We start from the raw sequence: 89,593 nt of genomic DNA, 5'->3' as shown, positions 1-89,593 counted from the left end.
TCCTGGTGCTGAACCCGCAGATCCTGCTGATGGACGAGCCGACCTCGGCCCTGGATCTCAGCCGCCAGATCGACCTGCTGGCGCTGCTGCACCGCCTGACCCGCGAGCAGGGCCTGCTGATCATCGTTGCCCTGCACGATATCGGCCACGCCCTGCATTTTTCCGACGCGGCCATGGTCATCCAGTCCGGCCAGCTCATCGCCTGCGGCCCCACCCCCGAGGTCGTCACCCCAGACCTCCTGCGCCACGTCTTCGACGTCAAAGCCCGCATCGAACCCTGCTCAAAGGGGAAACCACAACTCATCGTCGATGGAAGAGCTGGCTAGGGGCGCATCCTTGCGCCCTTGGTGATCTTGTCGACGAGTTTCCTGTCCTCGCGCAAGGCGATGCCGACGACCTTGGCGGCCTCGGCCGTGCTCGGCGAATACGGCACGGTTCGCGTCGTCATGCCCGGCCGAGAGCATCTCCTCGATGTAAAGCATGCGGCACGGCGCGATCCAGGGCGCGGCGGTGGATGGTTTTCAGCGTATCGGAACTGCCGGACAGGACGATGATCGGCTGCACGCATAGGCTGTGATAGCTGTTCGCCTCGGCGTCCTGATAGGGCTCGCCGATGATCTCGGGCGCGGCGCCCACGACCCCGCTCATCAGGAAGGCGGTGACGTTCAGCTTTTGCGAGGTCGTCACGGACGATGATGGCGATCTTGGCTCCTCGGCTCTTTGGTAAAAGTGCCGCAGCCCGCGGCTAGCACAGCAGAAAGGCGCTCAGCAGCGCGACGGGCAGGCCGTAGGCCTCCCATAGAATCGCTCCGGCCAACAGAATGCCAAGGATGGTGGCTAAGATGATGGCCCGTTGAACAGCGGTCAGGGGGGCCATTGCCGCCTTCATTCCGCGGGGTCCAGTCGCGGCATGGGGGCGTCCCTGATCGGCCAATGCAGCGCCGCAGCAATGATGGCGACGGCGATCGAGGCCTGCCATGCGAAATCGTAGGAGCCCGTCACGCGATAGGCATATCCCGCCCCCCATGCCCCAAAGAATGAGCCGACCTGATGGGACAGAAAGACGATGCCGAACAGCGTCGACATGTAGCGGATGCCGAAGATCTGGCCGATCAGCCCGCTGGTCAGCGGCACGGTCCCCAGCCACAGAAAGCCCATGGCGCAGGCAAAGATCGTGGCGGATAGCGGCGTGACCGGAAAGGCCAGGAACAGCGCCATCACCACCGCCCGGCCCAGATAGATCGCGGCCAGCACGTGTTTCTTGCGCCAGTTGTCGGCGGACATTCCGAACACATATGAGCCGAGGATATTGAACAGCCCGACCAAAGCCAGCGCCCTTGCTCCGATGGCCGGGTCCAGCCCCTTGTCGGTCAGGAATGCCGGCAGATGGGTGCCGATGAAGGCGACATGGAAGCCACAGACGAAGAAGCCCGCATTCAGCAGCCAGAAGCCGGAATGGCTGGCGGCCTCGCGCAGCGCCTCGGCAAAGCTTTGGGTGGGCTGATCGAGGGGCGTGGCGGGTGCGGCGCGACCCGAGATGCCGATGGCCAGCAGCGCCATGGTCGCGGCAAGCGCGGCGTAGATCAGAAAGGTCTCGCGCCAGCCAAAGGCACCGATCAGCCCCTGCGCGATCGGGACCAGCAGGAACTGCCCGACCGAGCCGCCCGCCGTGACGATGCCGGCGGCAAGGCCGCGCTTGTCGCTGGGCACGGCCCGGACCGCCGCGCCAATCGCCACGACAAAGGTCACCCCGGTCATCGACATGCCGACCAGCAGGCCCAGCGTCAGGTTCAGCCCGACCGCGCCCGAAATCGTCGAGACCAGCACCAGCCCCAGCGCGTAAAGCAGTCCGCCCGCAGCCGCGACCCGGCCCGCCCCGTGCCTGTCGGCCAAGGCCCCGACAAAGGGCTGCGCAAGGCCAAGGATCAGGTTCTGGACCGCAATGGCCAGACCAAAAGCCTCGCGCCCGATGCCAAGGTCCAGCTCGATCGGGCGCAGGAACAGACCGAAGGATTGCCGGATGCCCATGGCGATGGTGACCAGCGCGGCCGCGCAGAACAGCACGATCCATGGGTTTCGGGGCGAGGAAACAATGGGCGGAGGCATGGGGACAATCCGGCTGCAAAGGGGATCTGCCCGACGCCACGTCAGGCTTGTCCAAAATAGATGTCGTATATAATCTAAAATGGCAAGTCCCGACCGGCACGCAGGTCGTCTTGCCGGATGAGGAGGAAAATCGACATGCATGACAATCGCTTGCCGGAAAAGCTGTATCTTGAAGACCTGTGGGTCGGGCAGGAATTCCACAGCCGCGAGCACGCTTTGGACGCCGAACAGATAATCGCCTTTGCGACTCAGTTCGATCCGCAGCCCTTCCATATCGACCCCGAGGCAGCCGAGCAGACCTTCTTTCAGGGCCTTGCCGCCAGCGGCTGGCACACCATGTCGATCACGATGAAGCTGCTGGTCGACTGCCTGCCCCTCGCGCAGGGTCTGATCGGTGCGGGCGGCGAGGTCGCATGGCCGCGCCCGACCCGTCCGGGCGATATCTTGCGGGTGAAAAGCACCGTGGTCGATATCCTGCCCTCGCGTTCGCGGCCCGATCGGGGCATCGTGCTGGCGCATAGCCTGACGCTCAATCAGGCGGATGAGGTCCTGCAGGACTTCAAGGCGAAGCTGCTGGTATTCAGGAAAGGAAGCTAGGCATGGGGCGGTCCTCGGCGGAGCAGGCGGCACAAAACCGGACTCGGATTGTCGAGGCCGCCAGCCGCCTGTTTCGCGAAAACGGGGTCGAGGCGGTCTCGGTCGCCGATATCATGGCAGCGGTCGATATGACCGTGGGCGGCTTCTACAAGCATTTCGCATCCAAGGAAGCACTGGTCGAGGAAGCCGCCGGGCTGGCCTTTGATGAGGCGATCGAGATCTGGACCAAGATCTTTGCCAAGACCGACCGCGAGACGGGCGAGCTGCGGGCACGGCTGGTGGCGCATTACCTGCGCCCTGATCCGCAGCGGCATTGCCCGATCATCGCCTTTGCCCCTCATGCCGCCAGCGGCAATGCCAGTGATGCGGCGCGCGGCACCTATGATCGGGGCACGGGCGCGCTGCTGGAGAAATTCTTTGCCGGTCCGCAATCCGGCGAAGGGCAGGCCGATCCCGATGCGCTGCTGCTGTTTGCGGCGATGATCGGCGCGCGGGTGCTGGCCGAGGCGGCGGGCGACGCGCCCTGGCTTGGCGCGGTTCGCGCCGCCGTCATTGACGCTGCCGCCCGCGCGGGCAGTCGGGATCAGGAATAGTCGTGGCGATTGCTTTCTGAACGGGACTTGAGCAAGCTGCACCGCGACTATCGGCCAAACCCGAAGGAGCCCGAGGATGGGACAGCCCAAGATCGCCGTTGTTTTCTATTCGACTTATGGCACAAACCATCAGGTCGCCCTTGCCGCCGCCGAGGCCGCCAGCGCCGCCGGGGCCGAAGTGCGCCTGCTGCGCGTGGCCGAGACCGCACCCGAGGCCGTGGTGAACGGACAGGAGGCGTGGAAGGTGCAGGTCGAAAGGGTCAAGGACATTCCCGTCGTCACCGCTGACGACATGGTCTGGGCGGATGGCTATTTCATCAGCGCACCCACCCGGTTCGGCTCCAGCCCCAGCCAGCTGCGCGCCTTCATCGACACGCTGGGCGGGGTCTGGGCGGGCGGCAAGCTGGCCAACAAGACCTTCACCGCGACCACCAGCGCCCAGAACCCGCATGGCGGACAAGAGGCGACGATCCTTGGCCTTTACACCACCGCGATGCATTGGGGCGCGATCATCGTCGCGCCGGGCTATACCGATGCGGTGCTATATGAGGCGGGCGGCAACCCCTATGGTTTCTCGACCGAGGCGGGCAAGTTCGACGACAAGGGCCGCGCCGCCGTCGCCCATCAGGCGAAACGTCTGGTCGAGGTGACCGCCAAGCTGATCGCTTGAACCGCGCAGGGCCGGTTCCGCACCGGCCCTTATCCGCGCGGCTGATCGACCCGCCCGAATTTCACGATATGGTCCAGCACGATGCTGACCCGGCGCGGCAGTGCCTTGGCCTGACCAAGGTAGAGGACGTGGAATTCCTCATGCGCCGGGGGGCTGCCGCTGTCCAGCCGGACCAGACGCCCGGCCGCGATCTCATCCGCGACGACGAACAGCCCCGCGCGCACCCGGACCCCGGCATGGACGGCCATCATCGCCAGCGTGTTCCCGTCCGTCGCCTTGAGCTGCGCAGTCTGCACGCTCCAGATCCGGTCGCGGCGGCCATAGGAAAAGCCGCCGTGGATCGGATCGGGGTCATCGGCATGGGCGCTGCTTATCACGTCCACCAATTCGCTGCGGCCCAGCGAGCGCGCGACGATGGATGAATCGGGCAGGGGACCGGCGCGTACCGCCAGATCGATCGCCTCGCTGTAAAGATCGCTGACCAGATCCCCGATCACCAGTTCGACAGTCAGTTCCGGGTATTCCCGCAGCAGGGGGCCCAGAATGCGTGACAGGATGTGATTGGCATAGGCCGAACTGGTGGCGATGCGCACGATCCCCGCGACATTGCCGCAGCCCGCCTCGCGTTCCGCAGCCGCCAGCGCCTCAAGGATCTCGGCGGCGCGGCGGGCAAAGCGCTGGCCCTCATCCGTCACCTGCAGCTTGCGGGTCGAGCGCTTCAGCAGCATCGCGCCCAGCCGTTGCTCCAGCCGGGTCATCATCCGCGATACGGCAGATGGTGTCATTCCCCGCAGCCGCGCCGCAGCCGAAAAGCTGCCCGCATCGGTGACGGCAAGGAAGGTTTCCAGCTCGGCCAGCCGGTTCGAGTCTCGCATCACCGCCATCTGTGACATCAGGGAACAAGTCTTTGTAGTTTTCAGCGACTGTTTTCACAAGCTGCTTGGCCCGATCTTCAGCGCAAATGAAATCAGGATCTGAACAATGTATGAAAGTTCCCGCACGGACCAAGTGATGTCCGGCACGACCCCGGCGCTGGTGGCGCTTGGCATCGGCGCATTCGGCATCGGCTTGACGGAATTCGTGATCATGGGCCTGCTGCCCGAGGTCGCAGGCTCGGTCGACGTCTCGATCCCAAGGGCAGGCCTGCTGATCAGCGGCTATGCGCTGGCCGTGACCATCGGCGGGCCGCTGCTGACGCTGCTGACGGCCAAGATGGCGCGGCGCAATGTGTTGCTGGCGCTGATGGCGATCTTTACGCTGGGCAACCTGCTTTGCGCGATTGCGCCGTCCTTTGGCAGCCTGCTGGCGGGCCGGATCGTGACCGGCTTCGCGCATGGCACCTTCTTTGGCGTCGGCGCGCTGGTCGCGCAATCGCTGGTCCCGCCGGAACGCAAGGCCTCGGCCATCGCGCTGATGTTCACGGGCCTGACCCTTGCCACCGTGCTTGGCCTGCCGCTGGGCACGTGGCTGGGGCAGGGTTTTGGCTGGCGCTCGACCTTCTGGGCGGTGGCCAGCATCGGCGTCGTCGCCATTGCGGCCATTGCCGTCGCCTTGCCCGAGGATCGCGAAAAACCCGAGCCGATGTCCCTGGGCGATCTGCGCGGCATGTTCGCCCCTGCACCCGCACGGGCACTGATGATGACGGTGCTGGGTTATGCCGGGGTGTTCTTGGTCTTTACCTATATCGCGCCGATCCTGACCGATCTGGCGGGTTTCCCGGCCTCGCGCGTGTCGGCGCTGTTGGTGCTGTTCGGGACCGGGTTGGTTCTGGGCAATATCCTTGGCGGCAAGCTGGCTGATCGTTGGCCGCGCGCCAGCATCCCGCTGACGCTGTTCACGCTGGCCGCGACGCTGCTGGCGATGTGGCTGGGCATGAGCAACCGGGTCTTTGCTTCGGCGTTGATCTTTGTCTTTGGCGCGGCTGCCTTTGCCACCGTGGCACCGCTGCAATCCTTCATCCTGCGGCAGGTACGGGGGACCGGGCAGGCGCTGGCCTCGACGCTGAACATCTCGGCCTTCAACCTTGGCAATGCGCTTGGCGCATGGGCAGGTGGATTGGCGTTGGCCGCGCATTGGGGTCTGTCCAGCCTGTTCCTGCTGGCCGCGGTCCCGCCGATTGTCGCGGGCCTGATCGCCCTGCACACCGTGCGGAGGGCATGATGACCGGTCTGGTGAGCCGCGCCGCGCTGCTGGCGGTATCCATTGCGGTCGGGATCGGTGCGGCCAAGGCCGATCCCTGGACCCCGGCATGGTTGGCCAGTCCCCAAGCGGTCTGGAGCGCGGATTTCCCGCTGCCGACCGGCCTGCCCCCGACCATTGCCGGGCAGGTCATCCGCCAGCCGCTGACACTGGCATGGTCTGGCGATCGGCTGCGGCTGGTGCTGTCGAATATCCATGGCAGCCAGCCGCTTGCCATCACGGCGGCTGCGGTTGCGCCAGCGGATGACGGTGCACGGACCTCTGGTCCGGCCCGGGTGGTGACATTTGGCGGGCGCCCCGAGGCGCAGATTGCGCCGGGGGCCAGCCTTGTTTCCGACGCGGTCGATCTGCCCGTTACGGCGGGTCAGCGCATCGCCGCGACCCTGCGCTTTGGCCCGGATGCACAGGCGCAGGATTTTCACTGGGACGCGCGCGAGACCAGCTTTGTCCTGAAGGGCGGTGATCCGACCGCAACCGATCCGCAGGTGGCGCAGGAAATCGCGACCCGGATCGCGCTGGCGGGCGTTCTGGTCGATCATCCGGCGGATCAGGTCGTGGTCGCGATGGGGGATTCGATCACCGACGGCAATGGCGCACCGATGGACGGGCAGGCGCGCTGGCCGGATCATCTGGCCCGCCGCCTTGCGCCGCAGGGCGTGGCGGTGGTGAATGCCGGGATCTCGGGTGGGCGGCTTTTGACCGACGGCATGGGGCAAAGCGTATTGGCGCGGCTGGATCGTGATCTGCTGTCCCTGCCCGATGCGGATGCGCTGATCCTGTTGATCGGGACCAATGACATCGCCTGGCCCGGCTCTCCCTTTGCGCCAGATGAGCCGCCGATGGTGCTGGAGCGGTTGCAGGCGGGCTATCTGCAACTGGCCGAAAGGTTGCATGCCCAAGGCATCCGCCTGATCGTCGGAACACTACCGCCGTTTCAGGGTGCTTTGCCCGGCACGCCGATGGAGGACAGCTACTGGTCCGCCGACAAGGACGACTTGCGGAACCGTTTCAACGATTGGCTGCGCGGGGCGGACTTCCATGATGGGCTGGTCGATTTCGACCAGATATTGCGCGATCCTTCGGCTCCGGCGCAGCTGCTTGAGGCCTATGACAGCGGCGACAGGCTGCATCCGGGTGCAGCAGGCAACAAGGCCATGGCCGAGGGTGTCGATATCGGGCTGCTGAAGTGATTACCCCTCGTGGCGGCTGCTGCTGTCGCGGTCACGAGGGTAAAGCCGGGCGATCGGAAAGGGCGGCAGCCATGCCTCGCGGCGGGAGGTCCACAGCTCATAGGTCGGCATCAGCTGGTCGGTGGCATCCAGCGAACCCAGATTGACCTCGATCTCGTCATCCGAGCGGCCAAAGACCGGCGATCCGCAATGCGGGCAGAAATGCCGCCCGCGGTAGTCGCGGGTTTCGCCGGTGATGGCCACCGCATCCTGCGGGAAGATCGCCGAGGCATGAAACAGCGCGCCATGATGCTTGCGGCAATCAAGACAATGGCACAGCCCGACCCGATAGGGCTGGCCCCGCGCCACGATCCGGACGCGGCCGCACAGGCAGCCGCCGGTGAACTGGTCCATATCTGTCCTCCTGTCCGGGCCCTTTGATCGGGGAAGGCTACAACGAATGGCCGCTTAATCCAGCATCAAGGCATAGCTGGTCGAGCGTCCGCCCGCATCGGACCTGCGCAACGCGCCCGTCGCGGCGATGGCGTTCAGGTCGCGGGTGGCGGTCGGGCCGGACACGCCCGCGATCCGGGCATAGCTGCGCGCGCTGATCCCTTCGGCGACCCGCTGCGGGCCCTGGGCGAACAGCTTTCTCAGCACGTTTTCCTGTCTTGGATGCAGCCGGTGGGCAAAGCGAAGGAAGAAGCGGTTACGGGCCAGCAGGAACTGCGCCTCGGCGCGGGCGGCCTCGGCGGCGCGGGCAAGGCATTGCAGGAACCACAGGACAAAGGCGGTGGCGTCGATCCGGTTGTCGTCGTCGCGGCGACCGGCCTGCAAAGCCTCGTAATAGGCGCGCTTTTCCGCCTCGATCTGGCGGGACAGGGAAAAGGGCAGCGCCCGTGCCTGTGCAAAGATATGTTCGATCAGCGCCCGCCCGATCCGGCCATTGCCATCGGCAAAGGGGTGGATGGTCTCGAACCACAGATGCGCGATCGCGGCCTTGATCGCCAGCGGCATGCGCTGTTCCTGCGCGATCCAATCCAGCAGGCGGGCCATCTCGACCGGGATGCGTTCGGCAGGAGGGGCCACGAACAGCACGTCATGCCGCCCTGCCGTGGCCGAGCGCACGATCTCGATGCCGCTTTCGCGCCAGCGGCCCAGATCCTCGACCTCCATGCCGAAGAACAGCAGCCGGTGCCATTCCCACAGCGTTTCCGCGGTGATCGGCGCGTGATCCTCGCGCGCGGTCAGCAGCAGCGTCGCGATGGCGTCCGAGCGGCGGCTGAAGGCATGCCGGTCGCGATGCTTGAGCGAAGCCACGACCGAAACTTCAAGCTGCGCCGGGTCCAGTAAGACCCCTTCGATGCCGAATGACCCCAAGGCCTCCTGCACGATCTGGCGCAGGTGCAGTTCCTCGCGTTCCTCGGCGCCAAGGCCTTGCCGCATGCCTGAAATTTCGCCGATCACCTCGGTGGCGCGGGCCAGATCGGCTTCGATGATCTGGGCGTCATAGCCGAATTCCGGCCATGACGGGCTTTGCCATATCCAGGGCATGATGCGAATGTCTTTCCTATTTGCATCATGATTAGCCGAAATTTGATGCGAAAGTCCATCCTATTCGCGTCATCGCCCCTTGCTGAGAGGGCTACAACCGGGTGTCGTGACCATGGGATTTCCCAGACGACCCATGCTTGACGGGCGACCCCATCGGCAGGCATATTGTCGTCCGTTCCTGCGGATAAGGGAATTGTCGATGTCCGAGCTTGTTCTGAACCCCTGATCACCGCCGAAATCTCGGGGTGATCGAATGCCGGGCGTGGCGCGTGGTCGCTGACGCCTGTGCCTTCGTGGTTCACTGACAGGCTTTTACATGAATATCTCCAAGAACGAACAGCGCGTGCTGCACGTGCTGGCCCAGGGTGGGCAGATAAGCTATGCGCGCGGGCCGAATGGCCGCTTGATCCATGCCGAATGCGTTACGCATGACGGCGCGCTGCTGGTGGGATGCACGCTCGACATCGTGGCGAAACTGCGCCGCAAGCGGCTGATCGAGTCCCGCAATTCCAACCCCTACCGCATTTCGGCGATGGGTCGCCTCTCGGTCCGGGCGCAGGCGAACAATCGCGTCAGGTAAGGCGGTGGAAACCGTGGTCGATCACGCCGCAGGATCACCACGCGATCACGCCCCGTCCCGCAGTTGCGCGGGGCGGGGCTCATGTGTCCCGAAATCCCCATGATTGCCGGCTGTACCAGATTTCGGGGTGACCGCAGCCGAAACCCGGCTATGAGAAAGGAAAGCGCGTTGCGGGACGGAGATCGGGAATGGCAGCAGAAGCGGCAGTAGCCGAGGCGGCGCATCACGCGGGCGGAGTCGATCTGACCTCGGTGGTGGTGCTTCTGGCGGCGGCGGTGGTGGCCGTGCCGCTGTTCCGACGGGCGGGGCTTGGCTCGGTGCTGGGCTATCTGGCGGCGGGGCTGGCCATCGGGCCGTGGGGGCTGGGCTTTTTCCAGGACGCGCAGTCGATCATCCATGTCGCCGAACTGGGCGTGGTGATGTTCCTGTTCATCATCGGTCTGGAAATGCAGCCCTCGCGGTTGTGGTCGATGCGGGGCGAGATATTCGGCCTTGGCCTGTTGCAGGTGGTGCTGGCCATCGGCGCGCTGATCTGGGTCGGCATCCTTCTGGGCTATCCGGCCGCCGCCAGCTTTGTTTCAGGCACGGGATTCGTCCTGACTTCGACCGCCATCGTCATGCAGATGCTGGAGGAGCGGCACGAGATGGCGACGCCCAAGGGCCGCCGCATCATCTCGATCCTGCTGTTCGAGGATCTGGCCATCGTGCCGCTGCTGGCGCTGGTCGCCTTTCTGGCACCGGGCGGGGCCGAGACGACGATGTCCGACCGGTTGACGGGCGTGGCCATCGGCATCGGCTGCATCGTGGTTCTGGTCTTTGCCGGGCGCTATCTGCTGGACCCGATGTTCCGCCTGCTGGCCCGTTTCGGCGCGCGCGAGGTGATGACCGCCGCCGCGCTGCTGGTGGTTCTGGGCGCGGCGGTGCTGATGCAGGCAGGCGGGCTGTCGATGGCAATGGGGGCCTTTCTTGCCGGCGTTCTGCTGTCGGAATCGAGCTTTCGCCACCAGCTTGAGGCAGATGTGGAACCGTTCCGCGGCCTGCTGCTGGGCCTGTTCTTTCTGGGCGTCGGCATGGCGCTGGATCTGGCGATCATTGCCAAGAACTGGGCAGTCATCGCCATCTCGGTTCCGGCTTTCATGATCCTCAAGATGCTGGTGATCTATCTGGTCGCGCGGGTCACGAAATCCGACCGGGCCGAGGCGATAGAACGTGCGGTGCTGATGGCGCAGGGCGGCGAATTCGCCTTTGTCCTTTACGCCAGCGCCACGCAATTCGGGGTGCTGGAGCCGGAATGGAACGCCAACCTGACCGCGATCATCATTATCTCGATGGTGCTGACACCGCTGATGATCATCCTGCACGACCGGCTGATCAAGCCCGAGCCGGGATCGATGGAGGGGATTGAGGAGGCCAGCGACCTGACCGCCCCGGTCCTGCTGATCGGCTTCGGGCGCATGGGCCAGATCGTCAGCCAGCCGCTGCTGGCGCGCGGCCACCATATTTCCGCGATTGAAACCGATACCGAGATGATTCAGGCCGCCGAAACCTTTGGCTTCAAGGTCTGGTATGGCGACGGCGCCCGGCTGGACGTGCTGCATGCGGCGGGCGCGGGCCGCGCCAGTCTGATCGTGGTCGCCGTCGACAAGGCCGAAACCACGACCCGGATCGTTGAATTGCTCAAGGACGAGTTCCCGCTGGTCCCGGTCCTTGCCCGCGCCTTTGACCGCGGCCACGCGCTGGAACTGGTGAACAAGGGCGTCGACTGGCAGATCCGCGAGACCTTTGAAAGCGCCGTTGCCATGGGCCGCGAGGCCTTGCTGCGTCTTGGCGCCGATGAGGACGAGGCCGACGAGTTGATCGAGGGCATGCGCGCCCGCGACCGCGAACGCTTTGCCGTCCAGACGGTCGAGGGCATCTATGGCGGCCGCGACCTGCTGTTGGGGAACCGCGGCCAGCAGGGGCATTGACGCCCCTGCTACCGTCTCAGCGAGGCCCAGTTTGCCGCTTCGGAGAAGTGGAGCAACCTCGGAGTCGATATTCCCCCCGCGCCGGACAGCCTGCATGAACCTGAGCGTCATGCCGACGGGCGGGGTCAGCAACGACGCTTCGCACATGACGACGATAAACACCCAGCATCAGACCGGGCCTATTCCCGCCGCGGTGATGGCCACGATCGTGGTCAGGAACGGTGTGGTGAATATTATGCAGGCCATCTGCTCCTCCAGACTGGGCGGCCCGCAACAACGCCACCAGCCCAGATTGTCTAGCTGTGCCTGAACCGAGCCCGAGACTGACGGCGGTATCAGGAATTTGGCGACCTCGGGCCGTTTCCCGGTATTGGCCGGGATGGGCGAGGTCACGCCGCAACTGGCGACCCCCGCTTACAGCGTCGGATAGACCGTCGAGGACGGACAGGGTAACGGAGGGCGCGCCAAGTTCAGTCAGCGTCTCTGACATCGAGGCGGTGAAGCGGTGCAGCTTTATGCTCTGAGGGTCGGCAACCGAGTTGATCGGGTTCGAGCCGACGAACATCTGCGGGCCAAAGGGCCAGATTGTCACCGCCTCGACGTCGAAACAGTCACCCGGACGAGCGTTGAAATTGTCGCGATAGGCATCGACTGCGCAGTGCAGTTCATCCGTGCCGATGACGCCGATCCCTTCAGAAACGGGTCGTCAATGGCCGTGTAGCCTAGCTATGCGGTCAGCATATTGAACTCCCGCGCCAGCCATTCGCAGTGCATCGGCCAGATTCAGCCTCTGCACCTGACACTCGCTTGATGATTGCCACGATCTTGGCGGGGACTTCTTGCGATGAAATGATGAGGATCAAGCCGCAGTCGATTGCTTATTAATGATCGGAAAACGGGCGCAATCCGCACTGCCGGCGCGTCATACCCAGCTTGCAGCCAGCGACAGAAATCGAGTTCAGGCGTATGCTGCCTCAACCGTGTCGTTGAACCTTTGCGAAAGGGCTGCGCATGACAAGGATCGGGCTTTATGGTGTCGCCGGTCACATGGGCCGGACGCTGATCGGGGAAATCAACGCGAGCGAGAGTTGCACGATATCAGGAGGCTGCGACAGGCCGGGTTCGCCGGATCTGGGGCGGGATATCGGCATGCTTGGCGGGCTGCCCGCGCTGGGGATCGCGGTCACCGATGATGCGGGCGCGGTCTGCGATGTCTCGGACGTGATCGTCGATTACAGCTCTGCTGCCGCGACCATGGCGCTGCTGCCTGTGGCCATCGCGCATCGAACGCCGGTGCTGGTCTGCACCACGGGCTTTGATGCCGACCAGAAGGCCGCCCTGGCCGATGCGGGTCGGTCCATCCCCATCCTTGTCGGCGCGAACATGAGCGCCTCGGTCATCGCCATGTATGAACTGGTGAAAACCGCCGCTCGGCTGCTGGGCGACGATTTCGATATCGAGATTTTCGATTTCCACCCCTGGGACAAGATCGACGCGCCATCGGGTACGGCACTGGAGCTGGCCGAATATGCGGCCGAGGGGCGCGGGGCCGAGCTGTCGGATCTGACGGTCTTTGCCCGGCATGGCGAAACCGGCCGGCGCAAGCGTGGCAGCATCGGGTTTTCCTCGGCCCGAGGGGGCGAGGTGGTCTGCGAGAATACCGTCTTTTTCGCGGGGGCGGGGCAGCGGCTGGAGATCATCAGCCGGGTGACCGATTACCGGGCCTTTGCGGCGACCACCCTGCGGGCGGCGGAATGGATCGCGCAGCAGGGGCCGGGTTACTACAGCATGGATCAGATGCTGCGGGATCAGGCCGCCCGCTAGGGGCGGCCCGCAGGTTTCAGGCTCAGATCAACTGGCGCGGAATGCGTTCGTCCCAGTCGCGGGTCGCGACCAGCGCGCCGTTTTCAAAGGCCTGCAACTGCCCCGAGATCAGGAAATCATCCCGATCCGAGCGCATCTCGGTCACGCTCTCGATGCGGATCTGCCAGCCTTCGCGCCCGATGTCATAGGACTGGCGCAGGTGGTAATGCGCCGAAAGCGGGTCGTCGTCGCGGATGGTCAGCGTGCGTTTCAGCGAATGGCCGATGGTCGTGCCGATATCGTCGAAACGCAGGATGCCTTCTCCGAACAGGCCGCCGATACCCTCGGTGTGGTAGGTGGTCTCACCCGAGACGTGGTCCTGTTCGGTCCAGCGCCGGACGGTGCCCGGATCGACCTGCGTGATGGCACAGGCCGGACCGGGTTGAGGGGGCGCAAAACTGACCTGCGCGTCCAGCGGGCTGGGCGCCCGCAACGGCAGTTCCGCCCGGCTTTCGCTGCCGCGAATGGTCAGCGTCGCGCGTTCCGGCGCGGGCCAGATCATCGGCCAATAGGCCGTCCCGATCGACACCCGCACCCGGTTGCCCTTGGCGAAGCGATGGGCCAGCGCGTTCATAGTGACGGTCACGTCATAGAAGCGACCCGGTTCCAGCGCTTCCGGGGTCTCGTGGCTGTCGCGATGGGTCAGGTTCAGCACCTGATAGCTGACCCGCGTGACCTGCCCACAGGGCAGGATTTCCGACAGCCGCGCGACCAGCTGCGCCACCGGCTTGTCCGAGGCCAGCCGCAGCCGCAACCGGGGCGCGCCCACCACCGACATGTCATCTACCAGCGGCGCGGAATCGAAGTTCAATGAGCCGCCATCATCCAGCCGCTGATCGGTCGGATTCTCGCCGACGCAGCCGACACCCATCCATTCGCCAGCCGCCTTGCCGTGACTTTGCGGAGAGCAGATCGCCAGATCGCCGGTGGCCGCCGATCCCAGCACCCCATCCGCGCCCAGCGGGAAATCGGTCCAGTCCAGCCGGGGCGAGGGCCATTCGGCCTCGGCGATCCAGCGCCCGGGATTTGCCAGCCGGGTGCCGGTCGGTGCAAAGCTGTCCTGCTCATAGAAGCGCATCTTGGGCTGCGCCTCGATGCCGCGGTCGATGCCGCGCAGCCAATGGTCCCACCAGTCGGTGGCTTCCTGCAGGAAGCCGATGGCCGGGCCGGGTACGCCATCCATCGGATAGATATGCCCCCAAGGCCCGATGATGCCCCATGCCGGGGCCTGCAGGTTCGCAACCAGACGCGGTACGGTATTGGTGTAGCTGTCCGACCAGCCGCCGATCACCAGCACCGGGCATTCGATCGCGGACCAGTCTTCCTGCACCGAGCCATGCTTCCAATAGTCGTCGTAGCGCTGGTGGCTGGCCCAGATGGCGGGGAAGAAGGGCAGCTTCTCGATCCGGTCAAGCCATGCCTTGCGCCAGTCCTCGCCCACGATTTCCGGGTCCAGCGGGCGCGACTGATAGGCCAGCATGATCGTGCCCCACCACAAGTTGTCGTTCAGCAGCGCCCCGCCCATGTAATGGATGTCGTCGCGGAAGCGGTCATCGGTCGAATAGGCCGAGATGATCGCCTTGAGCGCCGGGGGATGGCGGGCGGCGACCTGAAGCGAATTGAAGCCGCCCCAGCTTTTGCCCATCATGCCCACATTGCCGTCGCACCAGTCCTGCGCGGCGATCCAGGCGATGACCTCCAGCGCGTCATCCTGTTCCTGCAGCAGGTATTCATCGGCCATATGCCCGTCGGATTCGCCGGTGCCGCGCATGTCGACACGGATGGCGACATAGCCACGGGACGCGAAATAGCCATGCATCGGCTCATCCCGGCCACGGGTGCCTTCGCGCTTGCGATAGGGGATGTATTCCAGGATCGCCGGGGCAGGGGCATCGCCGTCAGGATGCCAGATGCGGGCACCCAGCCGCGTGCCGTCGGCAAGCGGAATCCAGACATGTTCCTCGATGGTCATTTCGCAGTCTCCAGAGCTTGTCCACGGGTGGCCAGCAGGCCATCCAGCCAGTCGCGCCGCATTTCCGGGACGGATGTGATGAGTTCGCCGGTATAGCCCTGCCATGGGGGCGTGAAGATCGTCTCGGTCGGGCCTTCCTCGACCACGCGTCCCTTTTGCATGACCAGCGTGCGGTCGGCGATCCGGCGCACCACCCCAAGGTCATGGGTGATGAACAGATAGGCCAGCCCGCGTTCCTGCTGCAGCCGCGCCAGAAGCTGCAGGACTTCCTCGGCGACCAGCGGGTCAAGGGCGGATGTCACCTCGTCGCAGATGATCAGATCGGGCTGAGCCGCCAGGGCGCGGGCAACGCAGACGCGTTGCTTCTGTCCGCCCGACAGTGCGCCGGGCAGCCGCGCGGCGAAATCGGCGGGCAGGCCGACATCCGCCAGCAGCCGCGCCACGCCCTCGGCCAGCGCCTTGCCGCGCAGCCCGAAATACAGTTGCAGCGGGCGGCCGATGATCTCGGCAATGGTCTGGCGCGGGTTCAGGGCGACATCGGGCAGTTGATAGACCAGCTGGATCCGGCGCAGCATGTCCTGCGACCGTTTCTGGAAGCGCGCGGGCAACTCGGCCCCGTCAAAGCGCATCCTACCCTGCGAGAAGGGCGGCAGCCCGGCAATGGCGCGCGCCAATGTGGACTTGCCCGAGCCGCTTTCGCCGACAATGGCCAGCGTCTCGCCACGCCCAAGGGTCAGGGACACGTCATGCAGCGCCTGATTATGGCCGTAAAAGACCTTGAGCCGCTCGACCGACAGGATTTCCGCGCCGGGGCTGCGGGTCGCGGCCAGCCGCTCATGCGCGCCGCGCTCGGCCACCAGACGGCGGGTGTAATCCTGTTGCGGGGCTTCCAGAATGGCCTGAGCCGTGCCCTGTTCGACCAGCTCGCCATGGCGCAGCACCATGATGCGGTCGGAGATCTGGGCGACCACGGCAAGGTCGTGGGTGATGTAAAGCGCGGCCGTGCCGTAGCGCCGGATCAATCCGCGCAGCAGTACCAGCACCTCGATCTGGGTGGTCACGTCCAAGGCGGTCGTGGGCTCATCCAGCACAAGGATATCGGGGCGGCAGGCCATGGCCATGGCGATCATCGCCCGCTGCAATTGCCCGCCCGAGACCTGATGCGGATAGCGGTCCGGGAAGGTTTCGGGATTGGGCAGTTGCAGGACGCGGATCAGCTCATCGCGCCATGCCTCGGCCTCGGGGCGGGTCATCGTGCCGTGATACAGCGCGGCCTCGATCATCTGTTCGCCCAGGCGCTGCGCCGGGTTGAAGGCGGCGGCAGCCGATTGCGCGACATAGGCCACGCGGGCGCCGCGGACCTGTTCGCGGTCGCGCCGGGTGCCGGGGACGATCTGGCGGTCGGCGACCTCGACCGTGCCGCCGCTGATCCGGCAACCGCCCCGGCCATAGCCAAGTGCGGCCAGACCGATGGTGGACTTGCCAGCCCCGGATTCCCCGATCAGGCCCAGAACCTCGCCCGGAGCCAGATCGACGTCGATCCCGCGGGTCAACGCGCGTCCATCGGGGGCGGTGACCTGAAGATTGCGGATGCGCAGGATGGGATCGCTCATCTGTTGTCTCCTTGCGGGGCAGAACGCCCGGCCAGCATCCAGTCCACGACCAGGTTCACGCCCACGGTCAGGATGGCGATGGCGGCGGCGGGATAAAGCGGCGCGTAAAGGCCATAGACGATGGCCTGCTGGTTATCCTTCACCATGCCGCCCCAATCGGCGAAGGGCGGTTGCACGCCAAGGCCAAGGAAGGACAGGCCCGCGACGAAGAGGAAGGTGAAGCAGAAGCGCAGGCCGAATTCCGCGACCAGCGGCGAGGCGACATTGGGCAGGATCTCCTTACGGATCAGCCACCAGTTGCCCTCGCCGCGCAGACGGGCGACCTCGGCGAATTCCAGCGCGCCGACGCCCTGTGCCAGAACCCGCGACAGGCGGAAGACCCGCGTGCTGTCCAGAAGCGCGATGGTCAGGACCAGAACCGGCAGCGACGATCCCAGCGCCTGCAGCACGACCAGCGCCGAGATCAGCACCGGCACGCACATGATGGTGTCGACCAGACGCGACAGGATGGTGTCGAACCAGCCGCCTCGGATCGCGGCCATGAAGCCCATGGGGATGCCGACGGCAAAGGAAATCAGCACCGCCGCCAGCGACACGCCGATCGACATCTGGCCGCCGTAAAGCAGCCGCGACAGCATGTCCCGGCCATTCTGGTCAAAGCCCAGCGGGTGGCCCGGCTCGGGGTCGCCGAAGGGCGAGCCGATGATGTCCTCCTGGCCGAAGGGGGCCAGATGCGGGCCTGCGATCAGGATCACCAGATAGGCGGCAAGGATGGCCAGCCCGATCCATGCGGTAAAAGTTGGTTTGCGCATGGGGGACCTCAGCGGGGATGACGCAGGCGCGGGTTCAGCGCGATGGCCGCGATATCCGCGATCATGTTGAGCAGGACGAAGGCTGCCGCGAAAGCCAGCGCCGAGGCCTGCACCAAGGGCAGGTCGCGCTTGGCAACGGCATCGACCATGAAGCGGCCCAGACCGTTATAGTTGAACACCGCCTCGACCAGCACGACGCCGGTGATCAGATAGGCGATGTTGAAGGCGACGACATTGACGATGGGGGCGGCGGCATTGGGCAGGGCATGGCGCAGGACCACGCGCGGGGCGCGCAGACCCTTCAGCCAGGCGGTCTCGACATAGCTTTGATCCATGACGCCCAGCAGCGCGGTGCGGGTCATCCGCATCATCTGCGCCATGGTGACCAGCACCAGCGTCAACGCGGGCAGGGTCGTGGCCTTGATCCATTCGCCAAGCCCCATGCCGGGATAGGTGTCGGCCAGTGCGGGCAGCCAGCCCAGCTGAACCGAGAACCACAGGACCAGCAGCAGGCCCAGAAAATATTCCGGCAGCGCCACGCAGGCCAGCGCCAGCACGTTCATCACCCGGTCAAAGATCGAGCCACGAAACACCGCGACCAAAATTCCCAGCACCACCGCCAGCGGGACCGAGATCACCGCCGCATAGGCGGCCAGCATCAGCGTGTTCATCAGCCGCGACCCGATCAGCTCGGATACCGGCTGGCCCGAGGCCAGCGAATTGCCCAGATCGCCGGTGGCAAAGCCCTTGAGCCAGGTGACATAGCGCAGCACCAGCGGATCGTTCAGCCCCAGATCGCGACGCAGCACGTCCAGCGCCTCGGGGGTGGCGTTCTGACCAAGGATGGCCGATGCCACGTCGCCGGGCAGCACCTGCGTTCCGGCAAAGACCAGCACCGAGACCAGCCAGAGGGTGAATACCCCCAGGCCCAGTCGTTTCAGGATCAGGCGGCTCATGCTTTCAGCCAGACTTTTTCGGCCAGACGCGCGCCCATGAAGTTGAACATCGGGTGGCTGGTCACGCCGCCCAGCTTGTTGGACACGGCGTCAAGGTAATCGCCAAACATCGGGATGATCGCCCCGCCATCATCCGAGACGATCTGCTGCAGTTCGGCATAGATCTCGGCGCGCTTGGCATCGTCCAGCAGGGCGCGGGCCTCGATCAGCTTGGCATCGAAGGTGGGGTTGGCCCAATGCGTGTCGTTTTGCGAGGATTTCGAGAAATAGGCCGCCGTCAGCATCTGGTCGGCGGTCGGGCGCCCGCCCCAGTAGGACATGCAGAACGGCGCCTTCATCCAGACATTGTCCCAGTAACCGTCGGCGGGCTCGCGCTTGATATCGATCTGGATGCCGCCGGCCATGGCGTTCTGGCGATAGACCGCCGCCGCATCGACCGCGCCGCCAAAGGCCGCGTCCGAGGCCGCCAGCGTCACCTTCAGGCTGTCGAGCCCCGCCTGTTTCAGATGGAACTTGGCCTTTTCCGGATCGTAGGGGCGCTGCGGCAGGTCCTTGGCAAAGAAGCGGTCGGTCTTGGGCACGGGATGGTCGTTCCCGACCGAGCCATAGCCCATCAGCGCGGTTTTCAGCAGCTGCTCGCGGTTGATGCCGTGCTTCAGCGCCAGACGGATGTTCTGGTCGGTGAAGGGTGCCTGCGTGCAATCCATCAGGAAGTTGAAATGCTGGCCGCCCGCCGATTGCACGACCGACAGGTTCTTGTTGCGCTTGAGCAGGTCGACGGTCTTGAAGTCCAGCCGGTTGATGGCATGGACCTGACCCGACATCATCGCATTGGTGCGCGCAGAGATGTCGTTGATCACGATCACCTCGACCGCATCGACCCATGCGGTGTCGGGCTTCCAGTAATTCGGGTTGCGGGTAAAGCGCGAGCGTACGCCCGGCTCATAGCTTTCATAGACGAAGGGGCCGGTCCCGACGGGCTTGGCGAAATCGCTCCAGCCATCCGGCACGATCAGGAAGTGGTAATCCGACAGCATGTAGGGCAGGTCGGCATTGCCCGATTCCAGCACCAGCTTGATGTCGTATTCGCCGGTCTTTTCCAGCGCGGTGATCGGTGCCGCGACCGAACGCGCCGCCGAGGTCGTCTCGCCCCGGTGCAGGTTCAGCGAATACAGCACGTCATCGGCATTCAGCACCTTGCCATTGTGGAAGGTGACGCCCTGCCGGACCTTCAGATGCCAGACCTTGGCGCCTTCCTCGGGCTGCCAGCTTTCCAGCAGCTCGGGGACGACGTTGTTCTGGGCGTCGATCTCGACCAGACCGTTCATCAGCATGTAGGCTTGGTTCACCGGCACCCAGTCGGTCAGGATGCGCGGGTCCAGATTGTCCGTGGTCGAACCGCCGCCGATCCCCAGCTTCAGCACGCCACCCTTGACCGGGGCTGCCTGCGCGTCCTGCGCGCGGGCCACCGAGGCGGGCACGATCAGCCCCGAGGCAAGCGCCGTTGCACCCAGCGCGGCCAGGAATTGGCGCCGGCCGATCGAGGGAATGTTGTCGCGGGTCATGGGATGGGCTCCTTGCTGGCGGGGCCCTGCGGCCCTTAGGTTTTCGGGCTGTCATACTGGCAGCCGAAGCCATGGCGGAAGGGGTCCGGGCCGGATTCCGTCATGATATAAAATCATGACCTGATCAGATTTCCGCATGTGCATTCCGCCGATCCTCGCCATAGGAGAGCGACCAGATTCCGGGCCGGGACAGCCGGTGCGGACGGTATTTTTGCGGAGACTTTGATGATGCTTGCCGACGTTGCCGGGATAATCGGTGCGTGTGCCTATCTGCTTGCCTATGCCCTGCTGCAGACCGGCGTGCTGAGCTTGAGGGACAGTTCCTACACCTACCTCAACATTTTGGGCGGCGTCGCCCTGATCTGGTCGCTGCAAGAGAATTTCAATCTGGGCGCGATGATCACGCAGGTCGCATGGCTGATCTTTACCGTCGTCGGCTTCCTGCGCAACATGCGCACGAACCGCACGGCCTGACCTAAAGCGCGCGCGTCCCCCGGTTGCTTTCGATCAGCCATTCGGTGACGCCGCGCGCGATCTTGCGCTGATGGCGGTGGGCAGGGCGCATCAGATAGAAACTGCCTGGCGCCTGAAAGACATGGTCATGGACCAAGGTCAGGCGCTGCTGTTCCAGCATTTCCTCGACCAGCCATGTCCAGCCGATGGCCGTGCCCAGACCCTGCGCCGCAGCCTCGACCACCATGCGATAGGCCCCAAGACGCCAGCGCCGGGTCTGGGCGGGCATCTCGACCTTGGCATCACGCAGCCAATCGTCCCAGTCGGTCCAGTCCCGCAGCGAGCCGTCGATGGAAATCAGCACCGGGTTTTCCTGTTCGACCAGCGGGGCCGAGCCGGGGGCCGAGACCGCGATCAGCTCCTCGCGGCCCAGTTCGACGCATTTCACGTCGTTGCGCTGACGGGCCTGAAAGAAGATCGCCAGATCGAATTCGTCCAGTGTCAGCCGTTCGAACTGGTCCTCGGAATGGACGCGCAGTTCCAGCCCCGGGAAATGCTGCATCAGCAGCGGCAAGCGCGGCAGCAGCCACATGTCCGCCACCGCCGTCGAGGCGGCGATGGTCACCTGTCGCGGCCCGACCCAGGAACGCAGCCTTTCGGTCGAGGCGACGATATCGGCCATGACGCGACTGATATCCTCGGCGTAGAACTCGCCCGCCGAGGTCAGGTGGACCCCCTGTTTCGAGCGGTTGAACAGCTTGGCCCCGATCGAGGCTTCCAGATTGGAAATATGCCGGCTGACCGCGCTTTGGGTGATGCCCATTTCCTCGGCCGCGCGCGAGAACGACAGGAAGCGCGCGCATTGGTCGAACACGGCAAGGGATTTCAACGGAGGCAGTTGGGGTGACATGGACCGGACCCGGAAGGATGCGCGGCATATAGCCGCAAGTCGTGGGGATAGGAAAGCCGCGACTGCTGGTGCTTGTGTCAATCAACTATTCTTGCTAATGCACGTTTATGACGGAAAACGCGCGATTCCCCGATCACCGCAAGCAGCAGATCAAGCGGCGGCTTCAGGCCGGGCAGCCGGTCATGTCCAATGACCTTGCCGCCGAATTCGCCGTGTCCGAGGATGCGATCCGCCGCGACCTGCGTGCGCTGGCTGCCGAGGGGGTCTGCCAGCGGGTCTATGGCGGGGCGCTGCCGATCTCGCCCGCGTCAGGACCGGTGGGTCAGCGGGCCGGGATGCAGGCGGCGGCCAAGCTGGCGCTGGCGCGGTGCGGCAGCGCGCTTCTGCGGCCCGGACAGACGGTGTTTCTGGATGCGTCCTCGACCAATCTGCTGCTGACGCGGTTTCTGCCGGATGGCATCCGTATCGTCACCAACTCCGTCCTGATCGCGGCCGAGATGGCGCGCAACAAAGCCGTTGAAGTCAATGTCCTTGGCGGCCGCATCAATGCCGATTTGGCCGGTTGCGTCGATGCCAAGGCGATTTCCGGGCTTCAGGATTACTGCATCGAGCTGTGCTTTCTTGGCGCTTGTGCCTTTGCGCCGGGCGAGGGTCTGGCAGGTTTTGACCCCGATGACGTGCAGTTCAAGCGGTCGCTGCTGCGCGCGGCACGGGCCAGCGCGGTCCTGCTGACGACGGATAAGCTGAACACCCTCGCCCCTTACCGCATCTGCCGCCCCGAGGATGTCGGAATCTATGTCCTGTCCGGCGATGCGCCCCAGCCCATTCGGGCCGGTTTGGCGGCGCTGGGATGTGAAACCCTGATCGCAGAGCCCGCAGAAGAAGGCGCATGATGTCATGACCACCAACAATCGTCCCGAAACCCGGCTGGCCACCCGGCTTGCCTTTGTGGCCGCGGGCTTTGCCATGGCCTGCTGGGCGCCGCTGGTGCCCTTTGCCAAGGAAAATGTCGGGGTCGACGATGCCGGTTTGGGGCTGCTGCTGCTGTGCCTTGGCGTCGGCTCGATCATGGCGATGCCGGTGACGGGCTGGCTGGCCGCGCAGATCGGCAGCAAGCCCCTGATTATGGGGGGCGGCATCGGACTGGTCCTGCTGCTGCCGCTGCTGACCTTGACCAGCAGCGCCCTTGGTCTGGCCGTGGTGTTGATGCTGTTTGGCGCGTCGCTGGGCACGCTTGATGTGGCGATGAACATCCATGCGGTCGAGGTCGAGCGTGACTCGGCCCGGCCGTTGATGTCGGGCTTTCACGCCATGTTCAGCATTGGCGGCTTCGCCGGAGCGGCAGGGGTGACGGTGCTGCTGTCACTGGGGCTGAGCCCGGTCCAAGCCACGATCTGCGGCAGCCTGCTGACTTGGGGCGCGCTGCTGCTGGCATGGCCCCGGCTGCTTGCGGCCAAGGGCGGACAGCCGATGCCCTTTGCCTTGCCCAAGGGTATTGTGCTGCTGCTCTCGGTGCTGGCCGGGATCACCTTTCTGGTCGAGGGCGCCATTCTGGACTGGGGCGCGCTGTTGGTCGTCGGCAAGGGGCTGCTGGACCATGCCCATGGCGGCGTCGGCTACATGCTGTTCGCGGCGGCGATGACGCTGGGGCGGTTGACCGGGGACCGGGTCGTCGGGCGTTTCGGCGGCAGGCAGGTGCTGATCGTCGGCGGTGCGGTCGGGGTTCTGGGCATCGTGATCCTGCTGGTCAGCCCCCATCCTGTCACGGCGCTGCTGGGTTTTGTGCTGATCGGGCTTGGGGCGTCGAACATCGTGCCGGTACTGTTCAGCCTTGCCGGAAGGCAGCGGGCGATGTCGCCAGCCATGGCGGTCGCTGCGGTCACCACGGTTGGCTATGCCGGTATCCTGATTGGTCCGGCGGCGCTGGGTCTGATCTCGCATCATCTCAGCCTGCCGATTGCCTTCGGGTTGCTGGCGGTGCTGCTGGCGGTGATCCCGGCATCGGCGCATCTGACCACGCGTCAGGCATAATCAACGACAACAGGGGGATACGGCATGGCGGTCGAGGATCGGGGAATATTGGTGGTCGTCGGTTCCTATACGGAATCGATGCCCCATGTCGCGGCCAAGGGGGTGGGGATCAGCCTGCTGCGGCTGGACCCCGACCGTCAGACTTTCGTGCCGGTCGCGACATGCGACAAGCTGCGCAACCCGTCCTATCTGGCGCTATCGGATGACTGCAAACGCCTTTACGCCGTCGAGGAACTGGCCGAGGCCGAAGGCGCTGCGGTGGCGGCGTTGGATCTGGATCCGCAGTCGGGCTTTCGGGTCACCGGACGGCAGGGCGCGCAAGGCGATTGCCCCTGCCACGTCGCGCTGGACTTGGATCAGTCGCGGCTGCTGATCGCGAATTACATGACCGGCAGCGTGGTCTGCTATCCGCTTGACCCGAACGGGACGATTGCCGCTGCGGGCGAACGGGTCGAGCGTTCCGGCCACGGCCCGAACCCGGACCGCCAAGAGGGGCCGCATGCCCATCAGGTCGTCCCCGCCGCCGATGAGCGCGGCGTTTTCGTCTGCGATGCCGGGACGGATGAGATCCTGCATTATCCCTTTGTGGGCGCGGCCTTAGCCGCGACGCCCGACCTGATCCTGAAGGCGCCGCCCGGCTCGCTGCCGCGTCATCTGGTGCAATCGGCGGATGGGCGGATGCTGTTCGTGGTGCATGAGCTGGGCTGCATGGTGCAAAGCTACCTGCGTGACGGCGACGAATTCCGGCCCGTGGCGCAGGTCCCGACCTTACCCAAGGGCGCGGTTCCGTCGGCTTGCGCCGCCATCCGTCTGCATCCGAATGGCCGCTTTCTTTATGTCTCGAACCGCGGTGATGACAGCATCGCGGCGTTTGCCGTGGGCGCGGGGGCCGAGTTGCAACCGCTTGGCTGGACCCCGACCGGGGGCACGACGCCGCGCGATTTCAATATCGACCCCAGCGGACGCTATCTGGTCGCGGCCAATCAGGACAGCCATTCGCTGTGCCTGTTCGAAATCGACGCGAGCAGTGGCGCGCTGAGTGCCTTGGGGCAGCCCTATCCGCTGGGCAGCCCCACTTGCGTGCTGTTCGCCTAGGCCGGGCGGCGATAGGCGATGCAGTCGACCTCAACCTTGCAGTCGACGACCATCGAGGATTGCACGCAGGCTCGCGCCGGGGGATTGGCGCCGAAATAGCGTTCGAAGACGCCGTTGAAGCTCCAGAAATCGCGGGGATCGTCCAGCCAGACGCCGACGCGCATGACATGTTCGGGGCCGTAACCGGCATCGGTGACGATCTTCAGCATGTTCTCGATGGCGATGGTCGTCTGTTCGACGATGCCATGGCCGACAACCTCGCCGTCGCGCATCGGGGTCTGCCCCGAGACGTAAAGCCAGCCGTCTGCCTCGGTCGCCTTGGCGAAGGGCAGGCTCTTTTGGCCCGAGCCCTTGCCCTCGCCTACGCCATGCCGCTTGATGTCCATTGTCATTCTCCTTCTTGATGGGTCAGGCCGCGGCCTCGTCCATGACGAAATGGCCGGGGGTGATTTCGCGGTAGCGCCGCTTGGGCGGCACATAATCCAGCGGGCGGATCGGGCTGCGCGGCTCGACTGCTGGCGGCGCGGGCCGGGTTCCGCGCTGCGCCGGGTCGGGCACCGGCACGGCTGCGATCAGGCGGCGCGTATAGGGATGCTGGGCATTGCCGAATATAGCGGCGCGTGGGCCGATCTCGACGATCTCGCCGAAATACATCACGGCGACGCGGTGGCTGATGCGCTCCACCACCGACATGTCATGCGAGATGAACAGATAGGCCAGCCCGCGCTGCGCCTGCAGGTCCATCAGCAGGTTCGAGACCTGCGCCTTGACCGACACATCCAGCGCCGAGACCGCCTCATCCGCGACGATGAATTGCGGGTCCAGCGCCAGCGCCCGCGCGATCGAGATCCTCTGACGCTGCCCGCCCGAAAACTCATGCGGAAAGCGCGTTGCCATGTCGGGCGACAGGCCGACCTGTTCCAGCAACTGGCTGACGCGTTCCCTTGCGGCGGGTTTCGGCAGCAGGCCATGGGTCAGGATCGGCTCAAGGATCGCCGCGCCGACGCTGATGCGCGGATTGAGCGAGGCGAAAGGGTCCTGAAAGATCATCTGGGCCGAGCGGCGCAGCGCGCGCAGTTCGGCGGGGCGCGCTTTCGCGACATTCTGCCCGCCGACCAGAATTTCACCGGCGCTGGGGGTGTTCAGCCGCATGATCGCCCGGCCCGTGGTCGATTTCCCGCAGCCGGATTCGCCGACCAGCGCCAGGGTCTCGCCCGGATGCAGGTCGAAGGACACATCCTCGACCGCATGGACACGACCTTGCGGCAGGTCGAAACGGATCGACAGGTTCGAGACCTTGACGACGGGTTGCGTGGCCGAAGGGGGCGGGGGCAGCTGCGCGCCCTCGGTCGCCACGCCCGTCGCTGCATCGACCTGCGGAAAACGCCGGGGGGTGACGGAACCGGCCATCGCCCCCAGCCGCGGGATCGAGGCCAGCAGCGCCCGCGTATAGGGCTGGCCCGGCGCGGCGAATAGCTGCGGCGTATCCCCGGTCTCGATCATGTCGCCGCGATACATGACGACGGTGCGGTCGGCGACCTCGGCCACCACGCCCATGTCATGGGTGATGAACAGCACGGCCATGTTTTCCTCGCGCTGCAATTCGGCGATCAGCGACAGGATTTCGGCCTGAATGGTTACGTCCAGCGCCGTCGTCGGCTCATCCGCGATCAGCAGGCGCGGCTTGCAGGCCAAGGCCATGGCGATCATCACCCGCTGCCGCATGCCCCCGGAAAACTTGTGCGGGTATTCGTGCAGCCGGGTCCCGGCCGAGGGAATGCGGACGCGCTCCATCAGGCGCAGGGCCTCGGCCTCGGCCTGCTTCCACGACATGTCGCGATGCAGGACCAGCGCCTCGGCCAATTGGTTGCCGATGGTGAAAACCGGGTTCAGCGAGGTCATCGGCTCTTGAAAGATCATCCCGATCCGGCCACCGCGCACGGCCCGCATCTGGTGTTCCGGCAGGGTCAGCAGGTCGCGCCCTTCCAGCAGGATGCGCCCGGTCGAGCGCGCCTTGTCCTTGGGCAGCAGCCGCATGGCCGAAAGCGCGGTGACGCTTTTGCCTGATCCGGATTCGCCGACCACGGCCAGCGTCTCGCCGGCATGGATGTCGAAGCTGATGTCGCGCACCACCTCGCGCCAGCCTTCCGAGGTGCGAAAGGCGGTGGTCAGGTTCTGGACGGACAGGATGGGTTCGTTCATCTCAACGCTCCTTGGTCAGGCGCGGATCGACCAGATCGCGCAGCCCGTCGCCCAACAGTTGCAGCGACAGCACCGAGGCCACGATGGCAAGGCCGGGAAACACCATCAGCCAGGGCGCGCTGTTCATGTATTCCCGTCCCGAGGCCAGCATCGTCCCCCAGGTCGGCATGTCGGTCGAAACACCAACGCCAAGAAAGGACAGGCTGGCCTCGGCCAGCATTGCCGAGGCAAAGACGAAGGTGGCCTGCACCAGAATGGGCGAGGCGAGGTTCAGCAGCAGGTGCCGCACCAGCACCTGCCATGTCGGCAGGCCCAAGGTGATCGCGGCCTCGATATAGGGCATCTCGCGCAGGACCAGCGTCGAGCCGCGCACGATGCGCGCCAGACGCGGCGCATAGGTAATGCCAAGCGCGATGATCACCGTGGTCAGCGACGGACCCAGTGCCGCGACCAGCGCAATCGCCAGCAGGATGTCCGGGAATGACATCATCGCATCCAGCAGCCGTGAGATCGGCGCGTCGAGCGATTTGAAGAAGCCCGCCGCGACGCCAAGGATCACCCCCAGCACCGTCGACAGCGCGACCACGCCAAGGCTGACCATCAGCGACACTCGCCCGGCAAAGATCGCGCGGGACAGGATGTCGCGGCCGAATTCATCGGTCCCGAACGGATGCAGCAGCGACGGCGATTGCAGCTTGTTCGCGATGGACAGCTTGTTCGGGGCATAGGGCGCGACCAGCGGCGCCAGCAGCGCGGCCATGACGACCAGCACCAGAATGGCGGCCCCCATCAGCACGGCGGGATTGCGCAGAAGCTGGCGCGAACCGGCAAGGAAGGATGCGGCGGCGGCGCTCATAGCCGCACCCGCGGATCAACAAGGATGTATAGCATATCGACGACGAAGTTGATCAGCACATAGATGGCGGCGACCACCAGCAGCGTGCCCTGAATGACGGGATAGTCGCGGCGCAACACGGCCGAGACGACGAGATTGCCGATGCCGGGCAGGCCAAACACGGTTTCGGTCACCACCGCACCTGCGACCAGCATGGCGACCGACAGGCCGATGACGGTGATGATCGGGACCAGCGCGTTGCGCAGCGCATGTTTCAGCACCACGCGCCTTTCGGTCGCGCCCTTGGCCCGTGCGGTGCGCACATAATCGTCGCCCAGCACGTCCAGCATCGCGGCGCGGGTAAAGCGGGTGATCAGCGCCGAGTTCACCACGCCAAGCGCCACCGCCGGCAGGACCAGATGTTGCAGCCGCTCAAAAAAGCCGCTGTCCGGCCCGCCATAGCCCGAGGCCGGAAACAGCCCCATGCTGACCGCAAAGACCTGGATCAGCATCAGCCCCAGCCAGAAGCTGGGCACGCTGGAGGCGATCATGGTCAGCGTCACGACGATCTGGTCAAAGACCGTCCCGCGCTTCACCGCCGACAGTACCCCCACCGGCAAGGCGATGGCGCAGGCGATCAGGATGGAAAACAGCGTCAGGAAGAAAGTCGGCTCGGCGCGGGCCAACAGCGCCTGACCGACCGATTGGCCCAGAAAGATCGACTGGCCCAGATCGCCGCGCAGCAGGCCCAGCATGAACTGGCCGTATTGCACGATCAGCGGCGCATCCAGTCCCATCCGGCTGCGCAGATCGGCGATGTCCTGCGGCGTGGCGTCCGATCCCAGCATCACGGCGGCAGGATCGCCCGGCGTCACCCGGACGATGACGAAAACCACGGTGGCGACGATGACCAGCACAAGTGCCATGCCCGCCAGTCGCCCCAGCATGGCGCGAACGATCCTGTTCATTCCGCCTTACTCCTTCGGGGTCACGTTCCAGAAATGCGGCCAATAGGTCGGCACGTAATCCGGAATGCCCTTGGCGATGCCGCTGAGCCCGTTGAAATTGCCGACCTTGAACAGCGGCGCGTCGTCATAGATGACGCTCTGGACGCCTTCCCATGCCTTTGCCTTCTCGTCGTCGCTGGTCGAGGCCAGATAGGTCGAGACCGCCTGCGCCTTCTGATCCGAGACATACCAGCCCGGATAGCTGTCGGTGATCGTGTTGATGGTGCTGGGATCGCCGGGGAAGTTCGAATGGGTGATGAAGATGTCCCATTGTGCCGGATCGGCGCGGCGGGTGGTCAGCGTCGCCCAGTCCACCACCTGCAGATCGACCTTGAAGCCCGCGGCCTCAAGATAGGCCTTGGCGACTTCGCCGATCTTGTAGTGGAATTCGTATTGGCGGCTGGTCAGGATGCGCAGCGGCGTGCCGTCATAGCCCGCCTGCTCCAGCAGTTTAGCCGCGCCTTCGGGGTCGCCCTCGCCATAGCGGGTGACGCCGGATGCGGTATGCCACAGGAAGCCTTCGGGGAAGATCGAGCCATCGACGCTGAAGAAGCGATCATCCGAGAACGCCGCCAGCATCATGTCCGACGGGTTCAGCGCCAGTTGCACCGCCTGCCGCAGCTCCTTGCTGGTCAGCAGCCCCTGCTTCATGTTCATGTTCATCGAGGTCCAGCCCTGGTTCTGGAAGATCACCGGGGCGGCCTTGTCGCTGGCCTCGACGCGGTCATAGGCGCTGACCGGCAGCGAGTCGGCAAAGTCGAACTGCCCCGAGATCAGCCCCTCGACCCGCGTGTTCGCATCGGGCACGGGGACGAAGCGGATTTCCTTGGCGATGGCCTGACGCTTGCCGGCGTAGTTGCTGGGCTCGCCCTCGGGCGAGACATAGCCGTCAAAGCGGACAAGCTGGGTATACTGGTCGGGGCGGCGCTCTTTCAGGGCATAGGGTCCGGTGCCGACGAATTCGGTCAGCTCATCCGCGATCTTTTCCGAAGGCAGGATGATCGAGGCCTGCGACAGCGTGGCCAGCAGCGGCGCATAGCGCGACTTCAGCTTGATGACGACCGCATCCGGGCCGTCGGCGCTCAGGCTGTCCACGACCTCGGACACCTGCTTGCCCTTGGAGTTCACCTTCATCCAGCGGGTCAGCGAGGCCACGACATCGGCGGAATCGAAGGCCGAGCCATCATGGAAGGTCACGCCCTGCCGCAGCGGGATGCGGTAGGTCAGCCCGTCCGCCGACAGCTCCGGCATGCCTGCGGCCAGCAACGGTACCGATTTCCATTGCGCGTCATAGGTATAGAGCGTCTCGAAGATATGTTGGTCGATGGTCAGCACGATATCGGTCGGCGTCTGCATCGCGTCCAGCGTCGGCGGCTCTCCGATGGTGGCGACGGTCAGGATGCCGTCTGCGGCCTGCGCCATGCTGGCCTGCGCCGCCAGCGCGGCAAGGCAACCGGCAAGGAAAGTGGTCTTGGTCATGTTCTTCCTCCTGTTGATGCGGCCCTTTTCGGGTCCTGCGGGATCGGGTCAGGGATCAAGTCCCAGCGGATCAGCCACGCGCGGCCACAGCCCAAGGCTGGCCTTGCGATAGGGCGTCTCGGCCGGGTTGGTGGGGTATGAGGTCGGCGCCGCGACATAGACGATCTCGGAGCTGATCGGGGCGAAACCGGCGTAGAAATGGTTTGTCGATTTCACCAGCAGATAGTCCTTGGCGGCGAAGTCGATGCCCAGATTGGTAAAGATGTCAGGCTCATAGGTCTGGGTGCGGCTGCTGATCAGGATGATGTCGGTTTCTGTCCCGACAGGCCTGATCACGGCGGCGCGGCCCAGCGTGACGCGGCTGTTGCGAAAGCTTTGCCAGCCTTCGTCCACAGTGCGCATGACGGTCACCCGCAGGTCCAGGGGCTCGCCCCCCAGGCCCGAGGACTTGCCGCCGATACGCAGGTCAAGCTCGGCCCCGGTCCCGGCGGCATGGCAGAACCAGACCGCGATCGGGTCCCAGACCGTCGCCACCGCCAGCCGGTCCATGCCGCGATCCAGCATCCGGCGCAGGATATGGGTGGCATCGCCCGCGACGCCGCCACCGGGATTGTCCCAGACATCGGCAATGACCACCGGCAGCGCCGTTTGCGCGGCGCGCAGCAGCGTGGCGCGGCCCAGCCCGGATTCCGTGTCGAACATCGGCATCGCGGTCTGGCGGCGCATGGCATAAAGCTCATGCCCCAGCTGGCGGGCCAGGGCGTCGCCCGCCGCCTTGTCGCCATCGGTGACGACGACGATGCGGGTGCCCATCTCGGGGACATCGCCCGCCATGAAGCCGTGGATCACCGAGACGGACAGTACGCCGCCCTGTGCCTGCAGCGCCTTGATCCGGTCGACAAATGACCGCATCGGCTCGCGGCTGGTCGGATAGATGGTAATCATCCGGCAATCAAAGGTCGATATCACCGGGCGCACCTGACCGCGCAGCGCCTGCAAGGACAGGTCCACGACATGTTCGCCGCGTTCCTCGAAATCCGTATGCGGAAATTCAAGGAAGGTCGCCATCAGGTCCAGATTGCGCACCCTTTTCGCGGTCAGGTGGCTGTGGGGATCGAATTCGGCCGAGATCAGCACCTCGGGCCCGACCAAGGCGCGGACGCGCTCCAGCAGGTCGCCTTCGGGATCGTCATAGCCCTGCGCCACCATTGCGCCATGCAGGCCAAGGATGACGCCATTGACCGGCAGGGCGGCGGCCAGCTCGGACAGGATCTGGTCGCGCAGCGTCTCATAGGTCTGGCGCTGGATCAGCCCGGCCGGTTCCGCCCAGCACGACGTGCCCTCGATCACGGTGAAGCCCTCGGCGCGGCCCCGGCGGCGCAGGATCGGCACGACCGAGGAGCACAGCGTCGGCGTCTCGGGATGCGCGCCCGGAGGGGCGTAGAACGCCTCATGGAAGGCCTGCATATCCGTCGGGACGGGCGAGAAGGTGTTGGTTTCCGTGGCGAGGGACGCCGTGAAAATCTTCATCGACCGGCCCCCGTGATGCAGGGGGCCGAAGGGGCAAGTCGAAGCATGTGAGCCGCTATTTGGTAATTAATTTTCACGATTAATCGCGAATCTGCGGCTTCAGTCAAGAAATTTGCCGCATGGCTATGGCTGTTGTGAAATGAAATTTCACGCCTTGTGAAAATCAGTGAACGTGATTTTCACGCAATACGGCTGAAAATCCGGCATTTTCTGCGGTTGCCGCCCGCTGTTCACGGCCATCACGAAAATCCGTCATGAAAAAGGCGGGGCGGATTTCATCCGTCCCGCCGAAATTTTTTCACCGCCTGTAATGCGCTGCGGCCTACCAGACCGTGCCGCGTGCCGCGACGTCCAGCACGCGGGTCACTTTCCCGTCGCGGTGAAAGACCACGCGGTCGAAAAGGTTGGTCACGACGCAGGTATGGTTCGGCACGATTCGCACCTGTTCGCCCACTTGCGGGAAATCGGCATCGCCGAACTCGACCACGCCATGCTCCTCGGACAGCGAGGTGATGCGGGCATCCTCATGCCCCTCGATCCGGCCGAAATCGGCAAAGCCCAGCAGGTCCGAGGTCAGCGCCTTGGACCCCGAATCCAGCACTGCCCGTCCCGGCGCGGGGCGCGAGACGACGGTGGCCAGCACATGCATGGCCAGATCATCCGGCCCGCAATGCCCGGCGCGCAGCATGGCGCGGTCATTGTAGATATAGGTCCCCGAGCGATGCTCGGTGGCCGAGGGCACCTCATGCGCCTTGAACAGATCCGGCGATCCGCCATTCGAGCGCACCGGGCAGGGAATGCCTTGCTGCGCCAGCAGGTCCATGGTCGCGGACAGGAAGGACTCGACCACGGCGGCACCGCCGACAGCTGGATAGGTCAGCAGACCCATGAATTGCAGCCCCGGCGCGGCGGCGATGCGCGCGGCCAGCGCGGCGGCGGCCTGAGGCGTCTGCACGCCGCAGCGTTTGCCGCCAGTGTCGCATTCGACCAGAACCTGCAGCGGACGCGCGGCGTCGAATGTCGCGGCCAGTCCGTCGATGGTGGCCTCGTTATCCGTCGTGACCCGCAGTCCCGAGATGCTGTCGTTCAGCGCCCGCAGCCGCGCCAGCCGGGCGGGGCCAAGGATATTGTAGGTGATCAGGATGTCCTCGATCCCGGCATCGGCAAAGATCTCGGCCTCGGTGATCTTCTGGCAGTTGATCCCGACCGCGCCCGCCGCCAATTGCTGCAAGGCCAGCGCCGGGATCTTGTGCGTTTTGACATGTGGGCGGAAATCCTTGCCGCAATCGGTGAAATACGCCTGCGCGCTTGCGATGTTCCGCTCCATCCGGGCTTCGTCGATCACCGGCATCGGGGTCGGGATCTGGGACAGCGGGGTGCCGGGTTCTGGCCAGGGAAAGCTCATCTTGTCGGTCCTGAGATGAATGGGTCTGTTCATGATTTTCACATTCATCTGCGTCTGACCACCTGATTCCTGCAAATCCAGTTGACCAAGGCATCACTGAGAAATTAATTTTCACGAAACAACAGGAGGGCCGCGATGGACCTGTACCATGTCCTGACCGATGATGAGGGCAGGTTGTCCGCGATGGACCGCAAGCTGGCGCAGTTTGTCCTACAGGATGTGGATTTCGTCACCGGCTCGTCGATCAGCGAATTGGCCGAGCGGGCGGGGGTTTCACCGCCCAGCGTCACCCGCTTCTGTCGTCATGTCGGGTGCAGCGGGTTTTCGGATTTCAAGGTGCAACTGGCCCGCATGACCTATGTCGGCCTGCGCTATCTGCGCCCGGAAGTGCCGACCTCGGCCCCCGAGGAAGTGGCAGAAGATATCATCACCAAGGCGCAGAACGCCTTGTTCCAATTGCACAAGCAGCTTGATCCGGCGCGCCTGAACGAGGCCGCGCATCTGCTGCGTGGCGCCGGGTTCATTCTGGCCTTCGGGTCGGGAGGGAATTCCTCGATGATCTCGAACGAATTGCAGAACCGGCTGTTCCGGCTGGGCTGCAACATCCACAGCTCGAACGACCGGGCGATGGACCTGATGCTGTCCGCCGCCGCGACCGAGGGCACGGTGGCGATCGTGTCGTCCATGACCGGGCGCGACATGGATCTGGTTCGCTGTCTTGAACTGATGCGGGCGCGCGGCGTGCCGACGATTGCCCTGACGCAAAGCGGGTCGCCGGTAGCTGCGGCGGCGGGGCTGACCATCCCGATCGATCTGGCCGAGGGGCGCAATATCTTTCGTCCCACCTCGACGCGCTACGCCTATCTGGCGGTGGTCGATATACTGGCCAATCTGGTCGCCTATGCCGACCGGCCTCGCGCCATGGCCGTCCTGCGGCGGATCAAGGAAGAACTGGTCCGCAGCCGCGATGGCGACGACCGGCAATTGCTGGGCGACTGAACCGGCCGCCTGGCCGGGATGAAACAGGCTGCGCGACTGGATCGCGCGCCCGAGAATTTTCGCCTCTTTTCGCGAATGTCTTTGGAATGGCTCCGCCGCCGCATCGCGGCATAATAACGACAACATAAGTCGTGTATTATGCGCCCATCCGGGCAGGAGAATGGACATGGACAAAAGGGCCAACTGGCTGGCGGCGCTGTTGCTGGCATTGGCGACGCCCGCACTGGGCGCGGTCAAGATCGGGGTCACGCCCGGCGCGCTGGCGGATTCTATTCAGGTCGCGGCACTGGAGGCGCGCGAGGCCGGGCTTCAGGTCGAGGTGGTCGAATTCAGCGACTGGACCACGCCGAACCTTGCGCTGGAAAACGGCGATCTGGACCTGAACTACTTCCAGCATCAGGCTTTTCTGGACAATGCCATCCGCGAAACCGGCTATGATCTGAAGCCTGTCGCCTTGGGCATCCTGCCCAATATCGGGCTTTACTCGGAAAAATTCCAAAGCCTCGAACAGATTCCCGATGGCGCGCGTGTGGCGGTGGCCAGCGATCCGGTCAATCAGGGCCGGGGCCTGTCGCTGCTGGCGACGGCGGGCCTGATCGCGCTCAAGCCCGACACCGGCTGGAAGGCCACGCTGGATGACGTGACCGACAACCCCAAGCACCTGAAATTCGTTGAAATCGAAGGGCCGCAACTGGTCCGCGCGATTTCCGATGTCGATCTGGCGCAGGGCTATCCGAACCATTTCGTCAATGCCGGACGCGGCGATTTCGCCAGCAAGGCGCTGCTTTATTCCGGCACCGCCGACCGCCATTTCGCCATCCGCTTCGTCACCCGCGACGACAATGCCGCCAATCCCGAGATCGCGGAATTCATCAAGCTCTACCAGACCTCGCCCAAGGTCCGCGCGCAGATCGACGCCTCGAACGCGCATAACCCGAAACTTTATTCGCTGCCCTGGCTGGACTGAGCCGGGCCGACCCAATCCAAGGAGACGACCATGAAACTTGCCATGCTGACGCTGGCCGCGACGCTGTCGCTGACCGGGCTTGCCGCCGCCGATCCGCTGAAAATCGGCGTGGTGCCCGGCGCCTACGGTGATGCCGTCGAGGTCGCCGCGACCGAGGCCAAAGGCAAAGGCCTTGAGGTCGAGGTGGTCGAATTCAGCGACTGGACCACGCCCAACGTGGCGCTGGCCGCAGGCGATATCGACCTGAACTTCTTCCAGCACCGCCCCTTCCTTGAGAATGCCGAAAAGGAACGCGGCTATGATTTCGACGTGGTCGGGCAGGGGATTCTGGCCAATCTGGGGCTTTATTCGCTCAAGCACAAAAGCCTTGATGACATCCCCGAGGGCGGCAGCGTCGCCATCGCCAATGACCCGGTGAACCAGGGCCGGGGCCTGCTGCTGCTGGAAAAGGCCGGGCTGGTCAAGCTGCGCGAGGGCGTGGGCTTCCTTGGCACGCTGGATGACATCACCGAGAACCCCAAGAAGCTGACCTTCACCGAGGTCGAGGGCCCGCAACTGGTCCGTATCACCGGCGACGTGGATCTGGCGCAGGGTTATCCGCATTTCATCGTCGCCTCGGGGGCCTTCGATCCGAGCTCGGGACTGGTCTATTCCGGCATTGAGGACAAGCAATTCGCGGTCAGCTTCGTCGCGCGCACGGAAAACAAGGATGATCCGCGCATCAAGCAGTTCATCGACCTGTTCCATGAATCCAAGGCGGTCAAGGATCAGGTCCACAAATCCTTCGCCGACAGCGACAAGCTGTATATCCTCGCGTGGCAAAGCTGATGGCAGGGGCATCTGCGATCCTGCCTCGCGGCGCGGTGGGGGCAATCCCCGCCGCGGCCGAGGCCGTCCGCACGGCCGGAACCGTGCGGCTGGAGGGGTTGGGCAAGACCTATCGCTCTGCCGCCGGAGAGGTTCAGGCCCTGCAAGGCATCGATCTGGACATTCGTGCGGGCGAGATTTTCGGCATCATCGGCCGTTCCGGCGCGGGCAAGTCCAGCCTGCTGCGCGTGATCAACCGGCTGGAGCAGCCGACATCGGGCCGGGTGCTGGTTGACGGGCAGGACATTGCCGGCATCAATGAGGCCGGGCTGGTCGCCCTGCGTCGCCGCGTGGGGATGATCTTCCAGCATTTCAACCTGCTTTCCGCCAAGACCGTGCGCGAGAATGTGGCGCTGCCTTTGCGCGTCGCCGGCGTTCCGACGGCGGAAATCGCGCAAAGGGTCGATCAGGCGCTGGAACTGGTCGGGCTGACCGGCAAGGGCGGGACCTATCCCTCGCGTCTGTCGGGCGGCCAGAAGCAGCGCGTGGGCATCGCCCGCGCCTTGGTCAGCCGCCCCGAGATCCTGCTATGCGATGAGGCGACCTCGGCGCTTGACCCGGAAACCACCGGCGCGATCCTGCGGCTGCTCAAGGACATCAACCGCCGTCTTGGCCTGACCGTGGTCCTGATCACCCATGAAATGAGCGTCATCCGCGAGATCTGCGACCGCGTCGTCGTGCTGGAACGCGGCGAGCTGGCCGAACAGGGTCCGGTCTGGCAGGTCTTTGGCGCGCCCCGCCACGCCGCCACCCGCGCGCTGCTGCAGCCCCTGCAGCATAGCTTGCCCGAGGATCTGGCCGACCGCTTGCGCGACAACCCCCGCGATCCGCAGGACCAGATGCTGGTCGAGCTGGGCTTTGCGGGTAAGGCCGTGCCGGATCTGGCGCGGCTGGCCGCGATTGTCGGGCCGGGACCGTTGCGGTTGGTCCTGTCGCAGATCGACCGCATTCAGGGCCACGCCATCGGCCAGCTGGTGCTGGCACTGGCCCCTTCCGCCCCGCTTGAGCAACTGGCCGGGCTTGCCGACAGTACAAGGATCATCGGATATGTTGACAGCGCAGATGGTTGACCGCCTGCAGCAGGCGTTCTGGGACACGGCTCTGATGGTCGGGGTCTCGGCCGGGATCGCAGTGGCGCTGGGGATCCCGCTGGCGGTGTTTCTGGTCACCTCGGGTCCGGGTGGCTTCTTTCCCGCGCCGCGTCTGAACCGGTTGGTGGGCATGGTGGTCAACGGCTTTCGCGCCGTGCCCTTCATCGTGCTGCTGGTGGCGCTGATCCCCTTTACCCGACTGGTCGCCGGCACGACCATCGGGGTCTGGGCGGCAATCGTGCCGCTGGCGGTCTCGGCCACGCCCTTTTTCGCCCGCATCGCTGAAGTATCGCTGCGCGAGGTCGATCCGGGACTGGTCGAGGCCGCCCAATCCATCGGTTGCCGCCGCTGGGACATCGTCCGCCATGTGCTGCTGCCCGAGGCCTTGCCCGGTATCATCGGCGGTTTCACCATCACCGTGGTCTCGATGATCGGGGCCTCGGCCATGGCCGGGGCGGTGGGCGCGGGTGGTCTGGGCGATGTCGCGATCCGCTACGGCTACCAGCGTTTCGACACCACGGTGATGCTGGTGGTGATTGCGATCCTGATCCTGCTGGTCTCGGTCGTACAGTTTTCCGGAGATTATGCCGTGCGCAGGCTGAAGGCGCGCTAAGCGGTCGGACGGACCGCAAAAGCCCCGGCGGGTCGATCCCGCCGGGGCTTTTCGCTTGCCTCATCGCTGCCATTACTCGGCTGCGGCCAGCGCCCCGCCGGGACGGAACTCATGTGCGGCATGGCGTGCGGGCAGGCGGTCGCCCTGGCCAAAGATCTTGTGGCGCAGCGTGCCCGGTGCGTATTCGGTCTTGAAGCTGCCGCGCGACTGCAGTTCCGGCACGACCAGATCGGCGAAATCCTCATAGGTTTCGGGTGTCGCCAGCCGGGTCAGGTTAAAGCCGTCGATCTCGCCCTCGCGCATCCAGTCCTCCAGCTCATCCGCGACCTCGGCGGGCGTGCCCACCGCCAGCGGATAGCGTCCGCCAAGCGCCAGCTGGTCCAGCAGGTTGCGCTTGGTCCAGCCCCGGCTTTCCGCCAGCTGCGTTGCCGACTGGATCGAGTTGGTCGGGCCATAGGGGATGCGCTCATCCAGCCCGTAGCGCGAGAAATCGATGCCGGTCGAGGCGGCGAAATGCACCAGCCCGGCCTCGGGGCTGGAATGCGCCTTGTATTCGGCCAGCTTCTCGCGCGCGGCAGCCGCGCTGCGGTCGGTCACGACATTGATGCCGATGATGACGCGCACGTCGCCGGGATCGCGCCCTGCCGCCGCCACCGCCTCGCGGATGCTGCGCGCGGCCTTGCGTGCCAGCTCTTTTTCCGGGGCCGAGATAAAGACGCATTCCGCATGGCGCGCCGCGAACAGCTTGCCGCGCCCCGAGGTGCCCGCCTGAAACAGGACCGGCACCCGCTGCGGCGACGGCTCGGACAGATGCCAGCCCTCGACATTGTAGAAGCGCCCGCGGTGGGTCACCTTTCGCACCTTGGCCGGATCGGCATAGATGCGCGCCGCCCGGTCGCGGATCACCGCGTCCTCATCCCAGGATCCTTCCAGCAGCTTGTAAAGCACGTCCAGATATTCATCCGCCTGATCATAGCGCAGATCATGGCTGGCCTGTCCGTCCTGTCCCACCGCGCGGGCGGCGCTGTCCAGATAGCCTGTGACGATGTTCCAGCCGATCCGCCCGTCGGTCAGGTGATCCAGCGTCGAAAGCCGGCGCGCGAATGTATAGGGCGCCTCCTGATTGACATTCACGGTGACGCCAAAGCCCAGATGCTTGGTCACCGCCGCCATGGCCGAGACCAGCAGCACCGGGTCGTTCACCGGCAATTGCACCGACTCGCGCAGGGTGACATCGACCCCGCTGCCATAGATGTCATAGGTACCAAGGATGTCCGCCAGGAACAGCCCGTCGAACAGCCCGCGTTCCAGCGTTTTTGCCAGATCGGTCCAATAGTCCAGCCTTGTGTAATCCTGCGAGCGGTCGCGCGGATGCGTCCATTGCCCGTGGTTGATATGGCCGACGCAATTCATGTTGAAGGCGTTGACGATGATCTGCTTGCCCAGTTTCTGATGTGCCATCAGATCGCTCCTTGTCAGATTGCGCCATGCCGGGGCGGGTTGATGCCGTTCAGGCTGTGATTGCCGATGGCGTGGTATTTCCAGCGCACCGGGTCATGCAGTGTATGGGTCCGGACATTGCGCCAATGACGGTCCAGATTGTCGGCAGCCAGAGTGGCCGAGGTCCCGGTCAACTCGAACAGTTTCGAGGCCGCCAGCAGCCCGGCCGCCGTGGTCAGGGCACGCGCCGCCGCCACCGCCAGCGATGCCTGAGCCACGGTGAATTCGGTGGTGTCGGCGATGGCCTCATCAACCGCACGTCCGGCGCGGTTTACCAGCGCCTCGGCGGCGCGCAAGCGGACCGAGACCTCGCCCACGCCCGCGATCAGCAGCGGATCGTCGGCGGCGCGCTCGACGCCTGCATCGATCCAGGGCCGGGTGCGCTCGCGGATAAAGGGCAGCGTGGCCGCAAAGGCCCCCTTGCCGATGCCCAGATCGATCGCCGCATGCAGGATCTGCGCCAAGGGACCGATCGGCGTCGGGTTCTCGAAGCTCGACTGGAAGGGGATCACCCATTCCGGCCTGACCTCGACCCGGTCGAAGCTGACCGAGCCCGAACCCGTCACCCGCTGGCCGAATCCGTCCCAATCGTCGGTAATGGCGACGCCCTCGGCCCCGTGCGGGACGAAGACGATCTGCTGGCGGTCCTCGTCATCGACCACGAGGGTCGGGATCCAATGCGCAAAGATTGCCCCGGTGCAGTAGAATTTCTGGCCAGTGACGAACAGCCGCTCGCCATCCCGCGACAGCCGGGTGCGGCGCTTGAAGTCCCGCGCGCCGATCTCGGCCAGAGCATTGCCGAAGCGGTAGCCCGACAGCGCCAGCGCATAGAATTGCGCCTGCTGTTCGGGGGTGCCGCCGCTGCGCAGCACCTCCAGCGCATAGAAATGGTTCTGCGGGATCTGCGACAGCGATCCATCCGCCGCGCCGATGATCGCGATCACCTGCGCCAGCGTCACCACCGAGACGCCCGCCCCGCCATGTTCGCGCGGCACGGTGATCCCCCACAGCCCCGAGGCGGAAAAGCGTTCCAGTTGTTCCCATGGCAGGATGCGGTCCCGGTCGCGGTCGGACGCACCAAGGGCGAATTCCGCGGCCAGCGCATGTGCGGTCTCGATCGCTTCGGCATCGCTGGCGATCACGTGGACGGTGGCGGGCGGGGGGGCGATACGGATCGTCATGTCAGTTCCATTGATGGCGCGCGGGCAGGGCACCGTTCAGGTGCCAATTGCCCAGCAGGTGATATTTCCAGCGCAGCGGGTCATGCAGCGTGTGGACGCGGGCATTGCGCCAGACGCGGCCAAGGTTCGGCGCGGCGCGGGTGGCGGCTGACCCGGCCAGCTCGAACAGCTTTTCAGCGGCGTTCAGCGCGATTTCGCTGGTCAGGATCTTGGCCTCGGCCACCGCGACCGAGGCGCGGGCGCTGGATTCTAGCGTCACTTCGCCTGCCGCGATGTCGTTCAGCAGCCGGGCCGCGTCATGAAGCACGGCGCGGGCGGCCCAAAGGTCGATCTGAAGCCTGCCGATATCGGCGATGATATATGGATCGTCCTGCGCGCGACTGACGCCGGAATCGACCCAAGGCCGGGCCTTGTCGCGGACAAAGGCAATCGCCTGATCCAGCGCGCCAATGGCGATGCCGCTGTCGATCGCGGCCTGCACCAGTTGCGAGACCGGGCCCGCCAGCCCCGGCACCTGCGCGCGCTGCCAGACCGGGATGATCTGATCCTCGGGCACCGCGACATTGTCAAAGACCACCGTCCCCGAGGCCGTAGTGCGCTGGCCAAAGCTGGACCAGTCGTCGATCACCGTGACCCCCGGCGCGTCATGGGGCACCCAGACCTGCACCGGGCGGCCCTGCTCGTCATTGGCACGGGTCGGAATCCAATGCGCAAAGATCGCCCCGGTCGAATAGAAGCGCCGCCCGTTCAGACGCAGGCCGTCCGGGCCGCGGGTCAGGCCGGTCGTGTTATGGGTGATGACTTTCGGACCCTTTTCCGGCCCGGCATTGCCGATCCGCGCGCCCGACAGGATATCGGCAAACCAGCGCGCCTTCTGGTTCGGGCTGCCCGCTTCGGACAGCAGCTGGACGACGCCGAAATGGTTTTGCGGGATCTGGCCCACGGAACTGTCGGCGGCGCAGAGGATCTCGAACACCTCGGCCAGCGTCAGATAGTCAAGGCCCGGCCCGCCATAGGCGCGTGGCACGGTGATCGCGCCAAGGCCCGAGGCGCTGAAATCGGCGATCTCTTCATGGGGCAGGATGCGGTCACGGTCGCGCTCGGCGGCCTTGGGTGCCCAGTCGGCGGCAAGGCGGTGGGCGGCGTCCAGCGCGGCCTCGCGCGTGTCGATCCGGGCGGGGGCGACGGGGCGTCCGGTCGCGGGATGGTTCAGGGGGTCATGGATGGTCATGGGAAATCCTTCGCGTCAGCTTTTTCCGATCCAGGGCAGGAAGCGCCGCTCGATCAGCCGCAGCCCAAGTTCTGAAATCGTGGCCAGTCCCGCGATCACCAGAATGCCGGCGATCACCATGTCGGTGACCAGGAATTGCGCGGCGAACTGGATCATGTAGCCAAGGCCTCGGGTCGCCGCGACCAGCTCGGCCGCGACAAGGGTGGTCCAGCCCGCACCAAGCGCGATGCGCATCCCGGTCAGGATCGAGGGCAGGGCCGCGGGCAGCATCACCTCGGCCACGACCTGCCAGCGGCTGGCGCCAAAGGCACGGGCGGCGCGGATCTGGTTCTCGCCCGCCGCGCGGATGCCCGACACGGTCGAGATCACGATGGGCGCCAGCATGGCGATGCCGATGACAAGGATCTTGGAGGGCTCGCCGATGCCGCACCAGATGATGATCAGCGGCAGATAGGCCAAGGGCGGCAGCGGGCGGATGAACTCGATCAGCGGGTCAAGAATGCCGCGCCCGGCGCGCGACGTGGCGATCAGCACCCCGGCCGGGATGCCGATGGCCATGGTCCCGATCAGTGCCGCGAAGACCCGCCACAGGCTTGCCCCCATATGCTGCCACAGGGTCGCGTTGGCGTAACCCTCGGTCGCGGCGCGCAGCAAGGCCTGACCGACCCGCAATGGCGAGGGCAGGAACACCGGCGAGACCCAGCCCCGGCCCGAGGCAAGCCCCCAGACCAGCAGCACCAGCGTCACGGTTCCCAGGGCGTAGGCCAGCCCAAGCGGCAGGCGGCGCGGGCTTTTGTCGGCGCGAGGCGGCATCTGGACCGGGCTTTCAATGGCGCTGTCGCTCATCATGCGGCCTCGCGTTCGTAGATGGCATCGACCAGCCGTTCGCGGGCAGCGATGAAGCCCGGCTCGGATTTCAGCGCGCGCGGGTCGTTGCCCGACAGGAAACGGCGGCCCCAATCTGCGCTTTCCTCATGCACGATCCGGCCGGGACCGGGGGCAAGAACCACGATGCGGGTCGACAGGAACAGCGCTTCCTCGATGCTGTGGGTGATCAGCATCGCGCCGGCATGGCTGTCCTGCCACAGCCGCAGGATCAGGCCATGCATCAGCTCTCGGGTCATGGCGTCCAATGCACCAAGCGGTTCGTCCATCAGCAGAAATTCCGGCTGGGCGGCAAGGGCGCGGGCAATCCCGACGCGCTGGCGCTGGCCGCCGGACAATTGCCAGATGCGCTTGGCCCCTTCGCCAGCCAGCCCGACCGCCTCAAGCAGCCGGGCGGCGCGGGCATGCCGTTCCGACGCGGGGACGCCCGCCAGCTTCAGCGGCAGGGCGACGTTGTCGGCCACGCTCCGCCACGGGTAAAGCGCGTCATCCTGAAACACCACGGCGCGCTCGGGGCCGGGGCCGGTGACCCTGCGCCCGTCGATCAGCACCTGACCCGCATCCGGCGTCAGGAACCCGGCGGCCAGATTCAGCACCGTCGTCTTGCCCGAACCCGAACGGCCGACGACGCTGACAAATTCGCCGCGCTCGATCCGCAGCGACAGGTTTTGCAGCACCGCGATCCCCGCCCCGTAATTCAGCGAGACATCCCGCAGCGACAGAACGGACCGGGCGGATTGCGCCCGGTCCAAGGTTACTGCCTGCGACGCGAGGTCGGTCATTTCCCGGCCGCGATCGCGAAGCTTGCGTTAACATAGGGCGCATAATCGTCCAGCGCCTTGGCCGAGCCCTGTTCCTCAAGGAAAGCGGCGGTGGCCTTGATCGCCTGCGCCGTCGCGCCGCCAAGGAACTGCTCGCTGCCCTGATCCTTCAGCCCGGCAAAGGCATAGCCCTTGAGCAGCGCCGGCACATCGGCAGCGGGCGCGCCGGTCAGCTTGGCAATTTCCTGCGCCTCGGCGCTGTCAGGCCCCCATGCCGCGGGATTGGCCAGATAGGCATCGGTGACCTCGCCCGTGGTCCTGACGAAGGCGGTGACGATATCGGGGTGCTTCTCGGCATAGTCCTTGCGCACGATCCATGCGTCAAAGGTCGGCCCGCCCCAATCGGCCACCTGCTTGCTGTCGGCCAGAACCGTGCCGCCCGAGGTCTTGATCTGGTTCAGCACCGGGTCCCAGACATAGGCGCCGTCGATATCGCCGCGTTCCCATGCCGCACCGATTTCCTGCGGGCGCAGGTTCAGCAGCTTCACGTCGCCGGGCGCGACGCCCCAATGTTTCAGCGCGGTCAGCAGCGAATAATGCGCGGTCGAGACGAAGGGCGTCGCGATGGTCTTGCCCTTGATCTGCTCGGGCGAGGTCACGCCCTTGACGGCCAGCGCCTCGGCCTCGGCGATATTTCCGACGACATAGACCGTCTGGATCGGCAATTGCTGCGAAGCGGCGGCGGTCAGCGGCGACGATCCGACATAGCCGATGTCTATGGCCCCCGAGGCGATGGCCGCGATTACATCCGCGCCGCCGCCGAACAGTTTCCATTCGATTTCCGCGCCGGTGGCGGATTCGTATTTGCCGCCCGCCTGCGCGACGCGGGCGGGTTCAACGATTTGCTGCCAGCCAATGCGCAGTTGTTCGGCCAGGGCGGGAAGCGCCGTCGCCGAGAAAAGGGCAGATGCCAGCACTAGAAGACGGGGTGTCATGATGTTCTTGGTCCTGATTGATCGGCCATGCCGAATTCACGACCAAATTTACCGTGATTAGACCGGAACTCCATTCCAAAGAACGGCACGGTAGGGAAAGGAACCTACTGACCCGATGGGGCTTGGCAGAAGAACGCTGTCGCGTCCGTCAGCGCTGGCGATCAGGCCCAGCCCGCCAGATGCAGCGCCATGCCGGACAGCGCCGCGCTGAGCAGCACCTTGACCATGCCGATATTCAGCCGGAACACCGCCAGCAGCGCCAGCGCCGACAGGCCTGCGGCCAGCCAGTCGATCGACCCCAGCACCGGCAGCTCCAGCGACAGCGGTCCCAGCTGGTGCCGTGCGACTTCGCGCCAGATGACATGGATGGCAAACCAGATGGCAAGGTTCAGGATCACCCCCACCACCGCCGCCGTCACCGCCGACAGTGCCGCCGACAGCGCCTTGTTGGCGCGCAACCCCTCCATGAAGGGGGCGCCAAGGAAAATCCACGCAAAGCAGGGGGCGAATGTCACCCATGTCGCCAGCAACCCGCCGACCGTGCCCGCCAGCATCGGCATGGCCCAGCCTGCCTCGCGATATGCGCCCATGAAGCCCACGAATTGCAGGACCATGATCAGTGGGCCGGGGGTGGTCTCGGCCATGCCCAGCCCGTCCAGCATCTCGCCCGGTTGCAGCCAGCCATAGGTGCCGACGGCTTCCTGCGCGACCCATGCCAGCACCGCATAGGCCCCGCCAAAGGTCAGCACGGCGAGTTTCGAGAAATAGGTGGCGATGTCGGTAAAGACATGGCCGGGCGCAAGCAGGACCAGCGTCCCGACCGGCAATAGCCACAGGACCAGCGCAAAGGCCCCGGCGCGCAGGGCCGCCGCGCGCGCCGCCCCCGACAGCGGGCCAAGCTCGCGGCCCAGCAGGGTCTGGGCGTCGTCGACATGGGCCGCGCCCAGCTTGCCATGGCCGCCCGTGTCTTGGAACGCGGCCAGCCCGGCCTTGGCACCCAGCCACCCGATCGCCGCCGCCAGCGCCACGATCAGCGGGAAGGGCATGGCAAAGGCAAAGATCGCCACGAACGACCCGGCCGCGATGGCGCGCATCGCGTTGTTCTTCAACGCGCGCCGGCCGAGCCGGACCACCGCCTGCAGCACGATGGCCAGCACCGCCGCCTTCAGCCCAAAGAACAGCGCCGAGACAAAACCCACATCGCCAAAGGCGGCATAGATCCAGCTAAGCCCCATGATCGCCAGAATGCCGGGCAGGATGAACAGCCCACCCGCCACCAGCGCGCCGCGGACGCCATGCATCAGCCAGCCGATATAGGTGGCCAGTTGCTGCGCCTCGGGGCCGGGCAGCAGCATGCAGAAATTCAGCGCATGCAGAAAGCGGCTGTCGCCCAGCCATTTGCGCTCTTCGACCAGAATCCGGTGCATGACCGCGATCTGTCCGGCAGGGCCGCCAAAGGACAAGGCGGCGATGCGCGCCCAGACCTTGGTCGCCTCGGCCAGCGTCGGGAAATCGGCGCGCTGGGTCATGCCCCGGCCTTTCCGTGGCTTTGCCAGTCATGGACCTCGGCGGTGGCATCGCGGGACCAGCGGTAGAAGGCGTCGTACAGGCTCATTCCGGCCTCCAACTGTTCCAGATCGTCGGAATAGGTCCGCGACAGCCCCAATGAGGCGGCCAGCAGCCCGGCGCATTCGGGGGCCAGATCGGGCCGCGCCGTATCCGCGCCGCGCACGATGGTGGCCAGCCGGTCCAGCGCAGGCAGGTTCAGCCCGAACTCGCGGATCATCGTGTCAAAGCTGCATTGATCGCCGCGATGGCTCCAGAAGACGCCCTCGATGTCATAGGGCGCGGCCCCCATCGCCTCGGCCACGCTGGCGACCTCGCTGGGCGCGACATACAGAAACACGGCGCGTTGATCGACGAAACGGCGGATCAGCCATGGGCAGGCGATGCGGTCGATCTTGGGGCGTGAGCGGGTGACCCACAGGCTGCGGTCCTGGGCGTCCTTGCAGGTCAATTTGGACGCGTCAAAGACCGGATGTCCGCCAGCCAGCCACGCGGCATGTCCGCCCTCAAGATATTCGGCCCGCAGCCCCTCATGGCGCAGCCATGCGGCCACGCCCTGACTGCGGCCATGCCCTTCGGCACAGGCGACGACGACGGGTTGCCCGGGCAGTTCGACCGCCAGCCGGGCAAGCGCCGCGGGGGTCAGGGCGTCCTCGGGCAGGGCGCGGGCGGTGGTGATCAGGCGGGGGTCCTGTGATCGCAACCCCTCTCGCCGCACATCCAGAATGATCGGAGCCTTGGGTGTGCCGATCAGCTTGGCCAGCTTGTCGCAGGTAATCGCATCAGGCGCAGGCATCTGCGTTCCCTCCTTTGGTTCATCAGGAACAGGGTTGGAACGCGAACTTCGGCTGTCGCCTCGTGGGGAGGTCGCGGGTCCCCATGGGGCGGAATCTTTCCCTTGCCGCGCCTTCTGTCAAGCCTGCTGCGACATGCGCAGCCAATCCGGCAGGTAGCGCAGTTCCGAGACATTCACGAAGGGCGCAAGGCGTTCGAATTCGGCCGCCAGACCGGCAAGGCGGGCGCGGCCCATACGGATGCCCGGCTCGGGCCAGAAGGCGCGGATGACCAGCGCGTCATCCTCGCGCTTGGCATCGACGCGCCCGATCAGGCGATCGCCCTGCAGGACCGGAAAGACGTAATAGCCGTAGCGCCGCTTGGGTGCCGGGACGAAGATCTCGATCCGGTAGTGAAAGCCGAACAAGCGCTCGGCCCGCGCGCGGTCGCGCAGCGCCGGATCAAAGGGCGACAGCAGACGGATGCGGGTCGAGGGCTCGGGCAGGGTGGCGACGCTGTCCATCAGATCGGGGGTCGCATAGCTGCGGCGCGGCGTACCATCGGCCATTTCGACCGCAATTTCGCTGATCCGGCCAGCGGCCAGCGCCTCAAGGCACCACAGCTTTGCCTCATCGCGGGTGGCGATGCCGAAAAACGCGGCCAGCTCGCCGCTGGTCGCAAAGCCCAGCCGCTGCAGGGCCGAGGTCATGGCCCAATCGACGATCTCGGCATCGGGCAGATGGGTGGTCAGGTGTTCGGTCGGGATCACGCGCTCGGTCAGGTCATAGACCTTGCGGAAGCCCTCGCGGTGGCGGATCGCCAGCCGCCCCGAGCGCCACAGGAATTCCAGCGCGGTCTTGGAGGGATGCCAATCCCACCAGCCACCCGAGCGGCGCGGCTCATCCCCGCCCAGATCGCTGGTGCTGGCCGGGCCGTTATCCTGAATATGGCGCAGGACATTGTCGAATTCGGTGTTCCAGCCTTCGCCGCGCCAATTCAGCCAGCGGCTCTGCATATGGGCCTCGTCCCGCTGGAATTTCAGCCGCCACATCGGATAAAAGCCCATCGGGATCACGGCGGCGTCATGTGTCCAATGCTCGAATGCGCTGCGGTCGCGGGCGATCAGCCGGTCCAGCGCCTGCGGGCGATAGCGCCCGCGCCGCGACCACAGGATCAGGTCATGGGCGCGGGCCAGCGTATTGACGCTGTCGACCTGAACGAAGCCAAGATCGGACAGCACATCCGCCAGATCCTGCCCCTTGCCCGGCCCTGAACCGGGCCGAAGCAGCAGGTGCCGATCCAGAAACAGCCGGCGGGCGTCGCGGTTCGTCAGCAGGGCATCGGGCATCGGCGGACCTGTTTGCGGGTGGCGGAACCCGGACTGTTCCATATCGGCAGGCGACAGGGAATGCCGCTCAGCCCTGTTTCGACGGATCGTAGCCCAGCATCCGCAGCGCGTTCAGCGTCACCAGCACCGTTGCCCCGGTATCGGCAAGGATCGCGATCCACAGGCCCGTGATCCCCAGAACCGAGGTCACCAGGAACACCGCCTTCAGCCCCAGCGCCAGCGCGATGTTCTGGCGGATATTGCCCATGGTGGCGCGCGCCAGCCGGATCAGCGCCGGGACATCGCCAACCCGGTCGCGCAGGATCGCGGCATCCGCCGTTTCCAGCGCCACATCCGTCCCCGAGCCCATGGCCACGCCGATGCTGGCCTGTTTCAGCGCGGGGGCGTCGTTGATGCCGTCGCCGATCATCATCACGCCGCCCGTGCCGCTCATCTGGCGGATGGTGGTCAGCTTGTCCTCGGGCAGCATCCCGGCGCGGAACTCCATGCCAAGGCCGCCCGCGATGGCGGCGGCGGTACGGGGATTGTCGCCGGTCAGCATGGTCGCGCCGACGCCCATGGCGTTCAGTTGCCGCATCGCGTCCGAGGCATCTGGCCGCGGCTCATCGCGCATGGCGATCAGACCCAGCGGTTGCGCTTTGCGGAAGACGGCGACCACGGTCTTGCCCTGCTCCTCCAGCGCGGTTGCGCGGTCGGTGCTGTTCGCGGCGATGCCCTGCATTGCCAAGGCATGGGACGGGGACATGACCCAGGCCATGGTGCCGTCCACCATGGCTTCGACCCCCTTGCCGGGGATCGCCTTGGCCTGACGCGCGGGCAGCGGGGCAATGCCCGCGTCCTTGGCCCGGCCCAGCACGGCCAGCGCCAGCGGGTGGCTGGACCCGGTCTCGACCCCGGCTGCCACGGCCAGCAGCTCGGTTTCCGAAACGCCCGGTGCGGGGATCAGGTCGGTAACGACCGGGCGGCCATGGGTCAGCGTGCCGGTCTTGTCAAAGGCGACTTGCGTGACCTTTGCCGCGGCCTCGATCACCGCGCCGCCCTTCATCAGCAAGCCGCGTTTCGCCCCCGAGGACAGCGCCGAGGCGATTGATGCGGGGACAGAAATCACCAGCGCGCAGGGGCAGCCTATCAGCAGCAGCGCAAGGCCGCGATAGATCCATGTCTGCCAATCCGCCCCCATCAGCAGGGGTGGGATCAGGATCACCAGCGCCGCCATGCCGACAATCGCGGGCATGTACCAGCGGCTGAACCGGTCGATGAAGCGTTCGGTGGGCGCGCGGGCTTCCTCGGCATCCTCGACCAGTCGGATGATGCGGCTGATGGTGTTGTCGGATGCCTCCTTGGTCACGCGGATGCGCAAGGCGGCCTCGGTATTGATCGACCCGGCAAAGACCGCCTCGCCTTGTCCCTTGGAGCGCGGCAGGCTTTCGCCGGTGACCGGGCTTTCATCAATGCCCGAGACGCCCTCGACGATCTCGCCATCAGCCGGGATGCGGTCGCCGGGACGGACCAGCACGGTCTGACCGATGCGCAGGCGGTCGGCGGGAACCTCTCGGGTCTGGCCGTCCACCTCAAGCTGCGCGGTTTTCGGGACCAGATCGGCCAGCGCCCGGATGCCGTCGCGGGCCTTGTTGGCGGCAACGCCCTCCAGCGCCTCGCCGACGGCGAACAGGAACACGACCAGCGCGGCTTCTTCGGCTGCGCCGATGAACAGCGCGCCGAATGCGGCGATGGTCATCAGCCCCTCGATGGTGAAGGGCTGGCCAAGGCGCAGCGCGGCCAAGGCCCGCCGGGCCACCGGGGCCACGCCGATCAGGCAAGCGGCGACAAAGGCCCAGTAGCCAAGACTGGCCGAGGTCAGCAGCTCGAACCCCCATGCCAGCGCCAGCAGCGCTCCGGTCAGGATGACCAGACGGCCCTTGGCGGTGCGATGCCACGGTTTGCCCTGATCGGCGGGGTCGTCGTGGCTATGGACGGGCTCGGCGGTGTCATGCGCGTGCCCCGAGCAGCAGGTGTCGTGACCGGCGGCAGCGGCAGGCTGCGCGTCCTGTCGCGGTGCGATGCCGTAGCCCAGCTTGCGCACCAATGCCTCAATCGCGTCGGGCTGGGTCGTGCCCGGCGCCAGATCCAGCGACAGCCGTTCGGTCATCAGCGCGACCCTGACTGCGGACACGCCGGGCAACGTCCCGACCGCCTGCGTGACCTTGGTGGTGCAGGAGGCGCAGTCCATCCCCGTCACCGTCCATTCGCGCCGAATGCTTGCTTGCTCACTCATCGCCATTCCTCGAAGTCCTTTTGGCAGATCTTGCCTTCATTGATTCGGGACCCTAATTCCTCTAGCGACTATAGCTGCAAGAGGTTTCCGCGATGCTGACCATCGGCAAGCTGAGCGAGGCGACCGGGGTCAAGGTCCCGACCATCCGCTATTACGAACAGATTGCGCTGCTGCCCGAACCCGAGCGCAGCACCGGCAACCAGCGTCTTTACGGCAAGGCGGCGCAGGACCGGCTGAACTTCATCCGCCATGCCCGCGACCTTGGCTTCCCGCTGGAGGCGATCCGGGAATTGCTGGGCCTGTCGGACGATCCGAACCGGTCCTGCGCGGCAGCCGACCAGATCGCCAACCGCCAGCTTCGGGCGGTAAATGCCCGCATCTCGCGCCTGATCGCGCTGCGCGACGAGTTGCAGCGGATGCTGCAGCAATGCTCATGCGGGACCATTGCCGATTGCCGGGTGATCGAGGTTCTGGGCAATCACGAGCATTGCGCCCATGACCATCATGAGGGCGCGATGGCCGAGCTTATCCCGCCGTCAATGTGATACGCTGCCGGGTGGCGGCCTCGATCCGGGCGTCGGAGTACAGCAGCGGCGCGTATTCGCCCCCCGCCCAAAGCGGCTGCAGGTCGTGGTAATGCGGGTCGCCCGGCAGGCCGGACTGGCCCGGTGTATTGACGAACAGGCTGTTGTCCCAGCCGCCGACATCAATCAGCATCCTGACCGACGGTCCCATAAGCACATCAAGGCTTTGCAGGTCGTAGCCCGCATAATTCGGGCTGGCCGACGATCCGCCGCGCGGGATCGGCGGCAGCGACCATTCCGCAGGCGCCAGCCGGTGCAGCGGATGGCGCAGGGTCAGGCGGTGGATGCGACCCCATGCCCAAGCTTGCGGGTCCGCGCCCATCAGCTGGGCACAGTCCGTCCATGCCGCCTCAAGGCTGGCGATGATGTCCGGGGGCAGGTCCACCCGCGCCTGCATCCAGCGCAGAAGCGATGCAGGATCATAGGGTTGCAACAGTGGCAGGACGGCCTCGGACGCGCCTTCGTGACGGGCGATGGCCGGACCAAGATGGCGCGAGAGCCAGATCTCGATGTAGGCCGCAGCGGGGCTGTCGGCGGGAAGCGTGCCGTCGAAACCGTCCAGAAGCGCGCGGACAGGCGCGGGAATGTCCGGCCCTTGCAACAACCGTGCGAGCCCAAGCGCGATGCCGGAATGCAGGCTAAGCTGCATGGCCGCGCAATCCTGCAGCGTCACTTGGTCATTGCCTGCCAGCGCCGCGTTCAGGAAATCGTGGCGGCTGCTGTCCAGCCATTCATGGCCGGGGATCGGGCCGTCCCAATCCGGCGGCAGGTTGATGGCGTTGGCGGTGGCGATATACCCGCGAGACGGGTTCAGCTCAACCGGGGCGCTGTCGGGATCGTGCAGCCCCTGCCATTCGAAGCGCCCATCGCCGGGCACGGGCAGCAGGCCCTGCCAGCCCTTGCGGATCGGGGCGGCGCCGGCGGGTTTCCACAGGATATTGCCCGCCATGTCGCCGTAAATATGGTTGACCGAGGGGCAGCCCCAACCGCGCAGGGCTGCAAGATAATCCGGCGGCGTGGTCGCGCGCATGACCGAGAGGCTGGCCATATAGGGCGCGGTTCCGGGCAGGCTCCAGACGGTGCGCAGCGCAAAGGCATGGCTGGCGCTGCGGTGCAGCAGGGGGCCGTGGCGGGTGAATTGCAGGGTGATCCGCTGGTCGGGATGGCCCTTGACCGGCACGGTCTCGGTCAGGGTGGTCAGGCGCTGCCAGCCGTCGTGGTGGCGATACAGATCGGGGTCGTCCGGGTGCAGGTCGTAGGTGTAAAGGTCTTCCTGATCGTGGCCGTGGATGGTCAGGCCGAAGGCGGCATGGCCGTTATGGCCCATCGAGATGCCGGGGACCATCGGCTCACCCGCGCCGATCGCGTCGAAGCCGGGCATGGTCAGGTGGGTGATGTAGCGCACCGAGGGCAGGACATGGGTGCGGTGCGGATCAAGGCACAGGATCGGGCGGCCCGATGCCGTGCGCGCGCCCGAGACCACCCAGTTGTTCGAGCCCTCGGTGGCGGCGATGCGGTCAATCTCGCCCAAGGAGGTGGGGCGGGTCCACAGATCGGCGTCAGAAAGCGGCGCGGCCAGACGCTCGGGCGAGAAGCTGACCGGGCTGACGCCCAGCAGGAAATCGCGCAGCACGCGGGCGTCAAGGCTGTGCAGGTCCAGACCCTCGGCGATCTCGGGGATGGTGAAGGGTTCCAGATTGCGGCGCAGCAGGTCCAGATGCGCACCGGTTTCCGGACCCATCAGCGCCATGACGCGGGCGCGCAGCAGTTCCGAGGTGGCGTTGCGGGTCAGGGAATGGCTGCGGATGCGGGCGACATCCGATGGCTGCCACAGCGCGGGGCGGTTGCCGAGCAGGGTGAATTCCGGGGGTAGGGGCAACTCGCCCGCGTGGACGCCGTCGACATAGGCGTTGATGCCCTTGGCGAAGGCGGTGCAGATCGCCTCGGCATCGGGGGCATAGGCCGCCCATTCCACCGCCATGTCGCCGCGATAAAGCAGCAGGCGCGCGGCGCGGTCCTGCGCCAGATAGCCCGGTCCGAAATCGCCCGCCAGCAGGCCCAACCCGCGCTTGCGGGCCAGATCGATCTGCCACAGCCTGTCGCGGGCGGCGTTCCAGCCTTGGGCAAAGAACAGGTCGTCGCGGTTCTCGGCCCGGATATGGGCGATGCCCCAAGGGTCGATGCGGATCGAAACAGCGTCGGTCAGCCCGTCAAGACGGTGGATCTGGTCGGTCATGGGATGTCCTTGGGGGCCTTTTTTGGGGGCCTTTTGGATCGCCGCGCCCAAGGCAGGGGCGCGGCGAGAAGGGATCAGTTCAGGTCAAGAAACAGCCCGGCATGGAACCTTGCGCGTTCCAGCAGGCTCGATTCGATGATGTGTTCGTTCAGCGTATGCAGGCCCGCGCCGAGGACTCCGGTCGAGTCGATGGTCGGTATCCCCAGCGCGCCGGTGAAATTGCCGTCCGAGCCGCCGCCCGAGGGCTGATGGCCCAAGGTGAAGCCCAGTTGCGTGGCGATACCGGCGGCGCGGTCGTAAAGGGCGATGTCCTGCGGCTGGCCGGGTTTCCAGACCGGGCGAGTGACGCCTCGGGTGACGATGAATTCGACATCGTTTTCCGAGCCCGACAGACCCAGCATGGCGGCGACGCCGCGTTCCAGATCCTCATCGGTCTTGGCCATGGACAGCGCCTCGGCGAAGCACGAGGACGAGACGCAGTTGACCCATGTCCCGCCCCGGATGACCCCGACCGAGAAGGTGCAATCGTCGCTGGTCATGCCCTCGATCAGGGGGATCTTGCGGGCCATGGTGGCGATGGCGGAGCGCCCGTCCTTCAGCGCCCAGCCCGCATGCGAGGGCACGCCGCGGGTTTCGAGGTTGTAGCGTGCGATGGCGTAGCGGCCGATGACGCAGGACTGGTCCTTCAGCGCCGGTTCGGGAACCACGACATAGCGGTTCAACAGGGCTTCCTGTTCGATCAGCCCACGGGTGGCGGGGGTGCCGATTTCCTCATCCGGGGTCAGCAGCAGGGTGACGGGCAGGGGGGTCACCAGCCCGGCGCGCATGATCCTGCGCATGGCTTCGAGTGCGACGAAATTCCCGGCCTTCATGTCCTGAATGCCGGGGCCGTAGATGCGACCCTCCTCGCGCCGCCACGGGTTCTGCGCCAGCGTGCCGATCGGATGCACGGTATCCAGATGGCCCGAGACCAGGATGCCGGGCTTGCCGAAATCGGGATGGGGGAATTTCACCCGCAGCGATGGGCCGCAGCCCATGCGGCCGGGGATGACCTCAATGGTCGCCCCGGCCGCTGCGCAGTCGAAGGCCACGACATCGACCATGCGCGCAAGGGCGGCGGCGTCGAAGGTGGGGCTTTCGGTCTCGATCCACGGGCGCAGGCGGCGGATCATGTCCTCATTGTCGAAGTCGAGATCAAGGAAGGACATCAGGCGGCCTTTCGGGTCAGGGGCATGCGGCGCTCGATGATGCGGGCATAGACCGAGGCGCCGATGGGCAGCACCGCCGGGTCAAGGACGAAGGCGGGATTGTGCAAAGCCGCCTGACCGCCATGCATGACGTTGATATAGGCACCGGGCACGCGGGCGGACATGTCGGCGAAATCCTCGCTGCCCATGACCTGCGGGCCGTCATCCGAGACATTGGTTTCGCCCAGCACGTCGGCAGCGGCCTCCAGATAGGCGTCGGACAGCTCGGGTTCATTGACCAGAACGTCAAATACATTGCGGATATCGACGTCGATGGTGATGCCATGGGCGGTGGCAAGGCCCGCGCAAAGCTCGCGCATACGGGTAGCGACCAGATCCATCACCTCGGGGTCGAAATAGCGCACGGTCCCGGCAATGGTCGCGGTCTGGGGCACGACGTTATAGGCCGAGCCGGTGTGGAACTGGGTGCAGGACAGCACGCAGGCTTTCACCGGATCGACATTGCGCGACACGACCGTCTGCAGCAACCCAACCAGCTGCGTGCCGATCACCAGCGCGTCGCGGGATTGGTTGGGCTGCGCGGCATGGCTGCCGCGACCATTGACCTTGATGTCGAAGAACGAGGCCCCGGCCATCATCGCGCCCTTGCGGATGCGGGCCTGACCCAGCGTGCCGAAGGGCTGGTTGTGCATGCCGTAGATCTCATCGACGGGGAAACGCTCGAAGAGGCCTTCCGCGATCATGCGGCGCGCGCCGCCAAGGCCTTCTTCGGCGGGCTGGAAGATGAAGACGGCGGTGCCGTCGAAATCGCGGCTTTGCGCCAGATATTGCGCCGCGCCCAGCAGCATCGTGGTGTGGCCGTCATGGCCGCAGGCATGCATGCGGTCGGGGTTTTTCGAGGCATAGCCAAGGCCGGTCACTTCCTGAATGGGCAGGGCGTCCATATCGGCGCGCAGCCCGATGCGGCGGTTGCCCTTGCCCTTGCCGCGCAGGATGCCGACGACGCCGGTGGCGGCGATGCCGGTATGGACCTCATCGAACCCCCAGTCGCGCAGATGACGTTCCACCACACCCGAGGCATGGGTTTCCTCGAAGCCCAGCTGCGGGTTTGCGTGGAGATCCTCGAAGACCGCGCGCATCTGATCGGCATTGTCCTCGATGAACTTGATGACAGGCATATTCTCTCCTTACGCCACGAGCGGCTTGCCAGCCGCGAAATCCCAGAAACGTCCGGGCGCTGCGTCGATCAGCGCGCGGGTATAATCATGCTGCGGCTGGTGCAGCACGCGTGAGGCCGGACCCTGTTCGACCACCTCGCCGCGTTTCATCACAAGCACCTCGTCGCAGATCTGGGCAGCGACGCGCAGGTCATGGGTGATGAATATGATGGCGATGCCGGTCTGGCGCTGAAGTTCGGCCAGCAGATCCAGCACCTGCGCCTGCACCGAGACATCCAGCGCCGAGACCGCCTCATCCGCGACCAGCACGTCTGGCTTCAGCATCACCGCGCGGGCAATGGCGATGCGCTGGCGCTGGCCACCGGAAAACTGATGCGGATAGCGACCCAGCGCGTCTTCGGGCAGGGACACGATCTTCAGCAGGCGCTTGGCCTCGGCCAGGGCATCGGCGCGGGACATGCCGTAGTTCAACGGGCCTTCGGTCATCGAGCGCGCGATGGTCCAGCGCGGGTTGAGTGAGCGGAACGGGTCCTGAAACACCACCTGCAGCTTCTTGCGCTTGGGCTTCATCGCGCTGGGGGACAGATGGGCGATGTCGTCGCCATCCAGCAAGATCTGGCCCTCGGTCGGCTCGATCAGCCGCATGATCGAGCGTGCGACCGTGGTCTTGCCCGAGCCGCTTTCGCCGACGATGCCCAGCGTCCGCCCCGGCGACAGGTCGAAATTCACCCCGAACGAGGCGCGGACCTGCGACTTTTTCCCAAGGAACGACCCGGTGTGATAGGTCTTGCCCAGATTGCGGGCGGCAATCACGCTGGCCCCGCTTGCATCGTCGCGCGCCTCGCGCGGCACAAGGCTGGGGACCGAGCCCAGCAGCGCCCGCGTATAGACATGCTTGGGCTGTTCCAGAACCTCGCGGATCGGGCCGGATTCAAGGATCTCGCCATGGCGCATGACGCAGACGCGGTCGGCAATTTCGGCGACCACGCCCATGTCATGGGTAATGAACAGCACCGCCGTGCCGTGCTTCTCCTGAAGTTCGGCGATCAGGGACAGGATCTGTTTTTGCGTGGTCACGTCCAGCGCGGTGGTGGGCTCATCCGCGATCAGCAGCGCCGGTTCCAGGATCAGCGCCATGGCGATCATGATGCGCTGGCGCTGGCCGCCCGACAGCTGGTGCGGATAGCTGTCATAGATGCGCTGGACATCGGGCAGATGGACCTGCTCCATGATGTCGATGACGCGGGCGCGCTTTTCGGCGGTACCCATGCGGCTGTGCAGGTCCAGCACCTCGGTGATCTGGGCGCCGACCTTCATTACCGGGTTCAGCGCGGTCATCGGTTCCTGAAAGATCATCGCCAGATCGCGGGCGCGGCGGTCCTTCATCGCGGAAGGCGACAGCGCCAGCAGGTTTTCGCCCTTCAGCCGGATCGTGCCCGACCGTACCACCAGCGCGTCCTTGGGCAGCAGCCCCATCGTCGCCAGCGAGGTGACGGATTTGCCCGAGCCGCTTTCCCCGACCAGACAGACGGTTTCGCCGCGCCGGATGTTCAGGCTGACACCTTTCAGCACTGGAAACCGGGTTTTTCCGGCGGTTTCGACCACCAGATCCTCGATCTGGACGATCACGGGTTCATGGGACAAGTCCCTTGCGCGAAGTTCCATGTCAGGCCTGCCGTTTCTTCATGCGGGGATCAAGGGCATCGCGGGCGGCATCGCCGATCAGGTTGATCGACAGCACGCAGATGGTCAGAAGCAGCCCCGGCCACAGGATGATGCCGGGGTTGATGCGGAAATACTGCCGCCCCTCGGCCATGATATTGCCCCAGGTCGGGATCTCGGTGCTGATGCCCGCGCCAAGGAAGGACAGCAGCGCCTCGGTCAGGATCGCCGAGGCGATGATGTAGGTCCCCTGCACGATCATCGGCGCCATGGTGTTCGGCAGCAGGTGCTGGAACAGGATCTTGGGCGTCGAGGAACCAAGCGCCATCGCGGCCTCGACATAGGGTTCCTCGCGCGCGGTCAGCACGACTGATCGCACCAGCCGCACGACGCGAGGCACTTCCGGGATGGTGATCGCCATGATCACCGAGCCGATCGAGGGGCCGTTCAGCGCGACAAGGCCGATGGCGATCAGGATCGAGGGCATCGCCATCAGCGCATCCATGGCGCGCATGATGATCGCGTCGGCCAAGCGGAAGTAACCGGCGACCAGCCCGATCAGCACGCCCAGCCCCAGCGCCACCACCGCCGCGCAGATCCCGATCAGCAACGAGATGCGGCCGCCAAGGATCATGCGGGAAAACAGGTCGCGGCCATAGCCGTCGGTGCCCAGCAGATGCGCCTCGGACGGGGGCTTCAGCCGCATCAGCGGGTCCATCGCCAAAGGATCATGGGTGGCGATCTGGGGTGAAAAGATCGTCAACAGGATCACCGCCAGCAGCATGATCGCGGCGATGAAGGGGGCAAGCCCGGTCTGGGCGGGGGAAACCATGGATAGCAGGCGCAGCGCCAAAGGCTTATCCGCGGCGGAACGGTCGATGTTCGTCAATAGCGGATCCTCGGGTCGAAAAGCGAATAGGACAGGTCGATCAGCAGGTTGATCGCCACATAGACCGAGGCGGTCAGCAGGATCAGCGCCTGAATGACGGGATAGTCGCGTGCCAGAACCGCATCGACGGTCAGCCGCCCGATGCCGGGAATGTTGAAGATGGTTTCCGTCACCACCACGCCCGAAATCAGCAGCGCAAAGCCCGCGCCGACGATGGTGGCGATGGGGACGGCGGCATTCTTCAGCGCATGGACGAACAGGATGCGGCGCTCTCCGACGCCCTTGGCGCGGGCGGTGCGGATGTAATCCTCGTTCAGCACATCCAGCATGGCGGCGCGCGTCATCCGGGCGATCAGCGCGATATAGATCGAGGCCAGCGTCAGCGCGGGCAGGATGGCGCGTTCAAGGAAGGGGGCGATGCCTGCGGAAAGCGGCTTGAAGCCCTGCGGCGGCAGCCAGCCCAGCTTGACCGAGAAGACCAGCAGCAGGACGTAGCCGACCAGAAACACCGGCACCGAAAAGCCAAGGACTGAAAAGGACATCACCAGATAATCGACCCAGCTGCGATGCTTCCACGCGGCGATCACCCCCATCGGAATGGCGACCAGCACGGCAATGATGATGGTCAGCACCGCCAGCGAGATCGACGGACCGACGCGCTTGGCGACCAGATCCAGCACCTCGACGCCGGAAATCAGCGAGGTGCCGAAATCGCCGCGCAGGATGCCCGCGATCCATTTGACATATTGGGTCAGCAGGGGCTCGTTCAGGCCCATGGCGTCGCGGATGCGTTGCAGCGTTTCGGGCGTGGCGTTGTCGCCCGCAAGGATCGCCGCCGGGTCTCCGGGGGTCAGGCGCAGCATCAGGAAGACGAAGACCGAGACCAGAAACAGCACCGGAACGACCGAGAGGACGCGCTTGAAGATATAGCTCAGCATGGCTTGTCCGCCGTTCTAGGGGTCAGGCCCGCGCCTGATCAGCAGGCGCGGGAGAGGATCGGCCCGACAAGCGGGCCGATTGGCGGCGTTACTCCTCGGACTTCTTCAGGCCCCAGAAGACCGGGACCGGGGTCGGGGCCATGTCGGTCAGGACCGTGCGGCGGGCCTGCGGGAAGTTGTATTCGCCAAGCGGCACATAGCTGACCGTTTCCATCGCATGGGCCTGGATCTTGTCGGCGGCGGCCTTCTGGGCCTCGGGGGTGGCGGCCGCGATGAACTCCTTGCGCAGTTCCTCGATCTTGGGGTCATCGGGCCAGCCGAACCACGCGGTGTCGCCGCGCCCGTTCAGCATCACGCTGATCACCGGGTTCGCCACCTCGGACATCTGCCAGTTGGTGAAGAACATGTTCCAGCCACCGTTGGCGGGCGCCTCCATCGAGGCGCGGCGCGTGACCAGCGTCTGCCAGTCCATCGGCTGCATGTCGACATTGAAGCCCGCCGCGCGCAGTTGCTGGGCTGCGACCACCGGCTGGGCCTTCAGCGTCGGCGCCTCGGTCGGCTGCATCAGGACGACGGGGGTGCCGTCATAGCCAGCTTCCTCCAGCAGCTTCTTGGCGGCTTCGGGATTGCCAGCGGCGGTCAGGGTCTCGGTTCCGGTGGTGCTTTCCAGCCGCGTGCCGCAGCCAAAGATCGCGCCGCAGACCTGATAATATTCCGGGCTGGCGGTCAGCGCGGCCAGAACCGGTTCCTGCGACATGGCCAGCAGCGCCGCCTGACGGATCTTCGGATTGTCGAAGGGCGGGTGCTTGAAGTTCATCCGACCCATGGTCTGGAAGCCAAAGGCCGCGCGTTTTTCCACGGCGACCGTGTCATCGCCTTCCAGCAGCGGGATCAGGTCGACGGGCATGGATTCGATCAGGTCGATATCGCCCGATTGCAGCGCGTTCACCGCCGTCTGGCTGTCGGGCATGGTCAGCCAGCGCACCTTGTCGACATTGACCACCTTGCCGCCGGCATAACCCGACGCGGGTTCCGAGCGGGGCACATATTCCTCGTTCTTGACATAGGTCGCGCCGACGCCGGGCTGGAATTCCTCGGTCACGAACTTGAACGGACCCGAGCCGATATGTTCCTGAATCGCCTGATCCGCCGGGGTCTGGGCAATGCGCGCGGGCATGATGAAGGGCGGCAGCGCCGATTGCTTGCCCACGGTTTCAAGGAAGGGGCCAAAGGGCGCGCTCAGCGCCCAGACCACGGTCTTGTCGTCCTTGGCTTCCAGCGAGGCGGTGACATCCATGATCATCTGGCCGCCGGTGTCGCGCTTGCCCCAGCGCTGCAGCGAGGCGACGACATCGGCCCCGGTGACCGGCGCGCCGTCGTGGAATTTCAGCCCGTCGCGCAGGGTGAAGGTATAGGTCAGCCCGTCATCGGAAGCGGTGACATCGGCCATCTGCGGCTGGATCTTGCCGGTTTCATCCTCGGCCACCAGCACGTCATAGATCATGTAGGCGTGGTCGCGGGTAATGTGCGCGGTGGTGATGACCGGGTCCAGCACACGCAGGTCGGAATGCATGACGGCGGTGACGGTGGTCTCGGCCAGCGCCCCGCCAGCGGCCAGAGCGAATACCGAGGCAAAAAGGCCCGCTTTCATCGAAAGCGTCTTCGAATGGGTCATCTTCGTCTTCTCTCTCACTGTTGCTGGGTTTCTTCTTGGATTTTGAAAACCGGTCCCATCGGACGCAGCCGCATGCCTGCGCGCAGCCGCGTCCATGGCAGGGCTGAGGGGCATAGCGGCATCGCGCCGGGGGCGGTGGCGACCAGGATGGTTTCCGCGATGGGCTCGAAATCGGCGCGGAAATGCACCGAGCTTTTGTTCACCAGAATCTTCTGGTCCTCGGGGGTGATCCCGACCATGCGATAGAAATTGCGGTCGGCCATCTGGGCGATATGGCTGGTGACGACGACGCGGATGCCGTCGATTTCCAGCGCCGCCGAAGGTCCCATGTCGATGCGGGTGCCGCCGTAATAGGGGCCGGTCGCATGGACATGACCGTCGGACAGCGCGGCGACGCGGGCGCGGACCGGGAAGGGCGCGTCATCCGCCAGCCCGGAACGTCCACCCAGCGGCAGGGTGATTTCAGCACCGACGCCCGCAGCATGAGCGGCTCGCGCGGCCTCGGGGTCGTGGAAATTGCCAAGCGCCGCGTCCGTCGCCCCGCAGGCGATCAGCGCGCGCAGCATGCCGGTGGTGTCGGACGATCCGCCCGCACCGGGATTGTCCTGCGTATCGGCGATGATCACCGGGCGGGTGGCCGAAACCGCCAGCCGCATCGCCTCGCGCACGGCGTCCTCGGGGTCATAGGAGCGGCCTGCGAAATCGGCCTCGGCCTCGGTCAGGGCCATGGCCATGCGGTCGGCATGGGCCTGAACGGCAAGGGCATCGGGGCCATAGGCCAACACCACGGGGCCGCATCCGGGAAAATCCGCCGCCGGAAAGCCCATGAAGATCGAGGCGGTCGCCACACCTTCGGGCAGTTCGCGCGTCATCCGGTAAAGGCCGCGGGCGGGCTCGGTCTCGCTGCATTGCCAGGCGATTGGGATCAGGAAATCGATGCGGCGCATCGCCTTGGCCCATTTCCGGCCACTTGCCAGCATCTCATCCAAAGCCGCCGCCGCGCGCCAGCCGGTTTCCGCCATGTCGACATGCGGATAGGTGCGGAAGCCGACCATGATATCGGAATGCTGGAACATCTGCGGCGTGATATTGCCATGCAGGTCCAGCGCGCAGGCGATGGGCAGGTCGGGACGGGCCGCCCGGATGCGGGCCAGCAATTCGCCTTCACCATCCTCGACATGCTCGGCGACCATTGCGCCATGCAGGTCCAGACAGATCGCGTCGATCGGGCCGCAATCGGCCAGCCCCTGCACGATGTCATCGGCAATCGTTTCGAACGCCTCGCGCGTCACCGGGGCCGAGGGGATCGCCCCGGTCCACAGGATCGGGACGATGTCCCATCCGGCGCGGTCGGCATAATCGAGCATGCCCGCAATGCCCAGATTGACGCCCCGCGCCGCCTCTCGCAGTGCCGCGCCACGGGTCAGGGGGATATAGCCGCCGCCCTGCCGGAACGCCGCCATATCGGCCGCCGCGCTGGCAAAGCTGTTACTCTCGTGCAGGAAGCCGGCAAACGCGACACGCATGGGATCGAAAGCTCCTGATCGTAACGTTTCGATTGAAATGTATCGACAGACAATACATCGTTATCGAAATGAAACGTCATGCCGGATGCGGCTGTCAACGAAAATTCTTCTACTTGGGGTGACCAGTCTCATGTTTCGCGAACTGACCGGAGTTTCGACATTCGATCCCGCAGAAGCTGAACAATTTGGCGAAGACCCGCTATTCGTGCGCGCTGCGGCACGGGCAGTGGCAATCCTGTCGGTTTTCGAAATGACCGCCAAGCCTTTGACTCTCAGCGAGATTTCAGAGTTGTCTGGAATGGACCGCAGTGCCACGCAGCGCATGGTGCATACGCTGCAGGCCTTGGGCATGATCATGCGCGATGACGAGGATCGCGGCTATCTGCCGGGCAAGCGCATCCTGACCATGGCCTGTTCCAGCCTGCGCCTGAACCCGATTCTGCAAAAGGCGACGCCGGTCCTGCTGGAGTTGCGCCGCCGCTCGCATGAGCGGGTGGACATGTCGCTATGGGACGACACGCGGCTGATCTATGCGCTGCGCATGCCCTCGAAGCATGAGATTTTCACTGCGACGCTGACCGGCAATACCGTGCCGACCTATTGCACGGCGGGGGGGCTGGCGGTGCTGTCGCGGCTGTCCGACGCCGAGATCGCGGATATCTTTGCCCGCTCGGATGTCACGCCCTTCACCCCCCAGACCATCACCACGCTGGATCAGGTCATGGCCGAGGTTCAGGCGACGCGGCAGCGCGGCCATGCCGTCGCCGTCCGGCAATTGCTGCATCACGAGATCGCCCTTGGGGTTGCGGTGCTGGATGGTCAGGGCCGCCCGGTCGGGGCCATCCATCTGGCGGGGTCGCTGGACGAACATTCGGCCGAGGATTTCTCGGCCCGGTTCGGATCACTGCTGCGGCAGGCGGGGCAATCGCTGTCAGGCTATCGCTGACGGGAACCAATTCCACATCCCGCGCGTCTAGCATCGAGCCGCCATCCCCTTGTATCGGGAGAATTCGCCATGCTGTCACGTGCCGCCGCCCTGTCGCTGATCCTGCTGGCCTCGCCGCTACAAGCGCAGGATATCGTGGTCTCATCGAAAATCGATACCGAGGGCGGCCTTTTGGGCAACATGATCCTGCTGGCGCTGCAGGATGCGGGAATGCCGGTCAAGGACCGGCTGCAACTGGGCGGCACGCCGATTATGCGCGATGCGATCACCGCCGGGCAGATCGACATCTATCCCGAATATACGGCGAACGGAGCGTTCTTCTTCAACGAGGCCGACAGCCCTGTCTGGAAGGACGCCCAGCAGGGTTTCGCCCGCGTGGCCGAACTGGACAAGGCGCAAAATGATATCGTTTGGCTGGATCCCGCGCCCGCCAACAACACCTGGGCGATTGCGTTGCGTCAGGACATTGCCAGCGCGAACGGGATCGCCACCATGTCGCAACTGGGCGAATGGATTGCGGGGGGCGGGGCGATCAAGCTGGCGGCCTCGGCCGAATTCGTGACCTCGCCCGCAGCGCTTCCGGCGTTCCAGCAGACCTATGGCTTTACCCTGAAGCCCGATCAGCTGGTGCAGCTGGCGGGTGGCGATACGGCTGCGACCATCGCGGCGGCGGCGCAGCAGATTTCCGGGGTGAACGCGGCCATGGTCTATGGCACCGATGGCGCCATTGCCGAGGCAGGCCTGTTGGTCATGGAGGATGACAAGGCCGTCCAGCCCGTCTATGAGCCCGCGCCGATCATCCGCGCCAAGGTGCTTGAAGCGCATCCCCAGATCCGCGAGGTGCTGGCCCCGATTTTTCAGGCGCTGACCTTGCAGACTTTGCAGACCCTGAACGGCCGGATTCAGGTGGGTGGAGAGCCCGCGCAGGCCGTGGCCAAGGATTTCCTGACCGGGGCAGGCTTCCTGAAGTGACAGCATGATGTCGCGGCCGGGGGTCCTGTTCGCGCTGCTGGGTATTGCCGGGCTGTTCCTGCCCCTTGTCCATCTGCGACCGAACCGGATCGTGCCGGGCGAAGGCATCACCCTGACCGCCGGATTCGCTACCGGACCGCTGATAGCGGTGGGGCTGGCGGCAATCCTGATCGCTGGTTGCCTTGGGCGCTGGTCGCCTGGGCTGAGGACCGCTGCCGCGTTGCTGGGGCTGGTCGGGGTCATCTCCTCGCTGGGACTGGCGGCGGGGCATCTGTTGCCCAAGGGGAACGGGTTGGCGCGGGTGGCCCCGGCCTCGGGGTTCTGGCTGCTGCTTGCGGCTTTTGCCTTCATGCTGGCCGACGGGCTGACGCGTCTGCGGCCCTCGGTCGCGGCAAGCTGGCTGATCCTTGCCGGGGTTCTGGTACTGGCCGCGGCTCTGCTGGGATCGGGGATGCTGGATCAGGTCTCGGTCATGCGGGAATATGCGACCCGGCGCGGGCCATTTCTGGCCGAGACGCAGACCCATCTGGCGCTTGCGTTCGGCTCGCTGGGGCTGGCGCTGGCGGTGGGGCTACCGCTGGGGGTGGCGATCTATCTGACAGCCCGCGCGCGGGGACCGGTCCTGACCGTGCTGAACATCGTCCAGACCATCCCGTCGCTGGCGCTGTTCGGGATCATGATCCCGCTGCTGGGCTGGATCGCGACCCTGCCGGGGGCGGATCGGCTGGGGGTGTCCGGTATCGGCAGCTTTCCGGCGCTGATTGCGCTGTTTCTGTATGCGCTGCTGCCGGTGGTGTCGAATACGCTCTCGGGGTTGCAGGGTGTGCCCCTGCCGGTGCGCGAGGCGGCCTTGGGTCTGGGCATGACGCGCGGGCAATTGCTGGCGCAGGTCCTGATCCCGCTGGCCTTGCCCAGCCTGCTGGCGGCGGTGCGGATCGTGCTGGTGCAGAATATCGGTCTGGCGGTGATCGCCGGGCTGATCGGAGGCGGCGGATTTGGCACTTTCGTCTTTCAGGGGTTGAACCAGACCGCGATGGATCTGGTGCTGCTGGGGGCGCTGCCGACCATCGCGCTGGCGCTGCTGGCGGGGATCGTCATGGACCTGTTGCTGGGCATGAGCCGGGGCGCGCAAGCATGATCGAGCTGCGCCACCTGACGCGGGTCTATGCCGGCGTTCCGGTGGTCGATGATGTCAGCCTGAACGTCCCCGAGGGCGAAATCACCGCGCTGGTCGGCACCTCGGGTTCGGGCAAGACCACGCTTCTGCGGATGATCAACCGGCTGGTCGAGCCCACGACCGGGCAGGTGCTGATCGGGGGGCAGGATGTGGCGGGCCAGCCGGTGCATCTGCTGCGGCGGCGTATCGGCTATGTCATTCAGGGGGTGGGGCTGTTTCCCCATCACAGCGTGGCCCGCAATATCGCCACCGTACCGCGCCTGCTGGGCTGGCCGCCCGCGCAGATCGGGGCGCGGGTGGATGAGCTGTTGCAGCTGTTCCAGCTGGACCCCGCGACCTTTCGCAATCGGATGCCGCATCAGCTGTCGGGCGGGCAGGCGCAGCGCGTGGGCGTGGCCCGCGCGCTGGCGGCCCGGCCCGATCTGCTGCTGCTGGACGAACCCTTCGGCGCGCTGGATGCGATCGGGCGGGCCCGCGCACAGGCGGATCTGCGCGGGGTCCAGCGGCAATTGGGTACGACCATGATCCTTGTCACCCATGACATCAACGAGGCCGTGCAGCTTGGCGACCGCATCGCCGTCATGGATCACGGCAGGATCTTGCAGCATGACCGGCCCGAACGCATCCTGACCGATCCCGCCACGCCCTTTGTGCAGGCGCTGATCGGCCCCGGCGAGCGCGCATTTCACCTGCTGTCGCTCAGCGCCGTTTTGGGCATGACCCAGCCGGGGCAGGCACAAGGCCCTGCCATTCCGCGTGAGGCCAGCCTGCGCGATGCTTTGGCGGAATGCCTGTGGAGCGGCCGTGACGCCCTGCCCGTCGAAGGCGGCGGCATCGTCACGCTGGCGGCATTGCGCGCCCATGCCCGTCAGGCGCCGGAATGATCGGTCGCGTCCTTCCGGCGCTGGTGGCGGGGCTTTTGCTGATTTTTCTGCTGAGCCCTGACAGCTTCGCGCCGCTGTTTCGGCCCTTTACCCGCAATGGCGCGCCGCCGATCTATGGCCAGACCAGCCTGCTGGCCCTGACGCTTTCGCATCTGGCCATCGTCGCGGTGGCGGTGATCGCCTCGACGCTGGTGGCGCTGGTTCTGGCGGTGCTGGTGACGCGGCCCTCGGGGCGCGAGTTCCTGCCCTTGGCGCGGACCGTCACCTCGGTCGGGCAGACATTTCCGCCGGTCGCGGTGCTGGCCTTGGCCGTGCCGGTCATGGGGTTTGGGACTGCGCCCACGCTGGTTGCGCTGTTTCTGTACGGCCTGCTGCCGGTATTTGAAAACACGCTGGCGGGCCTGACCGGTCAGCCGCCCGAAGTGGCCGAGGCCGCCCGCGCCATGGGCATGACCGACAGGCAGCGGTTGTGGCAGGTCGAGCTGCCGCTGGCGCTGCCGCTGATCCTTGCCGGGATGCGGCTGACGGCGGTGATCTCGATGGGGACGGCGACCATCGGATCAACGGTCGCCGCCAAGACCCTGGGCGAGGTCATCATCGCCGGGCTTTTGTCGTCGAACACTGCCTTTGTCCTGCAAGGCGGCATGGTGGTCGGCATCATCGCCGTGCAGATCCACCACCTGTTCCAACGGTTTGAGAGCCGCGCCGCCCGTGCCGCCGGGCAGGGCGTTTAGCCCTGCGCCGGGAGTGTGACCGCGACATTGTCGATCAACCGCACGCCGTCCAGCCAAGCCGCGACCAGCAGGCGCGCGGGTCGTCCGGGCTGTGCCTCGCCAAGGCTCTCGGCATCGCGCAGCTCAAGATACTCGACCGGGGACAACCCGGCCTCGACCAGCTTTACCGTGGCCCCGGCAAGGGTCGGGGAAATGGTCCCGCCCGCCTCGATCCGTGCCGCCGTGTCCAGCAGCACCGCGGGCAACAAGGCCGCCCGCGCCCGCGCGTCGGGCGACAGCCGCTGATTGCGCGAGGACAGCGCCAGCCCGTCCGCCGCCCGAATGGCCGGGCAGGGCACGATCTGGATGGGCAGGTGCAGATCCGCGACCATCCGGCGCACGACCTGCAACTGCTGCCAGTCCTTTTCGCCGAAATAGGCGCGATCCGCCTGCGTCATGTTGAACAGCAGCGCCACCACCGTCGCCACGCCGTCGAAATGGCCGGGGCGATGTGCGCCCTCCAGCGGCTCGCTGACGCCCGAGACGGAAATCGTGGTGGCATGGCCGGGCGGATAGACCTCGGCCGCGTCGGGAACGAACAGCACATCCGCGCCCAGCGGCGACAGGATCGCCGCATCGGCATCCTCGGTCCGGGGGTATTTCGCAAAATCCTCGGCATTGTTGAACTGGCGCGGGTTCACGAACAGCGTCACGATCACCCGGTCGCATTCGGCCTGCGCCGCACGGACAAGGCTCAGATGCCCGTCATGCAGCGCGCCCATCGTGGGAACGACGCCGATCGTCGCGCCCGCCGCGCGCCAGTCGCGGGTCAGGTCGCGCAACTCGGCCAGCGAGCGGACGATCCGGGTCATTTCCGCGCCACCTGATCGGCAAAGACATGTTCGGGGCCGGGGAAGCGGCGGGCGCGGACATCCTCGGCATAGGCGGCGATGGCGTCCGAGGCGCTGTCGCCCAGCTCGGCATAGCGACGCACGAATTTCGGGCGGAAGTCGCCGAACAGGCCCAGCATGTCATCGACGACCAGAACCTGACCGTCGCATTCCGGCCCGGCACCGATGCCGATGGTCGGGACCGGGATCGCGCCGGTAATCCGCGCGCCAAGGCTTTGCGGCAGCTTTTCAAGAACGACGGCAAAGGCCCCGGCCTCGGCCAGCGCGGCGGCCTCGGCCTCGATGCGGGCGCCGTCCTCGCCCCGGCCCTGCACCTTGTAGCCGCCCAGCGTGTTCACCGCCTGCGGGGTCAGGCCGACATGGCCCATGACCGGGATGCCGCGCGCGACCAGAAAGGCCACGGTCTCGGCCATGTGCAGCCCGCCTTCCAGCTTGACCGCCTGACAGCCGGTTTCCGACATCAGTCGGGCGGCGTTGTGCATGGCCTGCTGGGGGGATTCCTCATAGCTGCCAAAGGGCATGTCGACGACAAGACAGGCGCGTTCGATGCCGCGCGCCACCGCCTTGCCATGCAGGATCATCATTTCCATTGTGACGCCCACGGTCGAGGGCAAGCCGTGCAGCACCATGCCAAGGCTGTCGCCCACCAGCACCAGATCGCAATGGGCGTCCACCAGCCGGGCCATGGGCGTGGTATAGGCGGTCAGACAGGCGATCGGCGCCTGCCCCTTGCGGGCAAGGATATCGCTGGGTGTCATCCGATGCTGCCGGTCGGGCGTCGCGCTCATCCGGGTCTCCTCCTGTCGCAAATCCGGGCGCATGACGCCGCAGGCGGCCCGATAAAGCGCGCCGCCCCCTGTGGCAACCGAAATCACGCGGGCGTGGGTGGTTGATCGCGCCCCCGCAATATTGCCATAACCCCCTTGTCGGGAACGGCAAGGGGGGACGGGATGGCGATTCAGGGTATGCGCAGCGGGCTGGCGCAGTTCAGCGGGCGGGCCATCACCTTTTTCGCGCGCGCGGTTACGGCGGTGCGTCCGGTCTGGCAGGGCCTAGACCCCGGTCAGGTGCGGCAGCGCATCTATTTCGCCAATCACGCGAGCCATGGCGATTTCATCCTGATCTGGGCCGTGTTGCCGCCGCGCCAGCAGCAGGCGACCCGACCCGTCGCCGGGGCCGATTACTGGCAAAAGGGGCGCTTGCGCAGCTTCATCGGGCAGGATGTGTTCAACGCTTTGCTGATCCAGCGCAATAACGGGCAGACCACCACCGGCCCGGTCGACCTGATGGCCGAGGCGCTGGACGCCGGCGCGTCGCTGATCGTGTTCCCGGAAGGCACGCGCAACCAGACGGACGAGGCGCTGTTGCCCCTGAAAAGCGGCCTCTATCACCTTGCCCGCCAGCGTCCGCAGGTCGATCTGGTCCCGGTCTGGATCGAGAACCTGAACCGGGTCCTGCCCAAGGGCGCGCTGATCCCCGTGCCGCTGATGTGCAAGGTGATCTTCGGCGCGGCTCTGCATGTCGCACCGGATGAGGCCAAGGACGATTTCCTGAACCGCGCGCGCGCGGCGCTGCTGTCGCTCAAACCCCAGCCCGAGGCCACCTGATGGATGATGCACGTTCCGACCTTCTGACCGTTATCGCCGGGATCGGCGGCGTGCTGGTCTTTGCATCCGTCGTCGGCTGGGCGCTGGCGCGGCGCTATTCGCCGCAGGGCGAAAGCTCCGCCATCGAGAACCTGAACGACCGCATCCGCGCCTGGTGGGTGATGACGCTGGCCCTGGCGCTGGCCTTTCTTGGCGGGCATGTGGGCGTGATCGCGCTGTTCGCGCTGTGCTCTTTCGCCGCCCTGCGCGAGTTCATGACCCTGACCAACGCCACCCGCGCCGATCACAACACGCTGGCGGCGGCGTTCTTCATCGTGCTGCCGGTGCAGTTCTGGCTGGTCTGGATCAAGTGGTACGGGCTCTATTCGATCTTTATCCCGGTCTATGTTTTCCTGCTGCTGCCGATCATCTCGGCCTTGGCGGGGGAAACCCGCAACTACCTGATCCGCATCGCGGAAATGCAATGGGCGCTGATGATCTGCGTTTTCTGCGTGTCGCATGTCCCGGCGCTTTTGAACCTGAACATTCCGGCCGGGCGGGGCGTGCTGCTGATCGCCTTTCTGGTGATCGTCGTGCAGCTTAGCGACGTGCTGCAATATGTCTGGGGCAAGCTGATCGGGCGGCACAAGATCGCGCCGAAGCTTTCGCCCTCGAAAACGGTCGAGGGGTTCATCGGCGGCAGCCTGTCCGCCACGCTGATCGGCACGGCCCTGTGGTGGATGACGCCCTTTACGCCGCTGCAGGCCGCGGGGATGAGCCTGCTGATCACGATGATGGGCTTTGCGGGCGGGCTGGTCATGTCGGCGATCAAGCGTGATCGCGGCGTCAAGGACTGGGGCCATTCCATTGCCGGGCATGGCGGTTTCATCGACCGGCTGGATTCGGTGCTGTTCGCCGCGCCGATCTTTTTCCACGTCACCCGATATTTCTGGAAACTGGGATGAACCATGGCCGAGCCTGAAAATCGCCGCCCCCTTGCCAGCCGCGACACCCGCTGGGCCGCGCGCATCACCCGCTGGCTGGCCGGAACCGGTATTACCCCGAACCAGATCTCGATTGCCGGGATCGGGGCCGCGCTGCTGGCGGGCGGCTGCTTCTGGCTGGCGGGCGAGGCACAGGGCAGGGCGATCTGGCTGATCCTTGGCGCGGCCTTCTGCCAGTTGCGGCTGCTGTGCAACCTGTTCGACGGCATGGTCGCGATCGAGGCCGGGCGGGCCTCGCCCGATGGCGGGTTCTGGAACGAGTTTCCCGACCGGGTCGCCGATCTGCTGATCCTGATGGGGGTGGCCATGGGCGTGGGCCAGCCTGCACTTGGCTGGGCGGCGGTCAGCTTTGCCTTTCTGACTGCCTATGTCCGGCAATTGGGGATCGGCTGCGGCGCGGGCGCGGATTTCGCCGGACCGATGGCCAAGCAGCACCGCATGGCGCTGGTCACTGGCGCAGCGCTGCTGTCCTTGGCCGAGCCGCTATGGGGCGGGCAAGGTGATATCCTGCGCGCGGCGTTGTGGATCATCGCCATCGGCGCGGCCCTGACCGCCTTGCGCCGTGCGACCCGGCTGGTCAGCAAGCTGCGCGCAGGCGTCTAGTCCCAGGGACCGGCCTCAAGGACCGAAGCCAGCATCCCGACGCCGGTTTCGATCTGGCGCAGGCTCAGCGCCGAATATCCCATGACCAGACCCGGCATGGCGGGTCGGGGCTGCCCAATGGCCGAGTAATGCGGCGCGATGGAATGCAGGCCCAGACCACGGGCATGGGCGGCGCGGATCAGTGCGGCCTCGCGCTCATGCGGGATATGGGGGAACCATGCGACCAGATGCAGGCCCGCGGCCTCGCCCTCGATCCGCAGCTTCGGGCCGAAATGCCATTGCAGCGCGGCGATCAGGGCGCTGCGGCGGTCATTGTGGTGACGCCTGATCCTGCGGATATGGGCCTCATAGACGCCGGATTCGATCAGGCTGGCCAGGGCGTCCTGCTCCAGCGCCGGGGCGTGGCGGTCGGTCAGGCGCTTGGCGGCGGCAAAGGCGTCGGACAGATCGCGCGGCACCACCATGTAGCCCAGCCGCAGGGTTGGCGACAGGGTCTTGGAGACGGTGCCCAGATAGATCACCCGGCCATTGTCATCCAGCTTGTGCAGCGGTGGCACCGGGTCGAGGTCATAGCGGTATTCGCCGTCGTAATCGTCCTCGATCACATACGCCCCTTGGGTGGCGGCCCAGTCCAGCACCCGGCTGCGTCGTAGCATGGGCATGACCCCGCCCAGCGGAAACTGGTGCGAGGGGGTCAGATAGACCAGCCGCGCCGAAACCCCCTCAAGCGTCTCGGTCATCAGCCCGTCCCGGTCCACGGACAGCGGGATCTCGCGCGCGCCGGTCGCGGCAAAGACATTGCGGGCCATCGGATAGCAGGGGTTTTCGATGGCAAAGCTGTCCGTGGGGTCCAGAAGCAGTCTTGCGCACAGGTCCAGCCCCTGCTGCGAGCCGTTGACGACGATGATCTGGTCCAGATCGCAGTGCAACATCCGCGCCCGCCACAGATAGCCCTGCAGCGCCCGACGCAGCCGCACCGTGCCGCGCGGGTCCTGATAGGACAGCCGCTCGGGGCGCTGCATGGCGGCGTTCGAGACCGCCTTGCGCCAAAGCGCGGTCGGGAAATCTGCGGCCGCGACATCGCCATGGCGGAAATCGACCGCCAGCCCCTCGCGCCGGTATTCGGGCCATGACGGGATTGCGGCCATTCGGCGGCCAAAGGCGGACAGCGCCGAGGGTGCGTTGGCCAGCGGTTTGCGGGGGGCATCGGGCAGCATTGCCGACGCGATGACCCTTGGCCGCGCGCCCTGCCGGACCTCGATATAGCCTTCGGCCAGAAGCTGGTCGTAGGCGGTGGTCACGGTGGTGCGCGACACGCCCAGCTCAGCTGCAAGCGCGCGAGATGAGGGCAGGCTATCGCCCGGCGACAATGTTCCGCCCAGAATCTGATCGCGCAATTCCTGACAGATCTGGCGCGCGCCCGTGCCGCTCATGTCCTTGGCCTTTCTGCAACTGGCCCACGAAAATTGCCACAAACTGGCCCTGTCCTCCAGACCAGTCGCGATGGCAGAAGCGGGTATCACCTGCAAGCCGGACCTGCCATGTATATCCCGCCCCATTTCGCCGAAATCCGTCCCCAGATCCTGCACGACCTGATCGATCAGCACCCTTTGGGCATCCTGATCACCCATGGCGCGGGCGGGCTGGATGCCAATCACATCCCCTTTCACTTGCTCCGCGATCAGGGCACGCTTGGCAGCCTGACCTGCCATGTCGCGCGCTCCAATCCAGTCTGGCAGCAGCTGGCGACCGGGGACGAGGTGCTGGTCGTCTTTCGCGCCGCCGAGGCCTATGTCTCGCCCAACTGGTATCCCAGCAAGCACGAGACGCACCGGCAGGTGCCGACCTGGAACTATGCCGTGGTCCATGCCCATGGCCGGGTCACCCTGCGCGATGACGAACGCTTCCTGCGCCATAACTTGGCCTTTCTGACCAAGCGGCATGAGGCCGCGCAGCCCGTGCCATGGAAGATGGGCGATGCGCCGCGCGACTATCTGGATGCGATGCTGAAGGCGATTGTCGGGCTGGAAATCCAGATCACCCGGCTGGAGGGCAAGTTCAAGCTAAGCCAGAACAAGGAGGCCCGCGATATCCACAGCGCCGGAGAGGCTCTTTGCGATCAGGGCGACAGCGCGCTTGGCGCGGCGATGATTGCAGTCGCTGCGGGAAAGGCGCAGGAAGCAGGCTGACGAACGAGGAGGCAAGCGATGTTGAATCTGGGATTGGAACTGCCGATCATTCAGGCGCCAATGGCGGGGGTCTCGACGCCCGCGCTGGCAGCGGCAGTGTCGAATGCGGGCGGGCTGGGCTCGTTGGGGATCGGGGCCAGCACGGTCGCGCAAGCCCGCGCGGCCATCGAGGAAACCCGTGCCCTGACCGCCAAGCCCTTCAACGTCAACGTTTTTTGCCACCAGACCGCGCCGCGCGACCCCGATGCCGATCAGGAATGGCTGAGCTTTCTGGTCCCGCTTTTCGCGGAATTCGGCGTGCAACCGCCCTTGGCGCTGGAGGAGATCTATCCCAGTTTCCTCAGCGGCGATGAGGCATTCCGCATGCTGCTGGACACCCGCCCGGCTGTCGTCAGCTTTCATTTCGGCCTGCCGCCGCAGGACCAGATCGCTGCGCTGCGCGAATTGGGCATTTTCACCATGGCCAGCGCCACGAACGCCGCCGAGGCCCGCGTGATCGAGGTCGCTGGCGTTGATGCCATCGTTGCCCAAGGGATCGAGGCCGGGGGCCATCGCGGCATGTTCGACCCGACCGCCCCTGATGAGCGGCTGCCGACTTCGGTTCTGGTTCGGCTGCTGGTCGCGGGAACCCGCCTGCCGGTGATTGCGGCGGGCGGGATCATGGACGGGCAGGGGATCGCCGCGGCCCTGCGGCTGGGCGCCGCGGCGGCGCAATTGGGCACGGTCTTTATCGCCTGCCCGGAATCCGCCGCCAATGCCAGCTACCGCCAGAACCTGCTGGGTGCGCGCGCGCAGCATACCCGGTTGACGCCGGTGTTGTCGGGCCGTCCGGCACGGGGCATGGTCAACCGCTTCATCGACTATTGCGAGCGTGACGGCAGCCCGCGCCCCGCCGCCTATCCCCGTGCCTATGACGCGGCCAAGCAGCTGTTCGCCGTCGCCCAGCGTCAGGGAGATTTCGAATTCGCGGCGCAATGGGCAGGGCAGGGTGCACCGCTTGCCCGCGCGCTGCCCGCGACCGAACTGGTCGGGCAACTGGCGCAGGAACTGGCCACGGGCTGACGCGCCGCTATTTCGGGACGGGTTCCAGCGGCGGCTGCTTCCAACTGCCGTCAATGGCGGCGGGCTTGGGCAGATAAAGCCGCATGACCACGTTCATCGGCCCATCCGGCGCGGGCAGCCAGTTCGTTTCCAGATCCGGGCCGGGGCTTTCATGCTGCAGATACAGGGTCAGGCTGCCATCCTTAGCGGTCTTGAGACCGGGCAGCATGGGCGAGTTGATCAGGTAGCGGTTCAGCGGGTTGTCGACCAGAAACCGGGTCTTGCCGTCATACATGGTCACCGACCAGAAGGCATCGACCGGGGGCATGGCGTCCTTGGTGAAAGTCAGGCGATAGTTCGATTTCGACCCGTCCAGCGGGTTACCCTGCGCATCCAGCGGAAAGTTGGGGTAAAGCGCCTCGGCGGTCGAATTGCCGTATAGCCCGGCCAATGCTGCAACGGCGCGTTCGACATCCTTGCCGCGCATTTCCTCGGGGGTGCCGAACATCCCGGCCGATGACGTCAGCTTATGCGCGCGGTCCTCAAGCTCGGCCTTGGCCGCATCGGCGGCAGTGGTGATGGCGGCAAGCGTTTCGGGGGTCATCCCCTCGGGCGGCCATGGCGCGCCGGGGGCTATGCCGATGGTGGCAAAGCGGGCGCGCAGGTCGCCTTCCCACGGCAAAGGCGGTGCGAATTGCAGCAGGAAATTCGCGTATTTCCAGAAATCCGGCTGCGCGGTTTCCCGGCTGATCCTGGGCCAGTCGATAGCCGGGGCGGCGGGCGGCGCGGCGGCTCCGGTGAAGCTGGACAAAGGCTCGGCCAGATAGCCTTTCTGGATTTCCTGCACGCGTGGCATGTCGTCCGAACCCATCAGCTGCGTGCGAAAGAAGGCCAGCGCAAGGTGCGTGGGCATTCGGATCACCCGCTTGACCCCCTTGGGCGGGTCGCCCTTCCAGTCGGGTCCGGCGATCAGGAAATCTCCGCCGTCATTCCCATCCACACGCGTGCCCAGATAGTCCACGTTGTCGGTGTAAAGGTCGATCAGCTGGGCCGAGTAATAGCGCCCTGGTTCGATCTGCGGCAGGGTCAGCACCAAAGGCTCGGCGCGCAGATCCATCATCAGGTAGGAATAGGGCGTGTCCGAATTCGGCGTCACCACACCGGTATCGGCGGGGGTATAGACGCGGGCCTCGTTATGGACGGCGTTGGGCGGCCCCTTGTACTGACTGCCCGAGGGGTCGAGCATCCATTGATAGATCGACAGATAGTTTTCCACCATCGGGAACAGGTGGATATAGGCGTCATGCGCGGTCGTGGCCACGTCACCGGCAGGCGCGGTCTGGGCATGACCCAGCATCGGGAGGACGGCAATCAGGGCCGCCGATTGCAGCAATTCACGGCGATTCATTTCGTCACCTCGGCCATGGGAAAGGTCCAGCTTCCGTCAAGGATCGCGGCTTGCGGGCGATATAGCCGCACCATGTAGTTCCAGCCCTCGGTGATCGGCAGGCAGTTCGGAATGTCCGCCGCGCAGCCGCCGAACTGGATCGCCACGCTGCCGTCATCGGCCTTTTTCGCGGTGACATTGTTGAAGGAATAGGCGTTCAGGTCATTGGGCTGGTAATAGCCGTTCTTGTCATAGACCGAGACCGACCAGAACCCGTCCACCGGAACGTCCTTGACCAGCAGCTTGTAGACAGTCTGCCCGTCATTCCTTTCCGGTACGAAATTCAGATACAGCGCGTCCTTTTCCGGGTTGCCGCCCCAGGCATAGGCGGAGCCCAGCAGATGGCGCACCGGATCGACCTGATCCTTGGTGCCGAACATGCCGCGCGTATCGGGCAGCATCGCGGCCAGCGCATTCAGATGCTGGCGGACCTGACCCTGACTTTCCGGGTCCCATTCCGGCACGGTAAACGCGCCGGGCGCGGCCTGTTCGACCTGCAACTGGTCCTGCAGGGCATGGACGGCCTTCAGATCCTCGGGGTCGTTCGGATTGACCAGCGTGCGCACCGCCAGCACCGCATAGCGCGTGCCGACATTCTGTTGCGTCAGGTCATAGGTGCCGGGTTCGTACCAGACGAAGGGGACATAATGATCCTCATTGACGACCTGGGCCGAGATGAAGCGCTCGCCTGCGTCGGGAACGGTCAGTCTGGCCGGACCTGCATCAAGGTCCAGCACAAGGGACGAATACAACGTGTCCCGGTTCAGGCGGATGACGGTCTGGTTATCCAGCGGACTGGGTTCGCGGGTATGGTGCCACTTGCCGACTCCGCCAAGCTTGGCGGCATTGCCGATGAACAGATCGGATTCCGCGCGGATGAAATTATCGGTGGTCACCGGAAGCGGATCGGCCAATGCGGCCATCGGCAATAGCATGAGCGAAAGGAATGCTGGCTTGATCATCGTTCCTCACTGTGGCGGGGCCAGTATCGAGAAAGTCCGAAGTTCCCGGCAGCTTCGGTCTTGGCGCAGAGTCTGGCAAGGGAATTGATCGCCGAGCGGTTGCGGGCTCGTCTGCGGGATGAGACCCGGCTAGGATCGGGGGAGAAGATCCTGACACGAGGTTGCCATGCGCGCGATGATGCTTTGCCTTGCTCTGGTCCCTGCGGCGGGTGTCGCGCAGGATGCCGCCCCGCTGACCCCTTCGCCGATTTCGGCCGAGATCGCGAAAGACGGTATTTCTCCGGTTCTTGAACGCTTGCAGGCGCTGTCCGCCCCCAGCCCGGATGAGCGCTTTGCCACCGCCGGGCTGGAGTTTCTGGCCGCGGTCGAGGCCGCCTATCAATGGCGGATGGCGCATCAGGTCGGCACCGAATGGGGAATGATGTTCGGCATGGGGGCGGATCTGCCGACGGATGCGCGGGGTACGCCCTTTCCGCCCGAGGCGCTGGCCCAGCAGACTGCCGCCACCCTTGCCGCGATGGAGCGGTTGCAGAAGCCCCTGCAAGGGCTGGCCGAGGGGCCGGAATTCGGCGTGACGCTGGCGCTGTCGGATCTGTGGTTCGACGTGGACGGAGACGGCAAACGGTCGGCTTGGGAAGGCGCAGGCGATCTGCTGAACGGTGTCGCCTATTTCCGCGAACCGGCCTTTGACCAAAGCGGCCAGCCCTTGCCCTTGGCCGATCTGCCCGTCATCCGTTTCGACAATGCCGATGCGGCCTGGCTTTCGGCCTATGGCCATCTGGTCGCGGGCATGGCCGAGCTGGTTCTGGCCTTTGACCCGACCCCCAGCCTGCAAAAAGTCTGGGATGCCCGCAAGGCGATCGACAGCCACCGTGTGCCGGGGGCGGAATCCGCGCTGGGTTCGTTCGACGCCATGTTAGAGCCGGTCGCGGCTGTGCTGGACATGCTGCGCCACCAACCCGATCCGGCGCGGACGCGGGCGGCAAGGGATCACTGGCTGGGCACGGTCCAGCAAAACCGCCTGTTCTGGAAACTGGCGGAAGCCGAGACCGACAATGCCGGCGAATGGATTCCGAATGACCGTCAGGTTTCGGCCACCGGGCTGATCTTTCCGCCGGGAACCGGCCCGGCATGGCTTTCGGTGCTGGACGATGCTGAGGCGGTGCTGACGGGCCGGAAATCCATCCCCTTCTGGCGTGCGCCGGTCGGGTTGGATCTGGCAAAATGGCTGCAGGACCCGGTGCCTTTGCCGCTGGATGGGGCCATTCAGGGATGGGCGGTCACCGATTTCCTGACCGACGCGCCGATGGTGACGCCGGAAAGCTTTGGCCGCTTCAGCCAGATGTTCCTTGAGGGCGGGCCGTTTCTGGCCATGGTGATGATCAACTGAGCCCGGCAGAAAATCTGCAATAGACGCCCGATTTCCGACCGCCGGCCCCGCGGGGTGATGCTAGAAGGGGGCATGCTGTTTGACCTTCCTGACCATGACACTCTTTATCAGGCGCTGCTGGCCCGTGATGCCCGTTACGACGGGCAGGCCTATGTCTGCGTCGCCTCAACCGGGGTTTTCTGCCGCCTGACCTGTCCGGCGCGCAAGCCTCTGCCCGAGAATTGCAGCTTTCACGCCACGATCGGCGCCTGCATCGAGGCCGGGTTCCGCCCCTGCAAACGCTGCCATCCCTTGCAGGCCGCCGCCAATGCCGATCCGACCATCGCGGCGCTGCTGCGCTTGCTGGACGATGACCCGCAGCGGCGCTGGTCGGAACGCGATCTGGAACGGATGGGCTATGACCTGTCCACCGTGCGCCGCAGCTTCAAGCGGCATTTCGCGATGACATTTCTGGACATGGCGCGGCAGAGGCGGCTGCGCGAAGGCTTCGAGACGCTTGTGGATACGGGCCGCGTCATTGCCGCGCAGCAGGATGCGGGCTTCGATTCCCCCAGCGCCTTTCGCGCGGCCTTTGCCCGCATCCTTGGTTGCGCACCCGCCGATCTGACGCAAGGCGGGCTTCTTGTCGCGGATTGGATCGCGACGCCGCTGGGCGACATGGTTGCGGTTTGCAGCCAGACCCATCTGCATCTGCTGGAATTCATCGAACGCAAGGCTCTGCCGACCGAATTGCAGAAACTGCGTGAGACGACCCCCGGCGGCATCGGCATCGGTCGCAATCGGATCACCGAGCAGGCCAGAGCCGAATTGCAGGCATTCTTTGACGGTCGCCTGCCGCGTTTCGAGACCCCGATCCACCAACCCGGCAGCGCCTTCAGCCGCGAGGTCTGGGCTGAATTGCGTCGCATTCCCGCAGGCGAAACCCGCAGCTATGCCCAGCTTGCCGAGGCCATCGGCAGGCCCTCGGCCACCCGCGCCGTGGCCCGCGCCAATGGGGCGAACCAGATCGCGCTGATGGTGCCCTGCCATCGCGTCATCGGCGCGGATGGGTCGCTGACCGGCTATGGTGGCGGGCTGTGGCGCAAGCAGCGCCTGCTGGAGATCGAGGCGCAGTATCGCGCCGCCCGACCTGTCGGCAATCGCCCTCAGGCGGGGATATTGCCGATCTCTTCCGAGATGCGGACCGGATCGTCGGGCAGTTCGACGCCATAGAAACGCGCAGCAATCTGGCGCAGCAGGACGATCTCGCTGGCCATGAGCGCCGCGACCTTGCCCTGCAGATTGACCAGATCCATCGAATGCAGCGCCGTGTCCAGATCGGTCAGGGACGCCGCCGCCGCCTTGATCGTTTCCAGAAGGTCCGAGCGCGTTTCGCTATCTAGTTGCATGGTTTCTGCCAATTGTTCGCTTGCGTTGCGCGGCGCTGCTTAAACGTCGAGCGACCGGTTGGCCATGCCCCGTTGCAAGATAGGCGGGTTTTTACCGATAATTGTTCAACCGTGAGCCGAACGTGTTGATCAGGGACGAAAAGTTTTCCTGAACCAGTCGTCCAGCAGCAGCTTTTCATGGATGAGGCGTTCGTCATCGCCTCGGGCGCGGGGGTCGGACAGATAGTTGATATCGGACAATTGCGCCGTGCCCTGCCGGATCGGCTTGCCATTCTGGAACAGGGTATAGTGCAGATGGATGCGCGGCGGGGTGATGTCGCGCAGGATGCGGACATCCTGCCAGCCGGTACGCCATTGCTCATATTGACCGGCCAGATCCAGACGGGTGATCTGGATATGCAGGACCTCGCCCGGTTTCAGGTAGCGTTCGCCCAGTCGCTGGATGCGTCGGTCCAGTTCCGCCGCGACCGTGCGGCGATCGCTTTCGGTGCGCAGGTCCGGGTCATGCGAATTGGCCAGTGCGGCGTAGTTCACCACCACCTCGGCCCAAAGCGGCGACCCGGCCAAGCTTAGCCCAAGGGCAAGACAAAGAGCGCGGATCATGACTGCTCCTCCATGGGCGCTGTGCGGCCACGGCCATTGCGCCCGACCCGATTCAAGCACCGCGCCGGGGGAATGTCCATCTAAGCAGGCGGGATTCTGCGGCAAATTGGCCATAATCATCGTCGATCTGCCCGTCGGGGTTGAACCGGGGTTGCCTTTTTGCGGGGCTGCCTTCATACCTTTGCCTGCTATGTTATTTCTGTCTGCATCCTGTGACCGTTCGGCTTCAGCCTGCGTTTCGATCTGACTGAGCCGGGTCGCCGCATGTCGTGGGCGACACTAAACTTAAGGAGATCTCTCCATGGCCAACGGCACCGTGAAATGGTTCAACGCAACCAAAGGCTTCGGCTTCATCGCCCCTGAAGATGGCGGCAAGGACGTTTTCGTCCACATCTCGGCTCTTGAGCGCGCTGGCATCCAGCACCTGAACGACGGCCAAGCCGTTTCGTTCGACATCGAATCGGGCCGCGATGGCCGTCAATCGGCCCGGAACCTGGTTCTGGCCTAAGCCTATCGCGACAAGATCTGGTTCGGCTGGCTACGGCCGAACCTTTACGGCCCCACGCAGGCGGGGCCGTTTTGCTTTTCCGGGACAGAAAAGCCGCTTCCCCCTAAAAATCGCCACGGCCTAAAGCCGCCCCACGACCTGCGCCACCAATGCGCGGATGCGTGTCATCCTTGCGGGCAGCACCCTTCCCTTGCGTTGAACCAGCCATAATTCGTGTCGCACCGGGTGATCCAGCCGCGCCACCGTCAGCCTGTCGCGCAGCGCCGAGGTGTCGATGCCGCTGCGGGGCAGGATCGTATAGCCCATGCCCCTCGCCACCGGTTCGGGGATCTGGCCGATCTGGTTGATGAAGCTGCGCAGGCGCAGCCCCTCGATCCCCCGGAAGTCCTGCGGGAAGTTCAGAGACAGCAATTCCTCGGCATGGGCATAGCCATCGGGATGGGCGATGAAGCCACATTCCTGAAGATCGGCAAAGCTGACTTGCGGGGCAGCACCGCCCGGCAGGATCAGGCACAGCTCATCCGTGCCCAGCCTTTCGCCGTCCAGACGAGGATGGCCGGGCGCGTGATCGGTGATGCCCAGATCGAAGCTGCCTGAAAGCAACCCTTCGGGGACGCGGCCCTGCGGCGTGGCCTCCAGCCGGATGACCAGCCCAGGCGCGCGTTCCATCAGGTCAAGGAAATGCGGGTAAAGCAGCAGGGCAAGGCTGCCCGAGCAAGCCAGCGTGACCTCTCCCAGATCGGGATCATCCTGCAGCAGGTCCTGCCGCAGGGCGCGTTCTTCCTCTCGGCGGCGCAGGCCTAGGGCCAGCACGGCCTCGCCCGCCGGGGTGAGGGTGAAGCTTTTGCCCTGACGCGCAATCAACGCCTGACCGACCTGTTGTTCCAGCTTGCGCAGATGCTGCGAGACGCCGGGCTGGGTCATGTTCAGCCGCTCGGCGGCACGGGTGAAATGGCCCACCCGGTACAGGGTCACGAATGTCTCCAGCCATTGCGCGTTCAGCATCACCATTCCGAAACGTAATCATCATCCAAGTAAATGATAATTTCACAATCGGGGATGCCAAGCCCATTTCTGGCTCAGCAGACAGGAGAGACCCATGACCACGCCCCGCACGTTTTCCCATATCGGCCTGTCGGTCCCGGATCTGGACCGCGCGGTCGAGTTCTATCGCGACGTGATGGGCTTCTATGTCATCATGCCGCCGACCGAGATTGTGCAGGACGACACCGATATCGGCGTGATGTGCAACGATGTCTTCGGCCCCGGCTGGGACAGGTTCCGCATCGCCCATATGGCGACCGGCGACCGGATCGGCATCGAGTTGTTCGAGTTTCCCGGCAACCACCCGCCAGCCGACAACCTGCCCTTCCGCCAGACCGGCTTGTTCCATTTCGCCATTCAGGACCCGGATGTCGAAGGCCTGCTGGCCCGCATCATTGCGGCAGGCGGCAAGGCCCGGATGCCGGTTCGTTCCTACTTCCCCGGCAAGAAGCCTTACCGGATGGTCTATGTCGAGGACCCCTTCGGTATCGTCTTTGAGCTGTATTCCCACAGCTATGAGCTGACCTATTCCGCCGGCGCCTATAACTGAGAGTTCCCCATGACCAACCTGTTCGACAGCATCCAGATCGGCCCGCTGCGGCTGAAAAACCGCGCCGTCATGGCGCCGATGACGCGGGCCCGTGCGCCCGGCAACCTGCCCACGGCCGAGATGGCCCGCTATTACGCGCAGCGCGCCAATGCCGGGTTGATCGTGACCGAGGGGACGGTGATCTCACCCGAGGGTTCCGGCTTTGTCGATTGTCCCGGCTTGTGGTCCGAGGATCAGGTCGCCGCTTGGCAGCCGGTGACACAGGCCGTCCATGATCAGGGCGCGGCGATCTTTACCCAGATCTGGCATGTCGGGCGGATGAGCCATGTGTCCCTGCAACCGGGCGGGACAGCGCCCATCAGCGCCACCGGGCGTCCGGCGGCGAATTGCTCGGCCTTTGGCTATCTGCCTGACGGGTCGGCGGGCTTTGTCCCGGCCTCGACCCCGCGGGCGCTGGAAACCGCTGAGATTCCCCGCGTGGTCGAGGATTTCGCCCACGCCGCCGAAAATGCCATCCGCGCGGGCTTCGACGGGGTCGAGATTCACGGCGCAAATGGTTATCTGGTCGAGCAATTCCTGAACGGTGCGGTGAATGACCGGACCGACCGCTATGGCTCGCAAAGCGTCGAAAATCGCATCCGCTTCGCGCTGGAAGTGGTCGATGCCTGCATTGTGCGGATCGGGGCCGAACATGTCGGCATCCGCCTGTCGCCCTTTGGTCGCCTGCACGATCTGGGCGATTTCGAGGGCGAGGAAGAAACCTTCCTTGCGCTGGCCCGCGCGCTTTCGGAACGCGGCGTGGCGTTCGTGCATATCATGGACCAGTCCTCGCGCGGGGCGCCTGCCATGCCCGAGGGCTTCTTGCAAAAGTTCCGCGCGGCCTATCAGGGCGTGCTGATCCTTGCCGGGGGCATGGACCGCCAGAAATCCGATGCGATGCTGGCCGAAGGGCTGATCGACATGGCCGGGTTTGGCGCGGCCTTCACCTCGAACCCCGATCTGGTCGAGCGGATGCGTCACGGCTGGCCGATCGTGCGTCCCGACCCGGCCAGCTTCTATGGCGGCGATGCCCGCGCCTATACCGACTGGCCGACATGGCTGGAACAGGCCTGAGCCTGACGTGTTGACCCATCAAACCAAGCAGGAGAGTCCCATGAAACCGATCCTCATCGTCATGACTTCGCATTCGCAAAAGGGGGATACCGGCCAGCCGACCGGCTATTTCCTGTCCGAAGTCACCCATCCGCTGGCGGTGTTCGACCGCGAGGGGCTGCCGGTGGCCTTCGCCTCGATCAAGGGCGGTGAGCCGCCGGTGGACGGGTTCGATCTGGAGGACGCAACCAATGCGCGCTACTGGAACGACCCGGATTTCCGCGCCCGTATCGCAGGCAGCCTGAAGCTGGCGGATGTGAACCCCGCCGATTATTCGGCGATCTTCTTTGCCGGAGGGCATGGCGCGGTCTGGGATTTCCCGGTCTCGGCGGCGGTCAATGAAAAATCCCGCGCGATCTGGGAGCAGGGTGGCGTTGTCGGCGCGGTCTGCCACGGTCCGGCGGCGCTGACCAATGTGACGCTTGCCGACGGCAAACCGCTGGTTGCCGGGCGCAAGGTCGCGGCCTTTACCGATGCCGAGGAAGTGGCGGTCGGCCTGCAGGATGTCGTGCCGTTCCTGCTGTCCTCGCGATTGGCGGAACTGGGCGCGCAGATGCAGCCCGGCCCGGACTGGACCGAGACGGTCGCGGTCGATGGGCGTCTGGTCACCGGCCAGAACCCGCAATCCGCCAGCGCCGTGGGCGAGGAAATCGCCAAGCTGCTCAAGGCGTAATGCGTGGGGGGCTTAGCCCCCCATCAGCAGCCGTGCCGCGATCGACCACATCATGACGGCGATCACCGCCTCAAGGATGCGCCACGCGGCGGGGCGGGCAAAGATCGGGCGCAGTCGCGTCGCTCCGAATCCCAGGGCAAAGAAGAACAGGAACGATCCCAGGATCGCACCGATGGCGAATGAGCCGCGCGCGCCTGTGAACTGCCCGGAAATCGTGCCCAGCAGTACCACCGTGTCCAGATAGACGTGCGGGTTCAGCCAGGTAATGGCCAGACAGGCCAGCAAGGTCCCGGTCAGATCGTCCATGGTCTGACCCGGATCTGTGGCCAACGCGTCGTTGGAACGCAGCGCCGCGCGCAGGCTTTTCGCCCCGTACCAGAACAGAAAGGCCGCCCCCAGCAAGCGCATGGCGGGCTCCAGCCATGGCAACCAGCCCGCGATACGGCCAAAGCTGGTGATCCCCAGCGTGATCAGCGCCGCATCCGAGACCGCGCAGGCCAGCACCACCGGCAGCACATGCTGACCCTTCAGCCCCTGCCGCAGCACAAAGGCGTTTTGCGCCCCGATGGCGACGATCAGACCAAGACTCATCATCATGCCGGTCAAAAAGACTGAAAATTCCATGCCACGCTCCGCTGAATGCATTGCCGGACCTAGGGTGGGGCGCTAAATTAGGCAAATTAATTTCCCTAACTAGAATTCAGGAAATCTAATGATGGATTATCCCGCGCTTCGGGCCGTGGCGGCTGTGGTGCAAAGCGGCAGCTTTGAGCGGGCGGCGGCAATGCTGGGGGTGACGCCCTCGGCCATCTCGCAGCGGGTGAAGCATCTTGAGGAACGGTTGGGCACGGTGCTGATCGAGCGCGGCCAGCCCTGCATTGCCACCGAAAAGGGCGCGTGGCTGTGTCGCCACATGGACCGGGTCGGCATGCTGGAACAAGAGCTGATGCAGCAACTGCCGGAACTGGCCGCGCCCGCGCAGCGGGTGACGCTGGCGATTGCCGCCAACTCCGACAGCGTCGGTACCTGGTTTCTGGATGCGGTGGCCGAGTTCACCAGAACCAGCGACTATCTGATGAACATTGCCATCGACGATGAGGAAAACACCGCCGACTGGCTGCGGCGGGGCCGGGTCTTTGCGGCGGTGACCTCGGTCGAAAAGCCGGTGCAGGGTTGCCGGGGCACGCCTTTGGGCAGCCTGCGCTATCACGCGACGGCCAGCCCGGAATACATGCGGCGGCATTTCCCGGATGGGGTGACGGTCGCGGCGCTGACGCAGGCGCCTAGCCTTACATTCGATCATAAGGATGACCTGCAACGTCTTTGGATCAAACGGAATTTCGGCCATGATCTGGCCCATCCGACGCATTGGCTGCCCTCGACGCAAAGCTTTGTCGATGCCTGCGTCGCGGGTATCGGCTGGGCAATGAATCCGGCGCAACTGGCCCGCGACCATCTGGCCGCCGGGCGTCTGGTCGAGCTGCTGCCCGGTGCCACATTTGACCGGCCGCTTTACTGGCAGGTCAGTCGCTTGGCTGCCGACCGGCTGGCCGGGCTGACCCGCGCCGTGCTGGCCACAGCCCGGCGCGAACTGGTCTGATCAGGCCCTTTGTGCGGCCCGGACAGGCATCCGCAAGGGCACGGTGATGACGATCAGGCAGGACACGATCAGGGTGACGCCCAGCCATCCCATCGCGCTCAGCCTTTCGCCGACGATCAGGATGGCAAAGACCGCGGCCACCACCGGCTCGGTCAGGGTGACGGTCGTGGCGGTGCTGGCCGGGATGCGGGCCAGCCCGTAGCCAAAGGCCAGATAGCCCAGAAACATCGGCACCAATGCCATGTAGATCCCGACGGCGGCATTGTTCCATGATTGCAGGAACGGTCCGCCCGTCGCGATCAGCACCGGCATCAGCAGCAGCCCGCCAATGCCAAACGTCGCGCCCATTGCGACCTTCGACCGGATGCCGCGCAGCATCACCCCGCGCGCGGTCCACGAATACAGTGCATAGGTCAAGCCGCCGATCAGTCCCAGCCCGATCCCCGGCAGCGCCATGTCGCCGCCAGTTGCACCGGGATGGGCGGCACCCTTGGCCGCGCAAAGCAGCACGATCCCCAGCAGTCCGATCCCCGCCCCGATCAGCCAGCGCGGCGATAGCCGTTGCCGGTCAAGGACATATTCGATCATCGCCGAAAACAGCGGGGCCGAGCCGATCGTCACCACCGTTCCGATCGTCACACCCGCCAGCCGCATCGAGCCATAAAAGGCCAGCGGATAGATCGCGACCGCGATTCCGCCCAGAACCAGCTTGCGCCAATGGGTCAGCAGGCCGGGCAGGCTGGCGGCGATGCTGCGCCCGGCGAACAGCGCCTGCGCAATCCCGCCCAGCCCCATCGCCGCCGCGCCGATGGCGGCGGCCCCCACATCGGGGGCAAAGGTCGCGGCCGTCCCCGTCGTGCCCCAGACCACCGAGGCGAACAGCACCGCCGCGATGCCAAGCGCGTAATCCCTTGAGCCCATGTTCACAGCGTCTCCAGCAGGTCGGTGGCCATGTCGCGCGCCTCGATCATGCGGGCGCTGGTCCCTTCCAGACCCGCCCGCGCCATCGCGCCTTCCAGCAGAAAGCTAAGCTGCCGGGCCAGATGGGCCGCACGGATGGGGTCCTGCGGCAGCAATTCCGTCAGCGGGGCCAGCAGCAGCGTTTCGACCTCTTCCTTGTGGCGGCGGACGGCATCGCGGCCCGCATCGCCCGCAGTCAGTTCGGCGGCGGCATTCAGCAGGCCGCAGCCACGAAAGCCGCGCTCATAGGCGTATTCGGCATGGTCGCGATAGGCGTCGAACACCGCCAGCAGCCGGTCCCGAGGCGTGACCGCCCCCTCCAACCGCGCGTGATACAGGTCCAGCCATTCCTGATGCCGCGCCTCAAGATACTGGCTTACCAGATCGGCCTTGGAGGCGAAGTTGTTATACAGGCTTTTCTTGGCCACTCCGGCCCGTTCGACGATGGCGTCGATCCCGGTGCCGCCGATGCCGTTGTTGTAGAACAGGATGGCGGCGGCGCGCAGCAGCCTGTCGCGCGCGCTTTCGGGGGGGTGTTTCGCGGGCTCGTCCATGGCGCTCCTCGGTGTAGGTAGATCGGTATACCTACTTTGAGGGCGTGGATCAAGTCAGTTCAGCCGGGATCAGGCCGCGCAGCGAATTGCCCATCCAGATCCGGGCGCGGGGCAGTTCCGACAGGTGCAGAACCCGTTCGCGGCATTGCCCAAGCGCCAGCATTTCGCCACGCAGCACGCCGGGCAGCAGACCGCAGGTCAGGGGCGGAGTGTACAGCCCGTCGCCCAGATCGTAGAAGATATTGGTGATCGTGCCCTCGCAGATTTCATTGCGCTCATTGAGGAAGGCCAGCTCGTCAATGCCCGGCGGCAGGGCGGCGCGGCTTTGATCGTAAAGCGCGCGATGGGTCGATTTGACCGAAAGCCAAGGATTGTCCGAGGAGATCCGCGCATCCGCCAGCGCCACCCGCCACAGGGGCGGGGTCGGGACCAGCGCGCCCGTCGTCACATTGACTGCGCCCAAGGCGTCCAGCGTCAGCCGCATCCGTGCCGGTCCCACGGGCGCGGCCTGCCGCAATGCGGTCTCGGCAGCGACAGGATCACAACGCCAGCCCAGCCGCGTGGCGGATTGTGACAGTCGCGCCAGATGGCGGGGCAGGCGGATCAGGTCGCTGCCGTCCCATAGCAGCGTCTCGATCAGCTTCAGGTCCGGCCCAGATCCGTGAAACGGGTTTTCCACAGGGCTTCCTCCCATTCTCCGGACGCGGTGGAATCCTGCACCACGCCGCCGCCGACATTCATCAACACGCGACCGTCCGGGAACAGCCGCAAGGTGCGGATCGCGACATTGAACGACGCGCTGCCATCCGGCCCCATCCAGCCCATCGCCCCGCAATAGACGCCGCGCGGGAAGGGCTCCAGTTCCGCGATGATCTGCATGGCGCGGATCTTGGGCGCGCCGGTGATCGAGCCGCAGGGGAACAGCGCCTGCATCAGCCGGTCCAGCCGCGCTGGTCCGTCTAGCCGCCCGACCACCCGCGAGATCATCTGATGCACGGTCTCCAACGCATCGACGCGGAACAGTTCCGGCACCTTGACCGAGCCGACCTGCGCGATGCGGGCAATGTCATTGCGCAGCAGATCGACGATCATCAGGTTCTCGGCGCGGGTCTTGTCGCTGTCCTGCAACTCCTGCGCCAAGGCGCGGTCGCGGATGGGGTCGGGGTCGCGGGGCGCGGTGCCTTTCATCGGCCGGGTCTCGATCCCGCCATCCGCATCAAGACGAAAGAACAACTCGGGCGAGCGCGAGATGATCACCGGTCCCACGCCCATATCGGCATAGGCACCGTGCCCGACCGGCTGGCGCTGCCGCAAGGCCGCGTAAAGCCCAAGCCCGGTGCCATTTTCCAGCCGGGTTTCCAGCGGGAAGGTCAGGTTCACCTGATAGCAATCGCCCTGAGCGATGTAATCGGCCAGCCGCCGGAAGCGCGTGTGATAGCCGGACTCATCCATCAGCGGCACCAGATCGGCCAAACGCGCCTGATCGGCCTGCTGGGCGGCGGCGTCCAGAAACCCGTCCGCAGGTTGCGGGCCGTCGTGGATGCCAAAGGCCAGCAGGGGTTCATTTTCCGGCAGGCGCATCAGGGGGCGCAGACGGGGCTCCAGCGCCAGCCCGGCCTCATAGCCGATCCAGCCCGCGACCCATGCACCTTGCGCCCGTGCCGCCTCGATCTCGCGCAGCGCGGGCAGCACCTCGTCAGCGGTCCAGGCGACGACCAGATGGCGCGGATCGCGAAACAATGCGGCGCGTTCCCCCGGCCCGTCTTCGAAAAGGATCATGCCCACTCCGGCAGCAGTGAATTCTTGCCCGCTGATGCCCCAGCGCCAAGGGTCTGTCCAGCGGCAGCACGCCGCATTTCATTTAACCAAATTGTTGACTGATGATGCGACCGGGTATAATTTAACAATATGGTTGAACAAGAATCGCACCCCATGGACACCATCTTTCACGCGCTGAGCGACGAGACCCGCAGGCAGATGCTGCACGACCTTGCCGATGGCGAGCGCAGCGTGACCGAGCTGGCCGCGCCGCATGACATGTCGCTGGCTGCGGCCTCAAAGCATATCAAGGTGCTGGAAAAGGCCGGGCTGATCCGGCGCGAGATCCGCTGGCGGACCCATATCTGCCATCTGGAAGCCGCGCCGCTGAAGCGCGCCCATGACGAACTGGCCTTCTATGAGCGGTTCTGGACCTCGCGCCTTGACGTGCTCGAACGGCTTTTGGCCGAAGAGGACGCGCAGCAGCGCAAGGACAAAGACAACCCTAACCCAAGCCACGGAGACGACCGATGAAAGATCTGGAATTGGCCGATCGTTTCGGCACCCTCGTCAATCCCACGACGCTTGTGATCCGGCGCTGGCTGCCCGGACCGATCGAAAGGATCTGGTCCTACCTGACCGACAGCGACAAGCGCCGCAAATGGCTGGCCTCGGGCGATATGGAGCTGACTCCCGGATCGCCGCTGGAACTGGTCTGGCGCAATGACGATCTGAGCCGCCCCGGCGATCCGCGACCCGACAACTTTCCGGCCGAGCATCGGTTGCAAAGCCGGGTCATCGCCGCCGATCCGCCGCACCGGCTGGTGATCGGTTGGGGCGAGGGCGATGTCACCTTTGAACTGCAG

At 65.5% G+C, this 89,593-nt stretch carries 89 protein-coding genes (1 of these 89 only partly in view); 38 read left to right on the top strand and 51 right to left on the bottom strand.

Annotation, left to right across the window (positions count from 1 at the left end; all coding sequences use genetic code 11):
- Positions 1–326 (top strand): ATP-binding cassette domain-containing protein (locus GL300_RS26195; protein ID WP_170297696.1); only part of this gene is annotated, 326 nt, incomplete at its 5' end.
- 118 nt (positions 327–444) lie between these two features.
- Here GL300_RS26195 and GL300_RS26735 read toward each other — a convergent pair.
- From GL300_RS26735 to GL300_RS16685, 3 genes are read right to left on the bottom strand one after another with little or no spacing between them, the layout of a single operon-like run.
- Positions 445–687, bottom strand: coding sequence for a DUF2000 family protein (locus GL300_RS26735; RefSeq protein WP_343043088.1), 243 nt, complete (start codon positions 685–687; stop codon positions 445–447).
- Positions 688–745: 58 nt separating this feature from the next.
- Positions 746–877 (bottom strand): hypothetical protein, encoded by a 132-nt coding sequence (locus tag GL300_RS27120; RefSeq protein WP_281353152.1) that lies wholly within the window; start codon positions 875–877, stop codon positions 746–748.
- Between the two features lie 8 nt (positions 878–885).
- Positions 886–2,106 carry an MFS transporter gene (locus GL300_RS16685; RefSeq protein WP_155040791.1) on the bottom strand — a complete coding sequence of 407 codons (1,221 nt, stop codon included), beginning with the start codon at positions 2,104–2,106 and terminating at the stop codon, positions 886–888.
- A 135-nt stretch (positions 2,107–2,241) separates the two neighbouring features.
- Between GL300_RS16685 and GL300_RS16680 the strand changes: the two genes are divergently transcribed.
- The 3 genes from GL300_RS16680 to GL300_RS16670 all read left to right on the top strand — a co-directional run bounded on the left by GL300_RS16680 (position 2,242) and on the right by GL300_RS16670 (position 3,966).
- Positions 2,242–2,703, top strand: coding sequence for a MaoC family dehydratase (locus tag GL300_RS16680; protein WP_155040790.1), 462 nt, complete (start codon positions 2,242–2,244; stop codon positions 2,701–2,703).
- A 2-nt stretch (positions 2,704–2,705) separates the two neighbouring features.
- Entirely contained in the window at positions 2,706–3,296 is a 591-nt protein-coding gene (locus GL300_RS16675; RefSeq protein WP_155040789.1) for a TetR/AcrR family transcriptional regulator, read from the top strand.
- A 76-nt stretch (positions 3,297–3,372) separates the two neighbouring features.
- Complete coding sequence (locus tag GL300_RS16670) at positions 3,373–3,966, top strand: NAD(P)H-dependent oxidoreductase (RefSeq protein WP_155040788.1); 594 nt, start codon at positions 3,373–3,375, stop codon at positions 3,964–3,966.
- A gap of 29 nt (positions 3,967–3,995) precedes the next feature.
- On the opposite strand, the gene GL300_RS16665 is transcribed toward GL300_RS16670, so the two are convergent.
- Positions 3,996–4,859 carry a LysR family transcriptional regulator gene (locus tag GL300_RS16665; RefSeq protein WP_155040787.1) on the bottom strand — a complete coding sequence of 288 codons (864 nt, stop codon included), beginning with the start codon at positions 4,857–4,859 and terminating at the stop codon, positions 3,996–3,998.
- Positions 4,860–4,977: 118 nt separating this feature from the next.
- On the opposite strand from GL300_RS16665, the gene GL300_RS16660 reads away from it, so the two are divergent.
- Positions 4,978–6,126 carry an MFS transporter gene (locus GL300_RS16660; protein WP_155040786.1) on the top strand — a complete coding sequence of 383 codons (1,149 nt, stop codon included), beginning with the start codon at positions 4,978–4,980 and terminating at the stop codon, positions 6,124–6,126.
- Entirely contained in the window at positions 6,126–7,355 is a 1,230-nt protein-coding gene (locus tag GL300_RS16655) for an SGNH/GDSL hydrolase family protein (protein ID WP_170297695.1), read from the top strand. The genes GL300_RS16660 and GL300_RS16655 overlap by 1 nt, the downstream gene beginning before the upstream one ends.
- On the opposite strand, the gene GL300_RS16650 is transcribed toward GL300_RS16655, so the two are convergent.
- Together GL300_RS16650 and GL300_RS16645 are read right to left on the bottom strand one after the other, a co-directional pair.
- Positions 7,356–7,748: a GFA family protein gene (locus GL300_RS16650; protein WP_155040784.1), complete on the bottom strand. Its 393-nt coding sequence runs from the start codon at positions 7,746–7,748 to the stop codon at positions 7,356–7,358.
- Between the two features lie 54 nt (positions 7,749–7,802).
- Positions 7,803–8,888 carry a Fic family protein gene (locus GL300_RS16645; RefSeq protein WP_155040783.1) on the bottom strand — a complete coding sequence of 362 codons (1,086 nt, stop codon included), beginning with the start codon at positions 8,886–8,888 and terminating at the stop codon, positions 7,803–7,805.
- Positions 8,889–9,204: 316 nt separating this feature from the next.
- Here GL300_RS16645 and GL300_RS16640 point away from each other — a divergent pair, with 316 nt between their 5' ends.
- Both GL300_RS16640 and GL300_RS16635 read left to right on the top strand, forming a co-directional pair.
- Positions 9,205–9,468, top strand: coding sequence for a YjhX family toxin (locus tag GL300_RS16640; RefSeq protein WP_155040782.1), 264 nt, complete (start codon positions 9,205–9,207; stop codon positions 9,466–9,468).
- 188 nt (positions 9,469–9,656) lie between these two features.
- On the top strand, positions 9,657–11,435 hold the full coding sequence (locus GL300_RS16635) for a monovalent cation:proton antiporter-2 (CPA2) family protein (RefSeq protein WP_155040781.1): 1,779 nt from the start codon (positions 9,657–9,659) through the stop codon (positions 11,433–11,435).
- 168 nt (positions 11,436–11,603) lie between these two features.
- Here GL300_RS16635 and GL300_RS16630 read toward each other — a convergent pair whose 3' ends face one another.
- Complete coding sequence (locus GL300_RS16630; RefSeq protein ID WP_155040780.1) at positions 11,604–11,828, bottom strand: hypothetical protein; 225 nt, start codon at positions 11,826–11,828, stop codon at positions 11,604–11,606.
- A 618-nt stretch (positions 11,829–12,446) separates the two neighbouring features.
- Here GL300_RS16630 and dapB point away from each other — a divergent pair.
- Complete coding sequence (dapB, locus tag GL300_RS16625) at positions 12,447–13,259, top strand: 4-hydroxy-tetrahydrodipicolinate reductase (RefSeq protein WP_155040779.1); 813 nt, start codon at positions 12,447–12,449, stop codon at positions 13,257–13,259.
- A gap of 22 nt (positions 13,260–13,281) precedes the next feature.
- On the opposite strand, the gene GL300_RS16620 is transcribed toward dapB, so the two are convergent.
- From GL300_RS16620 to GL300_RS16600, 5 genes are read right to left on the bottom strand one after another with little or no spacing between them, the layout of a single operon-like run.
- The gene (locus tag GL300_RS16620; protein ID WP_155040778.1) at positions 13,282–15,270 is read right to left on the bottom strand and encodes a CocE/NonD family hydrolase; all 1,989 of its coding nucleotides are present in this window, start codon (positions 15,268–15,270) and stop codon (positions 13,282–13,284) included.
- Positions 15,267–16,883, bottom strand: coding sequence for an ABC transporter ATP-binding protein (locus GL300_RS16615; RefSeq protein WP_155040777.1), 1,617 nt, complete (start codon positions 16,881–16,883; stop codon positions 15,267–15,269). Before GL300_RS16615 ends, GL300_RS16620 begins: the two co-directional genes overlap by 4 nt.
- Complete coding sequence (locus tag GL300_RS16610) at positions 16,880–17,695, bottom strand: ABC transporter permease (RefSeq protein ID WP_155040776.1); 816 nt, start codon at positions 17,693–17,695, stop codon at positions 16,880–16,882. The genes GL300_RS16615 and GL300_RS16610 overlap by 4 nt, the downstream gene beginning before the upstream one ends.
- Positions 17,696–17,703: 8 nt before the next feature.
- The gene (locus tag GL300_RS16605; RefSeq protein WP_155040775.1) at positions 17,704–18,651 is read right to left on the bottom strand and encodes an ABC transporter permease; all 948 of its coding nucleotides are present in this window, start codon (positions 18,649–18,651) and stop codon (positions 17,704–17,706) included.
- The gene (locus GL300_RS16600) at positions 18,648–20,216 is read right to left on the bottom strand and encodes an ABC transporter substrate-binding protein (protein WP_155040774.1); all 1,569 of its coding nucleotides are present in this window, start codon (positions 20,214–20,216) and stop codon (positions 18,648–18,650) included. The genes GL300_RS16605 and GL300_RS16600 overlap by 4 nt, the downstream gene beginning before the upstream one ends.
- A 225-nt stretch (positions 20,217–20,441) precedes the next feature.
- Between GL300_RS16600 and GL300_RS16595 the strand changes: the two genes are divergently transcribed.
- Positions 20,442–20,690, top strand: coding sequence for a CBU_0592 family membrane protein (locus GL300_RS16595; protein WP_155040773.1), 249 nt, complete (start codon positions 20,442–20,444; stop codon positions 20,688–20,690).
- Position 20,691: 1 nt separating this feature from the next.
- Here GL300_RS16595 and GL300_RS16590 read toward each other — a convergent pair whose 3' ends face one another.
- Complete coding sequence (locus tag GL300_RS16590) at positions 20,692–21,579, bottom strand: LysR substrate-binding domain-containing protein (RefSeq protein ID WP_155040772.1); 888 nt, start codon at positions 21,577–21,579, stop codon at positions 20,692–20,694.
- Between the two features lie 107 nt (positions 21,580–21,686).
- On the opposite strand from GL300_RS16590, the gene GL300_RS16585 reads away from it, so the two are divergent.
- The 3 genes from GL300_RS16585 to GL300_RS16575 are packed head-to-tail and all read left to right on the top strand — an operon-like array spanning position 21,687 to position 24,705.
- Positions 21,687–22,472, top strand: coding sequence for a DeoR/GlpR family DNA-binding transcription regulator (locus GL300_RS16585; protein WP_155040771.1), 786 nt, complete (start codon positions 21,687–21,689; stop codon positions 22,470–22,472).
- Between the two features lie 4 nt (positions 22,473–22,476).
- Positions 22,477–23,610, top strand: a complete 1,134-nt coding sequence (locus GL300_RS16580; RefSeq protein ID WP_155040770.1) for an MFS transporter — start codon at positions 22,477–22,479, stop codon at positions 23,608–23,610.
- 24 nt (positions 23,611–23,634) lie between these two features.
- On the top strand, positions 23,635–24,705 hold the full coding sequence (locus GL300_RS16575; protein WP_155040769.1) for a lactonase family protein: 1,071 nt from the start codon (positions 23,635–23,637) through the stop codon (positions 24,703–24,705).
- Here the strand turns inward: GL300_RS16575 and GL300_RS16570 are convergent.
- The 7 genes from GL300_RS16570 to GL300_RS16540 all read right to left on the bottom strand — a co-directional run bounded on the left by GL300_RS16570 (position 24,702) and on the right by GL300_RS16540 (position 33,196).
- Positions 24,702–25,091, bottom strand: coding sequence for a RidA family protein (locus GL300_RS16570; RefSeq protein ID WP_155040768.1), 390 nt, complete (start codon positions 25,089–25,091; stop codon positions 24,702–24,704). The genes GL300_RS16575 and GL300_RS16570 overlap by 4 nt on opposite strands.
- Positions 25,092–25,113: 22 nt before the next feature.
- Positions 25,114–26,907, bottom strand: a complete 1,794-nt coding sequence (locus tag GL300_RS16565; RefSeq protein ID WP_155040767.1) for an ABC transporter ATP-binding protein — start codon at positions 26,905–26,907, stop codon at positions 25,114–25,116.
- A gap of 1 nt (position 26,908) precedes the next feature.
- On the bottom strand, positions 26,909–27,763 hold the full coding sequence (locus GL300_RS16560) for an ABC transporter permease (RefSeq protein WP_155040766.1): 855 nt from the start codon (positions 27,761–27,763) through the stop codon (positions 26,909–26,911).
- The gene (locus tag GL300_RS16555) at positions 27,760–28,710 is read right to left on the bottom strand and encodes an ABC transporter permease (RefSeq protein WP_155040765.1); all 951 of its coding nucleotides are present in this window, start codon (positions 28,708–28,710) and stop codon (positions 27,760–27,762) included. The genes GL300_RS16560 and GL300_RS16555 overlap by 4 nt, the downstream gene beginning before the upstream one ends.
- Before the next feature lie 6 nt (positions 28,711–28,716).
- Positions 28,717–30,228 (bottom strand): ABC transporter substrate-binding protein, encoded by a 1,512-nt coding sequence (locus GL300_RS16550; protein ID WP_155040764.1) that lies wholly within the window; start codon positions 30,226–30,228, stop codon positions 28,717–28,719.
- 48 nt (positions 30,229–30,276) lie between these two features.
- A complete protein-coding gene (locus tag GL300_RS16545; protein ID WP_155040763.1) occupies positions 30,277–31,758 on the bottom strand; it encodes a M81 family metallopeptidase in 1,482 nt (493 codons plus the stop codon).
- Between the two features lie 322 nt (positions 31,759–32,080).
- Positions 32,081–33,196, bottom strand: coding sequence for a D-TA family PLP-dependent enzyme (locus GL300_RS16540; RefSeq protein WP_246195219.1), 1,116 nt, complete (start codon positions 33,194–33,196; stop codon positions 32,081–32,083).
- A 102-nt stretch (positions 33,197–33,298) separates the two neighbouring features.
- Between GL300_RS16540 and GL300_RS16535 the strand changes: the two genes are divergently transcribed.
- The 5 genes from GL300_RS16535 (at position 33,299) to GL300_RS16515 (ending at position 37,700) form a co-directional block, all read left to right on the top strand.
- Positions 33,299–34,162 carry a MurR/RpiR family transcriptional regulator gene (locus GL300_RS16535; RefSeq protein ID WP_155040762.1) on the top strand — a complete coding sequence of 288 codons (864 nt, stop codon included), beginning with the start codon at positions 33,299–33,301 and terminating at the stop codon, positions 34,160–34,162.
- 166 nt (positions 34,163–34,328) lie between these two features.
- Positions 34,329–35,129: a MetQ/NlpA family ABC transporter substrate-binding protein gene (locus GL300_RS16530; RefSeq protein ID WP_155040761.1), complete on the top strand. Its 801-nt coding sequence runs from the start codon at positions 34,329–34,331 to the stop codon at positions 35,127–35,129.
- A gap of 30 nt (positions 35,130–35,159) precedes the next feature.
- Complete coding sequence (locus GL300_RS16525; protein ID WP_155040760.1) at positions 35,160–35,957, top strand: MetQ/NlpA family ABC transporter substrate-binding protein; 798 nt, start codon at positions 35,160–35,162, stop codon at positions 35,955–35,957.
- On the top strand, positions 35,957–37,066 hold the full coding sequence (locus GL300_RS16520) for a methionine ABC transporter ATP-binding protein (protein WP_155040759.1): 1,110 nt from the start codon (positions 35,957–35,959) through the stop codon (positions 37,064–37,066). The genes GL300_RS16525 and GL300_RS16520 overlap by 1 nt, the downstream gene beginning before the upstream one ends.
- Positions 37,044–37,700 carry a methionine ABC transporter permease gene (locus GL300_RS16515; RefSeq protein ID WP_211595139.1) on the top strand — a complete coding sequence of 219 codons (657 nt, stop codon included), beginning with the start codon at positions 37,044–37,046 and terminating at the stop codon, positions 37,698–37,700. The genes GL300_RS16520 and GL300_RS16515 overlap by 23 nt, the downstream gene beginning before the upstream one ends.
- A 72-nt stretch (positions 37,701–37,772) precedes the next feature.
- On the opposite strand, the gene GL300_RS16510 is transcribed toward GL300_RS16515, so the two are convergent.
- The 10 genes from GL300_RS16510 to GL300_RS16465 form a co-directional block, all read right to left on the bottom strand.
- Positions 37,773–39,161, bottom strand: coding sequence for an LLM class flavin-dependent oxidoreductase (locus GL300_RS16510; RefSeq protein WP_211595136.1), 1,389 nt, complete (start codon positions 39,159–39,161; stop codon positions 37,773–37,775).
- 14 nt (positions 39,162–39,175) lie between these two features.
- A complete protein-coding gene (locus GL300_RS16505; RefSeq protein ID WP_155040758.1) occupies positions 39,176–40,381 on the bottom strand; it encodes an SfnB family sulfur acquisition oxidoreductase in 1,206 nt (401 codons plus the stop codon).
- 1 nt (position 40,382) lies between these two features.
- Positions 40,383–41,612 (bottom strand): SfnB family sulfur acquisition oxidoreductase, encoded by a 1,230-nt coding sequence (locus GL300_RS16500; RefSeq protein WP_155040757.1) that lies wholly within the window; start codon positions 41,610–41,612, stop codon positions 40,383–40,385.
- Positions 41,613–41,627: 15 nt separating this feature from the next.
- Positions 41,628–42,458, bottom strand: a complete 831-nt coding sequence (locus tag GL300_RS16495; RefSeq protein WP_225612419.1) for an ABC transporter permease subunit — start codon at positions 42,456–42,458, stop codon at positions 41,628–41,630.
- Positions 42,458–43,279 carry a taurine ABC transporter ATP-binding protein gene (locus GL300_RS16490; protein WP_155040755.1) on the bottom strand — a complete coding sequence of 274 codons (822 nt, stop codon included), beginning with the start codon at positions 43,277–43,279 and terminating at the stop codon, positions 42,458–42,460. The genes GL300_RS16495 and GL300_RS16490 overlap by 1 nt, the downstream gene beginning before the upstream one ends.
- The gene (tauA, locus tag GL300_RS16485) at positions 43,276–44,253 is read right to left on the bottom strand and encodes a taurine ABC transporter substrate-binding protein (protein ID WP_155040754.1); all 978 of its coding nucleotides are present in this window, start codon (positions 44,251–44,253) and stop codon (positions 43,276–43,278) included. Before tauA ends, GL300_RS16490 begins: the two co-directional genes overlap by 4 nt.
- A 161-nt stretch (positions 44,254–44,414) precedes the next feature.
- Positions 44,415–45,782, bottom strand: coding sequence for a chromate efflux transporter (chrA, locus tag GL300_RS16480; RefSeq protein WP_155040753.1), 1,368 nt, complete (start codon positions 45,780–45,782; stop codon positions 44,415–44,417).
- Entirely contained in the window at positions 45,779–46,615 is an 837-nt protein-coding gene (locus GL300_RS16475; RefSeq protein WP_155040752.1) for a chromate resistance protein ChrB domain-containing protein, read from the bottom strand. The genes chrA and GL300_RS16475 overlap by 4 nt, the downstream gene beginning before the upstream one ends.
- A gap of 117 nt (positions 46,616–46,732) precedes the next feature.
- Positions 46,733–47,941 carry a winged helix-turn-helix domain-containing protein gene (locus tag GL300_RS16470; protein WP_155040751.1) on the bottom strand — a complete coding sequence of 403 codons (1,209 nt, stop codon included), beginning with the start codon at positions 47,939–47,941 and terminating at the stop codon, positions 46,733–46,735.
- Between the two features lie 67 nt (positions 47,942–48,008).
- Positions 48,009–50,216, bottom strand: a complete 2,208-nt coding sequence (locus tag GL300_RS16465; protein ID WP_155040750.1) for a heavy metal translocating P-type ATPase — start codon at positions 50,214–50,216, stop codon at positions 48,009–48,011.
- A 92-nt stretch (positions 50,217–50,308) separates the two neighbouring features.
- Between GL300_RS16465 and GL300_RS16460 the strand changes: the two genes are divergently transcribed.
- Positions 50,309–50,761, top strand: a complete 453-nt coding sequence (locus GL300_RS16460) for a MerR family transcriptional regulator (protein WP_155040749.1) — start codon at positions 50,309–50,311, stop codon at positions 50,759–50,761.
- Here the strand turns inward: GL300_RS16460 and GL300_RS16455 are convergent.
- From GL300_RS16455 to GL300_RS16420, 8 genes are all read right to left on the bottom strand, one after another.
- Positions 50,742–53,036, bottom strand: a complete 2,295-nt coding sequence (locus GL300_RS16455) for a penicillin acylase family protein (RefSeq protein WP_155040748.1) — start codon at positions 53,034–53,036, stop codon at positions 50,742–50,744. The genes GL300_RS16460 and GL300_RS16455 overlap by 20 nt on opposite strands.
- Positions 53,037–53,110: 74 nt before the next feature.
- Positions 53,111–54,244, bottom strand: a complete 1,134-nt coding sequence (locus tag GL300_RS16450; protein ID WP_155040747.1) for a M20/M25/M40 family metallo-hydrolase — start codon at positions 54,242–54,244, stop codon at positions 53,111–53,113.
- Positions 54,244–55,422 carry a M20 aminoacylase family protein gene (locus GL300_RS16445; RefSeq protein WP_155040746.1) on the bottom strand — a complete coding sequence of 393 codons (1,179 nt, stop codon included), beginning with the start codon at positions 55,420–55,422 and terminating at the stop codon, positions 54,244–54,246. The genes GL300_RS16450 and GL300_RS16445 overlap by 1 nt, the downstream gene beginning before the upstream one ends.
- A 9-nt stretch (positions 55,423–55,431) precedes the next feature.
- Positions 55,432–57,087, bottom strand: a complete 1,656-nt coding sequence (locus GL300_RS16440) for an ABC transporter ATP-binding protein (protein WP_155040745.1) — start codon at positions 57,085–57,087, stop codon at positions 55,432–55,434.
- Between the two features lies 1 nt (position 57,088).
- The gene (locus tag GL300_RS16435; RefSeq protein ID WP_155040799.1) at positions 57,089–57,916 is read right to left on the bottom strand and encodes an ABC transporter permease; all 828 of its coding nucleotides are present in this window, start codon (positions 57,914–57,916) and stop codon (positions 57,089–57,091) included.
- A gap of 53 nt (positions 57,917–57,969) precedes the next feature.
- Positions 57,970–58,911 carry an ABC transporter permease gene (locus GL300_RS16430; RefSeq protein ID WP_155040744.1) on the bottom strand — a complete coding sequence of 314 codons (942 nt, stop codon included), beginning with the start codon at positions 58,909–58,911 and terminating at the stop codon, positions 57,970–57,972.
- Between the two features lie 88 nt (positions 58,912–58,999).
- Complete coding sequence (locus tag GL300_RS16425; RefSeq protein WP_155040743.1) at positions 59,000–60,586, bottom strand: ABC transporter substrate-binding protein; 1,587 nt, start codon at positions 60,584–60,586, stop codon at positions 59,000–59,002.
- A gap of 14 nt (positions 60,587–60,600) precedes the next feature.
- Complete coding sequence (locus GL300_RS16420; protein ID WP_155040742.1) at positions 60,601–62,112, bottom strand: M81 family metallopeptidase; 1,512 nt, start codon at positions 62,110–62,112, stop codon at positions 60,601–60,603.
- 130 nt (positions 62,113–62,242) lie between these two features.
- On the opposite strand from GL300_RS16420, the gene GL300_RS16415 reads away from it, so the two are divergent.
- The 5 genes from GL300_RS16415 (at position 62,243) to GL300_RS16395 (ending at position 66,825) form a co-directional block, all read left to right on the top strand.
- Positions 62,243–63,058, top strand: a complete 816-nt coding sequence (locus GL300_RS16415) for an IclR family transcriptional regulator (RefSeq protein ID WP_155040741.1) — start codon at positions 62,243–62,245, stop codon at positions 63,056–63,058.
- A 69-nt stretch (positions 63,059–63,127) separates the two neighbouring features.
- On the top strand, positions 63,128–64,030 hold the full coding sequence (gene osmF / locus GL300_RS16410; protein ID WP_155040740.1) for a glycine betaine ABC transporter substrate-binding protein OsmF: 903 nt from the start codon (positions 63,128–63,130) through the stop codon (positions 64,028–64,030).
- Between the two features lie 7 nt (positions 64,031–64,037).
- Positions 64,038–65,168 carry an ABC transporter permease gene (locus GL300_RS16405; RefSeq protein WP_155040739.1) on the top strand — a complete coding sequence of 377 codons (1,131 nt, stop codon included), beginning with the start codon at positions 64,038–64,040 and terminating at the stop codon, positions 65,166–65,168.
- Entirely contained in the window at positions 65,165–66,091 is a 927-nt protein-coding gene (locus GL300_RS16400) for an ABC transporter ATP-binding protein (protein ID WP_155040738.1), read from the top strand. Before GL300_RS16405 ends, GL300_RS16400 begins: the two co-directional genes overlap by 4 nt.
- A complete protein-coding gene (locus GL300_RS16395) occupies positions 66,088–66,825 on the top strand; it encodes an ABC transporter permease (protein ID WP_155040737.1) in 738 nt (245 codons plus the stop codon). Before GL300_RS16400 ends, GL300_RS16395 begins: the two co-directional genes overlap by 4 nt.
- Here GL300_RS16395 and panC read toward each other — a convergent pair.
- Both panC and panB read right to left on the bottom strand, forming a co-directional pair.
- Positions 66,822–67,676: a pantoate--beta-alanine ligase gene (gene panC, locus GL300_RS16390; RefSeq protein WP_155040736.1), complete on the bottom strand. Its 855-nt coding sequence runs from the start codon at positions 67,674–67,676 to the stop codon at positions 66,822–66,824. The genes GL300_RS16395 and panC overlap by 4 nt on opposite strands.
- Positions 67,673–68,503 (bottom strand): 3-methyl-2-oxobutanoate hydroxymethyltransferase, encoded by an 831-nt coding sequence (gene panB / locus GL300_RS16385; RefSeq protein ID WP_155040735.1) that lies wholly within the window; start codon positions 68,501–68,503, stop codon positions 67,673–67,675. Before panB ends, panC begins: the two co-directional genes overlap by 4 nt.
- 162 nt (positions 68,504–68,665) lie before the next feature.
- On the opposite strand from panB, the gene GL300_RS16380 reads away from it, so the two are divergent.
- Genes GL300_RS16380 through GL300_RS16370 form a run of 3 tightly spaced genes read left to right on the top strand, consistent with a single transcriptional unit; the run spans position 68,666 to position 70,908 of the window.
- Positions 68,666–69,322: a lysophospholipid acyltransferase family protein gene (locus GL300_RS16380; protein WP_211595133.1), complete on the top strand. Its 657-nt coding sequence runs from the start codon at positions 68,666–68,668 to the stop codon at positions 69,320–69,322.
- Positions 69,322–70,266 carry a phosphatidate cytidylyltransferase gene (locus tag GL300_RS16375; RefSeq protein ID WP_155040734.1) on the top strand — a complete coding sequence of 315 codons (945 nt, stop codon included), beginning with the start codon at positions 69,322–69,324 and terminating at the stop codon, positions 70,264–70,266. The genes GL300_RS16380 and GL300_RS16375 overlap by 1 nt, the downstream gene beginning before the upstream one ends.
- Positions 70,267–70,269: 3 nt before the next feature.
- The gene (locus tag GL300_RS16370) at positions 70,270–70,908 is read left to right on the top strand and encodes a CDP-alcohol phosphatidyltransferase family protein (RefSeq protein WP_155040733.1); all 639 of its coding nucleotides are present in this window, start codon (positions 70,270–70,272) and stop codon (positions 70,906–70,908) included.
- Here GL300_RS16370 and pdxR read toward each other — a convergent pair.
- On the bottom strand, positions 70,905–72,341 hold the full coding sequence (gene pdxR, locus GL300_RS16365) for a MocR-like pyridoxine biosynthesis transcription factor PdxR (RefSeq protein WP_155040732.1): 1,437 nt from the start codon (positions 72,339–72,341) through the stop codon (positions 70,905–70,907). The two genes, GL300_RS16370 and pdxR, sit on opposite strands and share 4 nt — an antisense overlap.
- A 108-nt stretch (positions 72,342–72,449) precedes the next feature.
- Here pdxR and GL300_RS16360 point away from each other — a divergent pair, with 108 nt between their 5' ends.
- Entirely contained in the window at positions 72,450–73,097 is a 648-nt protein-coding gene (locus GL300_RS16360) for an FMN-binding negative transcriptional regulator (protein ID WP_155040731.1), read from the top strand.
- Positions 73,098–73,115: 18 nt separating this feature from the next.
- Positions 73,116–74,159, top strand: coding sequence for an NAD(P)H-dependent flavin oxidoreductase (locus tag GL300_RS16355; protein ID WP_155040730.1), 1,044 nt, complete (start codon positions 73,116–73,118; stop codon positions 74,157–74,159).
- Between the two features lie 7 nt (positions 74,160–74,166).
- Here the strand turns inward: GL300_RS16355 and GL300_RS16350 are convergent, their stop codons facing one another.
- On the bottom strand, positions 74,167–75,546 hold the full coding sequence (locus GL300_RS16350) for a DUF1254 domain-containing protein (RefSeq protein ID WP_155040729.1): 1,380 nt from the start codon (positions 75,544–75,546) through the stop codon (positions 74,167–74,169).
- Positions 75,543–76,547, bottom strand: coding sequence for a DUF1254 domain-containing protein (locus GL300_RS16345; protein WP_211595130.1), 1,005 nt, complete (start codon positions 76,545–76,547; stop codon positions 75,543–75,545). Before GL300_RS16345 ends, GL300_RS16350 begins: the two co-directional genes overlap by 4 nt.
- A gap of 166 nt (positions 76,548–76,713) precedes the next feature.
- Between GL300_RS16345 and GL300_RS16340 the strand changes: the two genes are divergently transcribed.
- Together GL300_RS16340 and GL300_RS16335 are read left to right on the top strand one after the other, a co-directional pair.
- A complete protein-coding gene (locus GL300_RS16340) occupies positions 76,714–77,937 on the top strand; it encodes a hypothetical protein (protein ID WP_155040728.1) in 1,224 nt (407 codons plus the stop codon).
- Between the two features lie 72 nt (positions 77,938–78,009).
- Positions 78,010–79,149 carry a bifunctional transcriptional activator/DNA repair enzyme AdaA gene (locus GL300_RS16335; protein WP_155040727.1) on the top strand — a complete coding sequence of 380 codons (1,140 nt, stop codon included), beginning with the start codon at positions 78,010–78,012 and terminating at the stop codon, positions 79,147–79,149.
- Here GL300_RS16335 and GL300_RS16330 read toward each other — a convergent pair.
- Positions 79,083–79,325, bottom strand: a complete 243-nt coding sequence (locus GL300_RS16330; protein ID WP_155040726.1) for a hypothetical protein — start codon at positions 79,323–79,325, stop codon at positions 79,083–79,085. The two genes, GL300_RS16335 and GL300_RS16330, sit on opposite strands and share 67 nt — an antisense overlap.
- A 129-nt stretch (positions 79,326–79,454) precedes the next feature.
- Positions 79,455–79,928 (bottom strand): DUF3016 domain-containing protein, encoded by a 474-nt coding sequence (locus GL300_RS16325; RefSeq protein WP_155040725.1) that lies wholly within the window; start codon positions 79,926–79,928, stop codon positions 79,455–79,457.
- Positions 79,929–80,229: 301 nt separating this feature from the next.
- On the opposite strand from GL300_RS16325, the gene GL300_RS16320 reads away from it, so the two are divergent.
- Positions 80,230–80,436: a cold-shock protein gene (locus GL300_RS16320; RefSeq protein ID WP_155040724.1), complete on the top strand. Its 207-nt coding sequence runs from the start codon at positions 80,230–80,232 to the stop codon at positions 80,434–80,436.
- A 120-nt stretch (positions 80,437–80,556) separates the two neighbouring features.
- Here the strand turns inward: GL300_RS16320 and GL300_RS16315 are convergent, their stop codons facing one another.
- Positions 80,557–81,441: a LysR family transcriptional regulator gene (locus tag GL300_RS16315; RefSeq protein ID WP_155040723.1), complete on the bottom strand. Its 885-nt coding sequence runs from the start codon at positions 81,439–81,441 to the stop codon at positions 80,557–80,559.
- Positions 81,442–81,535: 94 nt separating this feature from the next.
- Here GL300_RS16315 and GL300_RS16310 point away from each other — a divergent pair, with 94 nt between their 5' ends.
- Genes GL300_RS16310 through GL300_RS16300 form a run of 3 tightly spaced genes read left to right on the top strand, consistent with a single transcriptional unit; the run spans position 81,536 to position 83,855 of the window.
- Positions 81,536–82,030 (top strand): lactoylglutathione lyase family protein, encoded by a 495-nt coding sequence (locus GL300_RS16310; protein ID WP_155040722.1) that lies wholly within the window; start codon positions 81,536–81,538, stop codon positions 82,028–82,030.
- A gap of 9 nt (positions 82,031–82,039) precedes the next feature.
- Complete coding sequence (locus tag GL300_RS16305) at positions 82,040–83,143, top strand: alkene reductase (protein ID WP_155040721.1); 1,104 nt, start codon at positions 82,040–82,042, stop codon at positions 83,141–83,143.
- Between the two features lie 40 nt (positions 83,144–83,183).
- Positions 83,184–83,855: a type 1 glutamine amidotransferase domain-containing protein gene (locus GL300_RS16300; protein ID WP_155040720.1), complete on the top strand. Its 672-nt coding sequence runs from the start codon at positions 83,184–83,186 to the stop codon at positions 83,853–83,855.
- A gap of 12 nt (positions 83,856–83,867) precedes the next feature.
- On the opposite strand, the gene GL300_RS16295 is transcribed toward GL300_RS16300, so the two are convergent.
- The gene (locus GL300_RS16295; protein WP_155040719.1) at positions 83,868–84,479 is read right to left on the bottom strand and encodes a LysE/ArgO family amino acid transporter; all 612 of its coding nucleotides are present in this window, start codon (positions 84,477–84,479) and stop codon (positions 83,868–83,870) included.
- 88 nt (positions 84,480–84,567) lie between these two features.
- Between GL300_RS16295 and GL300_RS16290 the strand changes: the two genes are divergently transcribed.
- The gene (locus tag GL300_RS16290; protein WP_155040718.1) at positions 84,568–85,455 is read left to right on the top strand and encodes a LysR family transcriptional regulator ArgP; all 888 of its coding nucleotides are present in this window, start codon (positions 84,568–84,570) and stop codon (positions 85,453–85,455) included.
- On the opposite strand, the gene GL300_RS16285 is transcribed toward GL300_RS16290, so the two are convergent.
- From GL300_RS16285 to GL300_RS16270, 4 genes are read right to left on the bottom strand one after another with little or no spacing between them, the layout of a single operon-like run.
- Positions 85,456–86,376, bottom strand: a complete 921-nt coding sequence (locus GL300_RS16285) for a DMT family transporter (protein ID WP_155040796.1) — start codon at positions 86,374–86,376, stop codon at positions 85,456–85,458.
- Positions 86,377–86,378: 2 nt separating this feature from the next.
- Positions 86,379–86,969: a TetR/AcrR family transcriptional regulator gene (locus tag GL300_RS16280; RefSeq protein WP_155040717.1), complete on the bottom strand. Its 591-nt coding sequence runs from the start codon at positions 86,967–86,969 to the stop codon at positions 86,379–86,381.
- Between the two features lie 49 nt (positions 86,970–87,018).
- Entirely contained in the window at positions 87,019–87,663 is a 645-nt protein-coding gene (locus GL300_RS16275) for an aminotransferase class IV family protein (RefSeq protein ID WP_155040716.1), read from the bottom strand.
- Complete coding sequence (locus GL300_RS16270; protein ID WP_155040715.1) at positions 87,612–88,748, bottom strand: aminodeoxychorismate synthase component I; 1,137 nt, start codon at positions 88,746–88,748, stop codon at positions 87,612–87,614. The genes GL300_RS16275 and GL300_RS16270 overlap by 52 nt, the downstream gene beginning before the upstream one ends.
- Positions 88,749–88,901: 153 nt before the next feature.
- Here GL300_RS16270 and GL300_RS16265 point away from each other — a divergent pair, with 153 nt between their 5' ends.
- Complete coding sequence (locus GL300_RS16265; RefSeq protein WP_211595128.1) at positions 88,902–89,261, top strand: ArsR/SmtB family transcription factor; 360 nt, start codon at positions 88,902–88,904, stop codon at positions 89,259–89,261.
- Positions 89,258–89,593 carry the 5' portion of an SRPBCC family protein gene (locus tag GL300_RS16260; protein ID WP_155040713.1) on the top strand. The gene runs 195 nt beyond the window's last position, so the window shows 336 of its 531 coding nt (coding positions 1–336); its start codon is at positions 89,258–89,260; its stop codon lies beyond the right edge, outside the window. Before GL300_RS16265 ends, GL300_RS16260 begins: the two co-directional genes overlap by 4 nt.

Source organism: Paracoccus litorisediminis (assembly GCF_009711205.1).
In the GTDB taxonomy this organism is placed as follows: domain Bacteria; phylum Pseudomonadota; class Alphaproteobacteria; order Rhodobacterales; family Rhodobacteraceae; genus Paracoccus; species Paracoccus litorisediminis.
Note: the sequence above shows the minus strand (reverse complement) of the source record. Positions and strands in the feature narration are given on the sequence as shown.

Coding starts and splice junctions, on each gene's coding strand:
- GL300_RS27120 (WP_281353152.1), bottom strand. CDS start 877: ATGGCCCCCCTGACCGCTGTTCAACGGGCCATCATCTTAGCCACCATC.
- GL300_RS16685 (WP_155040791.1), bottom strand. CDS start 2,106: ATGCCTCCGCCCATTGTTTCCTCGCCCCGAAACCCATGGATCGTGCTG.
- GL300_RS16680 (WP_155040790.1), top strand. CDS start 2,242: ATGCATGACAATCGCTTGCCGGAAAAGCTGTATCTTGAAGACCTGTGG.
- GL300_RS16675 (WP_155040789.1), top strand. CDS start 2,706: ATGGGGCGGTCCTCGGCGGAGCAGGCGGCACAAAACCGGACTCGGATT.
- GL300_RS16670 (WP_155040788.1), top strand. CDS start 3,373: ATGGGACAGCCCAAGATCGCCGTTGTTTTCTATTCGACTTATGGCACA.
- GL300_RS16665 (WP_155040787.1), bottom strand. CDS start 4,859: ATGTCACAGATGGCGGTGATGCGAGACTCGAACCGGCTGGCCGAGCTG.
- GL300_RS16660 (WP_155040786.1), top strand. CDS start 4,978: ATGTCCGGCACGACCCCGGCGCTGGTGGCGCTTGGCATCGGCGCATTC.
- GL300_RS16655 (WP_170297695.1), top strand. CDS start 6,126: ATGACCGGTCTGGTGAGCCGCGCCGCGCTGCTGGCGGTATCCATTGCG.
- GL300_RS16650 (WP_155040784.1), bottom strand. CDS start 7,748: ATGGACCAGTTCACCGGCGGCTGCCTGTGCGGCCGCGTCCGGATCGTG.
- GL300_RS16645 (WP_155040783.1), bottom strand. CDS start 8,888: ATGCCCTGGATATGGCAAAGCCCGTCATGGCCGGAATTCGGCTATGAC.
- GL300_RS16640 (WP_155040782.1), top strand. CDS start 9,205: ATGAATATCTCCAAGAACGAACAGCGCGTGCTGCACGTGCTGGCCCAG.
- GL300_RS16635 (WP_155040781.1), top strand. CDS start 9,657: ATGGCAGCAGAAGCGGCAGTAGCCGAGGCGGCGCATCACGCGGGCGGA.
- dapB (WP_155040779.1), top strand. CDS start 12,447: ATGACAAGGATCGGGCTTTATGGTGTCGCCGGTCACATGGGCCGGACG.
- GL300_RS16620 (WP_155040778.1), bottom strand. CDS start 15,270: ATGACCATCGAGGAACATGTCTGGATTCCGCTTGCCGACGGCACGCGG.
- GL300_RS16615 (WP_155040777.1), bottom strand. CDS start 16,883: ATGAGCGATCCCATCCTGCGCATCCGCAATCTTCAGGTCACCGCCCCC.
- GL300_RS16610 (WP_155040776.1), bottom strand. CDS start 17,695: ATGCGCAAACCAACTTTTACCGCATGGATCGGGCTGGCCATCCTTGCC.
- GL300_RS16605 (WP_155040775.1), bottom strand. CDS start 18,651: ATGAGCCGCCTGATCCTGAAACGACTGGGCCTGGGGGTATTCACCCTC.
- GL300_RS16600 (WP_155040774.1), bottom strand. CDS start 20,216: ATGACCCGCGACAACATTCCCTCGATCGGCCGGCGCCAATTCCTGGCC.
- GL300_RS16595 (WP_155040773.1), top strand. CDS start 20,442: ATGATGCTTGCCGACGTTGCCGGGATAATCGGTGCGTGTGCCTATCTG.
- GL300_RS16590 (WP_155040772.1), bottom strand. CDS start 21,579: ATGTCACCCCAACTGCCTCCGTTGAAATCCCTTGCCGTGTTCGACCAA.
- GL300_RS16585 (WP_155040771.1), top strand. CDS start 21,687: ATGACGGAAAACGCGCGATTCCCCGATCACCGCAAGCAGCAGATCAAG.
- GL300_RS16580 (WP_155040770.1), top strand. CDS start 22,477: ATGACCACCAACAATCGTCCCGAAACCCGGCTGGCCACCCGGCTTGCC.
- GL300_RS16575 (WP_155040769.1), top strand. CDS start 23,635: ATGGCGGTCGAGGATCGGGGAATATTGGTGGTCGTCGGTTCCTATACG.
- GL300_RS16570 (WP_155040768.1), bottom strand. CDS start 25,091: ATGGACATCAAGCGGCATGGCGTAGGCGAGGGCAAGGGCTCGGGCCAA.
- GL300_RS16565 (WP_155040767.1), bottom strand. CDS start 26,907: ATGAACGAACCCATCCTGTCCGTCCAGAACCTGACCACCGCCTTTCGC.
- GL300_RS16560 (WP_155040766.1), bottom strand. CDS start 27,763: ATGAGCGCCGCCGCCGCATCCTTCCTTGCCGGTTCGCGCCAGCTTCTG.
- GL300_RS16555 (WP_155040765.1), bottom strand. CDS start 28,710: ATGAACAGGATCGTTCGCGCCATGCTGGGGCGACTGGCGGGCATGGCA.
- GL300_RS16550 (WP_155040764.1), bottom strand. CDS start 30,228: ATGACCAAGACCACTTTCCTTGCCGGTTGCCTTGCCGCGCTGGCGGCG.
- GL300_RS16545 (WP_155040763.1), bottom strand. CDS start 31,758: ATGAAGATTTTCACGGCGTCCCTCGCCACGGAAACCAACACCTTCTCG.
- GL300_RS16540 (WP_246195219.1), bottom strand. CDS start 33,196: ATGAACAGACCCATTCATCTCAGGACCGACAAGATGAGCTTTCCCTGG.
- GL300_RS16535 (WP_155040762.1), top strand. CDS start 33,299: ATGGACCTGTACCATGTCCTGACCGATGATGAGGGCAGGTTGTCCGCG.
- GL300_RS16530 (WP_155040761.1), top strand. CDS start 34,329: ATGGACAAAAGGGCCAACTGGCTGGCGGCGCTGTTGCTGGCATTGGCG.
- GL300_RS16525 (WP_155040760.1), top strand. CDS start 35,160: ATGAAACTTGCCATGCTGACGCTGGCCGCGACGCTGTCGCTGACCGGG.
- GL300_RS16520 (WP_155040759.1), top strand. CDS start 35,957: ATGGCAGGGGCATCTGCGATCCTGCCTCGCGGCGCGGTGGGGGCAATC.
- GL300_RS16515 (WP_211595139.1), top strand. CDS start 37,044: ATGTTGACAGCGCAGATGGTTGACCGCCTGCAGCAGGCGTTCTGGGAC.
- GL300_RS16510 (WP_211595136.1), bottom strand. CDS start 39,161: ATGGCACATCAGAAACTGGGCAAGCAGATCATCGTCAACGCCTTCAAC.
- GL300_RS16505 (WP_155040758.1), bottom strand. CDS start 40,381: ATGACGATCCGTATCGCCCCCCCGCCCGCCACCGTCCACGTGATCGCC.
- GL300_RS16500 (WP_155040757.1), bottom strand. CDS start 41,612: ATGACCATCCATGACCCCCTGAACCATCCCGCGACCGGACGCCCCGTC.
- GL300_RS16495 (WP_225612419.1), bottom strand. CDS start 42,458: ATGAGCGACAGCGCCATTGAAAGCCCGGTCCAGATGCCGCCTCGCGCC.
- GL300_RS16490 (WP_155040755.1), bottom strand. CDS start 43,279: ATGACCGACCTCGCGTCGCAGGCAGTAACCTTGGACCGGGCGCAATCC.
- tauA (WP_155040754.1), bottom strand. CDS start 44,253: ATGACACCCCGTCTTCTAGTGCTGGCATCTGCCCTTTTCTCGGCGACG.
- chrA (WP_155040753.1), bottom strand. CDS start 45,782: ATGACCCAGCGCGCCGATTTCCCGACGCTGGCCGAGGCGACCAAGGTC.
- GL300_RS16475 (WP_155040752.1), bottom strand. CDS start 46,615: ATGCCTGCGCCTGATGCGATTACCTGCGACAAGCTGGCCAAGCTGATC.
- GL300_RS16470 (WP_155040751.1), bottom strand. CDS start 47,941: ATGCCCGATGCCCTGCTGACGAACCGCGACGCCCGCCGGCTGTTTCTG.
- GL300_RS16465 (WP_155040750.1), bottom strand. CDS start 50,216: ATGAGTGAGCAAGCAAGCATTCGGCGCGAATGGACGGTGACGGGGATG.
- GL300_RS16460 (WP_155040749.1), top strand. CDS start 50,309: ATGCTGACCATCGGCAAGCTGAGCGAGGCGACCGGGGTCAAGGTCCCG.
- GL300_RS16455 (WP_155040748.1), bottom strand. CDS start 53,036: ATGACCGACCAGATCCACCGTCTTGACGGGCTGACCGACGCTGTTTCG.
- GL300_RS16450 (WP_155040747.1), bottom strand. CDS start 54,244: ATGTCCTTCCTTGATCTCGACTTCGACAATGAGGACATGATCCGCCGC.
- GL300_RS16445 (WP_155040746.1), bottom strand. CDS start 55,422: ATGCCTGTCATCAAGTTCATCGAGGACAATGCCGATCAGATGCGCGCG.
- GL300_RS16440 (WP_155040745.1), bottom strand. CDS start 57,087: ATGGAACTTCGCGCAAGGGACTTGTCCCATGAACCCGTGATCGTCCAG.
- GL300_RS16435 (WP_155040799.1), bottom strand. CDS start 57,916: ATGGTTTCCCCCGCCCAGACCGGGCTTGCCCCCTTCATCGCCGCGATC.
- GL300_RS16430 (WP_155040744.1), bottom strand. CDS start 58,911: ATGCTGAGCTATATCTTCAAGCGCGTCCTCTCGGTCGTTCCGGTGCTG.
- GL300_RS16425 (WP_155040743.1), bottom strand. CDS start 60,586: ATGACCCATTCGAAGACGCTTTCGATGAAAGCGGGCCTTTTTGCCTCG.
- GL300_RS16420 (WP_155040742.1), bottom strand. CDS start 62,112: ATGCGTGTCGCGTTTGCCGGCTTCCTGCACGAGAGTAACAGCTTTGCC.
- GL300_RS16415 (WP_155040741.1), top strand. CDS start 62,243: ATGTTTCGCGAACTGACCGGAGTTTCGACATTCGATCCCGCAGAAGCT.
- osmF (WP_155040740.1), top strand. CDS start 63,128: ATGCTGTCACGTGCCGCCGCCCTGTCGCTGATCCTGCTGGCCTCGCCG.
- GL300_RS16405 (WP_155040739.1), top strand. CDS start 64,038: ATGTCGCGGCCGGGGGTCCTGTTCGCGCTGCTGGGTATTGCCGGGCTG.
- GL300_RS16400 (WP_155040738.1), top strand. CDS start 65,165: ATGATCGAGCTGCGCCACCTGACGCGGGTCTATGCCGGCGTTCCGGTG.
- GL300_RS16395 (WP_155040737.1), top strand. CDS start 66,088: ATGATCGGTCGCGTCCTTCCGGCGCTGGTGGCGGGGCTTTTGCTGATT.
- panC (WP_155040736.1), bottom strand. CDS start 67,676: ATGACCCGGATCGTCCGCTCGCTGGCCGAGTTGCGCGACCTGACCCGC.
- panB (WP_155040735.1), bottom strand. CDS start 68,503: ATGAGCGCGACGCCCGACCGGCAGCATCGGATGACACCCAGCGATATC.
- GL300_RS16380 (WP_211595133.1), top strand. CDS start 68,666: ATGGCGATTCAGGGTATGCGCAGCGGGCTGGCGCAGTTCAGCGGGCGG.
- GL300_RS16375 (WP_155040734.1), top strand. CDS start 69,322: ATGGATGATGCACGTTCCGACCTTCTGACCGTTATCGCCGGGATCGGC.
- GL300_RS16370 (WP_155040733.1), top strand. CDS start 70,270: ATGGCCGAGCCTGAAAATCGCCGCCCCCTTGCCAGCCGCGACACCCGC.
- pdxR (WP_155040732.1), bottom strand. CDS start 72,341: ATGAGCGGCACGGGCGCGCGCCAGATCTGTCAGGAATTGCGCGATCAG.
- GL300_RS16360 (WP_155040731.1), top strand. CDS start 72,450: ATGTATATCCCGCCCCATTTCGCCGAAATCCGTCCCCAGATCCTGCAC.
- GL300_RS16355 (WP_155040730.1), top strand. CDS start 73,116: ATGTTGAATCTGGGATTGGAACTGCCGATCATTCAGGCGCCAATGGCG.
- GL300_RS16350 (WP_155040729.1), bottom strand. CDS start 75,546: ATGAATCGCCGTGAATTGCTGCAATCGGCGGCCCTGATTGCCGTCCTC.
- GL300_RS16345 (WP_211595130.1), bottom strand. CDS start 76,547: ATGATCAAGCCAGCATTCCTTTCGCTCATGCTATTGCCGATGGCCGCA.
- GL300_RS16340 (WP_155040728.1), top strand. CDS start 76,714: ATGCGCGCGATGATGCTTTGCCTTGCTCTGGTCCCTGCGGCGGGTGTC.
- GL300_RS16335 (WP_155040727.1), top strand. CDS start 78,010: ATGCTGTTTGACCTTCCTGACCATGACACTCTTTATCAGGCGCTGCTG.
- GL300_RS16330 (WP_155040726.1), bottom strand. CDS start 79,325: ATGCAACTAGATAGCGAAACGCGCTCGGACCTTCTGGAAACGATCAAG.
- GL300_RS16325 (WP_155040725.1), bottom strand. CDS start 79,928: ATGATCCGCGCTCTTTGTCTTGCCCTTGGGCTAAGCTTGGCCGGGTCG.
- GL300_RS16320 (WP_155040724.1), top strand. CDS start 80,230: ATGGCCAACGGCACCGTGAAATGGTTCAACGCAACCAAAGGCTTCGGC.
- GL300_RS16315 (WP_155040723.1), bottom strand. CDS start 81,441: ATGCTGAACGCGCAATGGCTGGAGACATTCGTGACCCTGTACCGGGTG.
- GL300_RS16310 (WP_155040722.1), top strand. CDS start 81,536: ATGACCACGCCCCGCACGTTTTCCCATATCGGCCTGTCGGTCCCGGAT.
- GL300_RS16305 (WP_155040721.1), top strand. CDS start 82,040: ATGACCAACCTGTTCGACAGCATCCAGATCGGCCCGCTGCGGCTGAAA.
- GL300_RS16300 (WP_155040720.1), top strand. CDS start 83,184: ATGAAACCGATCCTCATCGTCATGACTTCGCATTCGCAAAAGGGGGAT.
- GL300_RS16295 (WP_155040719.1), bottom strand. CDS start 84,479: ATGGAATTTTCAGTCTTTTTGACCGGCATGATGATGAGTCTTGGTCTG.
- GL300_RS16290 (WP_155040718.1), top strand. CDS start 84,568: ATGATGGATTATCCCGCGCTTCGGGCCGTGGCGGCTGTGGTGCAAAGC.
- GL300_RS16285 (WP_155040796.1), bottom strand. CDS start 86,376: ATGGGCTCAAGGGATTACGCGCTTGGCATCGCGGCGGTGCTGTTCGCC.
- GL300_RS16280 (WP_155040717.1), bottom strand. CDS start 86,969: ATGGACGAGCCCGCGAAACACCCCCCCGAAAGCGCGCGCGACAGGCTG.
- GL300_RS16275 (WP_155040716.1), bottom strand. CDS start 87,663: ATGGGAGGAAGCCCTGTGGAAAACCCGTTTCACGGATCTGGGCCGGAC.
- GL300_RS16270 (WP_155040715.1), bottom strand. CDS start 88,748: ATGATCCTTTTCGAAGACGGGCCGGGGGAACGCGCCGCATTGTTTCGC.
- GL300_RS16265 (WP_211595128.1), top strand. CDS start 88,902: ATGGACACCATCTTTCACGCGCTGAGCGACGAGACCCGCAGGCAGATG.